76 protein-coding genes and 1 riboswitch (1 of these 77 running past the window's edge) are annotated in these 84,578 nt (G+C 41.1%); of the genes, 51 read left to right on the top strand and 25 right to left on the bottom strand.

Translation table 11 applies throughout. From position 1 onward, the window contains the following. A protein-coding gene (tamL, locus tag QHT84_RS03885) for a translocation and assembly module lipoprotein TamL (RefSeq protein WP_283238220.1) crosses the window boundary here: on the bottom strand, positions 1-50 show its start. 2,494 nt of this gene lie to the left of the window's left edge; only the first 50 of its 2,544 coding nucleotides appear in the window; its start codon is at positions 48-50; its stop codon lies beyond the left edge, outside the window. A 36-nt stretch (positions 51-86) separates the two neighbouring features. Here tamL and QHT84_RS03890 point away from each other — a divergent pair, with 36 nt between their 5' ends. Further along, positions 87-815 carry a TrmH family RNA methyltransferase gene (locus tag QHT84_RS03890; protein ID WP_283238221.1) on the top strand — a complete coding sequence of 243 codons (729 nt, stop codon included), beginning with the start codon at positions 87-89 and terminating at the stop codon, positions 813-815. Here QHT84_RS03890 and porT read toward each other — a convergent pair. The 4 genes from porT to QHT84_RS03910 form a co-directional block, all read right to left on the bottom strand. Next, positions 812-1,513, bottom strand: a complete 702-nt coding sequence (gene porT, locus QHT84_RS03895) for a type IX secretion/gliding motility protein PorT/SprT (RefSeq protein WP_283238222.1) — start codon at positions 1,511-1,513, stop codon at positions 812-814. The genes QHT84_RS03890 and porT overlap by 4 nt on opposite strands. Before the next feature lie 23 nt (positions 1,514-1,536). Then, entirely contained in the window at positions 1,537-2,271 is a 735-nt protein-coding gene (gene ubiE / locus QHT84_RS03900; RefSeq protein WP_283238223.1) for a bifunctional demethylmenaquinone methyltransferase/2-methoxy-6-polyprenyl-1,4-benzoquinol methylase UbiE, read from the bottom strand. A gap of 116 nt (positions 2,272-2,387) precedes the next feature. Beyond that, positions 2,388-2,870 carry a dihydrofolate reductase gene (locus QHT84_RS03905; RefSeq protein ID WP_283238224.1) on the bottom strand — a complete coding sequence of 161 codons (483 nt, stop codon included), beginning with the start codon at positions 2,868-2,870 and terminating at the stop codon, positions 2,388-2,390. Beyond that, positions 2,867-3,205 carry a 2TM domain-containing protein gene (locus QHT84_RS03910; RefSeq protein WP_283238225.1) on the bottom strand — a complete coding sequence of 113 codons (339 nt, stop codon included), beginning with the start codon at positions 3,203-3,205 and terminating at the stop codon, positions 2,867-2,869. The genes QHT84_RS03905 and QHT84_RS03910 overlap by 4 nt, the downstream gene beginning before the upstream one ends. Before the next feature lie 238 nt (positions 3,206-3,443). On the opposite strand from QHT84_RS03910, the gene QHT84_RS03915 reads away from it, so the two are divergent. Next, the gene (locus QHT84_RS03915; protein ID WP_283238226.1) at positions 3,444-3,740 is read left to right on the top strand and encodes an isoamylase early set domain-containing protein; all 297 of its coding nucleotides are present in this window, start codon (positions 3,444-3,446) and stop codon (positions 3,738-3,740) included. Positions 3,741-3,792: 52 nt separating this feature from the next. Here the strand turns inward: QHT84_RS03915 and QHT84_RS03920 are convergent, their stop codons facing one another. The 4 genes from QHT84_RS03920 to QHT84_RS03935 all read right to left on the bottom strand — a co-directional run bounded on the left by QHT84_RS03920 (position 3,793) and on the right by QHT84_RS03935 (position 7,385). Next, entirely contained in the window at positions 3,793-4,617 is an 825-nt protein-coding gene (locus QHT84_RS03920) for a thymidylate synthase (protein WP_283238227.1), read from the bottom strand. A 73-nt stretch (positions 4,618-4,690) separates the two neighbouring features. After that, the gene (locus tag QHT84_RS03925) at positions 4,691-5,314 is read right to left on the bottom strand and encodes a bifunctional nuclease family protein (protein WP_283238228.1); all 624 of its coding nucleotides are present in this window, start codon (positions 5,312-5,314) and stop codon (positions 4,691-4,693) included. A 283-nt stretch (positions 5,315-5,597) separates the two neighbouring features. Further along, positions 5,598-6,566, bottom strand: a complete 969-nt coding sequence (locus tag QHT84_RS03930) for an electron transfer flavoprotein subunit alpha/FixB family protein (RefSeq protein ID WP_283238229.1) — start codon at positions 6,564-6,566, stop codon at positions 5,598-5,600. Between the two features lie 72 nt (positions 6,567-6,638). After that, positions 6,639-7,385: an electron transfer flavoprotein subunit beta/FixA family protein gene (locus QHT84_RS03935; protein WP_283238230.1), complete on the bottom strand. Its 747-nt coding sequence runs from the start codon at positions 7,383-7,385 to the stop codon at positions 6,639-6,641. 220 nt (positions 7,386-7,605) lie between these two features. Here QHT84_RS03935 and QHT84_RS03940 point away from each other — a divergent pair, with 220 nt between their 5' ends. The 3 genes from QHT84_RS03940 to QHT84_RS03950 all read left to right on the top strand — a co-directional run bounded on the left by QHT84_RS03940 (position 7,606) and on the right by QHT84_RS03950 (position 11,814). After that, positions 7,606-8,592, top strand: a complete 987-nt coding sequence (locus QHT84_RS03940; protein WP_283238314.1) for a pyruvate dehydrogenase complex E1 component subunit beta — start codon at positions 7,606-7,608, stop codon at positions 8,590-8,592. A 130-nt stretch (positions 8,593-8,722) separates the two neighbouring features. Beyond that, positions 8,723-11,209, top strand: a complete 2,487-nt coding sequence (locus QHT84_RS03945; RefSeq protein ID WP_283238315.1) for a DUF5686 and carboxypeptidase-like regulatory domain-containing protein — start codon at positions 8,723-8,725, stop codon at positions 11,207-11,209. A 2-nt stretch (positions 11,210-11,211) separates the two neighbouring features. Continuing rightward, positions 11,212-11,814, top strand: a complete 603-nt coding sequence (locus QHT84_RS03950) for a DNA-3-methyladenine glycosylase family protein (protein WP_283238231.1) — start codon at positions 11,212-11,214, stop codon at positions 11,812-11,814. Here QHT84_RS03950 and QHT84_RS03955 read toward each other — a convergent pair. Next, positions 11,811-12,530, bottom strand: a complete 720-nt coding sequence (locus QHT84_RS03955; RefSeq protein WP_283238232.1) for a glycosyltransferase family 2 protein — start codon at positions 12,528-12,530, stop codon at positions 11,811-11,813. The genes QHT84_RS03950 and QHT84_RS03955 overlap by 4 nt on opposite strands. Positions 12,531-12,699: 169 nt before the next feature. Between QHT84_RS03955 and QHT84_RS03960 the strand changes: the two genes are divergently transcribed. From QHT84_RS03960 to QHT84_RS03980, 5 genes are all read left to right on the top strand, one after another. Further along, on the top strand, positions 12,700-15,246 hold the full coding sequence (locus tag QHT84_RS03960; RefSeq protein ID WP_283238233.1) for a sodium-translocating pyrophosphatase: 2,547 nt from the start codon (positions 12,700-12,702) through the stop codon (positions 15,244-15,246). A gap of 94 nt (positions 15,247-15,340) precedes the next feature. Beyond that, the gene (locus QHT84_RS03965) at positions 15,341-17,611 is read left to right on the top strand and encodes a glycoside hydrolase family 20 protein (RefSeq protein WP_283238234.1); all 2,271 of its coding nucleotides are present in this window, start codon (positions 15,341-15,343) and stop codon (positions 17,609-17,611) included. A gap of 2 nt (positions 17,612-17,613) precedes the next feature. Further along, positions 17,614-18,606, top strand: a complete 993-nt coding sequence (locus QHT84_RS03970; RefSeq protein ID WP_283238235.1) for an isoaspartyl peptidase/L-asparaginase family protein — start codon at positions 17,614-17,616, stop codon at positions 18,604-18,606. Positions 18,607-18,621: 15 nt separating this feature from the next. Beyond that, positions 18,622-19,299: a copper homeostasis protein CutC gene (locus tag QHT84_RS03975; RefSeq protein WP_283238236.1), complete on the top strand. Its 678-nt coding sequence runs from the start codon at positions 18,622-18,624 to the stop codon at positions 19,297-19,299. Continuing rightward, a complete protein-coding gene (locus QHT84_RS03980; protein WP_283238237.1) occupies positions 19,296-21,779 on the top strand; it encodes a beta-mannosidase in 2,484 nt (827 codons plus the stop codon). The genes QHT84_RS03975 and QHT84_RS03980 overlap by 4 nt, the downstream gene beginning before the upstream one ends. Before the next feature lie 124 nt (positions 21,780-21,903). Here QHT84_RS03980 and QHT84_RS03985 read toward each other — a convergent pair whose 3' ends face one another. Then, positions 21,904-22,518, bottom strand: coding sequence for a deoxynucleoside kinase (locus tag QHT84_RS03985; protein ID WP_283238238.1), 615 nt, complete (start codon positions 22,516-22,518; stop codon positions 21,904-21,906). After that, positions 22,518-23,312 (bottom strand): hypothetical protein, encoded by a 795-nt coding sequence (locus QHT84_RS03990; RefSeq protein WP_283238239.1) that lies wholly within the window; start codon positions 23,310-23,312, stop codon positions 22,518-22,520. Before QHT84_RS03990 ends, QHT84_RS03985 begins: the two co-directional genes overlap by 1 nt. Positions 23,313-23,433: 121 nt before the next feature. On the opposite strand from QHT84_RS03990, the gene QHT84_RS03995 reads away from it, so the two are divergent. Both QHT84_RS03995 and QHT84_RS04000 read left to right on the top strand, forming a co-directional pair. Then, complete coding sequence (locus tag QHT84_RS03995) at positions 23,434-24,357, top strand: GLPGLI family protein (protein WP_283238240.1); 924 nt, start codon at positions 23,434-23,436, stop codon at positions 24,355-24,357. Positions 24,358-24,379: 22 nt separating this feature from the next. Continuing rightward, positions 24,380-27,124 carry a carboxypeptidase-like regulatory domain-containing protein gene (locus tag QHT84_RS04000; protein ID WP_283238241.1) on the top strand — a complete coding sequence of 915 codons (2,745 nt, stop codon included), beginning with the start codon at positions 24,380-24,382 and terminating at the stop codon, positions 27,122-27,124. Positions 27,125-27,396: 272 nt separating this feature from the next. Here QHT84_RS04000 and metK read toward each other — a convergent pair whose 3' ends face one another. Beyond that, a complete protein-coding gene (gene metK, locus QHT84_RS04005) occupies positions 27,397-28,647 on the bottom strand; it encodes a methionine adenosyltransferase (RefSeq protein ID WP_283238242.1) in 1,251 nt (416 codons plus the stop codon). Between the two features lie 700 nt (positions 28,648-29,347). Between metK and QHT84_RS04010 the strand changes: the two genes are divergently transcribed. The 10 genes from QHT84_RS04010 (at position 29,348) to QHT84_RS04055 (ending at position 41,737) form a co-directional block, all read left to right on the top strand. Further along, positions 29,348-30,640 carry an O-acetylhomoserine aminocarboxypropyltransferase/cysteine synthase family protein gene (locus tag QHT84_RS04010; RefSeq protein WP_283238243.1) on the top strand — a complete coding sequence of 431 codons (1,293 nt, stop codon included), beginning with the start codon at positions 29,348-29,350 and terminating at the stop codon, positions 30,638-30,640. Position 30,641: 1 nt separating this feature from the next. Further along, positions 30,642-31,103 carry an OsmC family protein gene (locus tag QHT84_RS04015; RefSeq protein WP_283238244.1) on the top strand — a complete coding sequence of 154 codons (462 nt, stop codon included), beginning with the start codon at positions 30,642-30,644 and terminating at the stop codon, positions 31,101-31,103. A gap of 93 nt (positions 31,104-31,196) precedes the next feature. Then, on the top strand, positions 31,197-32,198 hold the full coding sequence (locus QHT84_RS04020; protein WP_283238245.1) for an alpha/beta fold hydrolase: 1,002 nt from the start codon (positions 31,197-31,199) through the stop codon (positions 32,196-32,198). Next, positions 32,185-33,288, top strand: coding sequence for a homoserine dehydrogenase family protein (locus QHT84_RS04025; RefSeq protein ID WP_283238246.1), 1,104 nt, complete (start codon positions 32,185-32,187; stop codon positions 33,286-33,288). Before QHT84_RS04020 ends, QHT84_RS04025 begins: the two co-directional genes overlap by 14 nt. Positions 33,289-33,331: 43 nt before the next feature. Further along, positions 33,332-34,540 (top strand): sterol desaturase family protein, encoded by a 1,209-nt coding sequence (locus QHT84_RS04030; RefSeq protein WP_283238247.1) that lies wholly within the window; start codon positions 33,332-33,334, stop codon positions 34,538-34,540. 111 nt (positions 34,541-34,651) lie between these two features. Next, positions 34,652-34,753, top strand: a riboswitch (SAM riboswitch). A 269-nt stretch (positions 34,754-35,022) separates the two neighbouring features. Beyond that, a complete protein-coding gene (locus QHT84_RS04035) occupies positions 35,023-36,012 on the top strand; it encodes a homocysteine S-methyltransferase family protein (protein ID WP_283238248.1) in 990 nt (329 codons plus the stop codon). Beyond that, positions 36,012-38,696 (top strand): methionine synthase, encoded by a 2,685-nt coding sequence (gene metH, locus QHT84_RS04040; RefSeq protein WP_283238249.1) that lies wholly within the window; start codon positions 36,012-36,014, stop codon positions 38,694-38,696. Before QHT84_RS04035 ends, metH begins: the two co-directional genes overlap by 1 nt. Positions 38,697-38,778: 82 nt before the next feature. After that, complete coding sequence (gene metF / locus QHT84_RS04045) at positions 38,779-39,735, top strand: methylenetetrahydrofolate reductase [NAD(P)H] (protein ID WP_283238250.1); 957 nt, start codon at positions 38,779-38,781, stop codon at positions 39,733-39,735. Between the two features lie 147 nt (positions 39,736-39,882). Beyond that, a complete protein-coding gene (locus QHT84_RS04050; RefSeq protein WP_283238251.1) occupies positions 39,883-40,977 on the top strand; it encodes an acyloxyacyl hydrolase in 1,095 nt (364 codons plus the stop codon). Between the two features lie 10 nt (positions 40,978-40,987). After that, positions 40,988-41,737: a GIN domain-containing protein gene (locus QHT84_RS04055; protein ID WP_283238252.1), complete on the top strand. Its 750-nt coding sequence runs from the start codon at positions 40,988-40,990 to the stop codon at positions 41,735-41,737. A 72-nt stretch (positions 41,738-41,809) separates the two neighbouring features. Here QHT84_RS04055 and gldA read toward each other — a convergent pair whose 3' ends face one another. Continuing rightward, positions 41,810-42,709 carry a gliding motility-associated ABC transporter ATP-binding subunit GldA gene (gene gldA / locus QHT84_RS04060; protein ID WP_283238253.1) on the bottom strand — a complete coding sequence of 300 codons (900 nt, stop codon included), beginning with the start codon at positions 42,707-42,709 and terminating at the stop codon, positions 41,810-41,812. Positions 42,710-43,013: 304 nt separating this feature from the next. Here gldA and QHT84_RS04065 point away from each other — a divergent pair, with 304 nt between their 5' ends. From QHT84_RS04065 to QHT84_RS04135, 15 genes are all read left to right on the top strand, one after another. Then, positions 43,014-43,841, top strand: coding sequence for a prephenate dehydratase (locus QHT84_RS04065; protein ID WP_283238254.1), 828 nt, complete (start codon positions 43,014-43,016; stop codon positions 43,839-43,841). A gap of 104 nt (positions 43,842-43,945) precedes the next feature. Beyond that, positions 43,946-45,028, top strand: coding sequence for a bifunctional 3-deoxy-7-phosphoheptulonate synthase/chorismate mutase type II (locus tag QHT84_RS04070; protein WP_283238255.1), 1,083 nt, complete (start codon positions 43,946-43,948; stop codon positions 45,026-45,028). A gap of 101 nt (positions 45,029-45,129) precedes the next feature. Then, the gene (locus QHT84_RS04075; RefSeq protein WP_283238256.1) at positions 45,130-45,654 is read left to right on the top strand and encodes a hypothetical protein; all 525 of its coding nucleotides are present in this window, start codon (positions 45,130-45,132) and stop codon (positions 45,652-45,654) included. A gap of 87 nt (positions 45,655-45,741) precedes the next feature. Continuing rightward, positions 45,742-46,722: a ribosome small subunit-dependent GTPase A gene (gene rsgA, locus QHT84_RS04080; RefSeq protein WP_283238257.1), complete on the top strand. Its 981-nt coding sequence runs from the start codon at positions 45,742-45,744 to the stop codon at positions 46,720-46,722. Between the two features lie 11 nt (positions 46,723-46,733). Continuing rightward, positions 46,734-47,186, top strand: a complete 453-nt coding sequence (gene dtd / locus QHT84_RS04085) for a D-aminoacyl-tRNA deacylase (RefSeq protein ID WP_283238258.1) — start codon at positions 46,734-46,736, stop codon at positions 47,184-47,186. 50 nt (positions 47,187-47,236) lie between these two features. Beyond that, a complete protein-coding gene (locus tag QHT84_RS04090; RefSeq protein ID WP_283238259.1) occupies positions 47,237-49,147 on the top strand; it encodes a DUF3857 domain-containing protein in 1,911 nt (636 codons plus the stop codon). A 4-nt stretch (positions 49,148-49,151) separates the two neighbouring features. Next, positions 49,152-51,158: a DUF3857 domain-containing protein gene (locus QHT84_RS04095; protein WP_283238260.1), complete on the top strand. Its 2,007-nt coding sequence runs from the start codon at positions 49,152-49,154 to the stop codon at positions 51,156-51,158. Between the two features lie 2 nt (positions 51,159-51,160). Next, positions 51,161-53,143, top strand: coding sequence for a DUF3857 domain-containing protein (locus QHT84_RS04100; RefSeq protein WP_283238261.1), 1,983 nt, complete (start codon positions 51,161-51,163; stop codon positions 53,141-53,143). Position 53,144: 1 nt separating this feature from the next. After that, positions 53,145-53,471 (top strand): nucleotide pyrophosphohydrolase, encoded by a 327-nt coding sequence (locus QHT84_RS04105; protein WP_283238262.1) that lies wholly within the window; start codon positions 53,145-53,147, stop codon positions 53,469-53,471. 1 nt (position 53,472) lies between these two features. Beyond that, complete coding sequence (locus tag QHT84_RS04110) at positions 53,473-53,799, top strand: DMT family transporter (protein ID WP_283238263.1); 327 nt, start codon at positions 53,473-53,475, stop codon at positions 53,797-53,799. Continuing rightward, positions 53,799-55,067 carry a 3-phosphoshikimate 1-carboxyvinyltransferase gene (gene aroA / locus QHT84_RS04115; RefSeq protein WP_283238264.1) on the top strand — a complete coding sequence of 423 codons (1,269 nt, stop codon included), beginning with the start codon at positions 53,799-53,801 and terminating at the stop codon, positions 55,065-55,067. The genes QHT84_RS04110 and aroA overlap by 1 nt, the downstream gene beginning before the upstream one ends. Before the next feature lie 183 nt (positions 55,068-55,250). Further along, complete coding sequence (queA, locus tag QHT84_RS04120; protein ID WP_283238265.1) at positions 55,251-56,300, top strand: tRNA preQ1(34) S-adenosylmethionine ribosyltransferase-isomerase QueA; 1,050 nt, start codon at positions 55,251-55,253, stop codon at positions 56,298-56,300. 229 nt (positions 56,301-56,529) lie between these two features. Further along, the gene (kynU, locus tag QHT84_RS04125; protein ID WP_283238266.1) at positions 56,530-57,816 is read left to right on the top strand and encodes a kynureninase; all 1,287 of its coding nucleotides are present in this window, start codon (positions 56,530-56,532) and stop codon (positions 57,814-57,816) included. Positions 57,817-57,922: 106 nt separating this feature from the next. Continuing rightward, positions 57,923-59,011 carry an agmatinase family protein gene (locus tag QHT84_RS04130; RefSeq protein WP_283238267.1) on the top strand — a complete coding sequence of 363 codons (1,089 nt, stop codon included), beginning with the start codon at positions 57,923-57,925 and terminating at the stop codon, positions 59,009-59,011. 99 nt (positions 59,012-59,110) lie between these two features. After that, entirely contained in the window at positions 59,111-61,498 is a 2,388-nt protein-coding gene (locus tag QHT84_RS04135) for a penicillin acylase family protein (protein ID WP_283238268.1), read from the top strand. Here the strand turns inward: QHT84_RS04135 and QHT84_RS04140 are convergent. The 4 genes from QHT84_RS04140 to QHT84_RS04155 are packed head-to-tail and all read right to left on the bottom strand — an operon-like array spanning position 61,495 to position 65,088. Further along, positions 61,495-63,027 (bottom strand): cryptochrome/photolyase family protein, encoded by a 1,533-nt coding sequence (locus tag QHT84_RS04140; protein WP_283238269.1) that lies wholly within the window; start codon positions 63,025-63,027, stop codon positions 61,495-61,497. The two genes, QHT84_RS04135 and QHT84_RS04140, sit on opposite strands and share 4 nt — an antisense overlap. Next, entirely contained in the window at positions 63,028-64,335 is a 1,308-nt protein-coding gene (locus QHT84_RS04145) for a DASH family cryptochrome (protein ID WP_283238270.1), read from the bottom strand. Then, positions 64,308-64,451, bottom strand: a complete 144-nt coding sequence (locus QHT84_RS04150; protein ID WP_283238271.1) for a DUF2256 domain-containing protein — start codon at positions 64,449-64,451, stop codon at positions 64,308-64,310. Before QHT84_RS04150 ends, QHT84_RS04145 begins: the two co-directional genes overlap by 28 nt. Beyond that, the gene (locus tag QHT84_RS04155; protein WP_283238272.1) at positions 64,441-65,088 is read right to left on the bottom strand and encodes a flavin reductase family protein; all 648 of its coding nucleotides are present in this window, start codon (positions 65,086-65,088) and stop codon (positions 64,441-64,443) included. The genes QHT84_RS04150 and QHT84_RS04155 overlap by 11 nt, the downstream gene beginning before the upstream one ends. A gap of 145 nt (positions 65,089-65,233) precedes the next feature. On the opposite strand from QHT84_RS04155, the gene QHT84_RS04160 reads away from it, so the two are divergent. Continuing rightward, positions 65,234-66,574 (top strand): FAD-dependent oxidoreductase, encoded by a 1,341-nt coding sequence (locus QHT84_RS04160; protein ID WP_283238273.1) that lies wholly within the window; start codon positions 65,234-65,236, stop codon positions 66,572-66,574. A gap of 139 nt (positions 66,575-66,713) precedes the next feature. Here QHT84_RS04160 and QHT84_RS04165 read toward each other — a convergent pair whose 3' ends face one another. From QHT84_RS04165 to QHT84_RS04180, 4 genes are read right to left on the bottom strand one after another with little or no spacing between them, the layout of a single operon-like run. Next, on the bottom strand, positions 66,714-67,079 hold the full coding sequence (locus tag QHT84_RS04165; protein ID WP_283238274.1) for a cupin domain-containing protein: 366 nt from the start codon (positions 67,077-67,079) through the stop codon (positions 66,714-66,716). A 10-nt stretch (positions 67,080-67,089) separates the two neighbouring features. Further along, entirely contained in the window at positions 67,090-67,539 is a 450-nt protein-coding gene (locus QHT84_RS04170) for a YybH family protein (protein ID WP_283238275.1), read from the bottom strand. Positions 67,540-67,546: 7 nt separating this feature from the next. Then, a complete protein-coding gene (locus tag QHT84_RS04175) occupies positions 67,547-67,915 on the bottom strand; it encodes a DMT family protein (RefSeq protein ID WP_283238276.1) in 369 nt (122 codons plus the stop codon). Further along, complete coding sequence (locus QHT84_RS04180; RefSeq protein WP_283238277.1) at positions 67,915-69,432, bottom strand: helicase HerA-like domain-containing protein; 1,518 nt, start codon at positions 69,430-69,432, stop codon at positions 67,915-67,917. The genes QHT84_RS04175 and QHT84_RS04180 overlap by 1 nt, the downstream gene beginning before the upstream one ends. 382 nt (positions 69,433-69,814) lie before the next feature. Here QHT84_RS04180 and QHT84_RS04185 point away from each other — a divergent pair, with 382 nt between their 5' ends. The 10 genes from QHT84_RS04185 (at position 69,815) to QHT84_RS04235 (ending at position 78,703) form a co-directional block, all read left to right on the top strand. Continuing rightward, entirely contained in the window at positions 69,815-70,636 is an 822-nt protein-coding gene (locus tag QHT84_RS04185) for a MotA/TolQ/ExbB proton channel family protein (RefSeq protein WP_283238278.1), read from the top strand. 36 nt (positions 70,637-70,672) lie between these two features. After that, positions 70,673-71,305, top strand: a complete 633-nt coding sequence (locus tag QHT84_RS04190) for an ExbD/TolR family protein (RefSeq protein ID WP_283238279.1) — start codon at positions 70,673-70,675, stop codon at positions 71,303-71,305. Between the two features lie 15 nt (positions 71,306-71,320). Then, positions 71,321-71,884, top strand: coding sequence for an ExbD/TolR family protein (locus QHT84_RS04195; RefSeq protein ID WP_283238280.1), 564 nt, complete (start codon positions 71,321-71,323; stop codon positions 71,882-71,884). A gap of 31 nt (positions 71,885-71,915) precedes the next feature. Beyond that, on the top strand, positions 71,916-72,704 hold the full coding sequence (locus QHT84_RS04200; protein WP_283238281.1) for an energy transducer TonB: 789 nt from the start codon (positions 71,916-71,918) through the stop codon (positions 72,702-72,704). Between the two features lie 228 nt (positions 72,705-72,932). After that, complete coding sequence (locus tag QHT84_RS04210; protein WP_283238283.1) at positions 72,933-73,853, top strand: PstS family phosphate ABC transporter substrate-binding protein; 921 nt, start codon at positions 72,933-72,935, stop codon at positions 73,851-73,853. A gap of 10 nt (positions 73,854-73,863) precedes the next feature. Continuing rightward, positions 73,864-75,525, top strand: a complete 1,662-nt coding sequence (locus tag QHT84_RS04215) for a tetratricopeptide repeat protein (RefSeq protein WP_283238284.1) — start codon at positions 73,864-73,866, stop codon at positions 75,523-75,525. A gap of 99 nt (positions 75,526-75,624) precedes the next feature. Continuing rightward, positions 75,625-76,257 (top strand): 7-carboxy-7-deazaguanine synthase QueE, encoded by a 633-nt coding sequence (locus QHT84_RS04220; RefSeq protein WP_283238285.1) that lies wholly within the window; start codon positions 75,625-75,627, stop codon positions 76,255-76,257. A gap of 3 nt (positions 76,258-76,260) precedes the next feature. Continuing rightward, on the top strand, positions 76,261-77,019 hold the full coding sequence (locus QHT84_RS04225; RefSeq protein WP_283238286.1) for an energy transducer TonB: 759 nt from the start codon (positions 76,261-76,263) through the stop codon (positions 77,017-77,019). Between the two features lie 30 nt (positions 77,020-77,049). Next, positions 77,050-77,454 carry a DUF2059 domain-containing protein gene (locus QHT84_RS04230; RefSeq protein ID WP_283238287.1) on the top strand — a complete coding sequence of 135 codons (405 nt, stop codon included), beginning with the start codon at positions 77,050-77,052 and terminating at the stop codon, positions 77,452-77,454. 88 nt (positions 77,455-77,542) lie between these two features. Then, entirely contained in the window at positions 77,543-78,703 is a 1,161-nt protein-coding gene (locus QHT84_RS04235; RefSeq protein ID WP_283238288.1) for an aminotransferase class V-fold PLP-dependent enzyme, read from the top strand. 138 nt (positions 78,704-78,841) lie between these two features. On the opposite strand, the gene QHT84_RS04240 is transcribed toward QHT84_RS04235, so the two are convergent. Then, complete coding sequence (locus QHT84_RS04240; RefSeq protein WP_283238289.1) at positions 78,842-79,543, bottom strand: class I SAM-dependent methyltransferase; 702 nt, start codon at positions 79,541-79,543, stop codon at positions 78,842-78,844. Positions 79,544-79,618: 75 nt separating this feature from the next. Here QHT84_RS04240 and QHT84_RS04245 point away from each other — a divergent pair, with 75 nt between their 5' ends. Both QHT84_RS04245 and QHT84_RS04250 read left to right on the top strand, forming a co-directional pair. Continuing rightward, positions 79,619-80,113, top strand: coding sequence for a YkgJ family cysteine cluster protein (locus QHT84_RS04245; protein WP_283238290.1), 495 nt, complete (start codon positions 79,619-79,621; stop codon positions 80,111-80,113). A gap of 1 nt (position 80,114) precedes the next feature. Beyond that, positions 80,115-80,504 carry a PH domain-containing protein gene (locus tag QHT84_RS04250; RefSeq protein ID WP_283238291.1) on the top strand — a complete coding sequence of 130 codons (390 nt, stop codon included), beginning with the start codon at positions 80,115-80,117 and terminating at the stop codon, positions 80,502-80,504. Here the strand turns inward: QHT84_RS04250 and QHT84_RS04255 are convergent. Next, entirely contained in the window at positions 80,501-81,703 is a 1,203-nt protein-coding gene (locus QHT84_RS04255; RefSeq protein WP_283238292.1) for a DUF418 domain-containing protein, read from the bottom strand. The two genes, QHT84_RS04250 and QHT84_RS04255, sit on opposite strands and share 4 nt — an antisense overlap. Before the next feature lie 54 nt (positions 81,704-81,757). Beyond that, positions 81,758-82,975: an exo-beta-N-acetylmuramidase NamZ family protein gene (locus QHT84_RS04260; RefSeq protein WP_283238293.1), complete on the bottom strand. Its 1,218-nt coding sequence runs from the start codon at positions 82,973-82,975 to the stop codon at positions 81,758-81,760. A gap of 4 nt (positions 82,976-82,979) precedes the next feature. Between QHT84_RS04260 and QHT84_RS04265 the strand changes: the two genes are divergently transcribed. After that, positions 82,980-84,212: an ABC transporter permease gene (locus QHT84_RS04265; protein ID WP_283238316.1), complete on the top strand. Its 1,233-nt coding sequence runs from the start codon at positions 82,980-82,982 to the stop codon at positions 84,210-84,212. Positions 84,213-84,578 lie beyond the last annotated feature (366 nt).

The raw sequence follows: 84,578 nt of genomic DNA on the forward strand, positions 1-84,578 counted from the left end.
ATTAGTCCGATTAGAATAAATAGTGATATTTTTGCGATACGCCTTTTCAAGTGGTGCCAAATTTTAATTCAAAAATACAGTATTTTATGGTTAGTAAAAACCAAATAAAATTAATTACCGGTCTGCAACAAAAAAAATACCGAATCGAGCATCAATTGTTTATTGCCGAGGGTGTAAAAGTAATACAGGAATTGCTCTCGGCAAATTTTGTACCACAGTATTTATTTGCCACGGAAGCAGATTCGGATGTGTTTGGTACTGTTGAAAAAATAGTGGTTAACGAAAATGAAATGAAAAAAATATCGGCATTAAGTACGCCGAGTTCTTGTTTAGCGGTTTTCAAGATACCAAAACCGGTTGATCCCGACCATAAAGGTTTGATTGTAGCACTCGACGACATTCGGGATCCGGGCAACTTAGGGACCATTATCCGGTTATGCGATTGGTTTGGTGTTCGCGATTTGCTTTGTTCCAAGACAACCGTCGATTTGTACAACCCTAAAGTCATACAAGCCACTATGGGTTCTGTTGCTCGAGTTCGTGTTACTTATGTGGATTTGCCCTCTTACTTGGCGGAAACATCATTACCGGTTTTCGGTACTTTCATGGATGGCCAAAATATTTACAAAGAAAAACTACCGGCTGAAGGGATTATAGTGTTCGGGAATGAAGCCAATGGGATTTCGCCAACATTGGAAACCCAAATTAAAAACCGAATAGCCATTCCGAGATTTGGCGATTTACAACAAACCGAAAGCTTGAATGTAGCCACTGCCACGGCGATTTGCCTGAGTGAATTCCGACGTTCTTCTTAATGAAAGGTAAAGTTGATTAATACGGCACGTGTTTTTAACGACTCAATATTGCCGGTCCACGGACTGTTCGGGTCATCGTCGCGAATCAATTCATCATTAAATCCGAAAACACCGCGAATGGAAGGTGAAAATTTGAAGTATTCAAAATACAAGTCAATGCCGAATCCGAAAGTGTAATTGCGTGTCCACGGTTGAACCCTGAATTTTTGTTCCGAGTTGTCGTCTTTTGATTTGGAATTACTCGATAAATTGAGTGTGGTTGAAACCCCGCCTAACAAATACGGACGAACATTTCCGGTGCGCAACGAGGAAAATTTCAATAGTAACGGGAAATCGATATACGTTGCTTTTACTTCTCGCAATGCATCGCGATCATTAGTAAATCCGGGATAGGTAAGCGTTCTGCTGGCGTAATACAATCCCGGTTCAAAACGCAGTTCCACATATTCGTGTAGTCTTAAAACACCTACCAAACCCACATTAAAACCGGTATTTCCTTTCACATTAATGTCCTGTCCGGGTACTTTATAATCGGTTTTGAAATCAAAAGTACTGAAGCCTAAAAAATAACCCCAATAGACGCGTTGTTTGTCAAAATTTTCCAAATTGATAATCGGATCTTTGGCAAAAGTACTCTTCCCGAATTGCGCTTGCGCTATTACGGTAAAAAGGAGACAAAGGAGCGTTATTTTCTTCATTATGCTGCTGAAAATCAGTTTTTTTATTTTTTTGTGGCGGTGTAAATAGTGGCTGCTCCAAAAGTTTGCGGCATTGCTTTACACTCTATAAACGAAATTTTTCGCAAAATATTGTTTAAGGTTTCTCCGTATGGAAAATTGGCCGCCGATTCCGATAAATAACCATAGGCATTATTGTCTTTGGAAAAGAGTTTACCGATTAACGGCAAAATGAATTTTGTGTAAAAAGCATAGCCTTGTTTAAACGGAAATTTTGTGGGAACCGAAGTCTCTAAAATCACAAAAATGCCGCCCGGTTTTAAAACACGGTAAATTTCTGCCAATCCTTTTTCCAACGTTTCAAAATTTCGAATGCCGAAAGAAACCGTAATGGCATCAAAATGGTTGTCGGGATACGGAATGTTCTCACTGTCACCTACCACCATTTCAATTTTATCGGTTAGATTTTTATTCAGAATTTTTTTCTTGCCTACTTCGAGCATGCCCACCGAAAGGTCTAACCCGATAATTTTTTGGGCGGCTGTGGCTTCCGCCATCATAATGGCTAAGTCACCGGTTCCCGTGGCAATATCAAGAGCGGTTTTGGGGTTTTGTGCTTTGACTAAGGCAATCACTTTTTTACGCCATTTTACATCAATACCCAATGAAATCACCCGGTTTAAACCGTCGTAATTTCCCGAAATGGTATCAAACATCTGGGTTACCTGTTCTTTTTTTCCCAAATCAGATTCTTTATACGGCGTAATTTGCTTTGACATTAGTGCAATTTTCTGCAAATATAAGTCAATATCATACAGAGTTGCAAAGTTTTGAAAATAGTATGCCTTTCGTGAAGCATAGCTTTAACGGTTGGATTTCACACTTTGCCGTTTGTTTACTTTCTGATAAAGGTTTGAAAGGTAAAATCGTATAGGTGTTTGTCGTCTTTGGGATGAAATTCTTCCGATACCAATTTCCATTCGTTGGAATCAATTTCGGGGAAAAAAGTATCGGCTTCAAAGGCGTGATGCACTCGGGTAATATCGATTTTATCGACTATGGAAATAGCTTGATGGTATATTTGACCGCCGCCAATAACAAACACTTCTTCTGTTTTCGGACAAGCGGCAATCGCTTTTTCCAACGAGTCGACCACAATACAACCCTCAGGATGGTAATTAGGCTGACGTGAAATGATAACGTGTGTTCGGTTGGGCAACGGTTTGGGGAAACTCTCAAACGTTTTGCGTCCCATAATAATGTAGTGTCCTGATGTTAGGGCTTTAAATCTTTTGAAATCATCAGGTAAATGCCATAACAACTGATTGTTTTTTCCCAGAGCATTGTTTTCTGCCGCAGCGGCTATGAGCGTTATCATGGTTCCAATGATTTTGAATTTTCTAAATCATTTTTCAATTGCTCTATTTTTTTGGTTTGCTTGAGCATTAATTTATCTATTTGTGCTCTTTCCCAGTTTTTGTTCATAAAACTATCGGTAATCAATACTTTGATGCAATGGAATATAAAAATGAATAACCAAATCGTAGCGGCCCAAATCCACCAATTGATTTCATCGTGATAGGACAACCAATGATTGGCTACAAATAAAAAAATACTACCGACAAAGAAGATAATGAAATGAATAAACAAATGTTTTTTTTGTTTGATTCGATTTCTGGCATATTCGTACAATTCGTGTTGGTTAGGTTCCATAAAGCGAAATTTGTGGCTTAAAGGTAAAATTTATTTTTAAATTGATAAAATTCCTTTTTGGGATAATGCAGTACGAAACCGTTTTCTTAATTGGGAGTATAAAATTAAATGGGTGTTAAATTGTAAATCTTCTTCGAAAAGGGTGCTGATTTTAGCAATCTCGTAAAAGTTATTCGCCTTGTAAAAGATAAAAAAAAATGACTTTACTTTGTTGCAGTAATCTATAAATGAATTAGTTATGGCGATTAAGAAACAAGTTATAAAAACAAAACCGGTTGTTAAAGTTACGTTTTCAATCGAAGCAAAAGAGGCAAATACGGCTGCCGTAATTGGCGATTTTAACAACTGGAATCCGGCGGAAGGCGCATTGGCTAAATTAAAAAACGGCACTTTCAAAGCGACTTTTGATTTGCCTAAAGACAACTCTTTTGAGTTTAAATATTTAGTGGATGGTTCGTATGTGAACGATCCGGAGGCCGACCGTTATGCCTATAACGAGTTTGCCGGTTCAGAAAATAGTGTGGTTACACTATAGGTTTTAGTTTTGGTTAGAAAAAACGCCTTGAGTATTCAAGGCGTTTTTTATTTTATACTGCAACCGCTCCTTTAATATGCGGATGCGGATCGTAATCTACCAAAGTGAAATCCTCAAACGTAAAGTCGAATATATTTTTCACATTTGGATTCAAGATCATTTTTGGAAGCGGTCTAGGCTCGCGCGACAATTGCAATGCCACTTGTTCGAAATGGTTGTTGTAAATGTGTGCGTCGCCAAACGTATGAATGAATTCGCCCACTTGCAAATCACAAACCTGCGCAATCATCATGGTAAACAAAGCATACGAGGCAATGTTAAACGGAACGCCTAAGAAAATGTCAGCACTTCTTTGGTACAGTTGACACGACAGTTTTCCGTCGGCCACATAAAACTGAAAGAAGGCATGACACGGCGGTAAAGCCGCTTTTCCGTTGGCTACATTTTCGGCAAACGATTTGGAAGTGTCCGGTAAAACCGAAGGATTCCAAGCCGAAACCAACATGCGTCGGCTGTTGGGATTGGTCTTTAAGGTTTCAATCAGTTCCGAGATTTGGTCAATTTCTTCGCTGTTCCAGTTGCGCCATTGGTGGCCGTATACCGGTCCCAAATCGCCGTTCTCATCGGCCCATTCGTCCCAAATTCGTACGCCGTTTTCTTTTAAATAACCAATGTTGGTGTCTCCTTTTAAAAACCAAAGCAATTCGTAAATAATCGATTTTAAATGCAGTTTTTTGGTGGTTACCATGGGGAAGCCTTCGCTTAAATCAAATCGCATTTGGTAGCCGAACACACTTTTGGTTCCGGTTCCGGTTCGGTCCCCTTTTTGACAACCGTTTTCTAAAACGTGTCGCATTAAATCGTGGTATTGCTTCATTGGGTTGTAAGTTTTATGTTGTAAGTTCTAGGTTTTAAATTGTTTAACATACAACTTATAACCTAGAATTTTTTTACGATTCGCGTTTGGAAATTTCGTCTCTTATTTTCGCTGCTTTTTCGTAATCTTCGTCCTGAACGGCTTTTTCCAAAGCGTCGTGGAGTTCGGAAAGACTCATGCTTACATAGGTGTCTCCGGCCTTGCCTTCGCTATCCAAACCAAAGGTTTCGGGTGTGGAAAGTACGCCTTCGTCATCGTCGTTGGTATCAGTTTCCGTCGGACTCGGATTCAAATAAATGCCGGCTTTGTCCAAAATATTTTTGTACGTAAAAATCGGGGCATTGAATCGCAGGGCTAAAGCGATGGCATCGGAAGTCCGGGCATCGATGATTTCTTCTATTTTATCGCGTTCGCAGATGATGCTCGAGTAGAAAACACCGTCGACCAATTTGTGGATAATGACTTGTTTCACTACGATATCAAAGCGGTCGGCAAAGCTCTTGAATAAATCGTGGGTTAACGGACGCGGCGGTTTAATTTCTTTTTCTAAGGCGATGGCTATGGATTGTGCCTCGAAAGCACCGATGACAATAGGCAGTTTTCTTTCGCCGTCTACTTCATTTAAAATTAAGGCGTACGCACCGTTTTGCGTTTGGCTGTACGATATTCCCTTTATGGTTAGTTTTACTAAACTCATTTTAGCTCTTAGATTGCTGGTATTAGTTTTAGACTTTGAATTGAATCATTGACACAAAGTTTCCCGACATTCAATACAAAACCTTCATAGCCCTGACAGGAGTGGAAATACTTTTTGTTTTGTACTTCGACAGGCTCAGTATGACAAAACAAAAAGATTGCAACGTATGGCAGGAATACGGACTGCAAAGTAACAAAAACTTTTCGCTTCTTAAAATGGATGTCATAAAAAAAGAGCCGCTAAAATTAGTTTTAACGACTCTTTGTTAGGGATTATTAAAAGCTTACGCGTTTTGTGCTTTAAAGGCAGCCAGTTTTTCGGTTAATCTTGGTAAAATATCGAAAGCATCGCCTACGATTCCGTAATCGGCTACTTTGAAGAACGGCGCTTCCGGATCACTGTTGATAACCACTTTTACCTTGGAAGAGTTGATGCCGGCGATATGCTGAATGGCACCCGAAATGCCTACGGCAATGTAGAGGTTGGTCGCTACCGGTTTTCCGGTTTGTCCTACGTGCTCGCTGTGAGGTCTCCAACCCAAATCGGATACCGGTTTGGAGCAAGCGGTGGCTGCTCCTAATACAGTAGCCAGTTCTTCTAACATACCCCAGTTTTCCGGTCCTTTTAAGCCACGACCTCCGGATACCACGATATCGGCATCGGCGATGGTTACTTTTCCGGTTGTTTTTTCTACGGAAGCTACTTTTACGTTAAAATCGGCTTCGTTTAAACTTGGTACGAAATCTTCTTCAGCGGCTGAAGCAGTGCTTTCAAAAACCCCGTACGAGTTTTTGGCCAAGCTCAATACTTTAACATCGGTAGTGATTTCGGTGATGTTGAACGCCTTGTTGGAGAAAGCGGTTCTTTTTACCTGGAATGGTGAAGTGCTCACCGGTAAACCTACTACGTTAGAGGCAAATCCGGCGTCTAACCCTACCGCTACCAATGGTGCCATATACAAACTATCGGTTGTAGAAGACAATAAAATTACTTTGGCGCCTTCTTTTTGAGCGGCTTGTTTGACTACATCAGCGTAGGCTTTGGCGTTAAAGTTGGCCAATTTATCGTTGGTTACTTTTAATACTTTATCTACACCGTATTTCGATAAATCGGATACGTTTCCGGCGTTTACTGTTACAGCCGTAACAGTGGTGCCTAAGGTTTCGGCTACTTTTTTGGCATACGACGCTAATTCAAAAGCTACTTTTTTGAATTTTCCGTCGGCCGATTCTGCGTATATTAATAATGACATGATTTTTTTGTTTTAAGTTGTACGTTCGGAGTTGTAGGTTAAGAACTGCCTACTGTGACTGAACACTGAATACTAAATTACCTTTGCTTCGTTGTGTAAGGCATTGATTAAGCCGTCTAAATCGTCGGCAGCAAATAATTTTACAGCCGATTTTGGTGCCGGTTTTTCAAATTTCACCGCTTTGGTATTGTTATTGGCGCCTACCGGTTCTAATACCGTTAAGACTTTGGTACGAGCTGTCATGATGCCGCGCATGTTCGGGATGCGTAAGTCTTTTTCTTCTACCAACCCTTTTTGACCGCCAATCACCAATGGTAAAGCAGCGGAGATGGTTTCTTTACCGCCGTCAATTTCACGAGCTGCTTTGGCTGTGTTACCCTCGATGGTTAATTCGGTACAAGAGTTCACAAAGTTGTAATCCAACAAACCGGCTAACATTCCCGGAACCATACCGCCGTTGTAGTCTAACGATTCTTTGCCGCAAATCACCAAGTCATATTGTCCTTGTTTTACCACTTCGGCCAATTGTTTGGCTACAAAAAAACCGTCGGTTGGCGTAGCGTTCACGCGAATGGCTTCGTTAGCACCAATGGCCAATGCTTTTCTGAGTGTTGGTTCCGTGTCGGGTCCGCCTACGTTGACCACTGTAACGTTGGCACCTTGTTGTTCTTGAAACCAAATGGCACGTGTCAAGCCAAATTCGTCATTTGGATTGATAACGTATTGAACGCCGTTTGTATCAAATTCGGTATCACCATTCACGAAGTTAATTTTAGACGTGGTGTCCGGCACGTGACTGATGCAAACTAATATTTTCATTGTGTTATGATTAAAAATTTCAGAGCGTAAAAGTATAAAATATATTTCTAATTTTTGTATGCTCGCATACTATTTTTTCAATTTTCAATCGATTTCGTAGGATGTGAAAAAGAGAATTGATAAAAAGGCATAAGAATAGGCTATTAAATAAGGTTTAGAAATGTTTTTTAATCGTTTTTAATTTTTATTTTTGCCTTTCAAAAATATTGACAGTAACAGAATTCAACATATGAGAACGATACAATTTAGAGAAGCGGTTGCCGAAGCCATGAGCGAAGAAATGCGTCGCGATGAATCAGTTTATTTAATGGGGGAAGAAGTAGCCGAGTACAACGGAGCTTACAAAGCCTCTAAAGGAATGTTGGATGAATTTGGTCCGAAAAGAGTCATTGATACACCTATTGCCGAACTTGGTTTTGCCGGAATTGCGGTAGGTTCTGCGATGAACGGTTGTCGTCCTATTGTAGAGTATATGACTTTCAATTTCTCTTTGGTAGGAATTGATCAGATTATCAATAACGCCGCCAAAATGCGTCAGATGTCGGGCGGACAATTCCCGATGCCGATGGTGTTTCGCGGACCGACGGCTTCTGCCGGTCAGTTAGGAGCGACACACTCGCAAGCCTTTGAAAATTGGTTTGCCAACACGCCGGGATTGAAAGTAGTGGTGCCGTCTACGCCTTATGATGCCAAAGGATTATTGAAATCGGCCATTCGTGATAACGATCCGGTAATCTTTATGGAATCGGAGCAAATGTACGGTGATAAAGGCGAAGTGCCCGAAGAAGAATACACCATTCCGTTAGGCGTGGCCGATATCAAAAGAGCCGGAACCGATGTGACCATCGTATCTTTCGGAAAAATTATTAAAGAAGCCTATACAGCCGCTGATGAGTTAGCTAAAGAAGGCATCTCGTGTGAGATTATCGATTTGAGAACCGTTCGTCCTATGGATTATGATGCGATTATCAATTCGGTGAAAAAAACCAATCGTTTGGTGGTTTTAGAAGAAGCTTGGCCTTTTGCCAGTGTGGCTTCTGAAATAACCTATATGGTACAAGAGCGTGCTTTCGATTATTTGGATGCGCCGATTCAAAGAATTACTACTGCTGATACACCGGCACCGTATTCGCCAACCTTATTAAAAGAATGGTTGCCTAATGCGGACGACGTAATAAAAGCCGTAAAAAAAGTAACATATAAATAAAAGGATAGTCTAACGGGAATTTTAGTGAATACAATTTACTGAAAGTCTCAAATACGATTTGTCGAACTGTTTATAAATAAACTATATTTGAAACTTCATCCGATGTAAAAAGATGAAGTTTTTTTTTGCCATGAAGAAACTATTTTTATTCTCTCTGTTTTGGATTACAGCTGTTACGGCACTTCACGCTCAAACTAAGGTGAGCGGTATGGTGGTAGATAACACGAACCAACCGGTTCCTTTTGCCAATATTGTTTTTAAAGGAGCCAAAACCGGCGGTGTCGTGTCTAATGAAGACGGACGCTTTTATATCGAATCGCCCGAAAATTACACGGCTATTGTAGTGTCATTTGTCGGTTTTCCGAACAAAGAAGTAAAATTGCCCAAGCAGGTCAACTACGATTTTAAAGTGGTGATGAGCGAAGGCAATAACCTGAAAGAAGTAGTGGTTTATGCCGGAAAAACCTCCAAAAAGAACAATCCGGCACTCGATATTTTGAGAAAAATATGGGAACGCCGTCGAAAAAACGGACTCAAAATGTTCAAGCAATACCAATACGAAAAGTATGAAAAGGTAGAGTTTGACATGAATACCATAGACAGTGCCTTTATGAAAAGTAAAATTTTCAAAGGGATGGAGTTTGTCTTCAAAAACATCGATACTTCGCGTGTGACTGGGAAAACCTATTTGCCGATTTTTATCAACGAATCGCTCTCTGATTTTTACGGCGATAATGAAACTAAAAAGACCAAAGAAATTCTCAAAGCCAATAAAAACTCCGGTTTGGGCAATGGTGATGGGGTGAATATGTTTATCAAAGATTTGTACAACGACTTTGATATTTATGACAATTACCTCAATTTTTTTGACAAAAGTTTTACCAGTCCGCTTTCCAAAACCGGTATCGACGTGTATAATTATGTGTTGGCAGACACGGCGGTTATCGATAACAAACTTTGTTACAATATTGTGTTTTATCCCAGACGTAAAAACGAGCTTACGTTTAAAGGGGATTTTTGGGTAAATGACACCACTTTTGCTATCAAAACCATCAATATGGCGGTGACCAAGAGCGCCAACATCAACTGGGTAAAAGATATTTACATCGAACAGGAGTATGAAGTGTTGAACGATTCGGTGTTTTTGCCGACACGCGACTACATGATGTCCGACTTCGCACTCAATAAAAAAGAGAAGTCAAAAGGCGTGTATGGGAAACGAACCACCTTATACCGCAATTTTAAATTCAATGAAAAGAAGCCGGAAAAATTCTTTAAAGAAGAAGTCAACTACATAGACAATTCGGTTTACAATAAAAACGATGAATTTTGGGAAGAAAACCGCTTCGAAAAGCTCAGTAAAGACGAAAAGGGAATCTACAAAATGATTGATACTTTAAAAACGGTAAAACGATTCAAGCAGATTTACAGTTTGGCCGAAATTTTAGGTAGTGGTTATATCAATTGGGGCAAATTTGATTATGGTCCGATTTTCTCTACGGTTGGGTTTAACGAAGTAGAAGGTTGGCGTTTACGTGCCGGAGGGCGAACCTATTTTGGCCCGAATGATTTGTGGCGTTTGCAAGGATATACCGCCTACGGATTTGACGACAATAAGTTCAAATACGGCATGTCGGGGAAATGGATGATCGACAAAAAAAATCGCATCATTATTTCGGGAGGAAACCGCAGAGATGTGGAGCAAATCGGTGCCAGTTTAACGACTACCAATGATGTTTTGGGACGAAGTTACGCTTCCTCGGGATTATTTACCACGGGTGCCAACGGGAAACTAACCAACATCAATTTGAGTACTTTGGCGGTTGAAATGGAGCCGGTGAAAAATTTAACCCTCCAATTAGGGTTCTCTTACCGAACGCTCGAATCGGCATCAGATACATTCTCGTTAGATTATTATACCGATGATACGTTTACCAGTACCGCTTCGGAAGTCAAACAATCAGAAGTAAATTTTCAAATAGAGTTTACACCGAAACGCAAAACGATTGGTTACGGCGTGGAACGACGAGAAATCGACAGCCCGTACAGTCGTTTCTTTATCAACTACAGCCAAGGTTTTAAAGGATTTATCGATAGCGATTTTGATTACCAAAAAATTCAATTGTATTACAAGCAACCGATTGTTATCGGAGCCATTGGACGATCGAATTTCACCATGGAATTGGGTAAAACCTTTGGTCAAATTCCGTTAGGGTTGATGAGTGTGGTGCCCGGAAATCAAACGTATTTTATCATCGACAACACGTTTAACAATTTAAATTTTTACGAGTTTGTTGCTGATACCTATGCTACTTTCCAATGGCAGCATAATTTTCAAGGTAAAATTTTTGCCCGAATTCCGGGAATTCGCAAGTTAAACCTTCGCGAAATCATCGGTATCAAAGGCGTTTACGGAACCGTGTCTGATGAAAACAGAGCGATTAATGCCTCCGGATTGGTGTACCAAGCGCCCGAGAAACCCTATTGGGAATACAATGCAGGAATCGGAAACATCTTTAAAGTATTCCGTTTGGATTTTGCATGGCGTGGCAACTACCGCAATTTGCCGGATACCCATAATTTTACCATCAAAGGTTCGTTCGGATTTTATTTCTAATCATGCAGGAAGCGATTGCTTTTTTGGTCGAAAGGGATGCTGTGTTTAAACAACTGCATACCCAATACGGCAATCCGAATGTGCCTACTAGACCCGAGGGTTTTGAAACGCTTTGTAAACTGATTTTAGAGCAGCAGGTTTCGTTGGAATCGGCGCGGGCATGTTATGTTAAAATCGAAAATACATTGGGCCATGTGGCACCTGAAATAATTGCGGTCGCCTCAGAAGAAACACTCCGGAGTTGTGGGGTAAGTCGTCAAAAGACGACCTATCTGAAAGCACTGTCGGAAGCCGTATTGAACCGCCATTTGGTATTGGAATCTTTAGCGCAAAAGCATCCTGACGACGTTAGAAATGAGTTAATCCAAGTCAAAGGTATCGGGCATTGGACCATCGATGTGTACCTGATGTTTTCCTTGCAGTCGCCCGATATTTTGCCCATTGGCGATATCGCTTTGGTGAATACTATCAAAGAACTGTACGGTTGTCAAGATAAAAATGTGATGCTGGCTTTGGCCGAGAATTGGAAGCCTTATCGCAGTATGGCTACCTATTTTTTGTGGCATCATTACCTCCAAAAACGAAATCGCAAATTTATCTATTAGCGAAATAAGCCGTATTTAAAAATACAGTAAATCGCCCGAAAGCCATCGCGCCAATTGATTTTTTTGCCTTCTTCAAAGGTTCTTCCGTAATAACTGATACCTACCTCGTAAATTCTGATTTTCGGAATTCGCGCCACTTTTTGGGTAACTTCGGGTTCAAAGCCAAATCGGGTTTCTTCTAATGAAATCGATTTTAAAATATCGGCACGAAACATTTTGTAGCAGGTTTCCATATCGGTCAAGTTCAAATTGGAAAACATATTGCTCAAAAAGGTCAGGAATTTGTTTCCGATACTGTGCCAAAAAAACAAAATGCGGTGTGGTTTTCCACCCATAAAGCGACTGCCATACACCACATCAGCCACATCATCGGTTATGGGCTTTAAAAGGATGTTGTATTCCTGCGGATCGTATTCTAAATCGGCATCCTGAATCACAATAACCTCGCCGGATGCTTTTGCAATTCCGGTGTGCAGTGCTGCTCCTTTGCCTTTGTTTACGGGGTGTTCCAAAAAAACGATAGGCAGTTCCGGGTTTTTGGCCATGTAGGTTCTGACACTTTCCGCGGTATCATCCGAACTGCAATCATTAACAATAATGACTTCCTTTTGAATGCTGTGAATCAACAACACCCCTTTGATTTTATCCAATATTTTATAAATCGTCGGACCTTCATTGTACGCAGGGATGATAATAGAAAGTGTTTTAATTTCCATCAGAGAGAATTTGAACTCAAAAATAGTTTTTTTGGTTTAGTAGGCAAGAGTTTAAAGGTAGATTTAATAGGATAAATTTCATGTATACCATTTAAACGAATATTCACAACGGATATTGTTTTTATTTGTTAAAGTTTTGTTACTTTTGCGACCGATAAATAAAAAAACAATGGAAAAATTTATGATGTATGTGCCAATTGTAATGGCAGTTTTAGGACTTGTATTCATGGGTATTAAAGCCATGTGGGTAAATAAACAGGATGCAGGTGATGAAAAAATGCAAAGCATTTCTAAAAGTATTCAGGAGGGAGCCATGGCTTTCCTTAAAGCGGAATACAGAATTTTAGCCATTTTCGTGGTAATTGCTTCGGTGGCGCTTTTTGCGGTTTCTCAAGTAGTTAAAACGTCTCACTGGATGATTGTGGTGGCTTTTATTTTCGGAGCCATTTTCTCTGCATTAGCCGGAAACATCGGGATGAGAATTGCTACCAAAGCTAATGTTAGAACCACACAAGCTGCTAAAACCAGTTTGCCAAAAGCCTTGAATGTATCTTTCGGTGGTGGAACAGTAATGGGATTGGGAGTAGCCGGTTTAGCGGTGTTAGGATTGAGCATTTTCTTTTTATTATTCTTAAACCAATTCATGGGTGATGCTACTAAATCATTCTATGAAAATATGACTTTAGTACTGGAAACCCTTGCCGGTTTCTCTTTAGGAGCTGAGTCAATCGCCTTGTTTGCCCGTGTGGGTGGTGGTATTTATACCAAAGCCGCCGACGTTGGTGCCGACTTAGTAGGTAAAGTGGAAGCAGGCATTCCTGAGGATGATCCGCGTAACCCGGCGACTATTGCCGATAACGTTGGAGATAACGTAGGTGACGTAGCCGGTATGGGGGCTGATTTGTTCGGTTCTTATGTGGCTACCGTTTTGGCTTCGATGGTATTGGGTAACTACATTATTAAAGATATGACCGAAGCTTCGGGGACTCAGTATGCTGATGCTTTCGACGGAATGGGACCAATTTTATTGCCATTGGTAATTGCAGGTGTGGGTATATTGGCTTCTATCGTTGGTACTTTCTTTGTGAAAATCAAAAACAATGACGCTAAAGAAGCACAAGTACAAGGTTCCTTAAATTTAGGAAATTATGTGTCTTTGATTTTAACCGTTGTAGCTTGTTGGTTCTTAATCGATATGATGTTACCGGAGAAAATCCAAATGAAATTCTTTGGGGAAGGCGTTAAAGAAATCGCCCGTATCAACGTATTCTATGCTACTTTGGTTGGTTTAGGTGTTGGTTTATTGATTTCAGCGATTACAGAATACTTCACCGCTTTAGGTAAAAAACCGGTATTAAATATCGTTCAAAACTCTTCAACCGGAGCGGCTACTAATATTATCGCTGGTTTGGCAACCGGTATGAAATCAACTTTCGGTTCGGTATTGTTATTCGCTGCCGCTATTTGGGGTGCTTATGCTTTAGCCGGTTTCTACGGAGTAGCCATCGCTGCTTCGGCTATGATGGCTACTACTGCTATGCAGTTGGCTATCGATGCTTTCGGTCCAATCGCTGATAACGCGGGTGGTGTAGCGGAAATGAGTGAATTGCCAAAAGAAGTGCGTCAAAGAACAGACGTATTGGATTCTGTCGGAAATACTACAGCGGCTGTAGGTAAAGGTTTTGCTATCGCTTCTGCAGCCTTAACGGCTTTGGCTTTATTCGCAGCTTATGTAACGTTTACCGGAATTGACGGTATCAATATCTTCAAAGCCGATGTATTGGCGGCCTTATTTATCGGAGGCATGATTCCGGTAGTATTCTCTGCATTAGCAATGCAATCGGTAGGTAAAGCAGCGATGGACATGGTACAAGAAGTACGTCGTCAGTTTAGAGAAATTCCGGGTATCATGGACGGTACCGGAAAACCGGAATACGGAAAATGTGTGGACATTTCTACCAAAGCCGCTTTACGCGAAATGATGTTGCCGGGTGCTATCACAATCATCACGCCAATCATCGTTGGTGCCTTGATGGGTGCTGAAGCTTTAGGTGGTTATATGGCCGGTGTATGTGTATCAGGTGTGCTTTGGGCCATCTTCCAAAACAATGCCGGTGGAGCTTGGGATAACGCTAAGAAGTCATTCGAAGCCGGTGTGGAAATCAACGGCGAAATGACTTTCAAAGGTTCGGATGCACACAAAGCTGCGGTAACCGGTGATACAGTGGGTGATCCATTCAAAGATACTTCAGGACCATCGATGAACATCTTAATCAAATTAACGTGTTTGGTAGGATTGGTTATTGCTCCAATCTTAGGTTCAGGTCACGGTGCCGAAGGCAAAAAAATGGAGTGCACTATGGAAATGAAGAAAGAGTGTACATCAGCAATGATCGGTAAATGCGATATGAGCAAATGCAAAGACATGACTAAAGAAGAATGCGCTAAAATGTGCGATTCTTTAGGGTGTACACCGGAGCAAAAAGAAGCTTGTTTGGCTCACTATGATGCCGACGGAAAATTTATCGCTGATAAAAAAGATTGTTGTGCTAAGCCCGGAGCTGCTGCGGCAACTAAAGATGTAAGGGTAGAAATTACCAATACTAACGGGAAAGCTAAAGCGACTGTTACTACTACAGTTGGTGGTGTGTCTTCAACGCAAACCTTTGAAGGTACCGAAGCTGAAGTAAAAGCTAAAGTAGACGCTTTGAAATAATCGAAAGATTTAAATATAATAAAGATGCCTCGCAACTGCGGGGCATTTTTTTTGTCTTTTTTGTGTAAATTAGCCAGCAACAAACACAACATTAATGACTTCCAGAATCACTTTCTTTTTTGTCCTATTCTGCCACCTAACCTTTGCTCAGCATACATTGCCGTTAATTCCTACTCCAAAAGAGATAAAACCGGGGAATGGTTTCTTTGTCTTAAATAGTGAAACGATTATCAATGCCGATAAGAACTCTTTTGAAGCACAATATTTAAAAGAAGTTATTAATCAAGAGTTCGGACTGAATTTGGAAATTTCCCAAAAAGCTACTACTTCTTCAAAAATTAGTTTATTGACCGCCGTACCGGATGCTAGCAAATTCACCAATGAAACCTTTTATTTGTCGGTTGATCAAAACAGCGCAGAAATCAGTGCTGTTTCAAACCACGGTATTTTCAACGGAATCCAAACCCTTTTACAGCTTTTACCGATTGAAAAGGCTTCTGTGGTTAAATTGCCGATTGTCCAAATATTTGATACACCCAAATACGCCTGGCGCGGCATGCACCTCGATTGTGCTCGTCATTTTTTCTCGATAGATTTTATCAAAAAGTATATCGATTACTTAGCGATGTATAAGTTCAATACGTTTCATTGGCACTTAACCGATGACCAAGGTTGGCGCATCGAGATCAAACAATATCCGAAACTCACAGATGTAGGCGCCTGGCGCAACGGTTCGATGGTAGGCCATTATAACGAACAAAAGTATGATACCATTCGCTATGGCGGTTTTTACACCCAAGACCAAATCAAAGAAGTGGTAGCGTATGCCCAACAACGTCACATAACGGTTGTGCCCGAAATTGAAATGCCCGGCCATGCTGTAGCCGCTTTAGCGGCTTATCCGCAATATTCGTGTACCGGAGGCCCGTTTGAAGTGGAAAAACAATGGGGCGTTTTAGACGATGTGTTTTGTCCGAAAGAAGAAACTTTTACTTTTCTGGAAAACATTTTATCCGAAGTTATCGCTTTATTTCCTTCTGAATACATCCACATCGGCGGCGATGAATGTCCGAAAACCCGATGGAAAAGTTGCGGGCATTGTCAAGGATTGATGAAAGCCAAAGGATTAAAAGACGAACACGAGCTCCAAAGTTATTTCATCCAAAGAATGGAAAAGTTTGTCAACAGCAAAGGCCGAAAAATCATCGGTTGGGACGAAATCCTGGAAGGTGGTTTGGCACCGAATGCTGCGGTCATGAGTTGGCGTGGCACCGAAGGTGGCATAGCCGCTGCCAAAGAAAAACACTTCGTGGTAATGACACCGGGTTCGCATTGTTATTTCGACCATTACCAAGGCAATCCGCAAAACGAACCTTTAGCCATTGGCGGCTATACTCCGGTCGAAAAAGTGTATGCGTTTAATCCGATTCCAAAAGAGTTATCTTCAGAAGAAGCCCAATACATTTTGGGCGCACAAGCCAATGTGTGGACCGAGTACATCGCATCACCGGAACAAGTAGAATACATGATTTTCCCGCGGATGATGGCACTCTCCGAAGTGCTTTGGGGAACTTCCAATCCTGAGAAATATGCCGATTTCGAAAAACGAATGATACAACAGTTTACCGTTTTAGAGCAAAAAGGCATTCAATACAGCAAAGCGTTATTCGAAATTACTTCGGAGGTGATGCCCAAACCCGGAGGCCATGGCGTCTTGTTTTTGTTGAAAAGTAATCAATCCGGAGATAGCATCCGCTACACCACTGATGGAACGCAACCCACAGCACAATCAAAGTCTTACGACCAACCGTTGGAAATTACCAAATCGCAAACCATCAAAGCCACTTATTTTGAAAATGGTTTGGCCAAGAGTAATGTTGCCGAACAATTTTTTCGGATTCACAAAGCAACAAGTCAATTGGTGTCGCTTCAAAATCAACCCAAAGGCAGTTATGCCAAAGGAGGCGGATTCACCTTGGTAGACGGGATTAAAGGTGATACAGCCAAATTCGGTCAGCATTGGTTGGGTTTTTCGGGAACCGATTTAATCGCTACTATCGATTTGGGCAGCAAACAAAAAATAAATCACTTGAGCATTGGTTTGTTGAGCAGTCCTTCGTCGTGGATTTATTTTCCGAAAAAAGTAACTTTTCAAGTGTCAGAAGATATGATTCAATTTAAAACGGTCGGCACTTTTTCTTTCGAAGAAATTCAAAAAGCCAAGGGTCAAGTTGAGCTGAATTGTAAAAATAAGAACATTCAATTTGTAAAAGTCACTGTCGAAAACTTCGGCACTATTCCCGATGGCCAACCCGGTGCCGGAAATAAAGCGTGGCTTTTTGCAGACGAAATAACCGTAGAATAACCATGAGTAACCGCAGAAACTTTCTCAAAACAGCCGCAGTAGGCTCCGTAGCCATAGCTTTGCAATCGTTTGCTTCTAAAGAAGATAATTTGGCAAGGCCCAAAGGCAAAGTCAATAAACCGATCGTTTTATCTACATGGAACTTCGGCGTACAAGCCAATGGTGCTGCTTGGGAGATTCTAAAAAATAACGGTCGTGCTCTCGATGCGGTGGAAGCCGGGGTAAAAATTCCCGAGGGCGATCCCACGGAAAGAAGTGTTGGTTACGGCGGCCGACCTGACAGAGACGGCAAAGTAACGCTCGATGCGTGTATCATGGATGAGTTTTCGAACATCGGTTCGGTAGCCGCTTTGGAACACATCAAACATCCTATTTCCGTGGCGCGAGCCGTCATGGAAAAAACGCCGCATGTAATGTTGGTTGGCGATGGTGCGCTGCAATTTGCCTTATCTCAAGGGTTCAAAAAGGAAAATCTCTTGGTAGAAGCTTCCGAAAAAGAGTGGAAGGAATGGCTTAAAACCAGTCAGTACAAACCCATGGCCAATATCGAAAATCACGACACCATAGGAATGATTGCTTTGGATGTTCACGGGAATCTTTCCGGCGCCTGTACTACGAGCGGGATGGCGTTTAAAATGCACGGTCGAGTAGGCGATTCGCCCATTATCGGTGCGGGTTTGTATGTGGATAACGAAATCGGAGCCGCGACGGCTACTGGTCATGGCGAAGAAGTGATTCGCATAGCCGGCTGTCATTTGGTGGTCGAATTAATGCGACAAGGGAAATCCCCGCAACAAGCGTGTGAAGAAGCCGTCATGCGTATTGTAAAACTCACGCAGAACCGGAACAAAAACCTAAAAGACATTCAGGTCGGTTTTATCGCCTTAGACAAACAAGGTAATTATGGGGCCTATTGCATTCAAGGCGGATTCAACTATGCGGTAAACGACCATTCGGGGAATCGATTAATAGATGCTGATTACTTTTTGAAATAAACAGATAGGTCTTATATGGTTCAAAATGCCCAACTCGAAATCGCTTGTTTTAACCCGGAATCGGCCCTTATCGCCCAAGAACACGGCGCTGATAGAGTAGAACTTTGTAAGGGTATAGCTGTTGGCGGAACGACACCTGATTTTGAAACGGTAAAGCACATTCGTGAAAAGTTAAGTATCGATTTGTATGTTATGATTCGCCCAAGAGGAAGCCATTTTGTATATACTGATGAAGAATTTCAGCAAATGCAAGCCGATATCGTAGCGTTAAAACAATTGAATATCGACGGATTTGTCTTCGGGATTTTGAAGGATGACAAAACCATAAATATAGAACAAAATAAAATGTTAGTCGATTTAGCAAAGCCAATTCCCTGTACGTTTCACCGCGCTTTTGATGAGGTGGAAAATGCTTTTGAATCGTTAGAACACATTATAGCTTGCGGATTCAAAACCATTTTAACTTCGGGTCAGGCACCCAATGTAATGGAAGGCTTGCACCGTTTATCCGAATTGGTCAAAGCGGCCGATAACCGAATTGTCATTATGCCCGGCGGCGGTTTGCGTTCCGGCAATATTGAACAAATTCAAAAAAATACCAAAGCTGATTTTTATCATTCTTCGGCCATAACTGATGGTAACGAAACGGCTTCACCAACAGAAGTTCAAGCCTTAAAATCTAAGCTTCAATGAGAAAATTGTGGTTGATATTTGTTCTCTTTTTTTGTTTGCCAATGGTTCTTTGGGCACAAAATAACGAACGCAATTTAAGTTCTGAAAAATGGCAATTCAAAGGAGTCAATAACGATAAATACAAATGGTATCCCGCCAAAGTTCCCGGAACGGTACATACTGATTTGTTGACCAATAAACTCATTCCCAACCCTTTCTTCGGAGCCAATGAAAAGCAGTTGCAGTGGATAGAGAATGAAGATTGGCAGTACCAAACGACTTTTAGCATTTCCAAAGAAGAATGGAATCATCAAAATGCGATTTTGCAATTCAACGGGTTAGACACTTTTGCCGAAGTTTTTCTCAACGGAACTAAAATTCTCTCTGCCGACAACATGTTTCGTACTTGGAAAATCGACGTCAAAAAACTATTGAAAATCGGACCAAATCAACTCGAAATCACTTTTGTTTCAGCAGTAAAAAAAGGAAAAGAAGCAGTAAAGAAACTACCTTACACTTTGCCCGGAGACGAAAAAATATTCACCCGAAAAGCGCAATACCATTTCGGTTGGGATTGGGGACCGCGATTCGTTACCTCAGGAGTCTATAGAAATGTAGTCCTTCATTTTTGGGACAATGCGACGTTGGAAACTGTTAAATCGGTTCAAAAAAATATTTTCGCCGACAAAGCAGAACTCCAATTTGAAGTACGCATCAAAAGTGTTGTAGCTGGAAATTTTCAACTGAAAATTAATGATAAAATACAATCCATTGTATTAAAAAAAGGACAAAACCATATAACGGTAAACAGTGAAATCCAAAACCCGAAATTGTGGTGGCCGAATGGTTTAGGCGAGGCGCATTTGTATCCGTTTGAAGTGAGTTTGGTCAAAAACAATCAAACCATCGACCGAAAAAAACTAAAAATCGGTTTGCGAACCATAGAACTGGTTCAGGAAAAAGATCACATCGGCAAGAGTTTTTATTTCAAAGTCAACGGCCAACCGGTTTTTATTAAAGGTGCTAATGTCGTTCCGCCTGATAGTTTTTTGCCTCGCGCCACCGATTCGGTTTACCAATCCATTGTCAAAAATGCGGTTGATACCCATATGAATATGCTGCGGGTTTGGGGCGGTGGAGTCTATGCGGATGACGCTTTTTACGAAGCCTGTGATAAAAACGGTATTTTAGTTTGGCAGGATTTTATGTTTGCTTGCGCCATGTATCCCGGCGATGAAGCTTTTTTATCCAATGTAAAGCAGGAAGTTATTGATAACGTTTCTCGCTTGCAAAATCATCCGAGTATCGCCCTTTGGTGCGGCAATAACGAAAATGATGAAGGCTGGCACAATTGGGGCTGGCAAAAGCAATACAAGTATACCGCACAAGATTCCACAAAAATTTGGAAGGATTACCAAAAGTTGTTTCACGAACTCATTCCGAAAACGCTTGACAGTTTGTTGCCTGAGAATGAAAACCGTTATTGGCCGTCCTCGCCATCCATCGGTTGGGGCAGAAAAGAAAGTTTATTAAGTGGCGATGCGCATTATTGGGGCGTTTGGTGGGGCATGGAGCCATTTGATATGTACCGACAGAAAGTGGGGCGTTTTATGAGCGAATACGGTTTTCAGGGGATGCCCGATGTCAAAACGTTTCAGGCTTTCGCCAACAATGGCGAACTTAACTTTGACTCGGAAGCGGTGAAATCGCATCAAAAACATCCGACAGGTTACAAAACCATCAACGCGTATATGGCGCGCGATTATAAGGTTCCGAATACTTTTGAAGATTATATTTATGTGTCCCAATTGCTCCAGGCCGATGGCATGAAAACCGCCATAGAAGCGCATCGCACCGACCGAAAATGTATGGGCACTTTATTTTGGCAACTCAATGATTGTTGGCCGGTGACTTCCTGGAGTTCGGTGGATTATTACGGACGATGGAAAGCGTTTCAGTATCAGGCGAGGCGGAGTTTTGAGAAGGTGTTGCTATCGGTACAAGAAAAAGAAAATCAGTATGATGTTATTATTACCAATGACGATGTGATAGCCTATGACGGTGGCTTTGCATTGCAGTTGTTTGATTTTAACGGGGAACTTCTTTGGGATGCATCGGCGGCCGGAAGCATTCCCGCAAGTTCTGCCTTAGTTCATTTTGAAATTCCCAAAATGGATTTAAACGGATTTGATTTGGCAAAAGCAGTGCTTTCGGTTTCGTTTACTTCAGAAAAAAAATCAGCCTATTCGCTGTACTATTTTGTCAAACCTAAAGAGTTACAACTTATTAAACCCAACCTTCAAATTACAAAATTAGACGAGCTGACTTATGAAATCAGTACCGATGTGTTAGCCAAGAATGTTTTCCTTTCTTCCGAAGAAGATGCTTTTTTCAGCGATAATTATTTTGACATTTTGCCTGGGCAGAAAGTGTTAATCAAATTGGCGAAACCGGTGAAAGCTATTCGTGTAAAATCGCTTTTTGAGGTTATGAAAAACTAAACTTTGCAAATGACAAAACCTTTTTAGCCCCGATAGAAATGAAAATCTCGTCTTTTGGGACGAGATTGTAATGTATAGCGGGAAAAAGGACACCAAAAATGCCCGAGCCTTTCGCTCCTGAATTCTAAAACAAACCGTTTAACTCTGCGTCAATACGGTTGATAATCATTCCTAAATCTTCCGGATTGTTTACGAAATCCACGTTGTCGACATCAATAATCAAGAGTTTTCCTTTGTCGTAGGTGGTAATCCACGCCTCATAACGCTCGTTGAGACGGCTGAGGTAATCGATGGAAATGGTGTTTTCGTACTCGCGGCCGCGTTTGTGAATTTGCGACACCAAATTAGGAATCGAACTTCTGAGGTAAATCAGCAAATCGGGTGCGCCAACCAAGCCTTCCATCAATTCGAACAAGTCGGAATAGTTTTGAAAATCGCGATTGGTCATCAAACCCATCGCGTGCAAATTGGGCGCAAAGATGTGTGCGTCCTCGTAAATCGTGCGGTCTTGGATGATGTTTTTGCCGCTTTCGCGAATTTGCAACACCTGACGGAAACGGGAATTCAGGAAATAGATTTGCAGGTTGAATGACCAACGCTCCATTTGATGGTAAAAATCATCGAGATACGGATTATCTACCACATCTTCAAAATGCGGTTCCCACTTAAAATGTTTGGCTAAAAATCGCGTCAATGTTGTTTTTCCTGCGCCTATGTTTCCGGCTACCGCTATGTGCATTATGGTAATTTTATTTTATAATTTTTAATTTGCTGGTTGGTAAAAATAGCTAAAATTTGGTCTTTGTAATAAAAATTTCGGAACGATTTCTCAACAATTTCGATTTCAAAAACGGTTTTCAGTTTATTGTTCAAACAATACAGCGTGTTGTCTTTAACGAACAATATTCGCTCGTTATCTACAATTTGCATTTTTTCGAACGGGGGAATATTCGCCAACAAGGTTACTTTCCCGAATAAGTCAATCGCATACCAGTTGTTGATTTCGTCTATCCAATAAAAATAATTAAAGTCGGATTGGGTGTATTTGATATTTTCTTGTATCGGATTGCCGATGTTTTTAGCTGTGTTTTTTAAATAATCAAACAACATGATTTGCTGGGTAAGTGCATTGTAAACCCAAAACTGATTTTGAGAAGCCATCCCGATTTTGGATACAAAAATGGTGCTGTCTATGTCGAAAATATTGAGTCGTTGAATTTCATTCAATTGGTTGTCCAACAGTATAACCGTATTGAAGTCTTCATAAAAAACGACTATCTTGAGCGGGTTGATAAAATCGACCATCGAGATTTTTCCCAGCGCCACGTTTTTATATTCCCATTGCTGGTTGTCGTTTTGTTTGATGAAAATGTTGTTCTTAATGTAATAATGATTGTTTAAGCCATCAAAACCAATATAGGTTTTGTCTTCGATGGCAGCGGCAGTTAACGCGGTGGTTTTCAGTTTCGGATTTTGACTAAACCCAACGGTGCTGAAGCATAAAATCAACCATAAAAAAAGATATTTCCTCATCTCGCTAATTTACGGGAAAGCATGTAAATTCCCAATACTGTGGCACAATAATTTAACAAAACATTGGTAACAGTTTTCAAAATGTATCGTCATATTTGTTATATCAAAAAACCAACAGCCAATGAAAAAAATAGTTTACGCTTCGTTTTTTCTTTTCTCCTATTTAGCCACGCATGCCCAAAAAGATTTTCAGGGTATGGCTGTGTACGAGTCCAAAACCAGCACATCGGATTTTAAAAGCCGGTTTGAAGGCAATAAAGACATCTCGCCCGAGATGCAAAAAATGATTGAGGAAAGAGTCAAAAAGATGTTTGAAAAAACGTTTATACTCCATTTTGATAAATCGGCATCTATTTATAAAGAAGAAGAGAAACTCGATGCGCCTACAGCACAAGGCGGTGGCGGAATGCGTATGATGTTTAATTCGGTTACCGGTGGCGGTGGTACGTACTATAAAAATGTAAAAACGAAATCCTATACAGTTGATAAAGAGTTTATGGGGAAGTCTTTCTTAATCAAAGACTCATTGCCCAAATTAGAGTGGAAAATGGAAGCAGAAACCAAAGTCATTGGCGGCTATACTTGTTTCAAAGCCACGGCGGTAAAACCGGTTTCGGTGTCCGATTTCAGGAATTTCAGACCTAAAAAAGAAGCCGATAAAAAAGAGGCAGACGGAACAAAAACAGAGGAGAAAAAAGAAGATAAAGATAAAACTGAAACCAAAACCAATTTTATGGACGGTTTCGAAATGCCTAAAGAAATTACCATTACCGCATGGTATACACCCGATATTCCGGTGAATCAAGGACCCGATAATTATTGGGGTTTGCCGGGTTTAATATTGGAAGTCAACGATGGAAAAACTACTATTTTGTGTTCTAAAATTGTGTTGAATCCCAAAGAGAAAGCTGACATCAAAGCGCCTTCTTCCGGCAAAGAAGTAACCCAAAAAGAATACGATGACATCGTGATTAAAAAGATGGAAGAGATGAGCGAAATGAATGGAAACGGCCGTGGCGGTTTCCAAATGAGAATCAATCGATAATCGCTTAAACAGTCTGTTTTTCATGAAAAAATTGTCCTTATTGCTGCTGTTATTTTCCGGAATTGCCGTAGCACAAACCATCCGTTTCGAAGGAATCATACAAGACAATACCAACGCTCCTTTAGAAATGGCCAACATCATGGCGGTGAATCAAACCACCAAAGCTATGGATGCCTACGCCATCACAAATGATAAAGGGAAGTTTGTGCTCAATCTAAAACCGAACACAGCTTACACGGTAAAGCTGAGTTATCTCGGCATGAAAAACAAAGAGATTGCCGTGACCACGCAAAGCGAAAACATCACTCAGGTAATTACTATGGAAAGCGGTGGCATCGAACTCGATGGGGTGGAGATTGTGCGCGAAATGCCGGTGTCTATCAAAGGTGATACCATAGTATATAACGCCGATTCTTTTAAAAGTGGTACCGAGCGAAAACTCGAAGACGTGCTCAAAAAATTACCCGGAGTAGAGGTCAATGCCGACGGAGAAGTTGAAGTGGAAGGCAAAAAAGTCTCCAAGCTCATGGTAGAAGGCAAAGACTTTTTTGACGGCGATACCAAACTCGGGGTTAAAAATATTCCCGCCGATGCCATCGACAAGGTTCAGGTATTGCGCAATTACAACGAGAATTCCATTCTGAAAGGTGTTGAAAACAATCAGGATAATGTGGCCATGAACATCAAACTCAAAGAAGGCAAGAAAAACTTTTGGTTTGGCGATGTTACGGCAGCCGGAGGTTTTCAGCCTGAAACCAAATTCGACCGGTACAATGTCAACCCGAAATTGTTTTATTACAGTCCGAAATACAGCCTCAACATTATCACCAATTTCAATAACATAGGCGAGTTGCCGCTCACCATACAAGACTATTTCAAATTCACCGGCGGATTCCGGAATATGATGGCCAAAGGCGGTTCGAGTTTTACGGTATCAAGCAACGATTTGGGCATTTCACTACTGCGAAACAATCGCGCCAAAGAAATTGAAACCGATTTCGGGGCGACCAATTTCTCCTATAATCCAACCAAATCATGGAGTTTGAGCGGTTTTGCTATTTTGTCGTCTTCAATTACCGATTTGGAGACGGTGTCGAGTACCAATTTCCTCGACCCGACTTCCACCGAAGTGGCTTCTACCGAAAACCGTTCGGAAATAGCGCATCAAAAAAGTAATTTGGGCTTATTTAAACTGAGTTCCACCTACAAACCCAATACGAATTTTCAGTTTGACTACGATATTTTGGCCAAGTTCTCCAAGCAAGATGAAAACAATGCGCTTTTAAGGGAAACGATAGACGAAAGCAACACCTCAACCACGGAAGATATTTTTACGGTGAAAAAACAAGATCCGGTGACCATCAATCAAAACCTGAGTTTTTATTACACCGCTGCCGAAAAACACGTTTTTGCTTTCGAGACCCAACATTTATACCAAGACGAAAATCCGTTTTACAATGCCAATTTGGCTTCCGATCCGTTCACCACACCAAGCACCAATATTTTGGGGTACGACACAACTCAAAATAGAACCGATTTGAATCAGAACCGTTTTGTAAAAACCAACAAACTCGATTCAAAGCTCGATTATTACTACATGCTGACGCCCAAATCGAACATCAACATCACACTGGGAAATACCTATTCGGCTCAAAATTTCAACTCCAGTATGTACCAGGTGTTAGACAACGGTGGTGTCAATAATCTCGATAATACCGCCAATACCAACGATGTGGATTACCGTTTTAACGATGCTTTTTTAGGGTTTCATTACAAAGTGCTTACCGGCAAATTCACCTTTACGCCGGGCGTGAGTTTTCATACCTATGCCTTAAACAACGAGCAATTAGGTACGAGTTTCAAACAAAATTTTACCCGAGTGTTACCCGATTTTACGGCGTTGTATCAAATAAAAAAAGCGGAAACGTTGACATATAACTTTGCCTTCACCAATAACTTTACCGACATTAATCGTCTGGCAGAAGGTTTTGTCTTGAACAATTATAACAGCTTATCAAGCGGAAACCGAACCTTGGAAAATGCGATTCAGCAATCGCATTCCCTGCGTTACTTCAAATACAATATGTTCAATTTTGAAAATATTACCGCTGCGGCAAGTTATAATCGTACAGTGGATGCTATCAAGACCAGAGCTTTCTTTAATAACGTAAATCAAGTATCTTCGCCTTTTAACTCAGAGTTTGCCGATGAGACCTTGTCTTTCTTTGGGAGCTATGGGCGATCGTTTTTTAAGTACTACAAGGCTTCACTCAATGCCACACTCAATTGGTCGAAATTCAACAACATCCAAATCGATCGCAACACGCTCCAAGAGGTGTTGGTGACCAACGAGAGCTTTACGCAAAGTTATACTTTGCGAGCATCGACCAATTTTAAAAACCTGCCTAACATCGAATTAGGGTATAGTTATACCATCAACGATTATCCGAATGATACGTTTTTTACCGACAGACCGACGGTTAAACTGGATTACTTCTTCCTGAAAAGCTTCTCCTTTGTCAGCGAATACGAGTTTTATCATTACTACAACAGCGACAAATCGGTCGAAAACGAATACGATTTTCTCTCGGCCAGTTTGATTTACCAAAAAACCAAAGACAGCAAATGGGAGTACAAAATTTCGGCGACCAACTTGCTCAATACCACCTCGCTCAACGACGATAATTTCTCGCAGTTTTCCACCAGAACCTCACAATACCGGGTACAACCGCGTTATGTGATGTTGAGTTTGAAGTATAATTTGTAGGAGCTGATTCCCGCTTTTCGCGCTACACGGTAGCCTGCTTCAATCGGGGCTAGTTCTTCTTTTGTCTTGAAACAAAAGAAGCAAAAATTCAAGGCGTTGCATCTTCGGCGGTCAAACCTCATTTTAAATCCGAAAATAAAAGAACTCGCTTCGCTCAAACAGCTTTTATTTTTACGGATTTTTCAATGGGTTGACACCCGCCTGCCAGATGCTAAAGCCAAAAAGAAAAGCCCGCAGGTGCGGGCTTTGTTATATCATTTCCGGAATAATAATTAAATTCCGAAAGCGGCTTTTACCTTGTCCACAAAATCTAATTTCTCCCAAGTAAACAATTCTACGGTTACCGTTTTGTCTTCACCGTTTGGCGATTTAAACGTTTTGGTTACGGTTTCCGGAGTTCTTCCCATATGACCGTAAGCCGCAGTTTCACTGTAAATCGGGTTTCTCAATTTCAAACGTTGTTCAATGAAGTACGGGCGCATATCGAAGATGGTTTCCACTACTTTACTGATTTCACCATCGGTCATGTTTACTTTGGCAGTACCGTACGTATTCACGTTGATAGAAGTAGGTTTGGCCACTCCAATCGCATACGATACTTGCACCAAAATCTCATCACACAAACCGGCAGCTACCAGGTTTTTTGCAATATGACGGGTGGCATAAGCCGCAGAACGGTCTACTTTACTTGGATCTTTTCCCGAGAATGCACCACCACCGTGAGCGCCTTTTCCACCATAGGTATCCACAATAATTTTTCTTCCGGTTAAGCCGGTATCCCCGTGTGGACCGCCAATTACGAACTTTCCGGTTGGGTTGATATGATACGTAATATCGTCGTTAAACAAATGCGCGTATTGCGGGTATTTGGCTTTTACTCTCGGAATCAAAATCGAAATCAAATCGCTTTTAATTTTGGTCAACATCGTAGCTTCATCAGCAAAATCATCGTGTTGTGTAGAAATTACAATCGCGTCAATACGAACCGGTTTGTTGTCATCGGAATATTCCAAAGTTACCTGAGATTTAGCATCCGGACGCAAATACGTGATTTCGTTGTTTTCTCTGCGGATGGCCGCTAATTCAATCAACAAGGCATGCGATAAATCCAAAGCCAACGGCATATAATTCTCGGTTTCATTAGTCGCGTAACCAAACATCATGCCTTGGTCGCCGGCACCTTGCTCTTCTTTGCTCGCGCGGTCAACACCTTGGTTAATGTCGGCCGATTGCTCGTGAATAGCAGATAAAACCCCACACGAATTCGCCTCAAACATGTACTCGCTTTTGGTATACCCGATTTTGCGAATCACTTCTCTGGCAATTGATTGTACATCCAAATAGGTGTTCGATTTTACTTCTCCTGCCAAAATTACCTGACCGGTAGTCACCAAAGTTTCGCATGCTACTTTCGACTCCGCATCAAAAGCTAAAAAGTTGTCAATTAACGCATCACTGATTTGGTCAGCTACCTTATCCGGATGTCCTTCACTAACGGATTCCGACGTAAATAAATACCCCATAACTATAGTTTAGTTTTAATATTAAATGTTGCGAAAAATAGAGGATTGCCGTAAAAGCTAAAGGAGAGTTTCTGCTTTAGCATTTTTTAACGAGGTTGCAATCAGTACAAATTTTTCCTCTCAATTTTCGGTTGCAAATGTATAAAGACTAATTCGAAAACAAAAAACTATTTGACTTTTTTTATTTTTTTTAGGATTTTACCAAAAATCTAAATACGTAGTATTTAAATATATATCCGCAAATTTCAAATGTTAAATTTTCAAATTTCGTTTGGTCAATTCAAAAAACATTCAGAAGTTTGTCCCATACAAAAACAGCAAAAATGAACTTTACAATTTGTCATATGTGTCGCATGATGTGGAAATCTCCGCAGAGGACGCTAATGGCATAATTTTAAATTTAAAAATATATCCATAAAACCTCTGCACAACCGCAGAGGTTTTTTTATTTAAAACAAATCAGAATTAAACAAAGTAAAACAATGAAAGTAACAGGAAAAAATTTGATGATGAACCGCATGATGCACATGATGATGTGTTGTATTGGCGTGTCCTGTTACCAAAAGCGAAAGACGTAATCGAAGTTTGTATATACTCTAGAAGTCCTTTTGGTAAGCCATCCAAAAGGACTTTTTTTATGCTAAACATCTAAAAACAATAATCTTAATACTTAATACTAACATCTTAATACTTTACAATCATGAGCACACAAAAATTTGCTACCAATGCACTGCACGCAGGACACGACGTTACTAAAAACGCAGGAACCAGAGCCGTTCCGATTTATCAAACCACTTCGTATGTATTTAACAATGCAGACCATGCCGCCAACTTGTTCGGTTTAGCCGAAGCCGGATTCATTTACACGCGTTTGAACAACCCAACCAACGACATTTTGGAACAACGCTTGGCCGCACTCGAAGGCGGTATCGGAGCGGTCGTTACCGCATCGGGCACTTCAGCCATCGCCACCACGTTGTTAGTTTTATTGAAAGCCGGTGATCACATCGTAGCTTCTAACAGCTTGTATGGCGGAACGTACAACTTGTTAAGCGTAACCTTACCCAGATTGGGCATCACAACAACTTTCGTTGATCCGTCCAATCCGGAAAATTTTACCAAAGCAGCCCAAGAAAATACCCGAGCCTTCTTCGCCGAAAGCTTAGGAAATCCTAAATTGGATGTGCTGGATTTGAAAGCCATTTCGGCAGCAGCCAAAGCCTTCAAAGTACCTTTTGTTGTCGATAATACAGTCGCTACGCCCTATCTTTTAAACCCGATTCAACACGGAGCCGACATCGTTATTCACTCACTGACCAAATACATTACCGGCAACGGAACGTCGCTTGGCGGTGTCATTATCGATGCCGGAAACTTCGATTGGAGCAATGGAAAATTCCCTGAATTTACTGAACCATCAGCCGGTTACCATGGTTTAAAATACTACGAAGCTTTAGGGGCAGCGTCATTTATCGCTAAAGTCAGAATCGAAGGATTACGCGATTTCGGAGCCGCTCTGAGTCCGTTCAATGCCTTCCAAACCATCCAAGGACTGGAAACACTGGAAGTCCGCATCAAAAAACACAGCGAAAATGCGTTGGCTTTAGCCCAATGGTTGCAAGCACAGGAAGAAGTAGCTTGGGTAAATTATCCCGGCTTGGCATCTTCCAAGTACAAAGCGTTAGCTGAGGAATATTTGCCCGAAGGCCAAAGCGGTATTGTTACTTTCGGATTGAAAGGCGGTTTCGAGGCAGCGAAAAAAGTAGCCGATGAAACCAAATTGTTCTCGTTATTGGCGAACATTGGCGATACCAAATCGCTCATCATCCATCCGGCCAGTACAACCCACCAACAATTGTCTGACGCCGAACAAGAAACCACAGGAGTGACCAAAGACTTAATCCGTTTGTCGGTTGGTTTAGAAAATATCGACGATTTGAAAGCCGATTTAAAAGCAGCCTTTGTAAAAATTAAAACCCCGCAAACCGTATAACATGAGCACAAAAACCGTAAACGTAACCGGCTACGCCCAAAGCAACAACCAATTCGTAGTGAAGGCCCAAAACTTCGACATTCGAATTAGTAAAAATGACCAATTTCCTGAACTGGAAGGGCCAAGTCCGATAGAATACATTTTAGCCGGTTATGCCGGTTGCATCAATGCCGTCGGAAAGTTAGTCGCCAAAGAGCAAGGCATCGAGCTAAAATCACTTCAAGTAGAAATCTCCGGGACCCTCAGTTTAGACAAATACCAGGGAAAAATTAGCGAGGAAAGAGCCGGATTTAAATCGATTGAAGTAACCGTAAAACCAACAGCTGACGCTACTTTGGACCAATTAAAAGATTGGTTAATCACCGTGGAAAACCGCTGTCCGGTTCAGGACAATTTGATTAATCCAACACCGGTTTCTGTAGTGTTGGTTAAAGAATACGAAACAACAGCAACCCTGCTGTAAAACGAAAAGCCATTGGTTTTGTTTGTTTGTTAAGACTGTCTTCAAAATTGACGTTGAGGACAGTCTTTTAAAAAACAGCTAAAAAAAGAGGATATGAAAAAATTAGAAAAAATAGACTTGTTTGATTTTAGATTGGAAAACGGAAAACAACGACCTTATATTCCGCTGTTTTACCAAACTTTCGGGCAACCCATCGGTTCGGCCCCGACAGTAGTGGTCAATCACGCCCTGACCGGGAATTCCAATGTGTCCGGTGAAAACGGCTGGTGGAACGACGTAATAGGTGCCGAAAAAATCATCGACACAAATTACTTTACGGTAATCGCTTTCAACATTCCCGGAAACGGTTATGACGACAACTTCGGTAATTTGATTACCAATTACAAAGATTTTAGCATTCGCGACGTAGCCCGCATTTTTTGGGAAGGGTTATCCTTTCTTAAAATAAACGACGTTTTTGCGGTGATCGGCGGTAGTTTAGGTGGTGCCGTAGCCTGGGAAATGGCGGTTTTGAAACCCAATGCGGTTCATAATTTAATCCCAATTGCCACCGATTGGAAAGCGACCGATTGGGTGATTGCCAACGTGTTAATTCAAGACCAAATCCTCAACAATTCCGATGATCCGATTGCCGATGCGCGTTTGCACGCTATGTTGTTGTACCGAACACCACAGTCCGTAAACCAACGCTTTCAACGAAACAAGTTCCAAGATTCTTCGGTGTTTCAAATCGAAAACTGGCTGGCCAATCACGGCATCAAACTCAAAAACCGCTTTCGTTTATCGGCTTACAAATTGATGAACCATCTGCTCAAAACGAATGATATTACCCGTGACAGAGGCAATTTTTTGACCGTGGTCAATGACATTCAGGGAAATATTCACGTAATCGCTGTAGATACCGATTACTTTTTTATTCCGGAGGAAAACCGTGAAACGGTTGAAAGCTTAAAGCCAATCAAGGAAAATGTGTTCTATCACGAAATCCAATCCATCCACGGACACGACGCTTTCTTAATCGAGTTCGAACAGTTAGCCCAAATATTAGCTCCTATTTTTAACAAACAAAAACAAAACCATTATGTCAGCGCTTAGAATCAATATAGTTCTCTTCGGTATCGGAAACGTCGGGAGTACTTTAATCAATCAGGTCATTGAGAGCCAAAAATTCTTCCTCGAAAAAAGAAACATCGACCTGAGATTTCCCATCATTACCAATTCGACTCTGGCTTTTTTTGAAAAAGACGGATTAAAAAACCAATGGGAAGCCAACTTTGCCCAATCGGCCATTCCGTTCCGCATCGAAGACATCATCGAATACGTTCAAGAACAACAATTGGAAAACCTGATAGCCGTTGACGCCACGGCCAGCGAGGAAATCATCAAAAATTACATTCCGCTAATCCAAAACGGGTTCAACATCGTGGCGGCCAATAAAAAAGCCAATACGTTGCATACCGACTTCTACAAAGAATTGCGAAGAAATCTCAAAAAGTTCGACAAGACTTTTCTCTACGAAACCAATGTAGGCGCCGGTTTGCCGGTGGTTCAAACCATCAACGATTTGTATTTTTCAGGCGAAGAAATCACCAAAATCCGTGGTGTATTCTCGGGTTCGTTGAGTTACATTTTCAACCGATTTTCAGCAGAAGATTTAACGTTCTCTAAAATTTTACGCGATGCTGAAAAAAAGGGGTACACCGAACCCGATTCCCGTGATGACTTATCCGGACATGACGTTGCCCGAAAGTTGTTAATACTGGCCCGAGAACTCGAACAGGAATTGGAGTTTTCCGATATCAAAATAGAATCCCTTTTGCTTCCCAATCTGAATGAAAAAAACACCAAAGCCGAGTATGCCGTTAACAAACAGTTGTTCGACAAACCGTTTCAAATCGCCAAAATTACCCAAGCTGATAACCACGTGCTTCGGTATGTAGGCGAATTGGAGGTGAAGACCAAACAACTTAAAGTCAAACTGGTTTCGGTGCCCAAAAGTTCGGCACTCGGCCAACTCCAAGGTGCGGATAACTTGATTGAAATTTATACCCAATCCTATGGCGACATCCCAATCGTCATTCAAGGCGCCGGTGCGGGAAAACAAGTCACGGCACGCGGTGTTTTGACCGATATTCTCAAAGTAGCCGAGAAAATCAAAATTCGGGAAGCGATTTGGCTTTCCTAAAAAGGGTTATTGTTGTTTTAAAACTTAAATAAAAAGATACGCTATGAAGCTGGAATATATTGCTTTGGCCATTCCGTTCTTTGTCTTTTTCATGCTGTTGGAATATTACATCAGTCGAAGAAAAAATAGAAAAACACATCAGTTTAACGAAAGCATAGCCAATCTCAATGTCGGAATTGTGGAACGGATATCCGATTTGCTGACCACCGGAACCTTCTTTTTTGTATTTACTTGGTTGCATCAAAATTGGGCGGTCTTTACTATTGAGAGCAACTGGCTGACTTGGATTTTATTATTTCTGGCGACTGACTTGGTTTGGTACTGGTACCATCGCTTCGGTCACGAAATCAACTTGTTTTGGGCTGCCCATATTGTTCACCATCAAAGTGATGATTTCAATTACACGGCAGCGGCCAGAATCACAGTTATCCAAGCGGTATTTCGCGGTTTGTTTTGGAGTATTTTGCCCATCATCGGTTTTCCGGCAGAAATGATTACCGTTTTATTGCTCATTCACGGAACGTATCCGTTCTTCACACACACGCAACTCGTTGGGAAGTTGGGTTGGCTCGAATACATTATCGTGACGCCCTCACACCATCGGGTGCACCACAGCAGCAATCCGGAATATTTGGATAAAAACTATGGTGACATGCTGATTATTTGGGACAAAATCTTCGGGACTTTTGCCGAAGAAAAAGCCGAACCCCAATACGGTTTAACCAAATCACTGGGAAGTCACAGTTTCCTTTGGCAACATTTTCACTATTTTCTTGAACTGATTGTTGCTGTTCGTTTGGCCAAAACTACTAAAGCCAAACTCAAAATCATTTTCGGAAGTCCGAATGATCATGACCCGAGAATCAGAACCCTTTTGGAGCGGAAATTGTCCCAAAAAGTAACCCATATTCAATACACCGAAAAACTCATCCGTGCGATACAAATCAAGACCATTACTACAATTATTGTACTTTTTGGTACCATTTTATTTTCACACCATATCTCGCCGATTAATCTTTGGCTAATGACAACCTTTATCGTCTTGAGTGTAATCATTACCGGCGCCATGCTCGAACAGAAACGTTGGATTTTCCACCTTGAGTTTGCCCGATTCAGTATCCTCTGTTTTATTTTTAACGAAACCGTAATGACCATTTATGTCACTGCACTAATACTGATGATATACACTTTAACCTTACTGTTTTACAAAACCATCCATACAACTTATCAGAGATTTTTATTTTCCAACTAACCTTTACCACAAAAACCTACAGCACTACAACGTTGTAGGTTTTTATTTTTTCAAAACCCTTGCAAATGTGAATTCTGTGTCCTTACTTTGCACCGTTCATTAACATCATGTTTGTTATCACGAAAGCCGGAGGGAATAGACCCGATGAAAGCTTAGCAACCCTTTGCCAAAAGAAGGTGCTACATTCTATCTCACTATGAGAAAAGATAACCCAGAGATATTCTATCTTACTTTCCTGATACTTTTATGATATTGTCACACTGAGCTTGTCGAAGTGTGAGCGAATGGTTTGCGCATTGTTGCAATCCCTATTCCCGCTGTCCGCGTCAATCTTTATTGTTTTGTCATCCTGAGCCTGTCGAAGGACAAAACAATAAAGGATTTTGCTGCCATCGGGGCTAAAAAAGTAAAATGTATTGATTTTTTGGAGTCAGTAGTCTAACCGACAACCGACAACCAACAACCGAACAACTCAAAATACTATGTCAAAAATACAAGACGCCATCAAAGAAAGAATCCTCGTCCTCGACGGTGCGATGGGAACCATGTTACAGCGCAACAACTTCTCCGAAACCGATTTCCGTGGCGAGCGCTTTAAGGATTTTCCACATCCGTTAAAAGGCAACAACGATTTGTTGTCGATTACCCAACCCGAAGCGGTAAAACAAGTCCACCGCCTATATTTTCAAGCCGGCGCCGATATTGTAGAAACCAATACGTTTTCCGGAACCACCATCGGCATGGCCGATTACCACATGGAAGATTTGGTGTATGAGTTAAATTACCAATCTGCCAAAATTGCCCGTGAAGTCGCTGACGAGTTCACCGACAGACCGCGTTTTGTAGCCGGTTCCATCGGACCAACGAATCGTACGGCTTCCATGTCGCCCGATGTAAACGATCCGGGTTTCCGCGCCGTCACTTTCGACGATTTGCGCATCGCCTACAAACAGCAAGTGGAAGCTTTAATTGATGGCGGTTGTGATGTACTTTTGGTAGAAACCATTTTCGACACACTCAATGCCAAAGCGGCTTTGTTCGCCATCGAAGAAGTCAAAGAAGAAAGACATTTAGACATACCCGTAATGGTTTCCGGAACGATTACCGATGCTTCAGGAAGAACACTTTCCGGACAAACGGTTGAAGCTTTTTTGATATCCATTCAGCATATTCCGTTATTGTCCATTGGATTCAACTGTGCTTTGGGTGCCGACCAGTTAAAACCGTATCTGAAAAGATTGGCGCAAAACACCTCTTTAAATATTTCGGCACATCCCAACGCCGGTTTACCCAATGCGTTTGGGCAATACGACCAAACACCGGCCGAAATGCAAGCGTTGATTCGCGAGTATTTGCAGGATAACTTAGTGAACATCATTGGCGGTTGTTGCGGCACCACTCCGGAACACATCAAAGCCATCGCTGAGGTAGCGGCTCAATTCAAACCCAGAACAATTTTAGAAACGATATAATGGCGGAAGCAACCAAATACTTAAAACTATCCGGTTTAGAACCGTTAATCGTTACGCCGGAATCCAATTTCATCAACGTAGGAGAACGTACCAATGTGACCGGTTCGCGCAAATTCCTGCGTTTGATTAAAGAAGAGAAATACGAAGAAGCCCTCGATATTGCCCGTGCCCAAGTAGAAGGCGGTGCTCAAATCATCGATGTCAATATGGACGAAGGAATGTTGGATGGGGTTTATGCCATGACCAAATTCCTGAACTTAATTGCCGCCGAACCCGATATTGCCCGCGTTCCGGTAATGATTGACAGCTCGAAATGGGAAATTATCGAAGCCGGTTTGAAAGTCATTCAAGGGAAAGGCGTGGTGAATTCCATTTCCTTAAAAGAAGGTAAGGAAGCGTTCATCCATCATGCCAAATTAATCAAGAGATACGGTGCTGCGGTTATCGTAATGGCATTTGACGAAGAAGGTCAGGCCGACACCTACCAAAGACGCATCGATATTTGTAAAAGGAGCTATGACATTTTAGTCAATGAAGTTCATTTTCCACCGGAAGACATCATCTTCGATCCGAATATTTTTCCGGTAGCTACCGGTATGGAAGAGCACAAGTTAAACGCCTTGGACTTCTTCAAAGCCACGCAATGGATACGCGAAAACCTGCCTTATGCCGGTGTTTCCGGCGGTGTGAGTAATGTGTCGTTTTCATTTCGGGGGAACGATAAAGTGCGTGAAGCCATGCACTCGGCCTTCCTATACCACGCCATTAAACACGGTATGACTATGGGCATCGTAAATCCCGAAATGTTGGAGATTTATGATGAAATCGATCCGATTTTGTTGGAACATGTGGAAGATGTGTTGTTGAACAGAAGAGAAGATGCGACGGAAAGATTATTGGATTTAGCAGAAAGTTTTAAAGGCGATTTCAAAACCAATAACAAAGCAGTACAAGAGTGGAGAAACGGTTCTTTACAAGACCGATTGACTCATTCCTTAGTGAAAGGAATTGATGAGTTTATCGAAATAGATGTAGAAGAAGCCCGTCTTTCGGTAGAAAAACCCATTGAAGTCATCGAAAACCATTTGATGAACGGGATGAATGTCGTAGGCGATTTATTTGGAAGCGGGAAAATGTTCTTACCTCAAGTAGTAAAATCTGCCCGTGTGATGAAGAAAGCCGTGGCGTATTTGCTACCTTATATTGAAGCCTCCAAAGACGGTAAATCGTCTTCGGCCGGAAAAGTATTGATGGCCACGGTAAAAGGTGATGTACACGATATCGGTAAAAATATTGTTTCCGTAGTATTGGCCTGCAACAACTTTGAAATCATCGATTTAGGGGTTATGGTGCCGCCTGAAAAAATCATCGAGGCGGCGGTTAGAGAAAGTGTCGATATTATAGGTTTGAGCGGATTGATTACACCTTCACTCGATGAAATGGTGTATTTGGCCAAAGAGATGGACAAGCTGAATATCCAAATTCCGATTATGATTGGCGGCGCTACCACATCGCGTGCGCATACAGCAGTGAAAATTGCCCCGGAATACCAATCGACTGTAGTACACGTTAACGATGCGTCGCGAGCGGTAACTGTGGCCAGCAATTTGTTGCAAGCCGAAACCAAAAACAGTTATGTGCAATCGGTTCGAGAAGAATACGACAAATTGCGTGAAGGCTACTTGAGTCGCAGTCGAGACAAAAATTACCTATCGATTGAAGAAGCCCGTAAAAACAAGCTCCAATTGGATTGGAACAATTTTACCCCGGTAAAACCGAATTTCATCGGTACAAAAACGGTTGAAGTGGAACTGGCACAATTGGTTGATTTTATCGACTGGACGCCATTCTTCCAATCGTGGGAATTGTTTGGGAAATATCCGGCGATTTTGAAAGACGAGGTAGTAGGAGAACAGGCTTCCGCTTTGTTTGCCGATGCGCAAAAAATGCTCAGCCAAATCGTAACCGAGAAATGGTTTACCGCCAAAGGCATCCTAGGAATTTTTCCCGCCAATACTGTCAATGACGACGATATTTCAGTTTACGAAGAACCTGAAACCCGCAACCCGCAACTCGCAACCTTTTTAACCTTACGCCAACAATCCCAAAAAACTGCCGGCGCGCCCAACATTGCCTTAGCCGATTTTATTGCGCCAATAGAAAGTGGAAAGCAAGATTACATCGGTTGTTTTTGTGTCACGACCGGTTTTGGTGTGGATGAAAAAGCAGCTGAATTCGAAAAGCAATTAGATGATTACAATTCGATTTTGGTCAAAGCTTTAGGCGATAGATTAGCAGAAGCCTTTGCCGAATATTTGCACTTAAAAGTCCGCCAAGACATTTGGGGTTATGCCTCGGATGAAAATTTATCCAATCAGGAGTTGATTAACGAGGAATACAAAGGCATTCGTCCGGCTCCGGGGTATCCTGCCTGTCCGGACCATTTGGAAAAACCAACCATTTGGAAACTGTTGCAAGTCGAAGAGGCTATTGGGGTAAAACTCACCGAAAGCATGGCGATGTGGCCGGCAGCCTCGGTTTCGGGTTATTATTTTGCCCATCCGCAGAGTAAGTATTTCGGACTTGGGAAAATTAAAGAAGACCAAGTGGTAGATTACGCCAAACGAAGAGGAATAGCAACAGAAATAGCAACGAAGTGGCTATCACCGAATATAGCAGATTAATTTGGTTACGTGTTACGAGTTTCGGGTTCAAAGTAAACTCGCAACTCGCAACTCGCAACTCGCAACTCGCAATTTTAAAATTATGAAAGTAACCCAACATATTGAAAACGCTAACGGTAAACCGTTATTCTCTTTCGAGATTTTACCGCCTTTGAAAGGCCAAAACATTCAATCGATTTTTGACAGCATTGATCCGTTAATGGAATTCAATCCGCCGTTTATTGATGTAACGTACCATCGTGAGGAATACGAATACAAAGAATTGCCGAACGGTTTGTTACAAAAGAAAATCGTCAAGAAACGTCCGGGAACAGTGGGGATTTGCGCCGGGATTCAAAACAAATACAACGTGGATGCCATTCCGCATATTTTGTGTGGTGGTTTTACCAAAGAAGATACCGAGAACTTATTGATTGACTTGGATTTCTTAGGGATTGATAATGTGGTAGCGTTAAGAGGTGATGCCTTGAAAACGGAAACCTATTTCCACCCCGAAAAAGAAGGGAATGCGTATGCAAGCGAATTGGTTACGCAAATCAGCAATTTGAATAATGGCATTTACTTGGATGAAGATTTAAAGAATTCGGCCAAGACCAACTTTTGTATTGGGGTGGCCGGTTATCCGGAGAAGCACATGGAAGCGCCGAGTTTGGACAGTGACATCTATTTTTTGAAGCAAAAAATCAAAAACGGCGCCGATTATATTATTACCCAAATGTTTTTTGACAACAAACGCTTCTTCGATTTTGTTGATAAATGTCGCGCCGCGGGTATTACCGTTCCGATTATTCCGGGACTGAAACCTATTGCGACTAAGAAGCAGCTGAATTTGATTCCGCATCGCTTTAGTTTGGAATTGCCCGATGATTTAATTATGGCCGTGGTCAAGGCCAAAGACAACGATGCCGTAAAACAAATCGGGATTGACTGGTGTGTGCAACAAAGTAAAGAGTTGGTCGCCGCCGGCATTCCGGTGTTGCATTATTACTCGATGGGCAAAGCCGAGAACATCAAGGCGATTGCCAAAGAAGTTTTTTAAGCCTTCCCGAGACACAGGACTATCCCCGTCTAGCCCCGATGGCAGCGATGCCGCGCAAAGCGGACAGCGGGAAAACCGATCACAAAAACGCCCCAGCCATTCGCTCCTAAGGATAAAAGTTTATATTTGTGCCTTTACAATCGGAGCATGCGGCATTTTTACGGTTTCTTTTTACTGATTTCTACAGTTGTAACGGCACAACAAAAAAATACGTTTGCCTTGGATGTGTCGGTCTTGCGAGGCAATACCATTGCGCACAAAGAAGATATGTATCATTTGATTAACGGGCATCCGCAAGGATTGTTGTTGGAATTTACGGTGCAAACCCACGGGCGCAAAGAGTGGCAAACGGAATACAATTATCCTGATTACGGCGGGTATTTTATGTATCAGGACTTTAATAGTCGGCCTTTGGGGTTAACCTATTCCGCCGGGGCGTTTTACAATTTTTATTTTTGGAAAAGACAGTTGCAACTCAAGTTTGCCCAAGGAGTGGCGTTGACGACCCATCCGTATGACAAGGCCGACAACAGTACCAACAAGGCTTTTGGAACTCGAATTTTAGACAACACCAATATCGGCTTGGCCTATTCCAATCAAACAGTGCTGTATCCGATTGGTTTTCATGCCGGATTGTTGTTTACCCATTATTCGAACGGACGGGTTAAATCGCCCAACAGCGGCATCAATACCTTTTTACTCAATGTGGGTTTGCAGTACAATTTTACAGAAGAAAAACCACGCGCGCCGCAATTTGACAGCACAGAAGTTCGAAAAAGTTACCGCGAACCACTGCATTACAATGTGGTGTTTCGTACCGGAATTAACGAGAGTCCGATTATTCGATCGGGGCAAAAACCGTTCTATCATTTGGGATTTTATGTCGACAAACGATTGAACCGCAAATCGGGCTTGCAGTTGGGAACCGATTTGTTTTTGACGGAGTCGTTTAAAGAATACATTCGCTATTATGCGGTGGCCTATCCGGAGGAACAGCTCGATCCGAACACCGATTACAAACGCGTGGGACTTTTTGCCGGTTATGAGTTGTACATCAACAAGTTGTCGCTCGAGGCCCAAGTAGGCTATTATGTGTACCAACCGTTTAAAAAAGACATTGCTATTTACGATCGCGTTGGGATGAAATATTATATTACGAATCAATTTTTCGGGGCTTTCACGATTAAAACACATCTTTTTTTGGCAGAAGCCTTGGAGTTTGGTGTAGGGTATCGATTTTAAATAAGGACGTATGAAAAGAATAGTTTGGTTTGTGGTCTTGTTTTCGGTTTTGAGCGCGTGTGAAAAGCCTTCCGATTGTGTGGAAAGCACCGGCGCAATCATCACCAAAGACATAGCGGTATTGCCTTTTAAACGTATCAAAGTCTACCGCGGTATTGCGGTAGTGGTTACCGAAGGCCCCGAATATCGGGTGCAAATAGAAGCCGGGGAAAATTTTATAGAGAATGTGGAAGTCAAGCAATACGGTGATCAACTCGTTTTTAAAGACGATGCCAGTTGCAATTGGGTGCGTTCGTACGGTAGGGTTACCATTCATGTGACCACACCGACCTTGGAAGAAATTTATTCTAAGACCGACCGGAAAATCAGTTCCAATGGGGTGTTGACCTATCCGTTTCTGAGTTTAATTTCGATGGACAAAGACGGCGACGGCGAAAGCGGGGCAGGGACCGGCGATTTTGTGATGCACATAGAAAACAACAACTTGTATATTGCCAACAATAATGTGTCTCGATTTTACATCACGGGGCAAACCAATACGGCCACTTTTAATTTTTATTTCGGAGACGGACGTATTGAAGCGCAAAACTTTACCGCGCAAAACATCAGCGTGTTTCACAGAGGTTCTAATGACATGATAGTAAAACCGATGCAAAGCATTAGCGGTGTTTTAAACAGTACGGGCAATTTGGTCCTGAAAAATGTGCCACCGGTGGTGGATGTAACCGAGCTGTATCAGGGAAGTGTGGTTTATCCTTAATCAGTTTACAGTCACAGTTTGCAGAGTGATTCGTAAATGGTATTTATTGAATACAGCGACTGTTGGGGAAAGCTATTTTTTCGTTTTTTCCCTAAAAATTTCTTCCAGGTTTTTGCTTTTCAAACTCATTTGAAGTGTTTTCAATCCGTTGCTTTGGGCAAAGTCGAATACCGCCGGGCGCATGTCTTCTTCGGTGTTAAACGTCAATAACCATAAATTACCACCGGTGTTTTTGAAGTTTGTAAGATGCACTAGTTGCGTCAATGTAGCAGCAGTGATGGCTTTGTCAAATTCGACTTCGATGATTTGTTCTTTTTCTTCGGCTACCAATTTGTCCAGTTTTTTGTCGGTGACAATTTTTCCCTGATTGATAATAATGACGCGGTCGCAAATGGCTTCCACTTCCTGCATAATGTGAGTAGACAGAAAAACGGTTTTGTTTTTCCCTACGCTCTTAATAACGTTTCGGATTTCTACCAATTGGTTCGGGTCGAGTCCTGTAGTGGGTTCGTCTAAAATTAAAACATCCGGGTTGTGGAGTAAGGCTGTGGCCAAACCCACACGCTGGCGAAATCCTTTAGACAATTGTCCGATTTTCTTATGGCTTTCGGGCGTTAAACCGGTAAGCACAATCACTTCTTCAATACGCGATTGCGGCACCTTGTAAACATCGGCATTAAAAGCCAGGTATTCGCGCACGTACAAATCGAGGTATAACGGATTGTGTTCGGGTAAATACCCTACCGATTGCTGTACTTCTTTTTGCGCTTCGGTAATGTCCTTGCCGTTGACCAAGGCTTTGCCTTCATCTGCGGTGATATACGTCGTTAATATTTTCATTAAAGTCGATTTTCCGGCACCATTCGGCCCCAAGAAACCCACGATTTCTCCTTTTTTAACAGAGAATGAAACCTGATCCAGTGCTTTTTGAGCACCATAACTTTTGGAAATATTTTGAACTTCTATCGACATAAAGGAACAATTTGCCGCAAATGTACTAATTAATCAAAGGATAACGAATAATTCTCGATTTTATGATGGGTACGAAAACGTTTCCGTAGATTTTTTGGCACCCATTGGTAAAACCAACGATTTATTTTTTTACATTAGCCAAAGACAATACATTTCTATGAGACTCAGTAACACCTTTTACAACTATTTCTGGTATTTCTTCTTCGGACAGCGAACGGGAATGGTATGGTGTTATGTCAAACGATAAAGAGAGAATTAACAATACTACACATCCCGACGAAAGTTGGGATTTTTTTTTGAATATATGGAAGCAAAAATAGCAATACAAGGCATTAAGGGTTCGTTTCATCATCAGGTAGCTCAGCACTATTTCGGACCATCGGGCGATATCCTCGAATGCATGTCATTTGACGAAGTGGCTAAAAAGCTGGTTCGTCAAGAGGCTGCCAAAGGCGTGATGGCATTGGAGAACTCCATAGCCGGTTCGATAGTGCCGAATTACGCGCTGATTGACCGTAACAATTTGCACATCATTGGCGAATATTATTTGGATATCCATATGAATTTGATGGCCATCCACGGTCAAAAAATAGAAGACCTTAAAGAAGTTCATTCGCATCCGATAGCCTTGTTGCAATGCGCTGTTTTTTTTAGTCAGTATCCGCATATTAAATTAGTGGAAAGCAGGGACACGGCCGAAACGGCACGCCGCATTCAGGAACAAAAGCTTACGGGAATTGGTGCGGTAGCGTCACCAATTGCCGCGGAGTTGTATGATTTGAAAATTTTGGCGGCCGGAATTCATACAGTACAAAGCAACAAAACGCGCTTTGTGATTTTGAAATCCACCAATAAAGAATGGCCCAAAGAAGCCATCAACAAAGCTTCGGTTAAATTTGAGTTGGATGACACGCCGGGAAGTTTGGCCACCGTGCTCAATGTGATGAACAATTGCAAATTGAATTTAACCAAAATTCAGTCGATGCCCGTTATTGAAACCCCGTTTCACTATTCTTTTTTTGTCGATGTGGTTTTTGAAAAGTACAAGCATTATGAAAAAGCCAAAAACATACTCGCTTTAATGACGACCCATTTTAAGGTGTTGGGTGAATACCCGAAAGGCAAGCCATGATGATTGATGGAAATCCTTTTATTCCCGATTGTTACGGAAAAATTCAGAACGCTTTGCGTCCATTTTACCCAAAAAGAAACTAATTTTGCAACAGAAAATCAGCTATGAAGATTACAACAGAAAACAGGAAATGGTTGGATGATTTTAACTTGAGTCATCCCTTGGTTATTGCCGGTCCGTGCAGTGCCGAAACCGAAGAACAAGTACTCAAGATAGCGTCTGAATTGAAAGATTCGGACGTGTCTGTTTTTCGTGCCGGCATTTGGAAACCCCGAACGCGACCGGGCGGATTTGAAGGCGTCGGAGCTATTGGTTTAAAATGGTTACAAAAAGCCAAAGCCCAATCCGGTTTGCTTATGGCGGTTGAAGTCGCCAATGCCGCACACGTGCAGTTGGCTTTGGAACACGATATTGATGTGTTGTGGATTGGTGCCCGTACTACGGTGAATCCGTTTGCGGTTCAGGAGATAGCAGATGCGCTAAAGAATACCGATAAAATTGTCTTAGTCAAAAATCCGGTAAATCCCGATTTAGCGCTGTGGATTGGCGGTGTTGAACGATTGTATAATGCCGGGATCAAAAAACTCGGTGTCATTCATCGCGGATTTTCCACTTATGAAAAAACCAAATACCGCAATATCCCCGAATGGCAATTGGCGATTGAGCTGCAAAATCGTTTTCCCGATTTGCCGCTAATTTGTGACCCGTCACATATTACCGGTCGTCGTGATATGATTCAGGAAGTGTCGCAACAGGCACTCGATTTGAATTACGACGGTTTGATTATCGAAACCCATATCGATCCCGACAATGCTTGGAGCGATGCAGCCCAACAAGTAACACCAACAGTTTTAAAACAAATTTTTAAAGATTTACGCATCCGTAAAGTAACCGATGATGCCGATGATTATAACAACCGATTAGCGCGTTTGCGTTTGGATATCGATGAATATGATGTTCGTCTTTTGGAAATTCTGGGCAAGCGAATGAAAGTGGCCGATAAAATCGGAGCCTTAAAAAAGGAAAAAAACGTAGCGGTTTTGCAAAACAAACGGTGGAATGAAGTCTTGGGGAAAATGATACTCGACGGAGAACAAAAAGGGTTGAGTGAAGAATTTATCCTTCGGATATTCAAAGCCATACATCAGGAAAGTATCAGCCACCAAGAGAAAATTATCAATAGTTAAATTTTTTTAGATAAAATTATAAACCTACGGCTTTTCCGTAGGTTTTTTTTGTATCATTGTCGCGCAATAAAAACAATCTATTAATTTTAAATTACAAAAAAATGAAAAAAATTATTTTGATGGTTGCGATGACACTTTGCTTGAATGTTGTCAGCGCACAAGTGGATATCATCACCAAGCACAATGGCGAAGAAATCAAAGGTAAAGTAGTAAGAGTGGAAGAGTATACTATTGTATTCAAGTATGATGGTGAGGATGCCGAAAACACGATTGGAAAATACGCGGTACAGAAAATTGTATATGGTAAATCGGGTAGAGTTGAGGAAGTTACTGAAAAAATTGTGATCAATGGGGAAGATGATTGGGAGAAAGTAGTTATCCTTGAGGAGAAATCGTATATCGCCGGATTGAAAAAAGCAGGAGAGGTTCGTGGCAAAACAGGTTTAATTAATTTTCAAACGGGAAATACTGGGGACAAAAAAGCGTCTAAAAAGTTAAAAATGGATGCTGCCAAATTGGGTTGCCCGTTTGTGTTGTTGATGTCTGATAAAACTACAGTTGGAGCAAGTTCTAATTCTTTAGGAGGTTCTCAAGCCATCAAAACCGGAGTAGCCTATAAGTACTAAAAAGATATTTTAATTTTTTGTAAAAGTTGCCTAAGGGCAACTTTTTTTATTCTCTAAATGTAACTTGTAAAATCTTATCTTTGCGAAATGACAGGACTCGTTTACAAATCAACCGGTAGTTTCTATTCGGTCAAAACCGAAGACCATCAGGTTTTTGAATGCCGTATTAAGGGAAAATTCCGAATGAAAGGCATCAAAAGCACCAACCCGATTGCGGTGGGCGATGTGGTTGATTTTGAGATAGACGAATCAACCGATGAGGTCATCGGACAAATTCACCATATCCACGACAGAAAAAATTATATCGTCCGGAAATCGGTCAATTTGTCGAAACAAACCCATATCATTGCGTCCAACATTGATGTCGTTTTTTTACTAGTTACCATCAACAATCCGCCCACCACCACCAGTTTTATCGATCGCTTTTTGGTCACAGCGGAAGCCTATGGGATTGAAGCCGTGTTGGTCTTCAATAAGATTGATACGTTTGATGACGCCATGCTCGATGAACAACTGTATTTGCAGCATATTTACTCCGAAATCGGATACCGCTGTCTACGGGTTTCCGCCATAAACGGTAAAGGAATCCAAGCGTTGAAAGATTTGATGGTGGGTAAAGTCAGTATGTTTTCGGGGCATTCGGGTGTTGGAAAATCTACTTTGGTGAATGCTTTGGAGCCAAACTTAAATTTAAAGACAAAACAGATTTCCGAGCAAAGTAAGCAAGGACAACACACTACGACTTTTGCCGAAATGTACGATTTGTCTTTTGGTGCCAAAATCATCGATACGCCGGGCATCAAGGGCTTCGGTATTGTAGACATGGAACCTTCGGAAGTCAGCGATTATTTTCCCGAATTTTTTCGACTTAAAGAGGATTGTAAATTCAACAATTGTTTGCACAAAGATGAACCGCATTGTGCTGTAAAAAAAGCGCTGGAGGAAGACAAAATCGCTTGGTCTCGCTATAACAGTTATCTCAAAATCTTAGAAGGCGATGAGGAACATTACCGTACTGATATATACAACGATGACCGTATCGCCAGTGACGAGTCGCGAAAATCATAAACGAAGTTATTTTGAAAGCGTTAATCCAAAGAGTCACACAGGCTTCCGTCACTATTGAAGGTCAAAAAACAGCCGATATTCGGCGGGGGTTATTGGTTTTGGTAGGTTTTGAAGACAGTGATACGCAAGAAGACATCGCTTGGTTAGCCGCCAAAATCATCAATCTGCGCATCTTTGCCGATGAAAATGGAGTGATGAATGTTTCGCTAAAAGATATCAATGGTGACATGATTATCGTAAGTCAGTTTACCCTACACGCCCTAACCAAAAAGGGCAACCGTCCCTCGTATATCAAAGCAGCCAAACCTGAAATCGCCATTCCGCTGTATGAACGTTTTATCGCGCAGGCAGAAGCCGAATTGGGCAAGAAAGTACAAACGGGACAATTCGGAGCGGATATGAAAGTAGCCTTGCTCAATGATGGACCGGTCACGATTATCATCGATACTAAAAATAAAGAGTAGCATTTTAATTGTAAGTTTTTTTCTTTATATTTGGGTAAATTTACCTAACCATGACAATCAGAATTACGGCATTGTTGTTGTTTTTTATATCAATACAAGCCACTGCACAAAAGCTGGAATACAGCATTCTTACGTTGCCCGATAGTTTAAAGCAAAACGCTAATGCGATTATCAGGCTCAATAAAGTAGATATCCATATATCGTCTCAAAAATCGATGACAGTAAACCAATACCGAGTGGTAACGGTTTTAAACGAATTGGGTTTAGAAGACCTCAATTTAGTAGCTCATTATGATAAAAACACCCGCGTTTCCGGAATTGAAGCAACCGCATACGATAGTTTCGGTAAAGAAATTAAAGCCTATAAAAGAAAGGATTTTAAGGATGTTAGTGTAGCAGACGGTGTTTCGATTTTTAATGATAACAGAGCGCTCTACCTTGATTATACCCCTGTCGGATATCCTTTTACCATGATTTTTGAATGTAAAACCGAAACGGCGAATACGGCTTTTATACAGCCATGGGTTCCGTTAGAGGGGTATCTCATCAGTACCCAAAATTCGGAGTTTACCATTACATACAAACCGGAACTTCACCTTAGGTACAAAGAGGTTAATTTTTCAAACGGCATCACATTGAATAAAAATGAAACCACCGGAAAAATCAGCTATACCGCAAAAAATTTGGTCGCTAAGAAAAGAGAAGATTTGTCTCCCGATTTTTATGATGTTTTTCCAATAGTATATTTTACTTTGGATTATTTTGCGCTCGAGAGTGTCGAAGGAAAAGCGTCTAGTTGGGAAGAGTTCGGAAAATGGTATTATGATTCGCTCTTGAGCGGAACGGATGAATTACCCGAGGCCACACAAGAAAAAATAAAAGAGTTAGTAGGGACTGAAAAAAATCCAATAGAAATAGCCAAAAAGGTGTATCATTTTGTACAACAAAAAACACGTTATGTCAGTGTTCAAGTCGGTATTGGCGGTTGGAAACCCATGTTGGCTAAAGATGTCGACAAATTGGGTTATGGCGATTGTAAAGCATTGACCAATTATACCCGGGCTTTGCTCAAAACGGTTGGGGTAGCTTCCTATTATACGGTGGTGTATGCCGGAGATAGAGAGATGCGTGATTTGCAGTCTGATTTTTCTTCATTGCAAGGCAATCATGCGATACTTACCTTGCCTACGGACAACGGTTTGGTATGGTTGGAGTGTACCAGTCAGGTGCAACCTTTCGGATTTCAAGGTGATTTTACCGATGATCGGAATGTATTATTGATAAAGCCCGAAGGAGGAGAGATTGTTAAAACCAAAACTTTTACCGAAAAAGAGAACTTAAAAACAACCACTGCCCAATACCAAGTTACTGAAAATGGTCATCTGTCGGGTAAAGTCAAGATGGTTAGTAACGGCTTGCAGTACGATTGGTCCTTTCATAAAGAGAGAAAAAGCAGGGAAGACCAAATTAAAGATTACAAGGAAGAGTTCAGTAATATCAATAACCTCAAGATTAATAAAATAGCGTTCCATAATAATGTCCAACAAATTGAGTTTACAGAAGAATTGGAAATGGAAGCCGAAAGTTATGCTCAAAATTCTGCCGGCAAGTTATTGTTTGCGTTAAATGCTTTTGACCAAAACGCTTTTGTACCCAAGAAATATAAGAACCGTGAATTTCCGTTTGCCATAGACAGAGGGTATACGGATATGTCACTAACTGAAATCACCTTACCCGAAGGCTATGTAGTAGAAGCAAAGCCCGAGGGGATAATGCTGGACAATGAATTCGGATACTATAAGATTGAATTTATTCCGGAGGGAAACAGTAAAATAGTCTGTAAAAGAAAAATGGTATTGAAGAAAGGATTTTACGATAAGTCTAAATACGAAACCTATCGTAAATTCAGAGAAACCATTGCCAAAAACGATAATTCCAAAATAGTCATTACGAAACCTTAAATTTATGAATAAGTACTTTTTTACATTAACCGTGTTATTAGTTTGCTTCAACTTATCTGCTCAAAAGAAAGAATTGGGAGAAGTAACAATCGAAGAATTGCAAGAGAGAAAGTGTCCTAATGATACTGCAGCTGTAGCTGCAGTTTTATTTAATGTCGGGAAGACTTATTTTGATTATGATTACGATGATGGTTTTCAGATAATTACCGAAATAAGCACTAAAATAAAGATTTACAAAAAAGAAGGGTATGATTTAGCAAATTATGCAGTTGCCTATTACGACGGAGGAAATGAAAAAGTTTCCTTTGCCAAAACAGTAACTTATAATTTGGTGAATGGTAAAATTGAAAAAACTAAATTGGGTAGCGATGGTATCTTCATTGAAAAGATAAACAATGATTACAAAAGAAAGAAAATTACCATGCCCAATGTAAAAGAAGGGTCGATTATAGAGTACAAAGTTGAAATCAAATCTCCTTTTATTTGGAATTTTCCGGAGTGGGAATTCCAAAAAAATATACCTGTGAAATATTCTGAATATACGACTTTCATTCCCGAATATTATATTTATAATACCCATTTGAAAGGTTTTTTGACCCCAGTGACCACCCAAGACGGGAAGATCAGAAAGATAAATTACACTTACAAGACAAACATGATGCCCGGGATGTCCGGTCAGAGTTCAGAGCGTGTAAACTCAACCCTCGAATTTAATGAGAAAATTGTGAAATATGTGCTTTCTGATGTCCCGGCACTCAAGGAAGAAGCCTTTGCCAATAATATTAACAATTACAGAACGACATTATTACACGAGTTATCGGGGAAGAGAGTCCCCAACATGCCACATGAAAATTTCACTACCGATTGGGAAAGTGTCACTAAAAAAATCTATGATCAAGACAGTTTTGGCTCAGAATTGAACAAAAATGGTTATTACGAAAATGACCTGAATACATTACTTAACGGAATTACTTCACACGAAGAAAAAATTGCCACTGTTTTTACCTATGTAAAATCCAGAATGAATTGGGACGGTTTTTATGGATACAGTTGTAATGATGGTGTTCGTAAAGCTTATATAGATAAAAAAGGAAACGTAGGCGAAATTAACTTAATGCTTACGTCTATGTTGCGTTACGCCGGTGTTGAAGCCAATCCTATTTTGCTGAGTACCCGATCCAACGGTATTGCCATATTTCCAAGTCAATCAGCCTTTAATTACGTGATTTGCGGGGTAGAACTTCAAAACCAAGTGGTGTTACTCGATGCGACCAACAAATACGCATTGCCTAATATTTTGCCGATACGCGATTTGAATTGGTTTGGAAGAATCATCAGAAAAAACGGCAGCTCTTCTGAAATTAACCTGATGCCGACTTCTAACTCTAAAGATATTGTGAATATTATGGCTTCCTTAGATACTGAAGGTAAAGTAAAAGGAAAAGTCAGAGAACAACATTTTGATTACAACGCGTTTTTGCATCGTGATAATTATGCCGCCATCGCAAAAGACAGTTATATCGAGAGAATGGAAAAAATACACAAAGGATTGGAAGTTGAAGAGTATGAAGTTCAGAACGTCAATGATTTAGGAAAGCCGGTGGTTGAGAATTATACTTTTTCGGCTGACGGTTCTGTAGAAATCATAGGAGATAAAATATATTTCTCTCCCTTCTTATTTTTTGCTTTGGAAGAAAATCCTTTTAAACAAGAAACCCGCGAATATCCAATCGATTTCGTATTCCCGCAACAAGACAAATACAACATCAATATTGGTATTCCCGATGGCTACATCGTTGAAACGTTGCCGCAACCTAAAGCCGTGGCTATGCCCGATAATTTAGGTTCCGTGAAATACAATATTTCAGTCAACGGAAATCAAATACAAACACTATACTCTCTCGATATTAATCAAGCAATCATAAGCAATGAGTACTACGATGCCTTGAAGAGCTTCTTTAAAGAAATCATTGCCAAGCAAACCGAAAAAATTGTACTCAAAAAAGTATAGTGATGCGCCTAACCTTATTTTCACTTTTTGTATTACTCACTTTTTCTAACGTTTTTTCGCAAAGTTTAGACATGGAAAGTGTCACTAAAGCGGAACTCAAACAAAAAGCATTTCCTGCCGATACAGCAGCATCGGCAGCGATATTGTATAAAAAAGGGAAAACGAGTTTTAGTTATAACATCAAATCGGGTTTTGTATCGTATACCGAAATAGCCATAAAAATCAAAATCTACAAAAAAGAAGGACTCAAATGGGCTAATTTCCAAATACCGTATTACACCGGTTATAAAATTTTAGAAGATGAAGCGGTCGATATCAAAAAAGCCTACACCTACAACTTGGAGGATGATAAAATTGTAAAGGAAAAAGTATCAGGCGACAGCAGGTTTAAAGAAAAAATTAATGAATATTGGACGGTACGAAAAATTACTTTCCCCAACGTAAAAGTGGGATCCGTGATTGCAATTAATTATGAGCTCAAAACCGAAAATATTTCGGAATTACCTGATTTTCAATTCCAATACGATATTCCGGTAAATCATATCGAATACACCACGAGAATTCCGGAATTTTATATTTACAAAGCCATCAAAACGGGGTATGTCGAACTCCAGAAAGAGGATGTGATTGAAAACGGTTCGCAATCTTTTGATAATGAATATCATAAATCGATGGTGATGACCTATAAGCAAGTCAAGTCGGTTTACAAAGCTCAAAATATACCCGCCTTAAAGGAAGAAAAGTACGTCAATAACATTAACAACTACTATGGTAAAATTAAACACGAGCTCGAAATTATCAGAATGCCCGACGAAACTCCCAAAAGCATCAGTGGTACTTGGACAGATGTAGCTAAATCGGTTTATAAAGAAAAATATTTCGGAAGCGAACTCGAAAAATTCAATTATTTTATCAATGATTTAAAAGTAATCATCAAAGATGGTGATACCTTAGAGACCAAGATGACCAAAGTTTTTAATCACGTTAAAAACAAGATGAATTGGAACGGCGAGTATGGTTTCTATACCAAAAACGGTGTGGAAAAGACCTATGTCGAACGGACAGGAAATGTGGCCGACATTAACTTAATTTTGGTGGCAATGCTTAAAATGAGTGGTCTTGAAGCCAACCCGGTACTGTTGAGTACTCGAGAGAACGGAGAGGCATTTTTTCCAAATAAATCTTTTTTAAATTATGTGATAGCTGCTGTAAACCTTAACGGGAAAAGGTACTTACTCGACGCTACCGATAAAAATGCGGCACCCAATTACATTCCGGTGAGAGCACTCAATCAATTGGGAATATTGATTAAAAAGAATTTGGAAGCCGAAGAAATTGAATTAATGCCTAAAACCAATTCAACTATAACAACAAGCATAATGGCATCAATTGATTCTGAAGGAGAAGTAGCCGGTAAAATCCGCAATCAATACACCCACTATGATGCATATCTCTTTAAAGAAAGAAATGACGGTTTCGCTCCCGAAAGCCAAATAGATCGAATTCAAAAGCAACATCAAGGGTTAGAGGTTTCTGATTATAGTGTGCAAAGCGCCACTGACTACGCCAAAACCATCAGCGAAAATTTTAATTTCAAATTTACCGAAGCCATAGAAATCATCGGGAACAAGATGTACTTGACCCCTTTTTTATTTTATACGATAAGTGAAAATCCTTTCAAACAAGAAAACCGACAATATCCGGTTGACTTTATGTTCCCTCATCAGGTGAAATACAATATCAATTTAAAAATTCCCGATGGGTATACTATCGAAGTTACTCCAGAGCCTAAGGCTGTTTTACTTCCCGACATGTTGGGAGGAATGCGGTATAATATTTCTGCTAACGGAAATCAAATCCAAATTCTGTATACCTTTGACATCAATGCTGCTGTAATCGGATCAGGTTATTATGAAGCATTGAAAACGGTATTCAAAGAAATTGTCAATAAACAAACCGAAAGAATTGTTTTAAAGAAAACATAAAATGGATTTAAAAAACGCCCAACTCGAAGTGGACCAATGGATTAAAAATCATGGCGTTCGCTATTTTAACGAATTGACTAACATGGCACAACTCACTGAAGAAGTAGGTGAAGTCGCCCGAATCATTGCCCGCCGTTATGGCGAACAATCCGAAAAAGAGAGTGACAAAAACAAAGACTTAGGTGAAGAATTAGCCGATGTGGTATTTGTGGTACTCTGTTTGGCCAATCAAACCGGTGTCGATTTGCAAGCCGCTTTCGATAAAAAAATGCATCTAAAAACCCAACGCGATCACGACCGCCATCATAATAATGATAAATTAAAATAGTTTGAATTGGATTCTACTCATCATCGCCGGACTATTTGAAGTTGCTTTTGCTTTCTGCCTCGGTAAAGCCAAAGAAACTTCAGGTACTACTATGTGGTCCTGGTACGGTGGTTTTTTAGTTTGCTTAACACTCAGTATGGTACTTTTGGTCAAAGTGACTAAAGAATTACCCATCGGTACAGCTTATGCGGTGTGGACAGGCATCGGAGCCGTGGGTAGCGTTTTGGTCGGGATTTTAGTTTTTAAAGAGCCCGCCACTTTTTGGCGTATTTTTTTTATCAGTACCTTAATTATTTCTATTATCGGACTTAAAGTGGTTTCGGAATAATGAATGTACATCTAACTTTTAACTCGCAACCCGCAACCCGCAACCGGCAACTCTCTATCACCGGTTCCAAATCAGAAACCAATCGTTTGTTGTTGTTGCAAGCATTGTATCCGAATCTCAAACTAGAAAACACGTCCAACTCCGATGACTCGGAAGTGATGTCGAAAGCATTACAAAACGCGCAACCCTTAACACTTAACCCGCAACTTGTGGACGTTCACCACGCCGGCACTGCCATGCGATTCTTAACGGCTTATTTCGCCATGCAAGAAGGAAAAGAAGTGGTGCTCACCGGTTCTGCCCGAATGAAAGAACGACCGATTCAAATTCTGGTGGATGCTTTGCGTCAACTCGGAGCCGAAATCCGCTACGAAGAAAAAGAAGGGTTTCCGCCATTGAGAATCAAAGGAAAAAAAATATCAAAATCCAAGGTGTCTTTGCCGGCCGATGTCAGCAGTCAGTATATTTCAGCATTGTTGCTCATCGCCCCAAAATTAGAACACGGTATCGAACTAACCTTAGAAGGCAAAATCACCTCCGTTCCCTACATTCAAATGACGCTGGGGTTACTCAATGAAATCGGAGTTAAAACTTCTTTTACAAGAAATACGATTAAAGTTAACCCGCAACCCGCAACCCGCAACCCGCAAACTATCACGGTAGAATCCGACTGGTCATCGGCTTCTTATTGGTATTCGATTATTGCCCTGTCCGAAATCGGAACCCAAATCACGTTGTCGAGTTACAAAAAAAACAGTCTGCAAGGCGATAGCGCTTTGGTACAGATTTACAAAGATTTCGGTGTGGAAACCATTTTTGAGAACAATAGTATTTTATTACGCAAAAGTAGCAACCCACAACCCACAACCCACAACCTACAACTTAACAATTCCCCAGACATCGCCCAAACCATAGCGGTCACTTGTTTCGGTCTCGGTCTCGGGTGTCGTTTAACCGGATTGCATACGCTTAAAATCAAAGAAACGGATCGGTTGGAAGCTTTGAAAAATGAATTAACAAAGCTTGGAGCAGTGATTTCGGTAACCAACGACAGTTTGATATTAGAATCCTATTCCCCTCCGCTGGAGGGGAGCCCAAAGGGCGGGGTGGCTATTAAAACCTATCAAGACCACCGTATGGCCATGGCTTTTGCCCCTTTAGCCCTGAAAGTTCCCATCGTTATCGAAGAAGCCGAAGTGGTTTCTAAATCGTATCCGACTTACTGGGACGATTTGAAATCGATTGGCTTTACCGTTTCTGAATTGTAAAATAGCCTCAAAGCCTCAGAACCTGAGCGGCCTCAGCCCCTTAGTTCCTTAATTATCAAAAATAAACCACAAAACACTTGACAACGCCTGTTTCGCAATAGTATATTTGCAGCCGTTTGTAATTAAATCCCCAACGCATCCGCCGAGGGCATAATCGGACATCTTAACTATAACTCTTTTTAAATGAAATTATCTCATTTTAATTTTAATCTTCCGGCCGAATTGTTAGCCGAATTTCCGGCAGAAAACAGAGACGAATCCCGCTTGATGGTGGTGAATCGTAAAACCAAAACCATCGAACACAAATTATTCAAAGACATCATTGATTATTTCGACGATGGCGATGTGATGATTCTCAACAATACTAAAGTGTTTCCGGCGCGTATGTACGGAAACAAAGAAAAAACCGGTGCCCGCATCGAGGTGTTTTTGTTGCGCGAATTAAATGCGGAACAACGCCTTTGGGATGTGTTGGTCGACCCGGCGCGTAAAATCCGTATCGGAAACAAATTGTACTTTGGCGACGACGATTCGTTAGTGGCTGAGGTAATTGATAATACCACGTCTCGCGGAAGAACGCTTCGTTTTCTGTACGACGGTTCGTACTCTGAATTCCGTAGAAAATTAACCGAATTGGGTGAAACCCCAATCCCGAAATACATCAACCGCGACGTGACCGAAGAAGATGCCGAGCGCTACCAAACCATCTACGCCAAAGAAGAAGGTGCTGTGGCAGCGCCAACTGCCGGATTGCACTTTTCCAAGCATTTGTTAAAACGCTTGGAAATCAAAGGTATCAACTTTGCCGAAATCACCTTACACGTTGGATTGGGAACCTTCAATCCGGTGGAAGTGGAAGATTTATCCAAACATAAAATGGATTCCGAAGAATTATTCATCTCGCAACAAGCGTGTGATATTGTGAACAAAGCTAAAGAGAATAAGCGCAAGATTTGTTGTATCGGAACGACTTCTATGCGGGCCATCGAAAGTTCGGTATCGTCCAACAAAACCTTAAATCCGTATGTGGGATGGACCAACAAATTCATCTTCCCGCCTTATGATTTCAGCATCGCCGATTGTATGGTAACCAATTTCCACACGCCAAAATCGACCTTGTTGATGATGATTTCGGCCTTCTGTGGGCACGACCTTATGAAAAAAGCCTACGAAGAAGCCATCAAAGAAAAATACCGCTTTTATTCCTACGGCGACGCCATGTTGATTCTGTAATTAAAAAAAGTGTCTATTATCATAAATCCCGTCCGGTAAGGCGGGATTTTTTTTTGGGGGAAGCCATTTCCCGCTTTCCGCTACAATCTTTTTGGCTTTCAGAAAATGAAAAGCCAAAAAGGATTTCCACTCTAATCGGGGCTAGGGCAATCTGCGCAATAAACTTTTCCCTTTTTCCTTTTTTCTTTTCGCTTTTTTTTACTTTTACGCCTTCTAAACACAACCCAACATGACGTTTCAAAACACCCGTGAATTCGCCCAACAGTTAGACGCCCAAGACGCGCTTAAACACTACCGCGATGAGTTTATTTTTCCGCAGCACCACGGTAAAAATGTAGTGTACTTCACCGGAAATTCCCTTGGCTTACAACCCAAACGCACCAAGCAATATGTCGATGACGTGATGAACGATTGGGCCAATCTTGCCGTAGAAGGCCATTTCTATGCCGATAAACCTTGGTGGGATTACCACGAGCGTTTTGCCCAACCGTTAAGCCAAATTGTAGGGGCCAAACCTTCGGAAATCACGGTAATGAACACGCTTACCATCAACTTACATCTGCTGATGGTGTCCTTTTACCGCCCGAACGGGAAACGATACAAAATCATCTGCGAAGAAAAAGCTTTTCCGTCCGATCAATACATGTTCCAAAGTCAGGTAGCGTTTCACGGTTACCAACCCGAAGAGGCTATCGTAGAAATCAAACGCCGCGAGGGCGAACACAATATTCGTTTAGAAGATATTATTGCCAAAATTAATGAAGTCGGAGACGAATTGGCCTTGGTGTTATTTGGTGGCGTTAATTATTATACCGGTCAGGTGTTCAACATGAAAGCCATCACCGAAGCCGGTCATCAAGTCGGCGCCATCGTAGGATTCGATTTGGCGCATGCCGCCGGAAACATCGCCTTACACTTGCACGATTGGAGCGTCGATTTTGCGGCGTGGTGCAGTTACAAATACATGAACTCCGGACCCGGAAATGCCTCGGGTTGTTTCGTACACGAGAAGCATCATAACGTCAATTTACCGCGTTTTGCCGGTTGGTGGGGACACAACAAAGAGCGACGTTTCAAAATGGAACCGCAGTTCGATCCGGTTCATGGCGCCGACGGTTGGCAAGTGAGTAACTTACCCATTTTGTCCTTAGCACCGTATTTGGCATCCGCCGAAATGTTTGCGGAAGTCGGCATGGAAAAACTAATTCAAAAACGCAATCAATTAACGGCCTACTTAGAATTCATTTTACACGAAATCGACGCCGAATTAGATGGCGCCGAATTTGAAATTATTACACCGACCAATCAAGAAGAGCGCGCGTGCCAGCTCTCCGTTTTCTTACACGGTCAAGGCCGAAGCTTATTCGATTATTTAATGCAAAACGGGGTCATTACTGATTGGCGCGAACCGAATGTAATTCGCTTAGCTCCGGCACCATTTTACTGCTCGTATGAAGACATGTACGAGTTCGGACAGATTTTAAAACAAGGAATACTCACACTAAACAATAAATAAAAGGAATATTTAATGATTGTCATTCCGACAAAGGAGGAATCACATAACATTCATAACAACAATTATGTGATTTCTCGTTCCTCGAAATGACAAAAAGCAATCAAACATGACTAAACAGCAAATCATAGCCAATTTCGATCCTTCGCAACCCGGTTTAGCCGACGCTACCGTTTTTGGTTTACCCTTTTCGGCCGAACAAAGTGACATCATTGTAATTCCTGTGCCTTGGGAAGTGACTGTAAGCTACGGTGCCGGTGCTTCGGAAGGTCCGGATGCCGTATTAGACGCTTCTTTTCAAGTCGATTTAAACCACCAAGATTTTCCTGAATTGTGGAAATTAGGGATTTATCTTGATGAAGCACCGGCGCATTGGGCAACCAATTCCGAGAAATACAAAGACTTAGCACAACCCATCATTGAGTTGCTAGAAAGCGGGGAAGCCGTAGAAAATTATCCGGCCTTACAAGCCGATTTGGATAAAATCAACAAAGTATGTCGCGAGTTGCACACCGAAGTTAAAGACCGCGTACTACACTGGATGCAACAAGGCAAAAAAGTTGTGCTTTTGGGCGGCGATCATTCTACGCCGCTGGGCTATTATGAAGCTTTGGCCTCGGTTCACGATAATTTCGGAATCCTGCATTTGGATGCGCACATGGATTTAAGAATCGCTTACGAAGGATTTACGTATTCGCACGCTTCTATTATGTACAATGCGTTGCAAATTCCGCAGATTTCTAAATTGGTGCAAGTAGGGATTCGCGATTTCTGTGAACAAGAAGTGGAAGTAGTACAAAAAGCCAATGGTCGTGTGTTGGTGAATACGGATGCCGATTTAAAAAGGGAAACGTTTGAGGGCAAAACCTGGGCAGAACAATGCGAAGCCATTATCGCTTCCTTGCCGCAAAAGGTTTGCATCAGTTTCGATATCGATGGGATGTATCCGTGGTATTGTCCGAATACAGGAACACCGGTGCCCGGCGGATTTTCATTTGAACAAGCCACGTATTTGTTCAATGCATTAGCCGAAAGCGGTAAAGAAATTATTGGCTTCGATTTAGTGGAAGTGGCTCCCGGCGAAACCGACGATTGGGACGGCAATGTAGGCGCCCGAATGCTGTTTCACATGTGTGGGGTTTTAGCTAAAAATAACGGACTCCACGTAGGTCAGAGAATCAACTTCCAAAGAAAATAACACTCTTATATGTATCGCAAACCCTTTCCTCAAGAAAGGGTTTTTTATTGTTCTATGCGAACTCGAAATGCTTATATTTGGGTAATCAATCTCTTTTCCATGAAACGCACCAAGAAAATTCTACAGTGGCTTTTAGTGATTATCCTTTTGGTTGTCATCCTCGGCACCGCTTATTTGCAATTCACCAAGCCAAATTACGAAGGCGAATACCAACTCCAACATTTAGAAAAAGAAACGACCGTTTTTTATGACGACTATGGTGTGCCACACATTTATGCCGACAACCAGAAAGATGCGATGACCACGTTGGGTTATGTTCATGCTCAGGATCGCTTGTGGCAAATGGAACTTATGCGTCGCATCGCACCGGGACGATTGGCAGAAATTTTCGGAACCCCGGCGTTGAAAACCGATCAGTTTTTTGCGGGTATCGGAATCGATGAGAATTCGGCTAAAGCCGTAAAACAGTTGGACAAAAAATCGCCGACGTATATTTTGGCGCAAGCCTATTTAGACGGCATCAATCAGTATATCGATAACGGCACCACTCCGGTGGAAATTCAACTGTTAGGCATAAAACAAGAAAAGTTTACCTTAAAAGACGTGTACAATATTCTCGGTTTTATGTCGTTTAGTTTTGCGATGGCTCAAAAAACCGATCCGCTTCTTACGGATATTCGAGACCGTTTTGGAATGGCGTATTTAAAAGATTTTGGTATCAACGGCGAATTGGGAATCCAACAGTTACAATCTCACCAAGGGAAATACAAAGAATACAGCGAAATCTCCAAATCGGTGGCCGCTTTGTTGGAAAGTTCACCGGTTCCCGCTTTTATCGGGAGTAACAGTTGGGTGATTGGTGCTGAAAAAACCAAAAACGGCAAAGTGATTTTGGCCAACGATCCGCACATCATGTACGCCCAACCCGGAACTTGGTACGAAGCCCATATCGTTTGCCCCGATTATGAAATGTACGGCTACTACATCGCCGGAACACCGTTTCCGCTTTTGGGACACAACCGTGATTATGCCTACGGTTTAACCATGTTTGAAAACGACGATGTGGATTTCTTTGCCGAAGAAGAAAATCCGAACAATCCGAAACAATACCAAACGCCGGATGGTTATAAAAATTATACGTACCAACAAAAAATCATCAAAGTCAAAGACAGTACTGAGGTCAAGTTGAATGTAAAAACGAGTCAGCACGGACCCATAGTCAACGGTTTGTTGGACGGTTTGCAAAGCGATACATCGGTGGCCATGTCGTGGATTTACACCCAACAAAAGAACCGCATTTTAGAAGCGGTTTACGCCTTGTCGCATTCGGAGAATTTAGCACATTTTCACAAGAGTATCGAATGGATTCACGCACCCGGACTCAATGTCATGTACGGCGACGCCAAAGGGAATATCGCTTGGATTACTTCGGGGAAACTCTATAAATTACCCAAAACCGTTAATGGTAATTTCATCTTAAATGGCGCTAACGGAACTGACGACCAAAAAGAATGGTTGCCGTTTGCTCAAAATCCGCAGGCGATAAATCCGCCTTGGCATTATGTGTACAGTTCGAATAACCAACCCGCGGCCATCAACGGCTATTTGTACCCGGGTTATTATTTGCCGAAAGACCGAGCCATGCGAATCGATGGTTTGTTAAAAGCCAAAAACGATTGGACCAAAGAAGACGTTTCAAAAATGATAGTCGATAATACGTCGGCAACGGCAGAAACCATTGTAACGCAAATGACTCAACCGTTGCAAACCAATGATTTCACAAGCAATGAAAAACAAGCGTTATCGGTGTTGCAATCGTGGAAAGCCACTCACGAATTGAAGGACATCGCACCAACGATTTACAACAAATGGTTTTATTTTTATTTGAAAGCGACTTTGGAAGACGAGTTCGGAGAAGAAAATTTCAAGCTATTACTCAGTACACATATCGTCAAACAACTCCTAGAGAACCAAACCGCAAATGCCGCTTCGCCGTGGTGGGACAATGTTACGACCAAGGATAAAAAGGAAACCCAATCGGAAATACTTACGAAGTCTTTCAAACAAGCGGTGGCTTCCTTAGAAACCCAATTGGGTACTGATGTTTCGCAATGGCAATGGCGCAAAGTACACCAAGTCACCTTCCAACATCCGATAGGGAAAGTGAAATTGTTCAGCGGCTTTTTTAATGTAGGTCCGTTCCCGATTTCGGGCACGAATGAAGTCATCAATAACCAATTGTTTATCTACACCGATGAGGCTGTAATTCCGGTGAAAGGCGGACCGTCAACACGAAGAATTATCGATTTCTCGGATATCGAAAACAGTTGGAGTGTGTTGCCGACGGGACAAAGCGGCAATCCGATGAGTAAGCATTACAGCGACCAATCGGAACTGTTTGTCAATGGGAAATTCAGAAAAATGAAGTTAAACAAGAAAGAAATTGAATCGGCTTCCACTAAAGTAGTGTTTCAACCGGCTCGTTAAAAGGCATCCGGGTTTTCAATGATTTGAGCGGCGCGTTGTTTGTGTCGGAACAATTCTTCGGGTTTCATTTTTTGCAGCAAACGCAACATCATTGCCATGCGTTGGTTGTTTTGGAAATGTGATTTTTTGTCGTCTAAAAAGTTCCAATACAAACTGTTGAACGGACAGGCGTTGTCGCCGAATTTGTCTTTCACCTTATAATGACAGGAGTCGCAGTAATTGCTCATTTTTTGGATGTAACTCCCCGAGGACACATAGGGTTTAGTAGCCAAAATGCCGCCATCGGCGTACTGACTCATTCCTCGTGTGTTGGGTAATTCTACCCATTCAATCGCATCGATGTACACGCCGAGATACCAAGCGTCAACCGCATCCGGATGACGTTGGGTGAGTAGTGAAAAATTCCCAATTATCATCAAACGTTGGATGTGATGCGCATAAGCGTCGTTCAAACTCTGACGCAAAGCATGATGCATACAATTCATTTTGGTTTCTCCGGTCCAATACATTTCAGGTAAAGGTTCTGGATTTTCCAAGGCATTCATTTGAGCATATTGTGGCATTTCTTTCCAGTAAATCCCACGCACAAACTCACGCCAACCCAAAATTTGACGCACAAAACCTTCAACTTGTGCCAAAGTTATGGTTTCTTGATTTTGGTAAAAATGCTGTACCACCGCATCGATGACTTCTCTAGGAGAAAGCATTTTGGAGTTCATGGCAAAGGACAAACGCGAGTGAAACAAATGCGGCTCGGCGGTGTGCATCGCATCTTCATACGTACCGAAATGTGGCAATAACTCATGACAGAAGTATTGTAGTTGTTCCAAGCATTCGGCTCTTGAAGTCGGCCAACCGAAATCATCTGGGTCAATGTGGCCAAAAGTAATGACACCGGCATTTTCAATTTCGGCTACCAACTCGGCTACTTTTTTAGAAAAGGTTTTTGCTTTCGGAACCGGTACTTCGCCTTTGTATTTCTTGCGGTTGTCGTGGTCAAAATTCCATTGGTTGCCCAATGGTTGCTCGCCTACCATCAGCACTCGGTGCTTTTTACGCATCATGCGGTAGAAGCTTTCCATGAGCAATTGTTTTTTGCCTTGGAAAAACCGATTCAGTTCGGTTCTGTCGGTATAAAAATGTTCCGTGTCACATGCTGTTGAAGAGATTCCTATAGTTTGACAAATTCTTTTTAATTGTTCGTCCAAACGGTATTCATCGGGAAGTTGGTACTCAAAATGGGTGATGCCATGCGTTGCAATTTCGCGTTGAATTAATGTTTCAAAATCGTGCAGATTATCCTTGTCTGAGATTTTATAATAGCGAACCTGATGTCCGTTTTGCTGCAGGTTTTCTGCAAAATTTTGCATGGCCAAAAAGAAGGCCGCAACTTTTTGAATATGGTGTCTCACATAATCCGTTTCTTGTCGCACCTCGGCCATCAAATAGTAAACGGTATTGTCTTTTTGTTGGAACCAAGAATGTTGCAGGTTCAGTTGGTCGCCTAAAATCAGTCGGAGTACTTTCATTTAAAATAAGCTCGTTTGTAACCAAAGTTTTTGAAACGCACCTTTGGTATCGTACATTTCTGCTTGGCGTTTGATATTGAATTTACGGTCACGCGGATCATTGCCTACGCCCGAGTTGTATAGCCAATTCCCGTAATTGGAATGCACATCGTAATCGAGTAACATACTCTCGAAATACGCGGCGGCTATGCGCCAATCCTGTTCCCATTCTTTGGCCCAAAAACTGGCTACGTTTTGACGGCCGCGATTGCTCATCCAACCGGTTTGTTGGAGTTCGATCATGTTGGCGTTTACGAAAGGTTCTTTGGTTTGTCCGTTGACCCATTGTTGGAAAGCTTTCGGGTGAAATTTCCAGTCGTAATTTTTTCCTAAAATGCCATGTAATTGGAAAATTTTGTTGCCGTGTTTGAGCGAAATGTATTTGAAATAATCGCGCCAAATGAGTTCGAAAATCAACCAATAGGTGTCTTCATTGGCTCCGATTTCTTTTTCGTAACGTTTCACTTCCCAATAAATGGTTCTTGCCGAAATACTGCCGTTGGCCAACCAAGCGGAAAGTTTAGAACTGTAGTCTTTGCCCACTAAACCGTTACGTGTCTTTTTGTACACGGATAGTTTTTGGGTTTTCCAAAAGTATTCTTCAATACGGGAAAGCGCCTGGTTTTCGCCGCCCTGAAAAGGAAAAGCGGTTTTCGGAGGTGTTTCGAAATCATCGAAACCTAAATCGGTTACTGAGGGAATTACAGTGGTGTTTTCAATCAAATTCGAGTCGGGAAGCTTGGGTGTTTCCAAACGACTTTTTACGCGTACCGTTTTTTCACATTGTTTGCGGAATTCGGTAAAGACTTCGGGGATTTTTTTGAATTCGGTGTACGGAATATCCTCGGGATGGAATAAAAACTGGTCGTAGGTTTCCTGCCAAGTGATGTTTTTCAGTTCACTTTTCAACGCTTTTGTAACTTCTGTTTCTTCCGAAGTCCATTCTCGTTGAAGATAAACAGCTTCAATATAGTAGTCTGCAATCAGTTTCGGAATCACTATTTCCGGTTTTTCGAAATACACCAACAAACTAATGTTTAACGTCAACAAATTGTTTCGCAATTCCTGAATCGTTTCCATCAGAAATTTAGCCCTGAACTTTTCCGTTTTCTTAAATCCAAATTGGGTATCGGCAAAATGCCTCGGGTCGAAGCAATACAAGGCAATGACTTGTTCGCTGCTTTTTACGGCTTGGTATAATGAGATTTGGTCGTTGACCCGCAAATCGTTACGAAACCAAACTAAGCTTGTTTTTTGTTTTTTCTGCATCGGTCACTACAATAAAGTACATCATTCCAATTTTTCTCCCATTTTTTGCACCAACTGAATGGCAATCCGCAGCTTTTGCAGATTTTTTCGGGTAAGTTCACTTTTTTATGAGCCATTTTTTAAGATTGATTTCGTTGGGGTGTTTGGTCGCGCATAGTCAAAGCGATCCACAATTTTAGGCAAACAATAGCCGTCCAATCCGTTGACAGCCACCACATCGGCTTGGTCGAGTTGGAGCCAATAATCATAGTGCACCATTTCGTCTCGGAAATGAATTTCTTCAATGGCCGCAATAATGTGAATGGTATTGTTCTCGGCAATGTCGTATTCGTTTACGTAGCGGCATAACAATTTTACCGGACTCTCTTTGACATACGGTACATCAATCATAGATAAGTATTCTTGTTCCAAACCCACCATGTCAAACTCGGAGATTTCGGCGTCATAGCCGGCAGAAGTTTGGTGTGCTTGAGCAATCATGTTTTGGGTAATATGGTTGACGGTGAAATAACCGGTCGTTTTGATGTTGTTGTAGGTGTTTCTGGGAACCACATTCGGGCGAAGAATAAAACCCAACAACGCCGGGTTGCTGCCCAAATGGGTAACACTGGAAAAAACAGCCACATTGGCAATACCATCTTTCGATTTGGTTCCGATGAGGTTGGCCGATTTGTAGCCGGTGCAACTGTTAATCAAGTTGAGACGATGTATTTTGGAGAGTGAATCCCATTCGGAACGGGTAATTTTCTTCATGCTTTTTTATTTCAAAGATAGTTTTTGTTTAATTTATATTAAAAATAATTAAACAAATTTTATGATTTCGGACAAATAAATGGGTGTCAGGCGTTTTACTTCCGCAATATTTGAGTAATTTTGCCTAACTTTTTTAGAAAATTTGATGCAGATTCCTCAAAAAATTGCTGTAGTCGGTTCGGGCTTAGTCGGAACCTTATTGGCAATTTACCTCAAGCGACAAGGCCATACGGTACATGTGTACGACAGAAGTCCGGATATTCGAACCGTGGAGTTCTCCGGGCGTTCCATTAATTTGGTGATGTCCCATCGCGGTTGGAAAGCCATGTCAGATGTTGGTTTGGATGATGAAATCAGAAAAATCGGGATACCGGTAGACAAAAGAGCGATTCATTTACAAGACGGGAAACTCAACTATCAGTATTACGGTAAAGACGGCGAAGCGATTTTTTCGTTGTCTCGTGGTGTGCTCAATCGGAGAATGATTGATTTGGCTGAAGCGGAAGGTGTTGAGTTTTTCTTCAACCATAAAATCTGGGACGTAACCTTGGCCACCGCAACGCTGCACATCGGAGAATCCGAAAGAGGCGAGTGGACCGAGTTGCATTATGATAAAGTGTTTGGCGCTGACGGTGCCTTTTCCAGAATTCGCCATCGCATGCAGCGCCAAAGTATGTTTGATTACTCGCAAGAGTTCATGAAGATCGGGTATAAAGAATTGCACATTCCCGCCAATCCCGACGGCACGCACAAAATAGACCAAAACTCGTTACACATTTGGCCGCGCGGTAATTTTATGTTGATGGCCTTGGCCAATCTGGACGGTAGCTTTACCTGTACGTTATTTATGCCTTTTGAAGGTGAAAACTCGTTTGAGCAACTCAAAGACGAAGCCACGTTGGTCGATTTCTTTGCGCATTATTTCCCCGATACCGCTGCCGTAATTCCCGATTTGGTGGAAGACTTTTTTAAAAATCCAACAAGCTATTTGGTGATGATGAAATGTTTTCCGTGGACATTTGAAGATAAAGTAGCCTTAATCGGTGATGCTTCGCATGCGATTGTGCCTTTTTACGGTCACGGTATGAATGCCGGTTTTGAAGACATTACCGTATTGTTTGAAATGATTTCGAAATACGGCGACGACTGGAAAACTATTTTTTCCGAATACGAGCAATCGCGCAAACCCAATGCCGATGCCATAGCCGAATTATCGCGCAGAAATTTCATCGAAATGAGCACCAAAACGGCCGATTCCAACTTCCTGTTGCAAAAGAAAATCGAAAAATGGTTTTCCGACAAACATCCCGATAAATGGATGCCGCTCTACAGTCGCGTGACCTTTAGTTTGCAACCCTATTCCGAAGCCTTGGCGATAGGCGACTTCCAAAACAAAATCATGGAAGAAGTCATGCAAATGCCGAATATTGAAGAAAAGTGGAATAGTGTTGAAGTCGAGAACAAAATTATTGATTTGTTGAAGTAATTTTTAGGAGCTTTATCCGGCTGTGCGCTCTATCTTTTTACTTGTTCTCGATACTTTTGTTTCGCTTCTCGAATGCATCGAGAAACAAAACAAAAACTCGAACTGACGTAAAAAGGATGCCGCTGCCATCCGGGCTAAGCTATTCAGCTTCCCGATGCACTTTTGTAAAATCGAATGCCGGTTGGCAAATGGCAATGTATTCACACGGTTCATCAAACGGATTGGAATATTGTACCCGCGTATTTTTTTCAATTTTAATCGATTGGCCGGCTTCTAAAATTACCGTTTCGCCTTCAATAATAAACTGCTTTTTCCCCGATATGATATAGGTGTATTCGTCAAACTCGGGCGTTTGAAACGGTTCCCTCCATTTAGGCGGCGCTATCATGTGCGCTATGGAAATGTTTGGATTGTTGGTAGTGGCGTTACCGTGGTGTTCTTCGATAAGTTTGCCATCAGTGGTTGGCACCACAAAAGGCGTTTTTTGAATAAAGTACTTTTTCATGTCCTAAAAATTAATCCCAAGTATATTTCCAACTGCCGTCACTTTGCTTTTTCCAAACCGTGTGGAAAACACCTTTGAATTCGCGTTCTTTTCCTTGGTAATCTTTGATAGACCACACATACGTACCATAGGTATAGCCCATGCTGCCGTCTTGGGAGACATCTACAAAATCAGGCGTCCAAGTCACTTTAGCCGATTGGTATTTTTGATCGCTGTAATACAGTTTGATGTTTTCTTTGCCGATAATCAGCGTGTCGTTTTCCCGTTTGATGACCGCATTGCTGTCGGCAAAAGTATAAAACGCTTCAGGGATGCCTTTGGTTTGTGCCATTACTTTAAAGTCTTCCTCGGCTTTTAAAACTTCTTTTTTGACGGGTTCCAAGTCGAGTTGGGTTACCGCTTCTTTTTTAGTACAGCCCAAAAAGGCAATAGTAAGGAGTGCTACGATTATTTTTTTCATAATTCGATTACTTTTTAAAGATAAAATATACGGCTAAAATCAAGAATACAAAACCCACTGCATGATTCCAACGAAAGGTTTCGTTTTTAAAAAACAGCATGGAGAAAATCACAAAAATGACTAAGGTAATTACTTCTTGTATGACTTTTAACTGCATCAGTGAAAACGGTCCACCATTGCCTTGAAAACCAATTTTGTTGGCCGGAACCTGAAAGCAATATTCAAACAAAGCCAAACCCCAACTGATTAAAATAATGGTAATCAATCCGGCATTTTCAAACCATTTGAGTTCTTTAAATTTCAGATGTCCGTACCAGGCCAACGTCATGAAAACATTGGATAGCACTAATAAAGTTATGGTTAAAAACGACTTCATTATTTTCGGAACAATTTATTTAGAATGCCAAATACACCCCGAATAAAAGTAGCACTGGTCACTACTTTAGTCACCGATTTTCCGATGACTTCCGCGGTGCTCGGTTCGTTGGGTTTACGCTGTTCCTGTTGGGCTTCAACTTCGGCTTCGGCTTGTTGGTTAACGGCTTCAATTTTTTGCGTCAGCATTTCGTAAGCACTCTCTCGGTCGATTTCTTCAGCGTATTTTTTAACCAATTTTGATTTGGCGTTGATTTCCGCAATTTCAGCTTCGGTTAAAACATCCATGCGACTCATGGGAGCGCGCATCATGGTAGCCGCTAGCGGAGTAGGAATTCCTTTTTCGTTCAGTGCTGTGACAAAGGCTTCTCCGATACCTAAAGAGGTGAGTACTTCATCTATTTTATAATAATCGGATACCGGATAATTTTCGGCGGTTTGTTTGATGGCTTGGCGGTCTTTGGCGGTAAAGGCTCTCAACGCGTGCTGAATTTTTAAACCCAATTGCGCTAAAACACTCGCCGGAACATCCATAGGGTTTTGGGTGATAAAATACACACCGATGCCTTTGGAGCGAATGAGTTTGATGATGGTTTCAATTTGATCCAAAAGCGCTTTGCTGGCTTCATTAAAAATCAGATGCGCTTCATCAATAAAAATGACCAACTCGGGTTGTTCCACATCGCCTTTCTCGGGCATTTGCTGGTAAATTTCGGCTAACAAGCTCAGCATAAAGGTAGAAAAGAGTTTGGGTTTGTCCTGAATGTCGGTCAATCGCAGAATGTTTACGTAGCCTTTCCCGTTTTCGTCAATGCGCATCAAATCGTCAATGTCAAATGATTTTTCGCCGAAGAAAATATCGCCGCCTTGTTGTTCCAATTCGATGATTTTACGCAAAATAATTCCGGTAGTCGCCGTCGAAATTTTACCGTAATGTTCTTCAATTTCGGCTTTGCCTTCCTCGGAAATGTAGTTAATGACTTTTTTGATGTCTTTCAAATCCAACAAAGGCATTTGATTGTCGTCGCAATATTTAAAAATTACCGCCATCACACCGGCTTGGGTGTCATTAAGGTCCAGAATTCGGGAGAATAGCACCGGTCCGAATTCCGACACGGTAGCCCGTAATCGCACACCGTTTTGTTCCGATAACGACATCAATTCTACCGGAAACCCTTCGGTTTTGTAGGGAATATTGATTTTGGCGTGACGTTCTGTGATAAAAGGTTTTTCTTCGCCTGCCTTGGCAATGCCGGAAAAATCACCTTTGATATCCATCATTAAAACGGGTATTCCGAAAGAAGATAACTGTTCGGATAGGACCTGTATGGTTTTGGTTTTTCCGGTACCGGTAGCGCCGGCAATTAATCCGTGACGATTTAAGGTTTTTAATGGGACTTTGACAAAAGTATCCGGCAATGCATCACCATTTAAAATAGCGCCGCCCAGAATAATGCTGTCTCCATTAGTGCTGTAACCTTCGTTGATGTAATTTGAAAACTGGATAGTGGCAGACATTGAAAAACAATTTAATATTATAAAGGTAACGCAAAATAATGCAAAATGAAAAATTATCAAAAAGTTAATTGTTTTCGTTTTCTGTAAAAAATCAGGTAATTTTAAAATTCACAAAAACTTAACCTTAGAAATACATTTTCAATACTTTTCACGTTATAGTTGTAATGTGGATTTAATTCTCGAAAAAACACCTATATTTTTGGATAATATTTAAGGAATGTTTTAAATGTTGCTCAAACCCTTGAGAAATCGAGAGAAAACAAGTGTTATTAAAATTAAAAAAAGTTTTTTTATTTCGAGTAAAAAATTAAATTTGCTCCTATTCAAGTTTATTAACAACTAAAACTTATAATTTATTTAAAACAATTAAAATTTAAAAAAAATGGCAAACGTTAAAAAAGAAAGTGGTTCAAACGGAGGAAATGTGTTCTCTGGAATTGTGATTGTAGCATGTATTTTGATCGGATGGTTAGTGTGGTATTTCATAATGGGAGATGGTTCAAACTTTGAAGGAGGAGATAATACAGGGCATCCACTGCCAGGAAACTATTTAGCAATGGTTTACAAAGGTGGTGCTATCGTTCCTGTGTTGATGGGGTTATTGTTGATGGTTGTGGTGTTCTCTATTGAGCGTTTCTTTGTGATTTCTAAAGCAGCCGGAAAAGCTAATTTGGATACATTCATGAGAAATGTACAAACCAGCATCAAAGGCGGTAACATCGAGGATGCGATCAGTGCTTGTGACAAACAACAAGGTTCCGTAGCGAATGCCATCAAAGCCGCTTTGGTAAAATACCAAGAAGTAAAAAAAGAAGGATTTACCAGTGAAGAAGCTTCTGAAACACTTCACAAAGAAATTGAAGAAGCTACTTCCTTAGAAATGCCGATGTTAGAGAAAAATTTAACAATCCTTTCCACTTTAGTAGCGTTAGGAACTTTGGCAGGATTATTAGGAACAGTAACCGGTATGATTAAAGCGTTCGGTGCTTTGGCAACGGCTGGAACTCCGGATCAAGCAGCTTTGGCCAACGGTATTTCTGAAGCGTTGATTAACACCGCTACCGGAATTTCCACTTCAGCTTTAGCTATCGTAACCTATAACTTCTTTACCTCTAAAATTGATACGTTGACTTACTCGATTGATGAAGCAGGTTCAACCATTGTGAACACTTACAGAAAATTCAGAGGAAGTTTAAAATCATAATTAGTTCATATTCTAATTATCTAAAACAATAGAATAATGGCTAAAATAAAAATGTCAAAAAAGTCAACTTCCATCGACATGACGGCGATGTGTGACGTGGCTTTCTTATTATTGACGTTCTTCATCCTGACGGCTACGGCAAAAGTGCCGGAACCGTTACCGGTAGACACACCGAACTCAACAGTGCAAACTAAATTGCCTGAAACCGGTTTGGTGATGATTACCGTTGGGAAAAGTGACGGCAAAGATCAGGTGTTTTTCGGAATGAAAGACAGAGCTGTTCGATCCGGTGCTTTGGACTATATGGCTCAAAAGTATAAAGTTCAATTTACCGATCAACAAAAAGCTCAGTTTGCATTGGTTGAAGAGTTTGGGGTGCCTATGGGAGCATTGCCGGCATTGTTGGACTTGAAAGGTGCCGACAGAGCCAAAAAAGGTGTGCAATCGGGTATACCATTGGATTCTCTCGATAACCAGTTGCAAGATTGGATTCAATACGCCAGAAAAGCAAATATCGACAACGGGGGAACCAAAGAGTTGGAGTTTGCTATCAAAGGTGATGCTAAAGAATTATATCCACAGATTAAAAAAGTTATGGATATATTACAGGACCAAAAAATCAATAACTTTAATTTGGTTACCGGTTTAAGAGGTAAAGATTATCAATAATAAAAACGATTAGAAATGGCTGAATTAAATACCGATGACGGTGGAGGCAAGAAAGGTGGCGGCAAAGTTAGAAGTAAGAAGTCCAATGCAAAAGTGGACCTTACGGCTATGGTGGACCTGGCGTTCTTATTGATTACCTTCTTTATGTTAACGACTTCTTTGTCTAAACCGCAGTCTATGGACTTGGGGTTGCCCGATAAAGATGATGATCCTACCAAGAATAAAGAGGTGAAAACTGACCAAAGAAGAACCATGACTATAATCTTAGGGAAAGACAATAAGATTAAATGGTTTCATGGGCTTCAGAACGAGCCTGAACCGGGCGGATCACCGACCAATGCGGTTTACGGCAAAAACGGAATCCGTAAAGAGATTCTAAAACGAGTAGCTTCTGTACCACAAGTTACCGGAGATCCTAAAAAAGGGTTAATTGTGATTATTAAGCCTACCCAAAAATCTAATTATCGTAACTTAGTGGATATATTAGATGAGATGGCAATTTGCAATGTACCAACGTATGCTATCGTTAATGACTTTTCTGATGATGAAAAGAAATTAGCTGAAGAGATGAACAAGTAAGGCTGAGGCACTGCTATAAAACATTAAGAAAATGAAATTAGACTTATTTACAAGACAATGGATTGACATTGTGTTTGAAGGGCGAAACAAAGCCTACGGAGCTTACGAGCTGCGTCAGGAGAACCCTAAGGTTACGATGCGTTCTTTGCTTATCGGAGCATTAATTTTCTCTTTCGCTGTGGCTTCACCGTTAATCATCAGTTTGATTCCGGAAGGAAATGATGATGAGGCTAATATGGATAAGAAAATTGTAACCGTAAAGTTGCCTCCGAAAGAAGAGCAACCCAAAGACCTTCCGCCACCGCCACCGCCACCGCCAAAAGTGGATCAGGTGAAATTCGTTAAACCGGTGGTTGCTAAAACGGAGGAAGTAACGGAAGAGCCACCAAAGATTGAAGAAATCAAAGATAAAAAATTGGGAGATGAAACCATTAAAGGAGATCCTGATGCGCCTTTGACTATTGAGCCTGTGGGCAATGGACCAAGCGTAGTAGAAGAAGATAACAACATCTACAACACCGCCGGTATCGAGGTGAAGCCTGATTTCCCTGGAGGTTTGGAAAAATTCTACAAGTTTGTGGGTAAAAATTTCCAAGTTCCGGAAGAGGAAGGGTTAAAAGGGAAAATCTTTGTGACTTTCGTAGTAGAAAAAGATGGTTCTTTAACAGATATCAAGGTAATCAGAGATATTGGTTATGGTACCGGAAAAGAAGCGATCAGAGTATTAAAATCATGTCCGAAATGGAATCCCGGTGAGCAAAACGGAAAAAAAGTGAGAGTATTGTACTCACTTCCTATTTCTATCCAATCAGCGGAATAATGATTACAAGATTTATAGAAAACTTTCAGAAGAAATCGCTTAAAGAGCGATTTCTTCTCGTTATAGGCATACTCTTTTTTTTGATTTATTTAACACTTGGTCTAATGATTATCCTTTGGAAGTCATTACCCTTAACATTGCCTTATAATTACAGAATTGTTTTTGGAATTCTATTGATTGTATATTCTTTTTTACGATTTTTGCGTTTCTTTAATAAAGACTAGCCAAATGAACAAACTCACCAAAACGATAGTAGGCTTTTTAGTGCTTTCATTGCTTTTTGTCTTAGCCTGTCAGAATAATAAAGGTGAAAAGACTGACACCATTTTGGAAGGTAAAGCTTCTATTTATGTAGATGAATCTATTTTACCTATAGTTGAAGATGCAGAAGCCGTATTTGAAGTTCAATACCGAGCAAAGCTTCATTTGGTGCCACAGTCAGAGAATGAAGTGTTGAATTCAATGTTTAAAGATACCGCCAAAATTGCGATACTAACCAGAACTTTAACCGAAGATGAATTAAAAGCATTCCAATCAAAAAAGATTAATCCGAGAATAACGCCTTTTGCGACAGATGCTGTTGCTTTTATCAGGAATAAAAAAGCCAATGATACGCTTATTGTCTTACAAGATGTAATCGATTTTATTAAAGGTAAATCTGTTCCGGGTATAAAAGGGTTGGTGTTTGACAATGCCAACTCAAGTACAGTCCGTTTTTTGTCTGAAAAAGCCGGGGTAGTCATCAGCAATCAAAAAGGGATTTTTTCTCAAAAGAATAATGAGGATGTTATAAAATATGTAGCCGAGAATGAAGGTTTGGTCGGTGTTATCGGGATGAATTGGATTTTTCAACCCCCATTGGAGTTACAAGAGCAGGTTGATAAGGTTAATGTTTTGGGCGTAAAAGGGAATGATTCAAGTGAGTTTATCTTTCCAACTCAAGATAACCTGGCGATAGGTAAATATCCTTTGGCACGTCATTTGTACATCGTGAACTGTCAGGGTTACTCCGGTTTAGGAATGGGATTTGCTTCTTTTCTCGGCGGCGAAAGAGGACAGCGAATTATATTAAAGTCAGGATTAGTCCCGGAACGCATACCCACACGGAAAATTGTGGTCAGAAATAAGATAATAAAAGATAAAAATTAAAAATTGCGACATGAAAAGATTTAAAATATTCAGCTTAGCGCTAATCGCCACTACAGTGGCCAATGCACAGGATTTAGAACAAGCGAAAAAAGCTATTGATGCTGAACAATTTGAGAAAGCCAAATCGCTGTTAAAATCAGTAATACAAGCCAAACCGGGAAATGGTAGAGCCGCTTTTTTGTTGGGTAATATTTACTTAAAACAAAATATTGCCGATTCTGCAACCATTTATTTTCAAAAAGGATTAACCGGTACCGAAGGAGCCAAACTCAATAATATAGGTTTAGGACAAATGGATTTGGATGCCAATAACAAAGCGGCAGCAAAGGCTAAATTTGACTTAGCAACTAAAGATTTGAAGAAGAAAGATACGGAGGAATATGTGGCTGTGGCTCGTGCATACATGAATGCCGATAAACCGGATTATGCCGCTGCCATAGCTGTTTTAACCAAAGCGGCTACCGCTAATCCTACCGATGCTCAAGTACAATTGGCTTTAGGAGATGCTTATTACGGTGATAAAAAGCAAAACGAAGCCTATGTAGCCTATCGTAATGCTTATCAGGCTGATAGCAGTTTGTTGAGAGCTAAAATGCAATTGGGTGTTTTATTGAAAGGTGCTAAAGCTTATACCGAAGCCGTAAAAGCATATAACGAAGTAATTGCTATCAACCCGAACTACGGTCCGGTGTACCGTGAATTAGCAGAAACTTATTATTTGTGGGGTAACAATGTGCCGACCACATACAATGAAAATATCCAAAAAGCATTAGGCTTTTATGAGAAGTATATGAGTTTGACCGATTACTCGGTAACCTCTCGTATGCGTCATGCCGACTTTTTGATTTTAGCAAAAGATTATAAAGCTCTGGAAGTAGAGGCCAACAAGATGAAAGAAATTGATGGTGTGAACCCGAGAATTTTGAGATATTTAGGATATTCTGCTTACGAAAACGGTAATGCGGATGCGGCTTTAGAGGCATTGCAAAAATTCACCTCCAATCCAACCAACAAAATCATCCCGCGGGATTACTTGTACTTAGGACAAGCGAAAATCAAAAAAGGAATTTCTGTTGACGGAAAAACAGTAGATGCCACTTTGTTGGCCTCGGCAGTTGAGGATATCAAAAAAGCTGTTGAGATGGAACCTTTGGCGGCTAACGAATTAAATGAATTGGGGAAAAAATTATACGATCAAAAATTATTCGGTGCTGCAGCAGCTGTTTTCGAAATAGCCGTGACGGTTCCTACTTCTAAAAACTATTTGATTGACAATTTTTATCTCGGAAATGCCATTTATTATGATAACACTCGAAAAGACGTCGTAAAAGCCGACCCTATTGCTTTACAAAAAGCCGATACCGCTTTCGGTAATGTTATCACAGCGTCACCAACCACAGCCGATGCCTATTTGTTTAGAGCCAGAACAAATCGTTTGGCTGAAAATGATGAAGCTATGGCCAACAATTATCAGTTGTATGTTGATACGGTAACGGCTAAAGGCGAAGCCGAAGTAACCAAAAATAAAGCTAAATTTATAGAGGCGTATAACAACATGGCAGCTCATTATGCTAACACTGATAAGGCAAAAGCCAAAGAAATGTTTAACAAGACATTGGCGTTAGATCCAACCAACAGCTACGCTATGGAATCGTTAAAATTATTAAAGTAGTTATCTGAAAGTAATATTACAAACCGTTCTGTTCACAGGACGGTTTTTTTATGGCAAATCGTTTTCAAATAAGTATCTTTGCCCACTATATCAAAAGTAATGTTATCAAAAGAAACACAATTGGCCGTTGAAAAAGGGGAAATGCTTCCGCTCATGGAGGAATTTTATACCATTCAAGGCGAAGGATTTCATACCGGAACCGCTGCTTATTTTATTCGAATCGGAGGTTGTGATGTGGGCTGTCATTGGTGTGATGTAAAAGAAAGCTGGAATGCTGAACTACACCCGCCAACGGCAACAGATACCATTGTAGATAATGCGGCAAAATATGCCGACACGGTTGTAGTTACCGGAGGGGAGCCGCTAACGTGGGATATGAGTGTACTGACAAAAAAGCTAAAAGATAAAAACCTAAAAGTACACATTGAAACTTCGGGAGCTTATCCGGTTTCGGGTCGTTGGGATTGGTTTTGCCTGTCGCCCAAAAAAACCAAACTACCGGTACCGGAGGCCTATGCCCTAGCGCACGAACTTAAGGTAATTATTTACAACAAACACGATTTTATTTTTGCCGAAGAACAAGCGGCCAAAGTAAATTCGAATGCCATTCTTTTTTTACAACCCGAATGGAGTAAAAAAGAAGAAATGACACCGCTCATAGTCGATTATGTAATGCAAAATCCCAAATGGCGTGTCTCTTTACAAACACACAAATACTTAAATATCCCCTAGTTTATGAAGTGGTTCCGTTTTTTTATTTTCCTGCTTTTTCCTTTTATGACCTTCGCTCAAATTGATGGAGAAGATGAAGTGTATTTAGCAGGAGACTTAATAGAGGCCAAATTTAATGGCGGAGGTTTGGAGAAGTTTAATGCGTTTATCGATAAAGAGTTTGACAATTCCAAAGTGACCAAATCCGGTACTATGGTGGCCGCTTTTACTATAGGAACCGACGGAACTGTTAACGCCATCAAAATTGTTCAAATGTTGGATGTTGAATCGGCTAAAGAAATGATTCGCGTCTTAAAAAAATGCCCCAAATGGGAACCGGCCAAACGCGGCGGTAAACCGGTGAGCATCGAAATGAAATATCCGATGACGTTCACCATTAAAGAAAAGGCGAGTCCGCTAACCGTTATTCCTTCTCCACATATTCCTGTGGAAAATGGAGCCGAAGACAACAACATCTACAATACAGCCGGTATTGAAAAAAAGCCTGATTTTCCCGGTGGGCTTCAAGAATTTTACAATTATGTAGGTAAAAATTTTAAAGTGCCGAATGTTAAAGATTTGAAAGGCAAAATTTTCGTGACTTTTGTGGTTGAAAAAGACGGCAGTATTGCCGATGTTAAGGTAATCCGAGACATGGGTTACGGAACCAAAGAAGAAGCCATTCGGGTATTAACCCTAAGTCCTAAATGGATTCCCGGCGAGCAGTCCGGAAAAAAAGTGAGAGTGATTTATTCGCTTCCCATAAGCATCCAATCTAAATAAATACTAATAACTATTATAAAACTAAAAAAGATGAAAAAATTACTTTTTGTTGTTGCCTTTGCTATGGCTACCCAATTCGGTTACTCACAAGACAAACCTACGCGTGAAGAAGTAGAGCAAGTGATTGAAAAAAGCGGTGCTTCCGGTCAGATGAACGCTGCCAAAAAACAAGTTTTGGGTATGATTCCTAAAGAAAAACAGGCGGCTTTTGTGATTGAATTTGATGCTTTGTTAAAAAAAGTCAACAGCTCTACAGTAGATTTGTATATGCAAGAATATACAAAAGAAGATGTCAAAGCCATGTTGGCATTTTACAACAGTCCGGTTGGAAAAAAAATGGCTGAAAAATCAGAAATCATCGCCCAAAAATCGCAAGAGTCCATGATGGCGTTACAAGGCGAATTACAAGCGTTGGTGATGAAATACATGCAATAAATTGCCATTCAAATATTTTGTTAAATCCCGAGCGTCTCGTTCGGGATTTTTTATTTTTACACCTTAATATCATCAATCACAAAAATCTATGAGTGTTTCTCCTTTTTTATTGGATCCGAGTATTACATTTTTAAACCATGCTTCTTTCGGCGCTTGTCCGAAACCTATTTTTGAGGAATTTCAACGATTTCAGCGCGAACTCGAGGCGGAACCGGTGCACTTTATTCAAAAAAAATTACCCGTATACCTCAAAGCGGCTAAGAAACCGTTAGCGGAATTTATCGGTTGCCATCAGGACGACTTTTTCTTTGTGCCGAATCCGACCATAGCCATCAATACGGTGATGCGCAGTTTACAATTACAGCCGGGCGATGAAATTTTGGCGACCAATCACGAGTATGGCGCTATGGACAGAACCTGGAACTTTTATTGCCGAAAAACGGGTGCCAAATACATTCGCCAGCCCATAAGTTTGCCCATTGTTTCTAAAGAACAAATCATTGAAGAGTTCTGGAAAGGCTATAGCAGCAATACCAAAGTCGTTTTTTTAAATCACATATCCAGTTCGACTGCTTTGATTTTTCCGGTGAAAGAGATTTGTGATAAAGCGCAGGAGCTGGGCCTAATTACTATCGTGGATGGTGCGCATGTTCCGGGTCACATCGATTTGAATATAACCGATTTGAATCCGGATTTTTATACCGGAACCTTACACAAATGGATGTTAGCGCCTAAAGGCAGTTCGTTTTTGTACGTTAAAAAAGAATTTCAGGACGATTTGGATCCGTTGGTGGTGAGTTGGGGTTATGAAAGTGTGGCGCCCGGTGAGAGCCGGTTTTTGGATTACCATGAATACCAGGGTACCAACGATTTTTCGGCGTATTTGTGTACGCCCACTGTAATCGAATTCTTAGAGCAACAGCATTGGAAAGCCACTTCCAAAGTATGCAAACAATTGGTTTTTGACCACTACCAACGCTTTTGCGATTTGCTGCAAACCCAACCTTTAGCGCCGATTACGGAGGAGTTTTTAGGGCAGATGGCCAGCATTCCGGTAAAAACATCGCGACTGGCGGAATTGAAAGACGTGTTGTATGACCGTTATAAAATCCAAATTCCGGTGATGCCGTTGAACGGAGAAGTGTATTTGCGGTATTCGATTAATGTGTACAATTCGCAAAAAGATTTGGAAGTGCTGTACGAAGCTTTGGAGGACATTCTGAACACCTCCGATTTGATAGAACGCTAAGGCCCTAGCCCGGATAGGAGTGGCATCCTTTTTTGTTTTGCATCCGACAAGGCTTCGACAGGCTCAGCCTGACAAAGCTATGGGCAAAACAAAAAAGATAGAACGGATAGCCGGAATCAGCTTCTAAATAAGAAAAAATTATACGGTAAGTCGCGCCAAATAATCGAAATGATCGCCTTCGAGGAGCAGTTCGCACTGCAACCCATTGGCATGCGCCGCGTTTTGCAGCGTATTGTAATCGAGATACAGCCACGGAAACGGGTCTTCGGTTTGGCCTTTGTAATGAACGGTAAAGGTCAATTCGCCGTAGTAGCCATCGGCCGGTACCAGATAGGCACCGTCTTGGTCTTGGTCAAACATGTAAATGATATCGGAACTGTCAATCAAAATTTGCCCGTTGGGCGTTAAAAGCGATTTCAACTTCTGCAGGTATTTTGTGGTTTGGGCCAGGGTTCCGAAGATGCCCGTACCGTTCATGAGCAACAGTATGGTGTTGAAGGATTCGTTTTCCAATTCCAGTAGATGTTGTGCCCTGGCGTTTTTTACCCCGCGCAACTGACAAGCTTTTATGGCGTTTTGCGAGATGTCGATAGCGGTAACCTCGAATCCTTTTTGCTGAAGATAAAGGCTGTGACTTCCGGCACCGCAACCCACATCGAGGATTTTACCTTTGGCGAGTTGCAATGCTTTTTTTTCGATTTTCGGCATGTCGTTGTAGGTGCGAAAAAGATACGCCACGCTCATGGTGTCCGCTTCCGAAATGTTGGTTTCGGTAATCAAATCTTCCGGAGCATGGTTGGTTTGGAAATCGAGTAGAGCCTGGCCGAATACGTCTTTCATTAATTTTAGTTTCAGGTTTCAGGTTTCAAGTTTCAAAGTTCTTAACTTTGCGGTATCCAACGTCAAACCTGAAACTTGAAACAAATTTTAAATAGCATTCAAAAGTTAGCCAAAGATAAGCATATCGAAAACAAAAAGTATTTTGATAAGCTCAAAAAGAAAACGCCGAAAAACTTGGATTATGTGATGCAGGAGTTGCATGAAGCCGAATTCAGGAAAACCGATTGTTTGACGTGTGCCAATTGTTGTAAAACCACCGGACCGTTGTTTACCTTGGCTGATATCGAACGAATTGCCAAGCATCTCAAACAAAAACCGCAGCAGTTTATTGACCGTTATTTGCGTATCGACGAAGACAACGATTATGTGTTGCAAAGAGTGCCTTGTACGTTTTTGGATGCTGAAAATCATTGTATGATTTACGAAGTGCGACCCAAAGCGTGTCGAGAGTTTCCGCACACCGACCGAAAAAAGTTCCAACAAATTTCCGATTTGACGCTGAAGAATGTGGCTATTTGTCCGGTCGCTTATAATATTGTGGAAGCTATGAAGAAAAAATTACCCTTATAAAATGACTGTTTACAAATCTAAAATCGACTGGTGGTTGATTATCGTAATCGGCGTTCTTTTTTGTTATCCGATTGTGGAAGGAATCATAACAAAAGACTATTTCCTGTCTCTTGTTTTTTTCGGGCTAATCAGCTTAATTTTTTTGATGTTTAAATCGATTAAATACAAAATCGACGGTCAGTTTCTTATCATTTGGTGGATTAAAATTGATATCCTGAAAATCAAAAAAATCTACAGCACTAACAATCCGTTGAGTTCACCGGCCTTATCATTAGATCGTATAGCGGTGACCTACAATAAATTTGATGAAGTGTTGATTTCACCTAAGAAAAGAGCCGAGTTTATTGCAGAACTGCTCAAAATCAATCCGAATATCGTAGTAGAAGTTTAATGCACTTTGGTCAGCCGAATCCATTTGCCGTAGGTAAGTTGTCGCCAAATCCACTCCAACGGACCAAATTCAAAATAGCGCAACCACAACCGACTTAAGAAAGCTTGCAACGCATAGAAACTTATGGCAATCAGCGGAAAGAATACCGAACCGGTTTTGCCGAATAATGCGAGTCCGGTTCCGTAAAAAAATAAGTATGCCGAGCTACTTTGTAAGATATAATTGGTGAGCGTCATTTTACCGACAAAACCAAAAAAAGTGAAAGTATTGGCATTTCTCATATACAGTAAAACAATACTGCACACGTAAACAAAAGCCATCGGAATCACACTCAACGCATAGGTAGCCGCCTCCAGTACTTGAGGAACATCTTTCACAAATACGTTGATGTATCCAAAGAGTAAGGTTGTTGGAAAACCTAAAAGAAACATTTGCTTTCGAAACCGAATCAGAAACGATTTTTTCTCGTTTAGATGTTCATACCATCGGTTCCGACCAATCATCATGCCTATCAGAAACAGCGCCAAAACTTTAGGAAATCGATTCGACTCGAATAATCCGCCCCAACGGTAATAAAATCCGGACACCAATAAATCCTTAATTTGAGAATAATCGGCCTTTTGAACTAAAACAATAAAGTCAGTGTTGGAAGCAATGCCCATTTTTTTATCGACTTCGCCTCCTCTTTTATAAAAGTACATTTCAGGGGCGAACTTGCCATGGCTGAGTTCTCGAGTTGCGTCTAAAAGAATCGGACTCAAAATCAAACAAACCGCAATAACCAGAATCGACTTATTCGATAATTTGGCAAAAAGCGGCAGCAACAATCCCAATAGAGCATACAACAATAAAATGTCGCCTTCCCACAACAAAAAAGCATGTGCCAATCCTATTCCGATAAGGATAATCAGTCTTTTGTAAAAGATGAGGATGCCTTTTGATTTGGTTAAGAAAACCGCAAAGCCAATGCCAAACAGAAGTGAAAAAATAGAATAGAATTTCCCGTCTATAAAAGCAAAATGAATAAAATCGTATATCCGATTGGCTTCGGCTGTAGGCAGGTCGTTTTTTTGTTTGAAAGTCAAAAAAACATACCCCGAAAAAACACCTAAGTTGGATATAAAAACGCCAAACAGCGCAATGCCTCTGAGGATGTCTAAAATTGGAGAACGTGAGCCGGCAGCAACAGGTTGATTCATAAGCAATTATTTAGTAAGCTAAATGTACTAAATAATGCATTGAAAATCAGATTTTTATTGGTAAATCAAATAAGGTTGTCGCATGGTTTTAAAATCAGCCAATCCTTTTTCCCATGTTTTTCGGATGTCGGCTTCCGAAACACCGTCTGTAATTTGTTGTTGTAATTTTGGGGTACCTGCCAATTTGGTGAAGAAGTCGTTAAAGAATTTGGTTTTGTCTGAGGTGGTATTGTAGGCTTTAATCAACCATTTTAGTTCCAAACGGGTCACTCTTTGAATTTGAGTCAAATCTTCGCCATAACACAATTGGTTTTTATGCATCGGTTCTTTGGCACCGAAATTCGGTACCGGGGTAAAACTAAAGTCGCTTTTCGGTAAAAAAGGCGAACCGTAAATTTGGAATTGCTTCTCGGTGCCACGCCCCACACTCACATTGGTGCCTTCGAACAAGCACAGGCTGGCATACAAATTTATAGCCTGATCGTTCGGTAAATTGGGCGAGGGTTTTACGGGTAACGAATAAGCCCTACTTCGTTGGTAGTTCAAACACGGAATTACAGTCAAGCGACACGTTGCTCCGTTTTTTAACCATTTTTCACCATTAATCATTTGAGCGTATTCGCCAATAGTCATACCATGTAACAACGGAATCGGATGCATGCCCACAAAGCTGCTGTGTTCTTTTTCTAAAACCGGTCCGTCAACGATACCGCCGTTCGGATTCGGTCTGTCTAAAACCAGCAGTGTAAGGTTGTTTTCCGCACAGGCTTCCATAATATAATGTAGCGTAGAAATGTACGTGTAAAATCGAGCGCCCACATCCTGCAGGTCAAATACCATCACATCAATACCGGCCAGCTGTTCGGGTTTTGGTTTTTTATTGTTGCCATACAGCGAAATTATCGGCAAACCGGTTTGGGTGTCTTTGCCGTCTTTAATCAGTTCACCGGCATCGGCTGTCCCGCGGAAGCCGTGTTCGGGCGCATAAATTTTTAGGAGGTTGATTTTTTGGGTTAATAGATAATCGACAACATGAGTCTTGTTCGAAAGTATCCCGGTTTGATTGGTTACGATGCCCACTTTTTTGTCCTTTAATAAGGGTAAGTAAGCGGCCGTGTTGTCGGCTCCCGTTTGTATTGCTGTTGACGGAGTCTTGACTTCAGTCATTTCTTCTTCCTTTTTCGTTATCTCTCTTCCCTTTTGGCTTCCGCAAGAAACCATTAGCAAAACCGAGAATAAAACTGTATTTTTGAACACCAAATTTGAAATCATACCGTTGAAATTAGAATATTTTATTGCCCAAAGGCTTGTCTCCGCAAAAGACCATAAAAGTAGTATTTCCGCACCAATAATAAAAATTGCGGTTACGGCTATTGCTTTAGGTATTATTATGATGGTGGTTTCCGTGGCCACCGGTATTGGCTTGCAACAAAAAATACGCCAGAAAGTATCGGCCTTCAACGGTCATATTATAATAACCGGCTACAACGATAACAACTCCGATGTCAGTACCCAACCCATTTCCATTCGTCAAAGTTTTTATCCGGCTTTTACCAATGTTAGCGGAATTACCCATGTGCAGGCCGTAGCGAGTAAGGCCGGAATCATTCGAACCGCCACTGCTTTTGAGGGGATTATATTTAAAGGTGTCGGGAAAGAATATCAATCGGCCAATATAAAAGAATATTTAGTCCAAGGTCGTTTCCCGCAAGTTAACGCCGCACTCAACGAGGAAGTGCTTATTTCGCAATACCTTTGTGACCGACTCGGGTTACATCTCGGCGATCGCTTTGTGACCTATTTTATGAAAGAAAACAATGAAGGCTACAACCTGCGCAATTTTAAAATTGTCGGGATTTACAATTCGGGCTTTCAGGAATTCGACGCCAACTACATCCTAGGCGATATTCGCCACATCCAACGCATCAACAAATGGAAGCCCGATCAAGTGGGTTCTTTCGAAGTTTTCATCGAGGATTTTACCCAAATCCGCCAAAAAGGGGAAGAAGTGTACAATGAAACCGCTTCTACGCTCGACTCTCAAACCGTAGAAAATAAATTTTATTACATCTTCGAATGGCTCAAACTCTTTGATGTTAACATCATTGTTATTCTTATCGTCATGATACTCGTGGCTACTATTAATATGGTGGTGGCGCTGTTAGTGCTTATTTTAGAGCGTACCCAAATGATTGGTATTTTAAAATCATTAGGGGCTAACAATTGGTCGGTTCGAAAAATTTTCCTGTACAATGCGCTGCATCTTATCAGCCGTGGCTTGCTTTGGGGTAACGCCATCAGCATCGTCCTCTTGTTGCTTCAAAAGTATTTCGGTATCGTTAAACTCAATCCCGAAAGTTACTATGTCAACGTGGCGCCTGTCGATATTAATCTCTGGTATATCCTATTGCTCAACTTGGGAACCGTAGTTATTTGCCTTTTGGTGTTGCTGTTGCCCTCCTATATTATTACTAAAATTACACCTTCCCAATCCATACGTTTCGATTAAGGAGCGAAAGGTTCGGGTTATATTTGGATACGGTATTCCCGCTTTACGCACTACAAGCCTGCCGAAGTCAGGCATGGTAGTTGCTTCAATCGGGGCTAAGCGGTGATGGTTTGGTTTTTTTCGGTTGCGGGTATTTAAAAATTTGCTTTGTAAAAAACGCGCAATCAGGGGTTTGTAAAAAAGATGTAAAAAGTGGCAAAAAATATTTGGAAAGAGGGAAAAAAGATTTCTATATTTGCACCCCGCAAGAGAGGGATGGTGCTTTGAAAAACTGTGAAACGAGGAATTTAAAATAAATTCAAAAATAATTTTAAAATTACTTGTTAGTTTAAAAAAGATGCTTACTTTTGCACCCGCTAATCGAGA

The sequence above is a fragment of the Flavobacterium sedimenticola genome (genome assembly GCF_030053345.1).
GTDB lineage: Bacteria > Bacteroidota > Bacteroidia > Flavobacteriales > Flavobacteriaceae > Flavobacterium > Flavobacterium sedimenticola.

Excerpts from the sequence above, each read along its gene's own strand:
- QHT84_RS04075 (WP_283238256.1), top strand. The coding sequence starts at position 45,130 with ATGAAAAAAATTATTTTGATGGTTGCGATGACACTTTGCTTGAATGTT.
- QHT84_RS03945 (WP_283238315.1), top strand. The coding sequence starts at position 8,723 with ATGAAGAAACTATTTTTATTCTCTCTGTTTTGGATTACAGCTGTTACG.
- QHT84_RS03910 (WP_283238225.1), bottom strand. The coding sequence starts at position 3,205 with ATGGAACCTAACCAACACGAATTGTACGAATATGCCAGAAATCGAATC.
- QHT84_RS04100 (WP_283238261.1), top strand. The coding sequence starts at position 51,161 with ATGCGCCTAACCTTATTTTCACTTTTTGTATTACTCACTTTTTCTAAC.
- QHT84_RS03920 (WP_283238227.1), bottom strand. The coding sequence starts at position 4,617 with ATGAAGCAATACCACGATTTAATGCGACACGTTTTAGAAAACGGTTGT.
- QHT84_RS04170 (WP_283238275.1), bottom strand. The coding sequence starts at position 67,539 with ATGAAAAAAATAATCGTAGCACTCCTTACTATTGCCTTTTTGGGCTGT.
- QHT84_RS04240 (WP_283238289.1), bottom strand. The coding sequence starts at position 79,543 with ATGAAAGACGTATTCGGCCAGGCTCTACTCGATTTCCAAACCAACCAT.
- QHT84_RS04230 (WP_283238287.1), top strand. The coding sequence starts at position 77,050 with ATGAAAAAATTACTTTTTGTTGTTGCCTTTGCTATGGCTACCCAATTC.
- QHT84_RS04200 (WP_283238281.1), top strand. The coding sequence starts at position 71,916 with ATGAAATTAGACTTATTTACAAGACAATGGATTGACATTGTGTTTGAA.
- QHT84_RS04255 (WP_283238292.1), bottom strand. The coding sequence starts at position 81,703 with ATGAATCAACCTGTTGCTGCCGGCTCACGTTCTCCAATTTTAGACATC.
- QHT84_RS04160 (WP_283238273.1), top strand. The coding sequence starts at position 65,234 with ATGCAGATTCCTCAAAAAATTGCTGTAGTCGGTTCGGGCTTAGTCGGA.
- QHT84_RS04190 (WP_283238279.1), top strand. The coding sequence starts at position 70,673 with ATGGCTAAAATAAAAATGTCAAAAAAGTCAACTTCCATCGACATGACG.
- porT (WP_283238222.1), bottom strand. The coding sequence starts at position 1,513 with ATGAAGAAAATAACGCTCCTTTGTCTCCTTTTTACCGTAATAGCGCAA.
- QHT84_RS04260 (WP_283238293.1), bottom strand. The coding sequence starts at position 82,975 with ATGATTTCAAATTTGGTGTTCAAAAATACAGTTTTATTCTCGGTTTTG.
- QHT84_RS04025 (WP_283238246.1), top strand. The coding sequence starts at position 32,185 with ATGTCAGCGCTTAGAATCAATATAGTTCTCTTCGGTATCGGAAACGTC.
- QHT84_RS03995 (WP_283238240.1), top strand. The coding sequence starts at position 23,434 with ATGAAAAAAATAGTTTACGCTTCGTTTTTTCTTTTCTCCTATTTAGCC.
- QHT84_RS03990 (WP_283238239.1), bottom strand. The coding sequence starts at position 23,312 with ATGAGGAAATATCTTTTTTTATGGTTGATTTTATGCTTCAGCACCGTT.
- QHT84_RS03950 (WP_283238231.1), top strand. The coding sequence starts at position 11,212 with ATGCAGGAAGCGATTGCTTTTTTGGTCGAAAGGGATGCTGTGTTTAAA.
- QHT84_RS04210 (WP_283238283.1), top strand. The coding sequence starts at position 72,933 with ATGAACAAACTCACCAAAACGATAGTAGGCTTTTTAGTGCTTTCATTG.
- QHT84_RS04150 (WP_283238271.1), bottom strand. The coding sequence starts at position 64,451 with ATGGCTCATAAAAAAGTGAACTTACCCGAAAAAATCTGCAAAAGCTGC.
- QHT84_RS04020 (WP_283238245.1), top strand. The coding sequence starts at position 31,197 with ATGAAAAAATTAGAAAAAATAGACTTGTTTGATTTTAGATTGGAAAAC.
- aroA (WP_283238264.1), top strand. The coding sequence starts at position 53,799 with ATGAATGTACATCTAACTTTTAACTCGCAACCCGCAACCCGCAACCGG.
- QHT84_RS03935 (WP_283238230.1), bottom strand. The coding sequence starts at position 7,385 with ATGAAAATATTAGTTTGCATCAGTCACGTGCCGGACACCACGTCTAAA.
- QHT84_RS04015 (WP_283238244.1), top strand. The coding sequence starts at position 30,642 with ATGAGCACAAAAACCGTAAACGTAACCGGCTACGCCCAAAGCAACAAC.
- QHT84_RS04065 (WP_283238254.1), top strand. The coding sequence starts at position 43,014 with ATGGAAGCAAAAATAGCAATACAAGGCATTAAGGGTTCGTTTCATCAT.
- QHT84_RS04030 (WP_283238247.1), top strand. The coding sequence starts at position 33,332 with ATGAAGCTGGAATATATTGCTTTGGCCATTCCGTTCTTTGTCTTTTTC.
- QHT84_RS03890 (WP_283238221.1), top strand. The coding sequence starts at position 87 with ATGGTTAGTAAAAACCAAATAAAATTAATTACCGGTCTGCAACAAAAA.
- QHT84_RS04055 (WP_283238252.1), top strand. The coding sequence starts at position 40,988 with ATGAAAAGAATAGTTTGGTTTGTGGTCTTGTTTTCGGTTTTGAGCGCG.
- QHT84_RS04130 (WP_283238267.1), top strand. The coding sequence starts at position 57,923 with ATGACTAAACAGCAAATCATAGCCAATTTCGATCCTTCGCAACCCGGT.
- QHT84_RS04180 (WP_283238277.1), bottom strand. The coding sequence starts at position 69,432 with ATGTCTGCCACTATCCAGTTTTCAAATTACATCAACGAAGGTTACAGC.
- kynU (WP_283238266.1), top strand. The coding sequence starts at position 56,530 with ATGACGTTTCAAAACACCCGTGAATTCGCCCAACAGTTAGACGCCCAA.
- QHT84_RS04155 (WP_283238272.1), bottom strand. The coding sequence starts at position 65,088 with ATGAAGAAAATTACCCGTTCCGAATGGGATTCACTCTCCAAAATACAT.
- queA (WP_283238265.1), top strand. The coding sequence starts at position 55,251 with ATGAAATTATCTCATTTTAATTTTAATCTTCCGGCCGAATTGTTAGCC.
- QHT84_RS03970 (WP_283238235.1), top strand. The coding sequence starts at position 17,614 with ATGAGTAACCGCAGAAACTTTCTCAAAACAGCCGCAGTAGGCTCCGTA.
- QHT84_RS04140 (WP_283238269.1), bottom strand. The coding sequence starts at position 63,027 with ATGAAAGTACTCCGACTGATTTTAGGCGACCAACTGAACCTGCAACAT.
- QHT84_RS04215 (WP_283238284.1), top strand. The coding sequence starts at position 73,864 with ATGAAAAGATTTAAAATATTCAGCTTAGCGCTAATCGCCACTACAGTG.
- QHT84_RS04010 (WP_283238243.1), top strand. The coding sequence starts at position 29,348 with ATGAGCACACAAAAATTTGCTACCAATGCACTGCACGCAGGACACGAC.
- metF (WP_283238250.1), top strand. The coding sequence starts at position 38,779 with ATGAAAGTAACCCAACATATTGAAAACGCTAACGGTAAACCGTTATTC.
- QHT84_RS04135 (WP_283238268.1), top strand. The coding sequence starts at position 59,111 with ATGAAACGCACCAAGAAAATTCTACAGTGGCTTTTAGTGATTATCCTT.
- QHT84_RS03960 (WP_283238233.1), top strand. The coding sequence starts at position 12,700 with ATGGAAAAATTTATGATGTATGTGCCAATTGTAATGGCAGTTTTAGGA.
- QHT84_RS04145 (WP_283238270.1), bottom strand. The coding sequence starts at position 64,335 with ATGCAGAAAAAACAAAAAACAAGCTTAGTTTGGTTTCGTAACGATTTG.
- QHT84_RS03985 (WP_283238238.1), bottom strand. The coding sequence starts at position 22,518 with ATGCACATAGCGGTAGCCGGAAACATAGGCGCAGGAAAAACAACATTG.
- gldA (WP_283238253.1), bottom strand. The coding sequence starts at position 42,709 with ATGTCGATAGAAGTTCAAAATATTTCCAAAAGTTATGGTGCTCAAAAA.
- QHT84_RS03905 (WP_283238224.1), bottom strand. The coding sequence starts at position 2,870 with ATGATAACGCTCATAGCCGCTGCGGCAGAAAACAATGCTCTGGGAAAA.
- QHT84_RS04035 (WP_283238248.1), top strand. The coding sequence starts at position 35,023 with ATGTCAAAAATACAAGACGCCATCAAAGAAAGAATCCTCGTCCTCGAC.
- QHT84_RS04185 (WP_283238278.1), top strand. The coding sequence starts at position 69,815 with ATGGCAAACGTTAAAAAAGAAAGTGGTTCAAACGGAGGAAATGTGTTC.
- QHT84_RS04000 (WP_283238241.1), top strand. The coding sequence starts at position 24,380 with ATGAAAAAATTGTCCTTATTGCTGCTGTTATTTTCCGGAATTGCCGTA.
- QHT84_RS04090 (WP_283238259.1), top strand. The coding sequence starts at position 47,237 with ATGACAATCAGAATTACGGCATTGTTGTTGTTTTTTATATCAATACAA.
- QHT84_RS04250 (WP_283238291.1), top strand. The coding sequence starts at position 80,115 with ATGACTGTTTACAAATCTAAAATCGACTGGTGGTTGATTATCGTAATC.
- QHT84_RS04050 (WP_283238251.1), top strand. The coding sequence starts at position 39,883 with ATGCGGCATTTTTACGGTTTCTTTTTACTGATTTCTACAGTTGTAACG.
- QHT84_RS03965 (WP_283238234.1), top strand. The coding sequence starts at position 15,341 with ATGACTTCCAGAATCACTTTCTTTTTTGTCCTATTCTGCCACCTAACC.
- QHT84_RS03925 (WP_283238228.1), bottom strand. The coding sequence starts at position 5,314 with ATGAGTTTAGTAAAACTAACCATAAAGGGAATATCGTACAGCCAAACG.
- QHT84_RS04175 (WP_283238276.1), bottom strand. The coding sequence starts at position 67,915 with ATGAAGTCGTTTTTAACCATAACTTTATTAGTGCTATCCAATGTTTTC.
- QHT84_RS04220 (WP_283238285.1), top strand. The coding sequence starts at position 75,625 with ATGTTATCAAAAGAAACACAATTGGCCGTTGAAAAAGGGGAAATGCTT.
- QHT84_RS04105 (WP_283238262.1), top strand. The coding sequence starts at position 53,145 with ATGGATTTAAAAAACGCCCAACTCGAAGTGGACCAATGGATTAAAAAT.
- QHT84_RS04235 (WP_283238288.1), top strand. The coding sequence starts at position 77,543 with ATGAGTGTTTCTCCTTTTTTATTGGATCCGAGTATTACATTTTTAAAC.
- QHT84_RS04225 (WP_283238286.1), top strand. The coding sequence starts at position 76,261 with ATGAAGTGGTTCCGTTTTTTTATTTTCCTGCTTTTTCCTTTTATGACC.
- QHT84_RS04095 (WP_283238260.1), top strand. The coding sequence starts at position 49,152 with ATGAATAAGTACTTTTTTACATTAACCGTGTTATTAGTTTGCTTCAAC.
- QHT84_RS03975 (WP_283238236.1), top strand. The coding sequence starts at position 18,622 with ATGGTTCAAAATGCCCAACTCGAAATCGCTTGTTTTAACCCGGAATCG.
- QHT84_RS04165 (WP_283238274.1), bottom strand. The coding sequence starts at position 67,079 with ATGAAAAAGTACTTTATTCAAAAAACGCCTTTTGTGGTGCCAACCACT.
- metK (WP_283238242.1), bottom strand. The coding sequence starts at position 28,647 with ATGGGGTATTTATTTACGTCGGAATCCGTTAGTGAAGGACATCCGGAT.
- QHT84_RS04195 (WP_283238280.1), top strand. The coding sequence starts at position 71,321 with ATGGCTGAATTAAATACCGATGACGGTGGAGGCAAGAAAGGTGGCGGC.
- metH (WP_283238249.1), top strand. The coding sequence starts at position 36,012 with ATGGCGGAAGCAACCAAATACTTAAAACTATCCGGTTTAGAACCGTTA.
- QHT84_RS03980 (WP_283238237.1), top strand. The coding sequence starts at position 19,296 with ATGAGAAAATTGTGGTTGATATTTGTTCTCTTTTTTTGTTTGCCAATG.
- QHT84_RS03955 (WP_283238232.1), bottom strand. The coding sequence starts at position 12,530 with ATGGAAATTAAAACACTTTCTATTATCATCCCTGCGTACAATGAAGGT.
- QHT84_RS04070 (WP_283238255.1), top strand. The coding sequence starts at position 43,946 with ATGAAGATTACAACAGAAAACAGGAAATGGTTGGATGATTTTAACTTG.
- QHT84_RS03930 (WP_283238229.1), bottom strand. The coding sequence starts at position 6,566 with ATGTCATTATTAATATACGCAGAATCGGCCGACGGAAAATTCAAAAAA.
- QHT84_RS03915 (WP_283238226.1), top strand. The coding sequence starts at position 3,444 with ATGGCGATTAAGAAACAAGTTATAAAAACAAAACCGGTTGTTAAAGTT.
- ubiE (WP_283238223.1), bottom strand. The coding sequence starts at position 2,271 with ATGTCAAAGCAAATTACGCCGTATAAAGAATCTGATTTGGGAAAAAAA.
- rsgA (WP_283238257.1), top strand. The coding sequence starts at position 45,742 with ATGACAGGACTCGTTTACAAATCAACCGGTAGTTTCTATTCGGTCAAA.